The 105536-nt window shown below is 72.8% G+C and carries 84 protein-coding genes, 1 tRNA gene, 1 other RNA gene and 4 pseudogenes; 45 read left to right on the top strand and 45 right to left on the bottom strand.

What is annotated here, in order from left to right; translation table 11 throughout:
* Positions 1-62: 62 nt before the first annotated feature.
* Entirely contained in the window at positions 63-2795 is a 2733-nt protein-coding gene (gene aceE, locus LZF96_RS14745; protein WP_233871564.1) for a pyruvate dehydrogenase (acetyl-transferring), homodimeric type, read from the bottom strand.
* Between the two features lie 464 nt (positions 2796-3259).
* Between aceE and LZF96_RS14740 the strand changes: the two genes are divergently transcribed.
* From LZF96_RS14740 to LZF96_RS14730, 3 genes are all read left to right on the top strand, one after another.
* On the top strand, positions 3260-3709 hold the full coding sequence (locus LZF96_RS14740) for a DUF3052 domain-containing protein (RefSeq protein ID WP_233871561.1): 450 nt from the start codon (positions 3260-3262) through the stop codon (positions 3707-3709).
* Between the two features lie 173 nt (positions 3710-3882).
* On the top strand, positions 3883-4377 hold the full coding sequence (locus LZF96_RS14735; protein ID WP_233871558.1) for a peroxiredoxin: 495 nt from the start codon (positions 3883-3885) through the stop codon (positions 4375-4377).
* A 365-nt stretch (positions 4378-4742) separates the two neighbouring features.
* Positions 4743-5324, top strand: a complete 582-nt coding sequence (locus tag LZF96_RS14730; protein WP_233871555.1) for a TerD family protein — start codon at positions 4743-4745, stop codon at positions 5322-5324.
* Positions 5325-6213: 889 nt separating this feature from the next.
* On the opposite strand, the pseudogene LZF96_RS14725 reads toward LZF96_RS14730, so the two are convergent.
* From LZF96_RS14725 to LZF96_RS14695, 7 genes and pseudogenes are all read right to left on the bottom strand, one after another.
* Positions 6214-7477: pseudogene (locus tag LZF96_RS14725) on the bottom strand (IS701 family transposase).
* Positions 7478-7695: 218 nt separating this feature from the next.
* Positions 7696-8502 carry an aminoglycoside phosphotransferase gene (locus LZF96_RS14720; RefSeq protein ID WP_233871552.1) on the bottom strand — a complete coding sequence of 269 codons (807 nt, stop codon included), beginning with the start codon at positions 8500-8502 and terminating at the stop codon, positions 7696-7698.
* 95 nt (positions 8503-8597) lie between these two features.
* Positions 8598-8762 (bottom strand): hypothetical protein, encoded by a 165-nt coding sequence (locus tag LZF96_RS14715; RefSeq protein WP_233871549.1) that lies wholly within the window; start codon positions 8760-8762, stop codon positions 8598-8600.
* Positions 8759-9880, bottom strand: a complete 1122-nt coding sequence (locus LZF96_RS14710) for a radical SAM protein (RefSeq protein ID WP_233871547.1) — start codon at positions 9878-9880, stop codon at positions 8759-8761. Before LZF96_RS14710 ends, LZF96_RS14715 begins: the two co-directional genes overlap by 4 nt.
* Before the next feature lie 94 nt (positions 9881-9974).
* Entirely contained in the window at positions 9975-10418 is a 444-nt protein-coding gene (locus LZF96_RS14705; RefSeq protein ID WP_374203236.1) for a hypothetical protein, read from the bottom strand.
* On the bottom strand, positions 10415-10615 hold the full coding sequence (locus tag LZF96_RS14700; RefSeq protein ID WP_233871494.1) for a hypothetical protein: 201 nt from the start codon (positions 10613-10615) through the stop codon (positions 10415-10417). The genes LZF96_RS14705 and LZF96_RS14700 overlap by 4 nt, the downstream gene beginning before the upstream one ends.
* 71 nt (positions 10616-10686) lie before the next feature.
* A complete protein-coding gene (locus LZF96_RS14695; RefSeq protein WP_233871492.1) occupies positions 10687-11082 on the bottom strand; it encodes a hypothetical protein in 396 nt (131 codons plus the stop codon).
* Between the two features lie 146 nt (positions 11083-11228).
* On the opposite strand from LZF96_RS14695, the gene LZF96_RS14690 reads away from it, so the two are divergent.
* The 7 genes from LZF96_RS14690 to LZF96_RS14660 all read left to right on the top strand — a co-directional run bounded on the left by LZF96_RS14690 (position 11229) and on the right by LZF96_RS14660 (position 19871).
* On the top strand, positions 11229-12059 hold the full coding sequence (locus LZF96_RS14690; protein ID WP_233871488.1) for a helix-turn-helix transcriptional regulator: 831 nt from the start codon (positions 11229-11231) through the stop codon (positions 12057-12059).
* Positions 12056-12280 carry a DUF397 domain-containing protein gene (locus LZF96_RS14685; RefSeq protein ID WP_233871485.1) on the top strand — a complete coding sequence of 75 codons (225 nt, stop codon included), beginning with the start codon at positions 12056-12058 and terminating at the stop codon, positions 12278-12280. Before LZF96_RS14690 ends, LZF96_RS14685 begins: the two co-directional genes overlap by 4 nt.
* 428 nt (positions 12281-12708) lie before the next feature.
* A complete protein-coding gene (locus LZF96_RS14680; protein WP_233871482.1) occupies positions 12709-13866 on the top strand; it encodes a DUF475 domain-containing protein in 1158 nt (385 codons plus the stop codon).
* Between the two features lie 160 nt (positions 13867-14026).
* The gene (locus LZF96_RS14675) at positions 14027-14779 is read left to right on the top strand and encodes a Tellurium resistance (RefSeq protein ID WP_233871473.1); all 753 of its coding nucleotides are present in this window, start codon (positions 14027-14029) and stop codon (positions 14777-14779) included.
* A gap of 315 nt (positions 14780-15094) precedes the next feature.
* Positions 15095-16261 carry an HpcH/HpaI aldolase/citrate lyase family protein gene (locus LZF96_RS14670; RefSeq protein ID WP_233871470.1) on the top strand — a complete coding sequence of 389 codons (1167 nt, stop codon included), beginning with the start codon at positions 15095-15097 and terminating at the stop codon, positions 16259-16261.
* 38 nt (positions 16262-16299) lie between these two features.
* The gene (locus LZF96_RS14665; protein ID WP_233871467.1) at positions 16300-18948 is read left to right on the top strand and encodes a phosphoribosyltransferase; all 2649 of its coding nucleotides are present in this window, start codon (positions 16300-16302) and stop codon (positions 18946-18948) included.
* Between the two features lie 68 nt (positions 18949-19016).
* Positions 19017-19871, top strand: coding sequence for an HAD family hydrolase (locus LZF96_RS14660; protein ID WP_308294207.1), 855 nt, complete (start codon positions 19017-19019; stop codon positions 19869-19871).
* Here the strand turns inward: LZF96_RS14660 and LZF96_RS14655 are convergent.
* From LZF96_RS14655 to LZF96_RS14645, 3 genes are all read right to left on the bottom strand, one after another.
* The gene (locus LZF96_RS14655; RefSeq protein WP_233871597.1) at positions 19765-20400 is read right to left on the bottom strand and encodes a DUF4383 domain-containing protein; all 636 of its coding nucleotides are present in this window, start codon (positions 20398-20400) and stop codon (positions 19765-19767) included. The two genes, LZF96_RS14660 and LZF96_RS14655, sit on opposite strands and share 107 nt — an antisense overlap.
* 240 nt (positions 20401-20640) lie before the next feature.
* Entirely contained in the window at positions 20641-20865 is a 225-nt protein-coding gene (locus LZF96_RS14650) for a zinc ribbon domain-containing protein (RefSeq protein WP_233871466.1), read from the bottom strand.
* A 60-nt stretch (positions 20866-20925) separates the two neighbouring features.
* Positions 20926-22269 (bottom strand): hypothetical protein, encoded by a 1344-nt coding sequence (locus LZF96_RS14645; RefSeq protein ID WP_233871465.1) that lies wholly within the window; start codon positions 22267-22269, stop codon positions 20926-20928.
* Positions 22270-22555: 286 nt separating this feature from the next.
* Here LZF96_RS14645 and LZF96_RS14640 point away from each other — a divergent pair.
* Positions 22556-22627: transfer RNA gene (locus tag LZF96_RS14640), tRNA-Val, on the top strand.
* 161 nt (positions 22628-22788) lie between these two features.
* Here LZF96_RS14640 and LZF96_RS14635 read toward each other — a convergent pair.
* The 3 genes from LZF96_RS14635 to LZF96_RS14625 all read right to left on the bottom strand — a co-directional run bounded on the left by LZF96_RS14635 (position 22789) and on the right by LZF96_RS14625 (position 25323).
* The gene (locus tag LZF96_RS14635) at positions 22789-23433 is read right to left on the bottom strand and encodes a DedA family protein (RefSeq protein WP_233871460.1); all 645 of its coding nucleotides are present in this window, start codon (positions 23431-23433) and stop codon (positions 22789-22791) included.
* 497 nt (positions 23434-23930) lie between these two features.
* Positions 23931-24464: a TetR/AcrR family transcriptional regulator gene (locus LZF96_RS14630; protein ID WP_233871595.1), complete on the bottom strand. Its 534-nt coding sequence runs from the start codon at positions 24462-24464 to the stop codon at positions 23931-23933.
* 22 nt (positions 24465-24486) lie between these two features.
* The gene (locus tag LZF96_RS14625) at positions 24487-25323 is read right to left on the bottom strand and encodes an alpha/beta fold hydrolase (RefSeq protein ID WP_233871457.1); all 837 of its coding nucleotides are present in this window, start codon (positions 25321-25323) and stop codon (positions 24487-24489) included.
* Positions 25324-26011: 688 nt separating this feature from the next.
* Here LZF96_RS14625 and LZF96_RS14620 point away from each other — a divergent pair.
* The gene (locus tag LZF96_RS14620) at positions 26012-26593 is read left to right on the top strand and encodes a TMEM165/GDT1 family protein (protein ID WP_233871456.1); all 582 of its coding nucleotides are present in this window, start codon (positions 26012-26014) and stop codon (positions 26591-26593) included.
* A 251-nt stretch (positions 26594-26844) separates the two neighbouring features.
* Here LZF96_RS14620 and LZF96_RS14615 read toward each other — a convergent pair whose 3' ends face one another.
* Both LZF96_RS14615 and LZF96_RS14610 read right to left on the bottom strand, forming a co-directional pair.
* Positions 26845-27534: an HAD-IA family hydrolase gene (locus tag LZF96_RS14615; RefSeq protein ID WP_308294206.1), complete on the bottom strand. Its 690-nt coding sequence runs from the start codon at positions 27532-27534 to the stop codon at positions 26845-26847.
* A 500-nt stretch (positions 27535-28034) separates the two neighbouring features.
* A pseudogene (locus tag LZF96_RS14610) lies at positions 28035-28540 on the bottom strand (MFS transporter); the annotation flags it as partial.
* A gap of 363 nt (positions 28541-28903) precedes the next feature.
* Here LZF96_RS14610 and LZF96_RS27050 point away from each other — a divergent pair.
* A complete protein-coding gene (locus tag LZF96_RS27050; RefSeq protein ID WP_233871453.1) occupies positions 28904-29989 on the top strand; it encodes a peptidoglycan-binding domain-containing protein in 1086 nt (361 codons plus the stop codon).
* Positions 29990-30329: 340 nt separating this feature from the next.
* Here LZF96_RS27050 and LZF96_RS14600 read toward each other — a convergent pair whose 3' ends face one another.
* A complete protein-coding gene (locus LZF96_RS14600) occupies positions 30330-30947 on the bottom strand; it encodes a TetR family transcriptional regulator (RefSeq protein ID WP_233871452.1) in 618 nt (205 codons plus the stop codon).
* Between the two features lie 497 nt (positions 30948-31444).
* Between LZF96_RS14600 and LZF96_RS14595 the strand changes: the two genes are divergently transcribed.
* From LZF96_RS14595 to LZF96_RS14585, 3 genes and pseudogenes are all read left to right on the top strand, one after another.
* Positions 31445-32758: a glycosyltransferase family 4 protein gene (locus LZF96_RS14595; protein ID WP_233871451.1), complete on the top strand. Its 1314-nt coding sequence runs from the start codon at positions 31445-31447 to the stop codon at positions 32756-32758.
* Between the two features lie 115 nt (positions 32759-32873).
* On the top strand, positions 32874-33680 hold the full coding sequence (locus LZF96_RS14590) for a class I SAM-dependent methyltransferase (protein WP_233871449.1): 807 nt from the start codon (positions 32874-32876) through the stop codon (positions 33678-33680).
* A pseudogene (locus LZF96_RS14585) lies at positions 33677-34753 on the top strand (prenyltransferase/squalene oxidase repeat-containing protein); the annotation flags it as partial. The gene LZF96_RS14590 and the pseudogene LZF96_RS14585, both read left to right, overlap by 4 nt.
* A gap of 265 nt (positions 34754-35018) precedes the next feature.
* Here the strand turns inward: LZF96_RS14585 and LZF96_RS14580 are convergent.
* From LZF96_RS14580 to LZF96_RS14570, 3 genes are all read right to left on the bottom strand, one after another.
* The gene (locus LZF96_RS14580) at positions 35019-35822 is read right to left on the bottom strand and encodes a DUF5336 domain-containing protein (RefSeq protein ID WP_233871591.1); all 804 of its coding nucleotides are present in this window, start codon (positions 35820-35822) and stop codon (positions 35019-35021) included.
* 237 nt (positions 35823-36059) lie between these two features.
* Entirely contained in the window at positions 36060-36791 is a 732-nt protein-coding gene (locus LZF96_RS14575) for a class I SAM-dependent methyltransferase (protein ID WP_233871446.1), read from the bottom strand.
* 134 nt (positions 36792-36925) lie between these two features.
* A complete protein-coding gene (locus LZF96_RS14570; RefSeq protein ID WP_233871444.1) occupies positions 36926-38491 on the bottom strand; it encodes a hypothetical protein in 1566 nt (521 codons plus the stop codon).
* Positions 38492-38680: 189 nt separating this feature from the next.
* Here LZF96_RS14570 and LZF96_RS14565 point away from each other — a divergent pair, with 189 nt between their 5' ends.
* The 3 genes and pseudogenes from LZF96_RS14565 to LZF96_RS14555 form a co-directional block, all read left to right on the top strand.
* Entirely contained in the window at positions 38681-39535 is an 855-nt protein-coding gene (locus tag LZF96_RS14565; RefSeq protein ID WP_233871441.1) for a Nif3-like dinuclear metal center hexameric protein, read from the top strand.
* Positions 39536-39660: 125 nt separating this feature from the next.
* Positions 39661-40404, top strand: a complete 744-nt coding sequence (locus LZF96_RS14560) for a zinc ribbon domain-containing protein (protein WP_233871588.1) — start codon at positions 39661-39663, stop codon at positions 40402-40404.
* Between the two features lie 233 nt (positions 40405-40637).
* Positions 40638-41300 (top strand): annotated as a pseudogene (locus LZF96_RS14555) (histidine phosphatase family protein); the annotation flags it as partial.
* Positions 41301-41369: 69 nt separating this feature from the next.
* On the opposite strand, the gene yaaA reads toward LZF96_RS14555, so the two are convergent.
* Positions 41370-42152, bottom strand: coding sequence for a peroxide stress protein YaaA (yaaA, locus tag LZF96_RS14550; RefSeq protein WP_233871438.1), 783 nt, complete (start codon positions 42150-42152; stop codon positions 41370-41372).
* A 160-nt stretch (positions 42153-42312) separates the two neighbouring features.
* On the opposite strand from yaaA, the gene rnpB reads away from it, so the two are divergent.
* Positions 42313-42721: RNase P RNA component class A (rnpB, locus tag LZF96_RS14545), an RNA gene on the top strand.
* 363 nt (positions 42722-43084) lie between these two features.
* Positions 43085-44401 (top strand): PP2C family protein-serine/threonine phosphatase, encoded by a 1317-nt coding sequence (locus LZF96_RS14540; protein WP_233871435.1) that lies wholly within the window; start codon positions 43085-43087, stop codon positions 44399-44401.
* Between the two features lie 224 nt (positions 44402-44625).
* Here LZF96_RS14540 and dacB read toward each other — a convergent pair whose 3' ends face one another.
* On the bottom strand, positions 44626-46311 hold the full coding sequence (gene dacB / locus LZF96_RS14535) for a D-alanyl-D-alanine carboxypeptidase/D-alanyl-D-alanine-endopeptidase (RefSeq protein ID WP_233871432.1): 1686 nt from the start codon (positions 46309-46311) through the stop codon (positions 44626-44628).
* Positions 46312-46481: 170 nt separating this feature from the next.
* Complete coding sequence (locus LZF96_RS14530) at positions 46482-47513, bottom strand: PhzF family phenazine biosynthesis protein (protein WP_233871429.1); 1032 nt, start codon at positions 47511-47513, stop codon at positions 46482-46484.
* A 242-nt stretch (positions 47514-47755) separates the two neighbouring features.
* On the opposite strand from LZF96_RS14530, the gene LZF96_RS14525 reads away from it, so the two are divergent.
* The 4 genes from LZF96_RS14525 (at position 47756) to LZF96_RS14510 (ending at position 52380) form a co-directional block, all read left to right on the top strand.
* Positions 47756-49231 carry a multidrug effflux MFS transporter gene (locus LZF96_RS14525; RefSeq protein ID WP_233871426.1) on the top strand — a complete coding sequence of 492 codons (1476 nt, stop codon included), beginning with the start codon at positions 47756-47758 and terminating at the stop codon, positions 49229-49231.
* Positions 49189-50352 carry a serine hydrolase gene (locus tag LZF96_RS14520; protein ID WP_233871423.1) on the top strand — a complete coding sequence of 388 codons (1164 nt, stop codon included), beginning with the start codon at positions 49189-49191 and terminating at the stop codon, positions 50350-50352. The genes LZF96_RS14525 and LZF96_RS14520 overlap by 43 nt, the downstream gene beginning before the upstream one ends.
* Entirely contained in the window at positions 50349-51401 is a 1053-nt protein-coding gene (locus tag LZF96_RS14515; protein WP_233871420.1) for a small ribosomal subunit Rsm22 family protein, read from the top strand. The genes LZF96_RS14520 and LZF96_RS14515 overlap by 4 nt, the downstream gene beginning before the upstream one ends.
* A gap of 238 nt (positions 51402-51639) precedes the next feature.
* Positions 51640-52380: a bifunctional DNA primase/polymerase gene (locus tag LZF96_RS14510; RefSeq protein WP_374203234.1), complete on the top strand. Its 741-nt coding sequence runs from the start codon at positions 51640-51642 to the stop codon at positions 52378-52380.
* Positions 52381-52408: 28 nt separating this feature from the next.
* On the opposite strand, the gene LZF96_RS14505 is transcribed toward LZF96_RS14510, so the two are convergent.
* Positions 52409-53368, bottom strand: a complete 960-nt coding sequence (locus LZF96_RS14505; RefSeq protein WP_233871417.1) for a hypothetical protein — start codon at positions 53366-53368, stop codon at positions 52409-52411.
* Positions 53369-53912: 544 nt separating this feature from the next.
* On the opposite strand from LZF96_RS14505, the gene LZF96_RS14500 reads away from it, so the two are divergent.
* Positions 53913-54644 (top strand): CDP-alcohol phosphatidyltransferase family protein, encoded by a 732-nt coding sequence (locus LZF96_RS14500; RefSeq protein ID WP_374203237.1) that lies wholly within the window; start codon positions 53913-53915, stop codon positions 54642-54644.
* On the opposite strand, the gene LZF96_RS14495 is transcribed toward LZF96_RS14500, so the two are convergent.
* Positions 54625-55098, bottom strand: a complete 474-nt coding sequence (locus LZF96_RS14495; protein ID WP_233871414.1) for an adenylyltransferase/cytidyltransferase family protein — start codon at positions 55096-55098, stop codon at positions 54625-54627. The two genes, LZF96_RS14500 and LZF96_RS14495, sit on opposite strands and share 20 nt — an antisense overlap.
* A gap of 248 nt (positions 55099-55346) precedes the next feature.
* Between LZF96_RS14495 and LZF96_RS14490 the strand changes: the two genes are divergently transcribed.
* From LZF96_RS14490 to LZF96_RS14480, 3 genes are read left to right on the top strand one after another with little or no spacing between them, the layout of a single operon-like run.
* On the top strand, positions 55347-56801 hold the full coding sequence (locus LZF96_RS14490) for a glycosyltransferase family 4 protein (RefSeq protein WP_233871411.1): 1455 nt from the start codon (positions 55347-55349) through the stop codon (positions 56799-56801).
* Positions 56798-58648: a CpsD/CapB family tyrosine-protein kinase gene (locus tag LZF96_RS14485; protein ID WP_233871408.1), complete on the top strand. Its 1851-nt coding sequence runs from the start codon at positions 56798-56800 to the stop codon at positions 58646-58648. Before LZF96_RS14490 ends, LZF96_RS14485 begins: the two co-directional genes overlap by 4 nt.
* The gene (locus LZF96_RS14480) at positions 58645-60117 is read left to right on the top strand and encodes a hypothetical protein (protein ID WP_233871405.1); all 1473 of its coding nucleotides are present in this window, start codon (positions 58645-58647) and stop codon (positions 60115-60117) included. Before LZF96_RS14485 ends, LZF96_RS14480 begins: the two co-directional genes overlap by 4 nt.
* Positions 60118-60331: 214 nt before the next feature.
* Here the strand turns inward: LZF96_RS14480 and LZF96_RS14475 are convergent, their stop codons facing one another.
* On the bottom strand, positions 60332-61798 hold the full coding sequence (locus tag LZF96_RS14475; RefSeq protein WP_233871402.1) for an O-antigen polysaccharide polymerase Wzy family protein: 1467 nt from the start codon (positions 61796-61798) through the stop codon (positions 60332-60334).
* A gap of 477 nt (positions 61799-62275) precedes the next feature.
* Here LZF96_RS14475 and LZF96_RS14470 point away from each other — a divergent pair, with 477 nt between their 5' ends.
* From LZF96_RS14470 to LZF96_RS14455, 4 genes are all read left to right on the top strand, one after another.
* Complete coding sequence (locus LZF96_RS14470; RefSeq protein ID WP_233871399.1) at positions 62276-62623, top strand: hypothetical protein; 348 nt, start codon at positions 62276-62278, stop codon at positions 62621-62623.
* Positions 62624-62799: 176 nt separating this feature from the next.
* Positions 62800-63465 (top strand): ABC transporter ATP-binding protein, encoded by a 666-nt coding sequence (locus LZF96_RS14465; RefSeq protein ID WP_233871579.1) that lies wholly within the window; start codon positions 62800-62802, stop codon positions 63463-63465.
* Positions 63466-63536: 71 nt separating this feature from the next.
* The gene (locus LZF96_RS14460; protein WP_233871396.1) at positions 63537-65666 is read left to right on the top strand and encodes a hypothetical protein; all 2130 of its coding nucleotides are present in this window, start codon (positions 63537-63539) and stop codon (positions 65664-65666) included.
* A 284-nt stretch (positions 65667-65950) separates the two neighbouring features.
* The gene (locus tag LZF96_RS14455) at positions 65951-67141 is read left to right on the top strand and encodes a glycosyltransferase (RefSeq protein ID WP_233871393.1); all 1191 of its coding nucleotides are present in this window, start codon (positions 65951-65953) and stop codon (positions 67139-67141) included.
* Between the two features lie 387 nt (positions 67142-67528).
* On the opposite strand, the gene LZF96_RS14450 is transcribed toward LZF96_RS14455, so the two are convergent.
* The 4 genes from LZF96_RS14450 to gmd all read right to left on the bottom strand — a co-directional run bounded on the left by LZF96_RS14450 (position 67529) and on the right by gmd (position 73434).
* Entirely contained in the window at positions 67529-68413 is an 885-nt protein-coding gene (locus LZF96_RS14450) for a glycosyltransferase family 2 protein (RefSeq protein WP_233871390.1), read from the bottom strand.
* 111 nt (positions 68414-68524) lie between these two features.
* Positions 68525-69151, bottom strand: coding sequence for a hypothetical protein (locus tag LZF96_RS14445; protein ID WP_233871387.1), 627 nt, complete (start codon positions 69149-69151; stop codon positions 68525-68527).
* 1 nt (position 69152) lies between these two features.
* Positions 69153-71930: a LamG-like jellyroll fold domain-containing protein gene (locus tag LZF96_RS14440; RefSeq protein ID WP_233871384.1), complete on the bottom strand. Its 2778-nt coding sequence runs from the start codon at positions 71928-71930 to the stop codon at positions 69153-69155.
* Between the two features lie 490 nt (positions 71931-72420).
* Entirely contained in the window at positions 72421-73434 is a 1014-nt protein-coding gene (gene gmd / locus LZF96_RS14435; protein ID WP_233871381.1) for a GDP-mannose 4,6-dehydratase, read from the bottom strand.
* Positions 73435-73627: 193 nt separating this feature from the next.
* On the opposite strand from gmd, the gene LZF96_RS14430 reads away from it, so the two are divergent.
* Entirely contained in the window at positions 73628-74575 is a 948-nt protein-coding gene (locus LZF96_RS14430; protein WP_233871378.1) for a GDP-L-fucose synthase, read from the top strand.
* Positions 74576-74747: 172 nt separating this feature from the next.
* On the opposite strand, the gene LZF96_RS14425 is transcribed toward LZF96_RS14430, so the two are convergent.
* The 4 genes from LZF96_RS14425 to LZF96_RS14410 all read right to left on the bottom strand — a co-directional run bounded on the left by LZF96_RS14425 (position 74748) and on the right by LZF96_RS14410 (position 80017).
* Entirely contained in the window at positions 74748-76274 is a 1527-nt protein-coding gene (locus LZF96_RS14425; protein WP_233871375.1) for a sugar transferase, read from the bottom strand.
* 478 nt (positions 76275-76752) lie between these two features.
* On the bottom strand, positions 76753-77595 hold the full coding sequence (locus LZF96_RS14420) for a heme ABC transporter ATP-binding protein (protein WP_374203233.1): 843 nt from the start codon (positions 77593-77595) through the stop codon (positions 76753-76755).
* A gap of 71 nt (positions 77596-77666) precedes the next feature.
* Positions 77667-78929, bottom strand: coding sequence for an iron ABC transporter permease (locus tag LZF96_RS14415; protein WP_233871372.1), 1263 nt, complete (start codon positions 78927-78929; stop codon positions 77667-77669).
* On the bottom strand, positions 78926-80017 hold the full coding sequence (locus LZF96_RS14410; RefSeq protein WP_233871369.1) for a hemin ABC transporter substrate-binding protein: 1092 nt from the start codon (positions 80015-80017) through the stop codon (positions 78926-78928). Before LZF96_RS14410 ends, LZF96_RS14415 begins: the two co-directional genes overlap by 4 nt.
* Positions 80018-80082: 65 nt before the next feature.
* Between LZF96_RS14410 and LZF96_RS14405 the strand changes: the two genes are divergently transcribed.
* From LZF96_RS14405 to LZF96_RS14395, 3 genes are all read left to right on the top strand, one after another.
* Positions 80083-81741 (top strand): HtaA domain-containing protein, encoded by a 1659-nt coding sequence (locus LZF96_RS14405; protein WP_233871366.1) that lies wholly within the window; start codon positions 80083-80085, stop codon positions 81739-81741.
* A 67-nt stretch (positions 81742-81808) separates the two neighbouring features.
* Positions 81809-83626 carry an HtaA domain-containing protein gene (locus tag LZF96_RS14400; protein WP_233871363.1) on the top strand — a complete coding sequence of 606 codons (1818 nt, stop codon included), beginning with the start codon at positions 81809-81811 and terminating at the stop codon, positions 83624-83626.
* A gap of 439 nt (positions 83627-84065) precedes the next feature.
* Positions 84066-84506, top strand: a complete 441-nt coding sequence (locus LZF96_RS14395; RefSeq protein WP_233871360.1) for a peptidoglycan-binding protein — start codon at positions 84066-84068, stop codon at positions 84504-84506.
* 256 nt (positions 84507-84762) lie between these two features.
* On the opposite strand, the gene LZF96_RS14390 is transcribed toward LZF96_RS14395, so the two are convergent.
* Together LZF96_RS14390 and map are read right to left on the bottom strand one after the other, a co-directional pair.
* On the bottom strand, positions 84763-85425 hold the full coding sequence (locus LZF96_RS14390) for a heme oxygenase (biliverdin-producing) (protein ID WP_233871357.1): 663 nt from the start codon (positions 85423-85425) through the stop codon (positions 84763-84765).
* A 174-nt stretch (positions 85426-85599) separates the two neighbouring features.
* Complete coding sequence (gene map / locus LZF96_RS14385) at positions 85600-86466, bottom strand: type I methionyl aminopeptidase (RefSeq protein ID WP_233871354.1); 867 nt, start codon at positions 86464-86466, stop codon at positions 85600-85602.
* 51 nt (positions 86467-86517) lie between these two features.
* Here map and LZF96_RS14380 point away from each other — a divergent pair, with 51 nt between their 5' ends.
* The 3 genes from LZF96_RS14380 (at position 86518) to LZF96_RS14370 (ending at position 88231) form a co-directional block, all read left to right on the top strand.
* Positions 86518-86784, top strand: a complete 267-nt coding sequence (locus tag LZF96_RS14380) for a hypothetical protein (RefSeq protein WP_233871351.1) — start codon at positions 86518-86520, stop codon at positions 86782-86784.
* A 61-nt stretch (positions 86785-86845) separates the two neighbouring features.
* The gene (npdG, locus tag LZF96_RS14375; RefSeq protein ID WP_233871348.1) at positions 86846-87595 is read left to right on the top strand and encodes an NADPH-dependent F420 reductase; all 750 of its coding nucleotides are present in this window, start codon (positions 86846-86848) and stop codon (positions 87593-87595) included.
* Positions 87596-88027: 432 nt separating this feature from the next.
* Positions 88028-88231, top strand: coding sequence for a hypothetical protein (locus LZF96_RS14370; protein ID WP_233871345.1), 204 nt, complete (start codon positions 88028-88030; stop codon positions 88229-88231).
* A 140-nt stretch (positions 88232-88371) separates the two neighbouring features.
* Here LZF96_RS14370 and panB read toward each other — a convergent pair whose 3' ends face one another.
* Positions 88372-89262, bottom strand: a complete 891-nt coding sequence (panB, locus tag LZF96_RS14365; protein ID WP_233871343.1) for a 3-methyl-2-oxobutanoate hydroxymethyltransferase — start codon at positions 89260-89262, stop codon at positions 88372-88374.
* Positions 89263-89681: 419 nt separating this feature from the next.
* Between panB and LZF96_RS14360 the strand changes: the two genes are divergently transcribed.
* Positions 89682-90821, top strand: a complete 1140-nt coding sequence (locus LZF96_RS14360) for an endonuclease/exonuclease/phosphatase family protein (protein WP_233871340.1) — start codon at positions 89682-89684, stop codon at positions 90819-90821.
* A gap of 158 nt (positions 90822-90979) precedes the next feature.
* On the opposite strand, the gene LZF96_RS14355 is transcribed toward LZF96_RS14360, so the two are convergent.
* Together LZF96_RS14355 and LZF96_RS14350 are read right to left on the bottom strand one after the other, a co-directional pair.
* On the bottom strand, positions 90980-92743 hold the full coding sequence (locus LZF96_RS14355; protein ID WP_233871337.1) for an NAD+ synthase: 1764 nt from the start codon (positions 92741-92743) through the stop codon (positions 90980-90982).
* Positions 92744-92899: 156 nt separating this feature from the next.
* Positions 92900-94516, bottom strand: coding sequence for a GAF domain-containing protein (locus LZF96_RS14350; protein ID WP_233871573.1), 1617 nt, complete (start codon positions 94514-94516; stop codon positions 92900-92902).
* A 580-nt stretch (positions 94517-95096) separates the two neighbouring features.
* Between LZF96_RS14350 and LZF96_RS14345 the strand changes: the two genes are divergently transcribed.
* From LZF96_RS14345 to glnA, 4 genes are all read left to right on the top strand, one after another.
* Entirely contained in the window at positions 95097-96029 is a 933-nt protein-coding gene (locus tag LZF96_RS14345; RefSeq protein ID WP_233871334.1) for a universal stress protein, read from the top strand.
* A gap of 217 nt (positions 96030-96246) precedes the next feature.
* Positions 96247-96933, top strand: coding sequence for a response regulator transcription factor (locus LZF96_RS14340; protein WP_233871331.1), 687 nt, complete (start codon positions 96247-96249; stop codon positions 96931-96933).
* Positions 96934-97428: 495 nt separating this feature from the next.
* Entirely contained in the window at positions 97429-98580 is a 1152-nt protein-coding gene (locus LZF96_RS14335; protein WP_233871328.1) for an alkaline phosphatase PhoX, read from the top strand.
* Between the two features lie 304 nt (positions 98581-98884).
* Positions 98885-100246, top strand: a complete 1362-nt coding sequence (gene glnA, locus LZF96_RS14330; RefSeq protein WP_233871570.1) for a type I glutamate--ammonia ligase — start codon at positions 98885-98887, stop codon at positions 100244-100246.
* Between the two features lie 75 nt (positions 100247-100321).
* Here glnA and LZF96_RS14325 read toward each other — a convergent pair whose 3' ends face one another.
* The 6 genes from LZF96_RS14325 to LZF96_RS26595 form a co-directional block, all read right to left on the bottom strand.
* Entirely contained in the window at positions 100322-101590 is a 1269-nt protein-coding gene (locus LZF96_RS14325; RefSeq protein ID WP_233871325.1) for a site-specific integrase, read from the bottom strand.
* Positions 101591-101667: 77 nt separating this feature from the next.
* Entirely contained in the window at positions 101668-101907 is a 240-nt protein-coding gene (locus tag LZF96_RS14320; protein WP_233871322.1) for an AlpA family transcriptional regulator, read from the bottom strand.
* 508 nt (positions 101908-102415) lie between these two features.
* On the bottom strand, positions 102416-103891 hold the full coding sequence (locus LZF96_RS14315; protein ID WP_233871567.1) for an ATP-binding protein: 1476 nt from the start codon (positions 103889-103891) through the stop codon (positions 102416-102418).
* A 5-nt stretch (positions 103892-103896) separates the two neighbouring features.
* Positions 103897-104754 carry a bifunctional DNA primase/polymerase gene (locus LZF96_RS14310; RefSeq protein ID WP_233871319.1) on the bottom strand — a complete coding sequence of 286 codons (858 nt, stop codon included), beginning with the start codon at positions 104752-104754 and terminating at the stop codon, positions 103897-103899.
* A 92-nt stretch (positions 104755-104846) separates the two neighbouring features.
* Entirely contained in the window at positions 104847-105020 is a 174-nt protein-coding gene (locus LZF96_RS14305; RefSeq protein ID WP_233871603.1) for a hypothetical protein, read from the bottom strand.
* A gap of 8 nt (positions 105021-105028) precedes the next feature.
* Positions 105029-105536, bottom strand: a 508-nt coding sequence (locus tag LZF96_RS26595; protein ID WP_267940892.1) for a hypothetical protein, incomplete at its 5' end; no start/stop codon positions are given.

Here is a 105536-nt window from a genome sequence, read left to right as displayed (position 1 = left end):
AGAGACAGGAACCCTTCTCGGGTTCCGGGGCCCCGCCGCGGGATGGGGGCCGTACCGGGCCGTCAGGCGTCGCCGCCCGCCGGGCCCGGGTCCGCCGCCGCCACGTCCAGCAGCTGGTACCGGTCGATGGCCTGCTTGAGCACCGAACGGTCCACCGCGCCGGCCTTGGCCAGCTCGGTCAGCACGCCGAGCACCATCGACTCGGCGTCGATGTGGAAGAACCGGCGGGCCGCGCCCCGGGTGTCGGCGAAGCCGAAGCCGTCCGCGCCCAGCGACTGGTAGGCGTTCGGCACCCAGCGGGAGATCTGGTCCGGCACCGCCCGCATCCAGTCGGAGACCGCCAGGACGGGCCCCTCGGTGTCCCGCAGGACCCGGGTGACGTGCGGCACCCGCTGCTCCTCCTCCGGGCGCAGCAGGTTGTGCCGCTCGACGTCCACGGCCTCGCGCCGCAGCTCGTTCCAGGAGGTGACCGACCACACGTCGGCGCGCACGTCCCAGTCCTCGGCCAGCATCCGCTGCGCCTCGACGGCCCACGGCACCGCGACGCCGGAGGCCAGGATCTGCGCCGGGATCTCCCCCGCCGTGCCCTCCTTGAACCGGTAGAGCCCCTTGAGCAGGCTCTCCACATCCAGGTTCTCCGGCTCCGCCGGGTGGGTGATCGGCTCGTTGTACACCGTCAGGTAGTAGAAGACGTCCTCGGCGTTCTCCCCGTACATCCGGCGCAGACCGTCCCGCACGATGTGGGCGATCTCGAAGCCGAAGGCCGGGTCGTACGCCACGCACGCCGGGTTGGTGGAGGCCAGCAGCTGGGAGTGGCCGTCGGCGTGCTGGAGGCCCTCACCGGTCAGGGTGGTCCGACCCGCCGTGGCGCCCAGCACGAAGCCGCGCGCCAGCTGGTCGGCCATCTGCCAGAACTGGTCACCGGTGCGCTGGAACCCGAACATCGAGTAGAAGACGTAGACCGGGATCAGATGCTCGCCGTGGGTGGCGTAGGAGGAGCCGGCGGCGATCAGCGAGGCGGTGCAGCCCGCCTCGGAGATGCCGTCGTGCAACATCTGACCGGTCGGCGACTCCTTGTAGGCCAGCAGCAGCTCGCGGTCGACCGACTCGTAGGTCTGCCCCAGCGGGTTGTAGATCTTGGCCGTCGGGAAGAGCGAGTCCATGCCGAAGGTGCGGTACTCGTCGGGGGCGATCGGCACGAAGCGCTTGCCGATCCCCTTGTCCCGCATCAGGTCCCTCAGCAGCCGTACGAACGCCATGGTGGTGGCGATCTGCTGGTTGCCCGAGCCCTTGCGCAGCGCGGCGTAGGTCTTCTCGTCCGGCAGCGGCAGCGGCTCCGCCCGCACCACCCGGGTGGGCACGTACCCGCCCAGGCCCTTGCGGCGGTCGTGCATGTACTGGATCTCCTCGGAGTTCCGCCCCGGGTGGTAGTACGGGGGCACGCCGCTCTCGAGATCCTTGTCCGCGATCGGCAGGTGCAGCCGGTCGCGGAACCGCTTGAGGTCGTCCACCGTCAGCTTCTTCATCTGGTGGGTGGCGTTGCGGCCCTCGAAGTTCGGACCCAGGGTCCAGCCCTTGACCGTCTGCGCGAGGATGACCGTCGGCTGGCCCTTGTGCTCGGCCGCCGCCTTGTACGCCGCGTAGATCTTGCGGTGGTCGTGGCCGCCGCGCCCGAGGTGGAGCAGTTGGTCGTCGGTCATCTCCTCGACCATGCGGCGCAACCGGTGGTCGTCGCCGAAGAAGTGGTCGCGGATGTACTCGCCGGTCTCGGTGGCGTAGGTCTGGAACTGCCCGTCGGGGGTGGTGTTGAGCTTGTTCACCAGCACGCCGTCGCGGTCCTGCGCGAGCAGCGGGTCCCAGGTACGGTCCCAGATGAGCTTGATGACGTTCCAGCCCGCGCCGCGGAAGACCGACTCCAGCTCCTGGATGATCTTGCCGTTGCCGCGCACCGGCCCGTCCAGCCGCTGGAGGTTGCAGTTGACCACGAAGGTCAGGTTGTCCAGGCCCTCGCGGGCGGCCAGGGACAGCTGGCCCAGCGACTCCGGCTCGTCCATCTCGCCGTCGCCCAGGAACGCCCACACCCGGGACTTCGAGGTGTCGGCGATGCCGCGCGCCTCGGTGTAGCGGTTCATCCGGGCCTGGTAGATCGCGCCCAGCGGACCCAGGCCCATGGAGACGGTGGGGAACTCCCAGAAGTCCGGCATCAACCGCGGGTGCGGGTAGCTGGACAGGCCGTGGGGGGCCTTGGACTTCTCCTGACGGAAACCGTCCAGGTGCTGCTCGGAGAGACGGTCCAGCAGGTAGGCGCGGGCGTAGATGCCGGGGGAGGCGTGGCCCTGGAAGAAGATCTGGTCGCCGCCGTCGCCCTCGTCCTTGCCGCGGAAGAAGTGGTTGAAGCCCACGTCGTACAGCGACGCCGAGGAGGCGAAGGTGGCGATGTGGCCGCCGACCCCGATGCCCGGGCGCTGGGCACGGGAGACCATCACCGCGGCGTTCCACCGGGTGGCGTTCAGGATCCGGCGCTCGATGTCCTCGTTGCCGGGGAAGAACGGTTCGTCCCGGGTGGCGATGGTGTTGATGTAGTCGGTGCTGCGCATCTCGGGGACGGCGACCCGCTTCTCACGGGCGCGCTCGATCAGGCGCAGCATGAGGTAGCGGGCCCGTTCCCGGCCCCGTTCGCCGACGGCGGCGTCGAGCGAGTCGAGCCATTCCCGGGTCTCCTCGGGATCGAAATCCGGGACCTGACTGGGAAGGCCGCCAATGATGATCGGGTTGCGATCGGATCCGGAAGCCACGCTGTTCCTTCACTGTGAGGTGGGGAGCTGTGCCGATGTCCTCTGCCTGATGTCGGCCGCCTTCCATCGTGGACCCCGGAAGGCGAAACGTCATCTCTACCGTGTGGTAACACCCACCCCCTCGGGGCGGTGGGACGCGGGCCGGGCCGGACATCGGGGACGACACCGGCGGCCGACGGTCCACCCTACGCCCCGGGCTTCCGGACTGTGAAAGGGTCGTTCCGGTTTTTCCCCGGGCTCGGCGGGCAGGTGCCCCGCCGACCGATCCGGGGTCCCCCGGGCCCGGCCCGTGACGGACCTCACCCGCCGTTCGACGGGCGGTCGGGGACGCGACGTTTGGCCCCGTGCCCCCACCGGGTACTTGCGTGATCCGCCCGGCCCGTGTGGACTACCGCACAACCCACGCGCACGCGTGGGGCGACCTGCCACACCGGCACCACACCGAACAGCACAGGAGGCAATCCGTGAGCGCGACCGCGGACCACGCGGAGGAGCGGACCAACCCGGCGGACCAGCTGGGTTTCCGACCCGGACAGGTGGTCCAGGAGCTCGGCTGGGACGAAGACACCGAGCAGGAGCTTCGCGAGGGGATCGAGGCCGTCACGGGCCAACCGCTCGTCGACGAGGATCACGACGACGTCGCCGACGCCGTGGTGTTGTGGTTCCGCGAGGACGACGGTGACCTCACCGACGCGCTGGTGGATGCCACCACCCTGATCGACCCGGGGGCGCCGGTCTGGCTGCTGACGCCCAAGACCGGTCGGGACGGGCACGTCGAGCCCAGCGAGATCGGCGAGGCCGCCCGCACGGCGGGCCTGGCACAGACCAAGACCATCAGCGCGGGCGGGGACTGGACGGGCAGCCGGCTGGTCACCCCCAAGACCACGGCGGGGAAGGCCGGCGGACGCCGCTGACCGCCGCGGGGCCGGTCGCGGTGCCGATCGGCCCCGTGACGGCTCCCGGTCGGTGCCTCACCTCGGTGTCGGTGGCCCGGCGTAGGCTGAATCGAACGGGCGCGTTCGTCGTCCGTGGATCGTTCGTGTCGGCGAAGGCGCCGACCGGCCCGGTAGCCGAAAGGGACCCGTTGATGGAGATCACCCCCGGAACCAAGGCACCCGATTTCGCGTTGCGCAACCAGCACGGCGAAACCGTGCGCCTCTCCGACTTCCGGGCGGGGTCCGCCGGCCCCGGGGACGCGGGTCGGAACGTCGTCCTGCTGTTCTTCCCCTTCGCGTTCACCGGCATCTGCACCGGTGAACTCTGCGAGGTCCGGGACCGACTCCCCGACTTCGTCAACGACGACACCCAGCTGCTGGCCGTCTCCGCCGACTCGCCGTTCGCGTTGCGGGTCTTCGCCGAGCAGGAGGGGCTGGAGTACCACCTGCTCTCCGACTTCTGGCCGCACGGCGAGGTGTCGCGGGCGTACGGCGTCTTCAACGAGGACCGGGGTTGCCCGCTGCGCGGCACCTTCGTCATCGACCGCGAGGGCGTGGTGCGCTGGAGCGTGATCAACGGCATGCCGGACGCCCGTGACCTGGACGCCTACATCGCCGCCCTGGACGCCCTCCGCGACGAGGTCTGATCCCCGCCGGGACCCGACCGGCCCCCGACCCCACCCGGCCGGCCCGTGCCCGGTACCGGGTCCGGCCGCTTCCCGCCGGGTCCCGGACGTGTCGGTGCCCGGCCCCCGCCGGCGGCCCCGGACCGACCGCGCGCGATCCATCCGCCCGGCAACCCGCCCCCCGGCCGGCCCCCGCCGGCGACTCCGGCCGCCCACCGTCCGTCGCCCGTACGAGGGTTGGCCCCGGCGGCCCGGCGACCCCGTTCATCCCATGCGTCGCAGCTCGTGGCCCCCGGGGGGAACACCGACGCCCGCCGTTTCCGTTGAAGGGGCGGGATGGCATATTGGGGCCGTCCGATGCCCGCAGCAACGTCTGGAGGAGTACCGTGGCAGTCAGCCTCAGCAAGGGCGGCAACGTCTCGCTGACGAAGGAGGCCCCGAACCTGACCGCGGTCACGGTGGGCCTGGGCTGGGAGGCCCGCACCACCACCGGCGCGGACTTCGACCTGGACGCCAGCGCCCTCCTGGTCAACGCCGGCGGCAAGGTCATCAGCGACCAGCACTTCATCTTCTTCAACAACCTCAAGAGCCCCGACGGCACCGTCGAGCATCTCGGGGACGAGCTGGTCGGCGGCTCCGGCGCCGGCGGCGACGAGGAGGAGGTCAACGTCGAACTCGCGGGCATGTCCCCGGAGGTCGACAAGGTCGTCTTCCCGGTGTCGATCTACGACGCCGAGAACCGGCACCAGAACTTCGGCCAGGTGCGCAACGCCTACATCCGGATCATCAACCGCGCCGACGGCGTGGAGCTGGCCCGGTACGACCTCTCGGAGGACGCCTCCTCCGAGACCGCGATGGTCTTCGGTGAGCTGTACCGGCACGGCACGGAGTGGAAGTTCCGCGCCATCGGTCAGGGCTACGCCTCCGGCCTGCGCGGGATCGCCCTGGACTACGGCGTCAACGTCTGAGAGTGGGCCTCTGACCTGCTAGGACGGCCTTGCTGGAACCTCCAGTCAGCACCGGGTCAGCACGGTACTGGCCTGGTCGGCACGAAGACCTCCCAAATTCGCCTTGGGGGGTCTTCTTCATGTGCGGTTCAGGTGACCGTCAGGCGGCCCAATCCGTTCCGTGCTCTCCTCTGACCAGCCGCACGAACCAAGAAACGCCCCGCCACATCGGCGGGACGTTTCTTGGTTCGGAGTGCCGGCCGACGCCGGTCTACCCCGCTTCAGCCATGGGCACCCACACCCCGTGAATGCGCTCCGGGCCGACATCGATCCCGTCGAGCGCAAGCAGAAGGGCCGTGCGTCGCTGGAGCTGAAGCCGCTGTTCCTCAAGCTGCCTGCGGTGTTCCTCGAAGCGGAGCACGTAGGGGCGGATGAGTCCAACGACTTCCCCGTTCAACGGCTCGTCCGCCGCGTGGGTCGCGGCGTAAGGGCTCCGGGGGTGCTCGTTCGGGGGCCGTCGCTCGTCCTGGTGTTCACGTGTCGCGGTGGGCAGGGGCGGCGGGTGCTTCGGTGGTCCGGCGTCGCTGGCCGGTTGCGGGCAGGAGGAGCGCGAGAACGGTCCGGAGGCACGCCGCGAGGGTGCGCGCGATAGAGTGACGCACGTCAACAGGTCCAATCTGTTGGCCACGCCCCAGGGGTATTAGTACTCCAGCAGGATTTTGCTGTCTGACCTGGTCTTTCGCCGGGCGGCCGGAGTGTAGCGCGGCTTCGATCGTGTGGGGGCGGTCTCACGGGGACCGCCCCTCGATCGTGCGACAACGCCGCTGGTAGTGACAGCGGCGGGCGACTGCTTGGCGTCGGCGGCGCCAGTTCGACCAGCTCAGCGCGTGGTGGAGCCCTCGGTGTCCGCTCAGGTGCGGTGGCTGGGCACGACAAGTTGCCAGGAGTCGCCGAACCTCCGCCACTGTGAGCTCGATGGCCCCGGCCGTCCCACCTGTTCCGCCCCCTTTTCCCGGGCCTGGTGTGCCGTCGCGGCCAGGAAGGCGTGCGCGAGCATGGCCAGCGTGATGTGCCGATACCAGCCGACGTAGCGGCGGACTTCGTACTGGTCCAGGCCGCATTCGTTCTTCGCGGCCTGGAAGCACTCCTCGATCGCCCAGCGTGCCCCGGCGACCCGCACCAGCTCCTGGACGGTGACCTGAAGGGGCGTGTAGGCGAGGTAGTAGGCGATCTCGTCGGGTTTGCTGATGCTGCGCCGGGCCAGTGCCCACCGCATCCGGTGCGGGACCTCGCCCTGGTAGTCGAACTCGGCGACGGCCGGCAGTCGCACCGCTGCCCAGTGGTAGACGCGTGGCCCCTTCGCGCCGTCGCCGCACGAGATCTTCTCCCACGCTTCGTCCGGAGCCTGCGCGAACAGAGCCTCGATCCGTGAACAGCCCACGCTGAACTGGGACTTGGGCACGGCCAGTACGTAGCCGACACCTGACTGTTCCAGCAGCCGGCGGAAGCGGTTGTCCTGACCGTAGGCGGAGTCCGCGGTGACCCAGGCGATAGGCAGTGGCGAGGCGAGGGCCCGCAACACCATGTGCCGGGCCAGTTCGCCCTTGGTGGCGAACTCCCGCTCGTCGGGGACCTTTGCGGTGCGGCAGCGTTCCCGGTCCTCGGTCCAGGACTTCGGGAGGTAGAGCTCGCGGTCGACCAGGGCCCTGCCCCGGACGGAGGCGTAGGCGGCGAAGACGCCGATCTGGCTGGGGGTACCCCCTCCGGGGGATTCTCCGTCCGGCCGGCTGTTCCGGAGTACTGACGCTGGACCCCGGCTGAGGTGGTGCCCTTCTTGATGAACCCGGTGTCGTCGATGATCAGGACGCCGCCGGCCTCGCCGAGCTTGTCGGCAACGTATTCCTGCAGGTCGTCGCGGATGTCATCGGGCTCCCACTTCGATCCGGCGAGGAGGTGCTGCAGCCCGTCAGGCGTGGGGTGGCCGGCCTGTTCGGCCAGCTGCCTGGGGGTCGCCCCCTGCGGGGACTGTTCTTGCGGGCCACCGGGGCGAGCAGCCCGCGTACGTAGTCACGCATGCGGCGGCGGAGCTCGACTCGGCCGAAGCGGTGCCCGATGGTCAGGAAGAGATCGTCCAGTTCGAGGTCCCACTGCGCGGCGGCATGCTCGGTGATCACCCTCGGAGGCTGCCCCGCCGCTGTCACTACCAGCGGCGTTGTCGCACGATCGAGGGGCGGTCCCCGTGAGACCGCCCCCACACGATCGAAGCCGCGCTACACTCCGGCCGCCCGGCGAAAGACCAGGTCAGACAGCAAAATCCTGCTGGAGTATTAGCGCACCCGCCGGGGTCCATTTTTGGTTGTCAGTGAATCCGCGCCCCTGAACGAGAGGCGCGCTAAAGGGACTTGCGATATGTAGCCCAGTTACGTGCAGCAGTAACCAGGCGAGCGGTCCATGGGTCCGGGTCTTCTCCGCCGATTTCCTGCCACATGGCCGCGTTGGCGACGGCGAAGGCCGTTACACCAGCGGAAGGAGCAGCACTCCACGCCGGAACATGGCTCGCCCATTGTTCCGCTGAATCCGGTGTATGGCCTCCTGCCGCCATCAGCCAGATGACCCAGTATCCGGCGTCCAGCCACGGGGCTCCGCGAGTTGCCCAAGCCCAATCGACAAGGCGGGCGGAGTCATCAACGAGTACGTTGGCGTTGTTCAGGTCGGTATGCAGCAGGGCATTACCTGCGAAGAAATCGAGATCTTTTGCCGATGCCGCATAGCCTTCCAAGCGTTGCTCTGCTTGCCGCAACTCGATTTCGGGGCAAGGGATTTCTCCCAGGCGGCGCAGCAAATCCGCGACCTTGGGCAAGTCTGGGGAGCCGGGCGAGTAATCGGCGTGGTGGCCTTCCAGGAGTTCAAAGCCCAGAAGATTCCACCCGGCCTCTTCTGTGTGCCAGAGAAGTTCGGGTGTGAGGCCCGTAAGGAACTGGTTTACTTCCGCTTCCCGGCGCTGCGTCCAGATGCGCCTATGGTCGGCCCGCATTCCTTTGATGAAACAGCTCTCGGTCTCCGTGAACACCCGTGCGGCGACCTCACTATTAAACCCCTCGTTCGCGGGCTCAACTTTGAGAATCGGTCCGGTGCGCTTTTCAACAGCGGCGATCACTGCGGGCGGCAGCTCTTGGAAGGCGATACGAGACGTCGGCATGGTTCCTCACACTCTCACACGACGGGCCGCGCAGGCCCCACGACGAGTGAACGCCGTGGAGCCCACGCGGGACACGCAACCGGTGCGGCGGGTGCTTACCGGTACGGGTTGTCGTCGTTGCAGGCGGCTGCGGTGCCTTCGGCCAGCGCCTCGACGTCATCGACGATGACGAGCCCGGCAGGCTCGGGGCTCACCGGACGAAGCGGCTCCGGCTCCGCCGCCACGGGGCGGGGCGTGATCTCTACGGCTACTGCGGTCATGCGACTTTTCCTCCATTTCCGTGCTGACAGTATGTTTCCAGTGGTGCCTTCGCTTCCTGGTAAGCCTTGGCGAGTGGTCGGCATACTCGGCAGGTAGCCGAGAGCTTGCACCCGCTACAGCCACCGGAGCGAAGCATTTGGGCGTCTGCGATTCCCGGCAGACGCAGGAGGCCCGGAAGCCCTTCTGCCATCAGGTTGATGGGGTTTTCCCGGCCGACTTTGCACATGGTGACGAATCCATGCGGGTCCACGTGAAAGAAGGTATGCCCGGCCGGACAGCCCTTGAATACAGTGGACTTGTTCAGGAAGCCCGGCGCTTGTGCGGCCAACGGCTCCGGGTTGCCGTCGTACGTCGGGGAAATGTTCCCGTACTCGCTGTACGTTGTGGCGTACTCCTCCGCCATGGCCCGCATTGCGTCGATTTCGTGCGCGTTGTACTTCGTGATAATCAGTGCAAGCTCAAGTGAAACCCCGGCTTCCTTCGCCGCCTTGAGCCCTTTCGAGAGAAGCTTGAATGCTCCCGGCTTTCGCGTCAGCGAGTCGAAGCTTTCCGAGGACGCGCCGTAGAGCGAGACGGTTACCTTGTGCGGCGGCATCGCCGAAAGCAGTTGCACGGTTTCTGCCTGGTGAAGTCGAGATCCGTTGGTCAGAATCTCGATCATCATCCCCATTCCGTAGGCTTCCCGGTATGCATCCCGGAAGTCACGGTCAATGGTTGGTTCCCCGCCCGTGAACTGAAGCCAGAGAACACCCGAATCCCGAAGCATTTCAAGCAGGCGGGATTTTTCATCGCGGGGAAGCCCTTCGAACTTCCGCTCCGCCAAGTAGCAGTGTTCGCAGTTGAAGTTACAGCCCTTGTTGATTTCCCACGTGGCGCGGCTGTAGTTGAGCCGGGTGACCGGGCGCACGAGAACCGTTCCCTTGCTGGGCTCGCCGGAGATGTCAACGCCCCATGCCGTGCGGGCGGCATCAGCGAGCCGGCCAGGAACCGGCGTACCGTTCTGAACCGCTTCCGCAAGGTCGCGGTACATGGTGCTGGGGATCTGCATCCCTTTGCGGGAGCCGGGCCGGACGATGACGAACTTGTCGTGCTGCGGGCTGGCGATCACCTGGTGCATGTGTCCTCCGCTGGACCAAGTTGGTACCCGCCCCCTGCCGGGGGCCGTGCCGTGGGAGATGCGCGGTTCCTCCCCGGCAGGGGGCGGGAGTCTGTCAGGCGTGCGCGTACTGCGGTTCCACTAATCTCCAGTCGGTCAGGAAATCGAGAGCGATCGGCCGGCATGACAGGGAGTAATGGACATCCGCGTCACACCACCCCCATACGCGGTCCGGGCCGCCCGCGTTGACGCTGATGTGCCGACCGTTCACCAGGGCGGCCAACTGCACGTCCTGAAACCGGAGATCGGCCGCCCATTCGCGGAAGATCCGCCCGGGGTTCGGCCCGTGCGGGCCGACCTGCCGCAGACTGCCCGGCGGGAACGGGCCACAGTCGGGCATCGGGTCCAGGGCATCGGCCAGGCGGCGGGCCTGACTCCGCATCCATCGCAGCGCCAAGCGGGGCGTGCCGGCCCGGTAGCCGCCGAGTATCCATTCCCCCTCGGCCTCGGGACTACGGGCCACCGTTTCGCACCAGTAGCCGTCATGGACCGCCGTCACATCCACCCCCCGGGGACCAGTCGGTAGGGGTGGGTCTTCACCAGGCGGTAGGTGAAGTGCTCACGGTTCGCCTCGCGGTGCTGGCGTACCCATCCGGCCGCCGACCGTCGCGCGACCTCCCGCGAACCGGGCGCGTGCTGCCGGGGCAGTTCTACGGCCGGGCTGGACTCCTCGCATACGGCACACTGCATCGCCACCGTGGGAGGCTCCGCGTCCGGTTCCGAGCCCGCCGCAACGGCGAACCGGCGCACCCCGTACATCTCCCGCATCACTGCCCCCTCAACAGGTTGAAGTGATCCGTGATGCGCGCGTTCAGCGCCTCGTGCCGCGCGTTCAGCTCCGCCAGGGTGGGGGCCGCGTCATCGGCCGCCGTCTCGGTGTCGTCCTGCTCCGTGGCGGGCACCTGGGGCTGTTCCGTCACCGTGCCACCCCCACAGCCGCACCGGAGAGCGACGGCCAGGGCGCGGGCCGTCGCCACGTCGCAGCAGCCCAACTCGATACAGGGCGGCGAAGCGGGCCGCCGCTCGCCACCCGGGCCAAGGTCCACCCCGAGCGACGGCAGCGTGAGCCCCAGGGCGCCAAGCGCGTCCTCCAGGTCGTCCCAGACCTTCTCGGCGTCCTCGATCTCATCGTCTGCCGCCTGGGCCTTCGCTGCCGTCGTCATGCTCGCCACTCCGTACGCCGTCTTGTTCATCCCCTTGCGGGGCGGGTGTTTACGTTGTGTACTCCCACCATCACCGGGGAGCCGTGCGTTCAACAGACGGCCAGCCTGGACAGCCCCAACTGTCCAAAGAACTCCAGGGACTTCGTATGACCATCGAAGCCGTGTCCGACGAAGCGTCAGACCCCAGTGCCTCGCCCCTCAAGCACTTCGGGAACGAAGTCAGGCTTGAGCGTGAGCGTCTGGGCATGTCACGTGCTGACCTCGGCAAGGAAGCCCACTGCGGCTACTCGCTCGTCGCCAAGATCGAATGCGGCGACAGAGTGCCGCCCCTGACCTTCGCCGAAGCGTGCGACCGGGTGTTCCCACACTCCAACGGCAGGTTCGTCCGGCTCTGGCCGCTGGTCATCAGGTACGCCTACCCGCCGTGGTTTCGGCCGTACGTGGATCTGGAGCAGAAGGCAACCATGGTGAGGATGTTCAACCCGAAGCTTCTACCGGGGATCGTCCAGACCCGGGACTACGCTGAGGCGGTCTTGCGCACCGCCCGACCGACCAACCTTGAAGACCTCGTTACGGCCCGAATCGAGCGGCAACGCATCCTCAGCAGGGAGGACAACCCCGCTCGCCTGTGGCTTGTACTCAACGAGGCGGCCCTCCGAAACCCAGTGGCAGAGTCACAGATTATGCGGATCCAACTGGATCACTTGCGTGATCTGGCGGAGACTCCCCGTCATCGAGTCCAGATTGTTCCTGAGCGCAAGGTCAACAACCTCGTAGTGAGCCCGTTCGGTCTCCTGTCCTTCAACGAGGGTGCCGACGTGGTGCACGTAGACGGGTTCCCCCGGGGCTACGTGCTGGCGGAACCTGACGACGTGGCGGAAGCTCAGGAAGCCTATGATCTGCTCGTGGCCATGGCCGCGCCGCCGGACGAAACCGCAGAGCTGATCCAATCCATTGCGAAGGACTGTTACTCATGACGCACGCCGACCTTCCCGAAAACACGGACTGGACAAGCTCCTCCTACAGCCAGAGCAACGGCGGTGAGTGCATCGAGTGGGCGCCGAAGCACGCTGCGGCGCATGGCGTGGTCCCCGTCCGCGACAGCAAGGACCCCCAGCGGGCCGGTCTCCGGGTCTCGCCCGCAGGCTGGGCCGGGTTCGTCACTGCGGTGAAAAACGGCGACCTGGGCGCGGTCTGAGCCGTTCGTCCGGACCGTCCACCAACGATCACGCGGGGAGTCTCCGGGAGCGCGGGGCTCCCCGTTCTGGTGAGCACCGAGTCAGCACGGTACTCACCAGCACACGGAAACACCCGGGTACCACTCCGGAGAGTGATCGACGTACATCGGCCCTGAGCTGCACGTTTGGTGCTCCTGACCTGGGGTGGTATACGTCGGCGGATGTAGCGTCCAGGACTACGGCGTCAACGTCTGACCGTCCGGGGCCGGGGTCCTCCCGGTATCCGCCCCGGTCGGGGATCCGACGTCGCCGTCCCCCCCACCAACCGACACGGCCCGCCGGGCCACGACACGCGCCCGCTCCGGGTCGAGGAGCCGGGCGCGCTGCCGGTCGCGGCGGTCGCGGCCGATCCGCGTCCGCTTCCCTCGCAGGAGAAACGGGAAAGCAAGTGATTCTGAGAACCTTCGGCTGGTCCTTCGCGGTGACCGGCCTGGGCCTGGCGACGGCCTATTACTTCTGGGGCTGGACCGGCTTCGCGGTCGTGGCGATCCTGTCGATCCTGGAGATCTCCCTCTCCTTCGACAACGCCGTCGTCAACGCCGGGATCCTGAAGAAGATGAACGCCTTCTGGCAGCGCATCTTCCTCACGATCGGCATTCTCATCGCCGTGTTCGGCATGCGGCTGGTGTTCCCGGTGGCCATCGTCGCCGTCACCGCCGGGGTGGGGCCGGTGGAAGCGGTGCGGCTGGCGCTCAACGAGCCGGACACCTACCAGGAGATGGTCACCGACGCCCACCCGTCCATCGCGGCGTTCGGCGGCATGTTCCTCCTGATGATCTTCCTCAACTTCATCTTCGCCGAGCGCCACGTCACCTGGCTCGGCTGGCTGGAGCGTCCGCTCGCCAAGCTCGGGAAGATCGACTCCTTCGCGGTCGGTGTCGCCCTGGCCGCCCTGCTGACCAGTGCCACCGTCTTCGCGGGCCAGGCCTACCAGCACGGCGGCACGTACGCGGACAAGACCTCCACGGTGCTCGTCGCCGGCCTCGCCGGTGTGCTGACCCACCTCCTGGTCGGCGGCCTGTCGGGGTACTTCGAGAACCGCCTGGAGGAGGACGACGAGCGGGCCGCCGAGGCCGAGGAGGCCGCGCGCCGCGCCGGCCGGGAGCCGAGCACGGTGGGGCTGGCCGGCAAGGCCGCCTTCTTCCTCTTCCTCTACCTCGAGGTCCTGGACGCCTCCTTCTCCTTCGACGGCGTCATCGGCGCCTTCGCCATCACCAACCACATCTTCTGGATGGCGCTGGGCCTGGGCATCGGCGCCATGTACGTCCGCTCCCTGACCATCTACCTGGTGCGCGAGGGGACCCTGGACGAGTACCGCTACCTGGAGCACGGCGCCCACTACGCGATCGGCGCGCTGTCGATCATGCTGCTGGTCTCCATCCGGTACCACATCCCCGAGGTCATCACCGGCACCCTCGGCGTGGGCCTGATCGCCGCCGCCTTCTGGTCCTCGGTGCGCCACAACCGGGTCGACCGCGAGGCGGCCGCCGCCGGCGGGGGCGGCTCGGGGGGCGAGGATCGGCCGGCCGTCCCCGAGCGGGTGTGAGCCGGCGGCGATTGCGGAAACCTCTGGACGGGACGGGCGGTCCGGCGCACGCGCGCACGGCCGACCCGTCCCGTCGGCGCGGGCGCGCGAGCGCCCGGCGGCGGCCCCCGACCCGGGGGCGCCGCGGACCGGTGGACACAGGTGAGGAGCGGGGCGCGCGATGGTCTCGATGTGGGAGAACTGGCGGCGCAGCCGCAAGCCGACGGCGAGATTCGACACCATCGGCGGGGCCTCCAGCTATGCCATCGAACTGACCAAGCGCACCCCGCAGATCTCCCTCACCGGCCAGGACGCCACCCACGGCACCCTGCGGATCGGCCTGTCGTGGAGGATGCGCTCGGCCGACGTCATGAGCAGCACGGGCCACAAGCGGCTCAACGCGCTGCGACACCCGCTGGAACTCTTCAAGCCCGGCGAGGTCGTCGGCCACACCATGGGCCTGGTCGACGTGGACTTCGACCTGGCCTGCCTCTACGAGTTGGAGGACGGCACCAAGGGCGTGGTGCAGCCGCTGGGCAACCTCATAGGAGACTTCGGCGGCCCGCCCTACCTCAAGCTCAGCGGCGACGACCGGTTCGGCAGCGCCTCCGGCGAGACCATCTACGCCAACATGGACCACGCCGACAAGTTCCGGCGACTGCTGATCTTCGTCTACATCTACGACAGCACCCCCGCCTTCGCCCGGGCGGACGTCCTGGTGACCCTGATCACCGCCGACGGCACCCACATCGAGATCGGCCTCACCGACCCCAACCCCTCCGCCCGGTCCTGCGCGGTGGCGCTCATCGAGCGGGAGAAGGGCGAGTTGGTGGCCCGGCGCGAGGTCAAGTACGTCTACGGTTTCCAGTCGGAGATCGACCGGCTCTACGGCTGGGGCCTGGCCTGGGGCCGGGGGACCAAGACCCCCGGCTGACGCCGGGTCGGCCGCCCACCCGGGCCGAGGGCCGGTAGGCGCCCGTGGCTTCCCCGTCCACCGGGCGACGGCGACCCGCCCCGCGGGGACACCGGACGGTTTCCCCGGCCGTTTCCCGTCGCTCCGGCGCGCTCTCGTCACCAAGCGCTCATGGCTCCCGCGCGGTTGGTGTCGTCGGCGCCGGGCGGTCATCCGCACGTGGCCTTTCGTATTTCCGAATCGCCGCTTGTCGCAGCCTGGCCGAAACACATCGGATCGTACGATGAGCCACCGGCATGGCCGGCGAACAGGAGCACGAAGGAAGCGAGAACGAGCATGCGCCACTACGGCTGGCTCACCGATGCGGAACGCCGCACACTGTTCCATCGGGAGCCCGTCGAGTTCGATCTCGACAGCGAGGTGGCCACCCTCGGAACCGCGCTCGGTGCCACCCTGTACATGCCCGCCACCCGCCCCCGTCTCGCCGCGGACATCCGCAAACAGGCCGGTCGCGGCGTGGTCTCCATCGTGCTCTGCCTCGAGGACTCCATCAGCGACGCCGAGGTCCCCGGCGCCGAGGAGAACATCGTGCGCAACCTCGCCCGCCTGCACCGCGAGGCCCCGGCCGGCGAGGTACCCATGATCTTCGTGCGGGTCCGGCACCCCGATCAGATCACCGACCTCACGCTGCGACTCGGGCAGGCCACGGCGTTCCTCGCCGGCTTCGTCCTGCCCAAGTTCACCGCCGGCACCGGCTCCGCCTTTCTCGACGCCCTGACCGCGGCCGAGGTCGTCTCCGACCGCCGACTGCTGGCGATGCCCGTGCTGGAGTCCCCCGAGTTCCTGCATCTGGAGACCCGGGCCCGCTCGCTGGCCGCCACCGCCCGCCTGTTGGACAAGCACCGTGAGCGGATACCCGCCGTGCGGCTCGGCGTGACGGACTTCTGCTCCGCCTACGGCCTGCGCCGCACCCCCGAGATGACCGCCTACGACGTGAAGATCGTCGCCTCGGTCATCTCCGACGTGGTCAACGTCTTCGGCCGCTCGGACGGCACCGGCTACACCATCACCGGCCCCGTGTGGGAGTACTTCCGCCCGCAGGAGCGCCTCTTCCGGCCCCAGTTGCGCACCAGCCCCTTCAGCGGACGCGGCGAGGAGGACCTGCGCACCCACCTCATCGAGCGGGACATGGACGGCCTGCTGCGGGAGATCGGCCTGGACCGGGCCAACGGCCTGCTCGGCAAAACCTGCATCCATCCCTCGCACGTCCCCGTCGTGCACGCCCTCGCCGTGGTCACGCACGAGGAGTACAGCGACGCCCGCGACATCCTCGCCGCCGGGGTCGAGGGCGGCGGGGTCCTGCGCTCCGCCTACACCAACAAGATGAACGAGGTGAAGCCGCACCGCACCTGGGCGGCACGCACCCTGCGTCGCGCCGAGGTCTTCGGGGTGGCGCGCGAGGACGTGGACGTCGTGGCGCTGCTCGCGGCGGGCCTGCAGTGAGCGCCGATGACGGCGCCGGACATCGGGAGACGCCACACATGACCACCAGCCGCCCCTCCGCCGACACCACCGGGGCGGACGAGGGGACCGCCGGCACGGATCGCGCCCCCGTGCCCGGGCCCGTCGATGTCCTCCCACCGACGGGGAAGTGGGTGGCCCACAGACTCGGGGTCCGCCTGCGCGAGGCACCGCCTTCCCCGGCGGCCGAGGAGGCCGAGCCGGACGCACCCGCCCTGCGCGATCTCCTGGGCCTGGCCGTGCGCCGCAACCCCCGCCGCGCCCACCTGCTGGTCTCCACCGTCCTGGGCAAGCACATCCCCCAGCGCCCGGCGATCGTGCACGGCACCGCCGTCGCCCTCGGGCGACGGGTCCGCGAACTGCTCGGGGACCGGGCCGACGACACCCTGGTCCTGGGATACGCCGAGACCGCCACCGCGCTCGGCCACGGGGTGGCCGACGGCATCGGCGGCGCCGTCTACCTGCACTCCACCCGCCGCGCCGTCCCCGGCATCCCGCCGGCCGGCGGCTTCGAGGAGGAGCACAGCCACCACACCTCGCACCTGCTGCTGCCCGCCGACCCCGACCTGCTCGACGGGACCGGCCCGCTGGTCCTCGTGGACGACGAACTCTCCACCGGACGCACCCTGCGCAACACCATCACCGTGCTGCACGCCCGCCGGCCCCGCGACCTGTGGGTCGTGGTGACCCTCACCGACCTGCGGGCCCCGGCCGACGTGGCCGCCCTGGAGAAGACCGCCGCCGAACTCGGCACCCGGATCGAGGTCGTGGCCCTGGCCCGGGGGACCGTCGAACTCCCCGCCGACGTCCTGGAGCGGGGTCGGGCGCTGGTGGCCGGGGAGGAGGCCCGCGCCGCGTCCGCCGGTCCCGTCGGCGACCCCCGTGCCCCCGGTGCCCCGGTGACCGTGCCCGGCATCGTCCGCCGGGTGGATCCGCCCTGGCCCGCCGGACTGCCCGACGGCGGTCGACACGGCTTCACCCCTGCCGACCGCCGCCGACTGGAGGCCCTGCTGCCCTCGATCGTCGCGCCGTTGGCAGACGCCTTGCCGGTCGACGCCCGGCGCGTCCTGGTCCTGGGCACCGAGGAGTTCATGTACGTCCCGCTGCGGATCGCGGGCGCGCTGGAGGACACCTCCCCGACCGGGGAGGGCCCCGAGGTCTTCTTCTCCACCACCACCCGTTCCCCGGTGCTGCCGGTCGACGACCCCGGCTACGCCATCCGCAGCCGGCTCGTCTTCCCCGCCCACGACCTGCCCGGCCCGCCCGCCACGACCACCGAACCCGTCCTCGACGGAGGCGCCGACGGGGACTCCCCGGAGACGATCACCGAACCCCGCTACACCCACAACGTCGCGGCCGGCGAGTGGGACGCGATCCTCGTCGTCACCGACGCGGCCGGCGACACCCCCGCCCTGCACGCCCCCGGCGGACTGCTCGACCGGCTGGCCGCCCACACCCCTCTGGTGCTGGTCGCGCCCCTCCCGGACCGGGTCCCCGCTCCCGGCCGGCCGCTGCCGCAGCCCCTGCACGGACCGGCCTTCTCCTCCTACCCGGCCGAGGACGTGGCCTGGCTGCTCCAGGATCTCTCCGAGGTCCGCCTGGAGGCCCCCACCGAGGAGCGCGAGGAGGCCATCCAGAGCGGTGGCGCCCACTACGCCGAGTCGCTGCCGGTGGAGTACCAGCCGACCCCGGAGTACCAGCGACTTTTCCACAACGCGCTGGCCGCCTCCGCCCACCGGGTCGCGCAGGCGGTGGCCACGGTCACCGACACCCTGCTCGCGGAGCGCTCCCGCCCCCGGCCGGACGGCACCACCGCCCGGCCGGTGCTCGCCTCCCTGGCCCGGGCCGGAACGCCGGTGGGGGTGCTGATGCGGCGCTGGGCCCGTTTGACCCACGACGTGGACCTGCCGCACTACACCCTGTCCATCGTGCGCGGCCGGGGCATCGACACCACCGCGCTGCGCTGGCTGGCCGCCCACCACGACCCGGCCGACGTGGTCTTCGTGGACGGCTGGACCGGCAAGGGCGCCATCACCCGGGAGTTGGAGGAAGCGCTCGACGCGCTCCCCGGCCGGCTGCGTGGGGCCTTCTCCGCCGACCTCGCGGTGCTGGCCGACCCCGGCTCCTGCGTGTCGGTCTTCGGCACCCGGGACGACTTCCTCATCCCCTCGGCCTGCCTGAACTCCACCGTCTCCGGCCTGGTCTCCCGCACCGTGCTGCGCCCCGATCTGATCGGCCCCGACGAGTTCCACGGAGCCAAGCACTACCGGGAACTGGCCGACGCCGATCTCTCCGAGACCTTCGTGACGGCCGTCGCGGCGCACTTCCCGGAGGTGACCCCCGGCCCCATGGACCCCTCCGTGGACCGTACCCCCACCCTGGCCGGCCGGCGCGCGGTGGAACGGATCGGCGAGGAGTACGGCATCGCGGACGTCAACCTGATCAAGCCGGGCGTGGGGGAGACCACCCGGGTCCTGCTGCGCCGGGTGCCGTGGCGGATCGTCGCCCGCCGGGACGCCGGCCCCGACCTGGACCACATCCGGCTGCTGGCCGAGCAGCGCGGGGTACCGGTCGAGGAGGTCGACGACCTCCCGTACCGTTGCCTCGGACTCATCCACCCCCAGTACACCAGGGGCGCCACCGGCGCCGACGGAAAGGCCGCCAGGTGACCGCGACTCCCACCACCGGGATCCCGGACCCCGTACCCACCGCCGTCGCGCCGACGGAGGAGGGCCCGGTGCTCGCAGCCAGTGACCTGGACCGCACCCTGATCTACTCGGCGGCGGCGCTCGCCCTCACCGGGCCGGACGAGGACGCGCCCCGCCTGCTCTGCGTCGAGGTGTACGAGGCCCGCCCGCTCTCCTACCTCACCGAGACCGCCGCGGGCCTCCTGGACGAACTGGGTCGCCGGGCCCACTTCGTGCCGGCGACCACCCGCACCCGCGAGCAGTACCGTCGCGTCGGCCTCCCCGGGCCGCCCCCACGCCACGCCATCTGCGCCAACGGCGGTCACATCCTGGTCGACGGCCGCACCGACCCGGACTGGCACCGCGGGGTGTGCGAGACCCTCGAGGCCCGGTGCGCCCCGCTGGGTGAAGTGGTCGAGCACCTGCGTCGCACCGCCGACCCCGGCTGGCTGCGCAAGCGCCGCACCGCCGAGGACCTGTTCGCCTACCTGGTGGTCGAGCGGGAGACCTTCCCCGACGCATGGGCGGAGGAACTGGCCGCCTGGGCGGCGGAGCGGGGATGGACCGTCTCGGTACAGGGCCGCAAGGTCTACGCGGTCCCGGCACCGCTCACCAAGAGCTCCGCCCTCGCCGAGGTCGCCCGGCGCGTCGGCGCCCGCCATGTCCTGGCCGCCGGGGACTCCCTCCTCGACGCCGACCTGCTGCTCGCCGCGGACACCGGCTGGCGGCCGGGCCACGGCGAGCTGGCGGAGGCGGGGTGGACGGCACCGCACGTCACCGCCCTGTCCGAGCGGGGTGTCAGCTGCGGCGAGCGGATTCTCCGCGAGATGCTTCGGTACGCTCCAGCCGTCGCGCGCCCCGGCCCTCCGGGTCCTTCATCCCCTGCCGCTGCGCCCGGTCCATGAGCTCGCGGCGCCGCTCGGCCTCCTCCTCGCGCTCCTGCGCCCCCTCGGCCTCCTCGGGGTGGCGGCTGCGCCAGTAGGGGTTGTCGTACGGCAGCCGGCCGGTCACCCGGCCGTACATGCCGAACAGCAACAGCAACAGACCGGCGACGAAGCTGAACAGCACGTTCTGGATGGCGAAGTTCAGGATGTTCCAGTCGGTCTCCAGCAGCGCCAGGTTGACGAAGCCGCTGAGCACGAACGCCGCGCCCATGGCGATGTTCAGGTCGGAGGCGAAGTTGCCGCCCTTGATCATCCCGACGAACAGGAGCAGGCCGAAGACGATCGACAACACGCTCAGCGCGCCGTTGGTGCCCAGCCCGAGCACGGTGTTGTTCTCGGTGGTGAAGACCCCCAGGCGCTCGGTGAGGCCCAGGACGCCGAAGAAGATCAGGCCCGCGCCGATCAGGCCGGCGCCGACCCGGTAGATCACGCTCAACCGGTGATCGATGGGGAGTTCCTCGTGGAGTTGGGCGCGACTGCGCCGGAACATGTCCCGCGTCGAGTACCGCCGGGCGTGCCGCGCGCGGTTGAGCGGGCCGGCCGAGTGCGTCGAGTGGGTCGAAGCCATGAACGGCCTCCTCGGGTCACGGACAGAGGGGACATATCTCCGCGTACCCACGAATTCCGTTCCGATGCCCCGGTCCGGCGGTCCGGCGGTCCGGCGGGCCGGGGTGTTCCGCGTGCCCGGGCGTCGCGGGTGCCCCGGCCACCCGGGGCACCCTCTCGGGGGTCAGCCGCAGCAGCCCCCGCCGCAGCACCCGCCCCCGCCGCCCGCCGGGGCGGGAGCGGGGGCACCGGCGGACCCGGCCCGACCGGCGACCGCGACGGTGGACAGCAGCTTGACGGTGTCCTCGTGCCCCACCGGGCACGAGGCGGGCGCACCCGCCTCGGACATCGGCCGGGACACCTCGAAGCGGTCCCCGCAGGACCGGCAGCGGTACTCGTAGCGTGGCATGCGAGCAGGATAAGCCCGGGTCCGGCGCGCGACGCCGGGCACGGGCCGACCCGGGCCGGATCAGCGACCGCCGCCCCGGATGTCCTCCACCACCGCGCCGACGATGTCGCGCACGGCCTTCGTCTCCATCAGGAACCGCCAGTAGTCCGGGTTGCGCCCGCCCCGCTCCATCGCCGCCACCGCGGCGTCCAGCCGTTCCACCGCGCCGTCCAGCCGCTCGGCGTGCCGGGGTTCGGGCACCGCGCGGCCCACCATCGCCAGACGCTGGGCGTCGCGCACCGCGAACCGGGTGCGCTCGACCTCCTTCGTCGCGTCGAAGGAGACCTCGTTGAGCCGGCGCAGCCGGTCGCCTGCTGTGGAGACCAGTTCGTCGGTGCGCGCCAGCAGCGCCTGCGCCTCGGTGATGCCGTTCGCCGCGTCGTCCCACCGCTGTTCGCGCCGGGCCCGCTCCACCCCGTCCAGGGTGCGGCGGGCCCCGGCCACCGCCTCGGCGGCCTCATCCGGTACCCGCTGCAGGTCCTGCCAGCAGGCGGCGCTGAACCGACGGCGCAACTCGCTGAGGGTCGGTCCCACCTGGCCCGCCCGGGTGGTGATCGCCTCGGCGCGGGTTCGCAGCGAGGTCAGTCGCCGCTCCACCTCTTTGGCGCGGCGCGGGAGTTCCGCCAGCCGCTCGCCGATCTCCCCGGCCCGCCGGGTGACCTCCTCGGCGCGGGTGAGGGTCGGCCGCACGCCGTGCCGGGCGGCCCCCTCGTTCAACAGCCGCAACTCCGGCCCCAGGGAGGCGAGATCCGCGGCGGCGGCGTCGGAGTTCAGTCCCGCCTCGCGGGCGGCGTCCAGCGCCAGGGTCGCCTCCAGCAGCGCGCGCTTGGCGCGCTCCACGGCCGGCACCACCCGGGCCAACTCCTTCTCCGCCCGCTCCACCAGGGGCGTCAGGCTGCCGGCGAACCGCTCCAGGTCCTCGCGGACGCGGGTCAACTCGTCCCGCATCCGGGTGAAGTCGTGACGGGCGCGGGCCGCGGTCGTGGCGTCGAGGTCGGCGGCCTCCACGTCGTGGGAGTCCATCAGGGAGATGTACTCGTGGTTCGCCCGGTCGATGCGCTCGGCGAAGGCGGCGTGGTCCGCGAACGCCTTGCGGGCCTGCGGGCCGTCGTCCACCGCGCGGATCGTCTCCAGGGACAACTGCATCCCGCGCTGGGCCAGTTCGAGCTCGTAGAACGCCTCGGCCGTCTCACCCTGCGCGCGGCGCGCCTCCTCCCGCAGGTCCTCCACCCGTCCCCGGCCCCACCGTCGGGTGCCGCCACCGGTGAAGGCGCCGGGAATCACCACCGAGGCGACCACCGACAACGCGGCGGGCAGCAGCAGGGCCGGGCCGATCAGGTTCCTCAGGATGCGTGTCGCCGTCACGTGCTCCCTTTCCCACGGTGTCCCCGTGCGTCTCCCCGTCGTGTCCCGCCCGCCGCGGGGCGGTACCGGTCCGGGGAGATCCCCTCCGGCACCGGGCGGCGCGGAAGGTTGCCCCCACCATTGTTTCACCCGGCGGTCGGGAAGCACACGCCCCCGGCGCGTGGGCGGGACCGTGTGCCGGGGGGCGGCCCCGATCCGTGCCCGGCTCGGGTCCGGTGCTCCACCCCTCGGAAGCGGGTGACCTCCGCCCCCCGGTGGCATGTACCCTGGTCCCGGTTCGTGACCGGGGCGCATAGCTCAGCGGCAGAGCGCTTCCCTTACAAGGAAGATGTCACAGGTTCGATCCCTGTTGCGCCCACCTCGCAGCACACCGCCCGGAGGCCGCCGTGAGCTCGCGGCGGCCTCCGCGGTCGTGTCGGACGTCCGGGTGGGCGACGTGTCCGACGGCCTCGGGTCCTCCCGGATGTCCGCCCCGGGGCAACGGTTCCCGATCACGGCGCGGGGAACGCCGGGAAGTTCTCAGCCGGTTGCGGCGGCCGGTGCCGGGGAGCGGCGGCGGAGCAGGCGGCCGGCGAACGCCCCGGCCAGCAACAGCGCGGCCAGGGACGCCAGCGTGCCGGGCCACCCACCACCCAGCAGGGACACCCCGAGATAGCCCAGCCCCACGCTGTACCCCGCCCACACCACGGCGGCCACCGCCGACCAGGGCAGGAAGTCGCGTTGACGGCGCCGGCTGGCGCCCGCCCCCAGGCTCACCACGGCCCGCCCGGCGGGCGCGAAGCGCGCCACTATCACCAGCGGGCCACCGCCGCGTGCCAGGGCCTCGCCCAACCGCGCCCGGGCCTCGACCAGCCTGCGGGACCGGGAGATGAACCCTTCCAGGCGGCGGCCGCCGTGCAGCGCGACCCGGTAGGCGACCAGGTCACCGACGATCGACGCGCTGGCCGCGCACAGCAGGAGGAGCAGGACCTCGGGGATGTGGGTGCCGGGAACCGGGCCGGGAAGACCGTACGCCTCGGCGGCGGTGCCGGCCGCGATGGCCGCCGCCGCGACCACCAGGGCGCCGCTGGGGAGCAGGGGCAGGAAGACGTCCAGCAGCACGCAGAGCATCACGGCCACGTAGATCCACGGGGCGTACAACAGGATCCCGAAGGTTTCCGGCACAGGCATCTCCCGGGTGCGATCGATCTCACCTGCGGTGTCGTCGGGCCGTTTCCGGAGGGGCGTGCGCCGGCGTTGGGAGCGGCGGCCGGCTCGCGCGGGCCGGGGCAACGCCGTTCCGTCCTACAGCCTATGCCCGGCTCCCCCGGAAGGGGCACGGGGGTGCGCCGGCGGATCCGGAACCGGCCGCTCCGGCACGGGTGGGTGCGCGGCGTCCCGGGGCCCGGAATTCCACCGGGGAACGATGCGGTGGTTCCGGCGGCGGGTCGTGGTCCGGATGGTGTCGCCGGGGCCCGGGGTGGATGGTTCCGTGCGCCCGGGCCCCGGAGCCGGCGGGTTCCGCCCCGACCCCGGGGTGGTGTGGTCGCCCCGGGACCCTCCCCGCCGCCGTCGCGGACGGGCCGGGCGGACGGGGTCGCGGGGGGTGGGGCGCACGCCGTTCCGCAGGGGCGGGAGGAGAGCGCCGGGGACTCGGCGGGCGTCGGCCGGTGGGGCGGCCTCTACATCGAGCGCAGGCCCCGGTCGGTGAAGGTGATCAACCACTCGAAGCTCTCGTCGATGTCGGTACCCCACCGGAAGCCGTTGGCCGTCTGCAACGTGGCGAAGCCGTGGCAGACGCTGCGGAGCATCCGCAGGGCGTGGTCCACGTCGGATTCCCCGATCCCATAGCCGCGCAGGACCGCGGTGAACGCGTCGAGCAGTCGCCGGCCCGCGACGGCCAACGGATCGTCCGGCCCGGACGGTTCCATGCCGATCGTCGCGGCGTACCGGCCGGGGTGTTCCAGGACGAAGCCGCGGAAGGCGCGTGCCGCGGCCGCCAGTGCGTCACGACCCGCGTACCCCCGGACCGCGCCGCCGACGGCGTCGGCGGCCTCGCCCAACGCCAGGGCCGCGATGCGCCGGTTGAGGTCTTCCTGGCCGCTCACGTGCTTGTACAGGGAGGGCGTGCGCACGCCCACCCGCTCGGCGAGCAGGCCCATCGTCAGGTGGGCGAAGCCCACCTCGTCGGCGAGGGCGGCGCCGGCCGCGACCACGGCCGCCGGGTCCAGGCCGGCCCTAGGCACGGGCGGCGTCCGAACGGAGGAAGTCGAGGACGAGTGACACCACCCGGTCGGGGAACTGGTCGTGGGGGTAGTGCCCGGCCCCCTCGATCATCTCGAGTCGGCCGAGGCCGGCCGGCAGGGCGTCGACGATCGCCGAACCCTCGGCGTGCGGGTCGGCCCAGTCGGGGTCGAGCGTGCCCATCACGACCAGGACGGGGCAGCGGACGTCCCCGAGCCGCGCTCCGGCGTCGGTCGGGGCGCTGCGGCCCATGCCCCGCAGGGCCTTCATCCGGCCCGGCTCGCGCAGCAGGGAGTCGACACGGTCGAGTCGTTCGGCCCAGTGGGCCGGTTTCACGCCGGGGTAGGCCAGGTCGAGGTACGAGCGCCAGAGCGGCACGCTGCCGAGAACCCCGGTGCCGAGCAGCCGCAGCATGCCCCGGCGATAGCGCCCCACGCGCAGGTCGCCGAGGCGGATCGACTGCTTGCGGGTGAACGGCGCCAACTCGACGACCGCGCTGATCAACGCGGGCTCCCGCGCCGCGGCGATGGTCGCGGCGCCGCCGGAGAACGAGTGGCCGACGAGGACGGCCGGACCGCCCAGGTGGCGGATGACGGCGAGCAGGTCGCCGGCGACGGCGGTGCGGCTCCAGGTCGGCCAGTCGGTGCCGGACTCACCACAGCCGCGCAGATCGACCGCGGCGACCCGGTGGCCCGCCGCCACCAGTGCCGGGATCACGGCGCGGTACGCGGCACGGCTGTCGCCCATGCCGTGCGCGAGAACGATCAGCGGGCCGGCCCCCGTCACCTCGTAGGCGATCGTGCCGTCGTCGACGGCGAGGTACTCGGTCATGGGGCCTCCCGGGCAAGCTAATGTTATTAGCTATAAGCTAATTTCATTAGCCGTGACTGTCAAGCGGGTGGCTCCGACCCGTCCGGAAGGGGAGGCGAGGCGCCCCGAGAAGGGCCGCCGGCCCGGCCCCGTCCGGAAGGGGCGCCGAGGCTGTGGCCGAGACGGAGTGGGCCAACTCGGCCGCGCCGGGCCCCGGAGGCCGTCGACCCCGATGAGGGGACCGAGGTCGGAGCCGGGCACGGGAGGCTCCGTCCCGTTCCACGGGTCATCGGGTTCTCGGCGGGTCACCGTCCGCGAACCCCCGGGGGCGGCGGGGCGGGTGTCCCCGTCCCGGCGGAGTCGGGGTTCGATGGTGTCCGGTGCGGGAGCCGGGGTCCGCCGATCCGCCCCCCTCGTCCACCCGCCGCACCCCCGGGGCGGGGCCACCCGCCCCGCTTCCGCCGGCGGCGCCCGCGCGGGTAAGGTGGACGGCACTGAAGGGGAGTAGCCCGTCGCCGGCCCGTCGACACACTGGCCCGCCGCTGAAGCGGTGGGCCCGGCGCCCGGGGGCGGAGGGGAACGCGTTTCGCGCGTCCCGTCCGTCGGCGAGACCTTCGGCCGCAGTGTCATCGACGCTGCCGTGCCGAAGCGTGCGCTCCCCGCGGACACCTCGGCGCGGCGCACCAGCCCCGGAAGGACCGAGGAAACCGTGTTCACCCTCTCCGTCGCCGCCGTGACCTTCGGCGTCGTCTTTCTCGCCGAGTTGCCCGACAAGACCGCGCTGGCCGGCCTCCTGCTGGGCACCCGTTTCCGCGCCTCCTACGTCTTCGTCGGCGTGGCCGCCGCGTTCGTGGTGCACGTGGTGTTGGCGGTGGCGGCGGGCAGCGTGCTGACGTTGTTGCCGCAGCGGCCGCTGCAGGCCGTGGTGGGGACCCTGTTCCTGCTCGGGGCCTTTCTGCTGCTGCGCAAGAGCCCCGACGCGGAGGAGCAGGTGCGGGCCCCCGCCGACACCTCCTTCTGGAAGGTCTCCGGTGCGGGCTTCATGCTCATCCTGGTCGCGGAGTTCGGTGACCTGACCCAGATCATGACGGCGAACCTGGCGGCCCGTTACGAGGACCCGCTGTCGGTGGGCCTCGGGGCGGTGCTGGCGCTCTGGGCCGTGGCCGGAATCGGCATCCTCGGCGGCCGGGCGCTGATGCGCCGGGTGCCGTTGCGGCTGATCACCCGGATCGCGGCGACGGTGATGCTGATCATGGCGACCCTCAGCTTCTGGGAGGCGATCACCGGCTGAGGTCGCCGTGCGCGCCCCCGCGGAACGCGTCGCCCGCCCCCGATCCGATCGGGGGGGGGCGACGCCCCGTGTTCGGACGGGACATGCCGTCCGGCGCGCGCACCCGGCGGGGTGGTGGGCGAACGCGCCGGACGGGGTTGATGGGCCGGCCCCGGGCGGGGGCCGGCGGGGGAGCGGGGTCCACCCCGGTACGGGCCCGCCGGCGGTACGTGTCGGTCGGGACCCGGGGGCCGCCTGGCCCCGGCGGGGACTCAGGGGTCGATCAGGATCCGCAGGCCGCCGGTGCCGTCCGGCTCCACCCGTACGCCGGTCAGGTCCGGCACGGCGGGATCGGCCCCGAGCGCGGCGGTGCCGGCGCCGACGCCGATCACCCGCATCCCGGCGGCCAGACCCGCCCGGACCCCGGCGGGGGAGTCCTCGAACACCACGCAGTCGGCCGGTTCCACGCCCAGCGTGGCGGCGGCCTTCAGGAAGCCCTCCGGGTCCGGCTTGCTCGCCCCCACCGACTCGGCGGTGATCCGCGACTCCGGTACGCGCAGCCCGGCGGCCCCCATGCGGGCCGTGGCCAGCGGCAGGTCGGCCGAGGTGACCAGGGCGTGCGGCAGGGGCTCCAGCGCGGCCAAGAGGGCGGCGGCACCGGGGATGGCGACGACACCGTCGAGGTCGGCGGTCTCCAGCTCCAGCAGCCGACGGTTCTCGGCGTGGTTGATCTCCATGGGCCGGTCCGGGAGGAGCTCGGCCATGGTCGAGTACCCCTGGCGGCCGTGGGCCACGGCGATCACCCGCTCCGGGTCCAGATCGTGCTCCCGGGCCCACTCCCGCCACACCCGTTCCACCGCGGCCCCGGAGTCGACGAGGGTGCCGTCCATGTCGAGCAGCACGGCGCGGGCGGTCAGTGCCCGGGGCGCGTGGGCCCCGGACGGGGAGGGGGACTGCGACACGGAAGATCCTCCGAGTGGTGCGGACCCGTCGGTGGGCGACGGGCGGGTGGCGCGGCGGGTCCCGGGCACCGGGAGGCCCGGAGCCGGTGGATCCGCCGGGTCGATCCACGATGACAGAGCGGCCCCGCCCGCTCGTGGTCGGGGTGCGGGCGGAACCACTTTGTTTTTCCACCATACAAAAAGAGGGTCCCCTCGCACCACCCCTCGGGGAACATTCGGCGGAACATTCCCCGAACCCGCGGTGGAATCCCGGCCGGCACCCGGGAATCGACGGCCCCCGTCCGCCGTCGTCGGCCTCTCCGCCCCGCACGCTCCCCGCCCGGCTCCGCCGACCCGCACGGTCACTCCGTCGTCCACCGGTCGCCCGTCCGATCGCCGAGCATCGCCTCCCGGGACGCCACCGGCCGACCGGCGACCTCCGGACCGCCCGACGTCACGGCGAGCGGTCGGCCCCGCCGCTCGATCGGCCCGTCACCCTCCGGCAGTCGCCCCGCGTCGATGACCACCCCAATGACCCGGAACGCCCACCGCCGACCGGGGCCGTCCACGAACAGGCCGCCCAGCAGCGGCCCCGGCACGCTCGTGCTGCCGAGGACCGCGCCGAACAACCCCTGGTGCCGGTCGCGTTCGCGGGGCGGCACCAGGTCTCCCGGGATCGCCTGACAACACCATCAACCCGTCGCCGCCCACGCCCCGCAGCGCGCGGAAACCGATCGACTCCGGCGGATTCCGGGCCGGACCGCACAGCGCCGATCCCACCGGGAAGACCACGATGGCGGTGAGGAGGAGACGCCCGTGGCCGTACCGGTCAACGAGCTTCTCCCACGGCGGTGTCCCGGTGGTGGAGGCGAGCGGATGGGTCGTCACCACCCGTGAAAGGCGGTCCGTGTCGCCCGGTTCGCCGACGATGGTCGGCGGCGGTGGCCACGATCCCCCGGCCCGGCGTGGCGAGGAACACGCCCGTCCACGGCGCGTCCGGTGAGAGCCGCGGCCGGGCGGGAGGCACACCGCCGGCCGCGGCGGGTTCGACACCGGGCGGGTTTTCGGGGAATCCCCCGGTGGGAACGTCGACCCGGGGGTGTTGAAGTACTCCGCCTTCGCGATGAAGGTCACCTTGCGGTCCAACACCACCGGAAGGAGGAAAGAGTCCGATCCGCCGACATGCCCCGCGCCTCCCGGGTCGGTCACGGTGAGGGAAACGCCGATCGGTGCGGGCACTCCGCCCCGGCGGGGAACCGGGGCGGAGGTTCCGTCATGATTCGTCCCATCGTGTCCCGGGAGGGTCTCCGCGTCGCGCCGATCGACCCGGTGTATCCGCCGAATGGGTGTGGCATCATCGCACCGCTGTCGAGTGCCAGGGGAGGGCGCCGTGAACCAGGGGACGTCCTGCACCGGATGCGGCGGAACCACCGACGGGGACGAGCGGGCGGTCTGTGACCGCTGTGCCGCCCGGCCCGCCCCGGCGTCCCCGGCGTCCCCGGCGTCCCCGGCCGGGGATCCGCAGACGGTGGTGATCCGCGCCGTCGCGGTGGTCGCGCCCGGCTCGCCGGCCGGTGTTCCGCAGGAGCGGCTGATCCGCCCGGTGCTCCCGCCGGAGCAGGGGCCGAACCCCGGTGACGTGGCCATGTTCACCGACACCGCTCCGATACCCCGCGTCGTTCCCGGCGAACTCGCCCGCGACTCGCCCGGCGCCGACGCGCCGAACCACGGCGTCATCGAGCGGCGCGTGCCCGCCCCCCTCGTCTACGCGCCCGCCCCGCCGTGGCACGGTGAGGAGGACCGCGCGGCCCACCGCAAGCCCCGCAGCCGGGGCCGGGTGGCCGCCCTGGCGGGTGGTGCCGTCGCCGCGGTCGTCGGCTGCACCGCCGTGGCGGCCTCGCTGATCGGCGGGCGCGCCGCCGGCGACAACGCCGACCGGGACGCCGATCCCGGCCCCAGCATCGCCCTGCCCGACGGTCAGGGCGCCCCCGACGTGGACGAGGAGACGACCGGGCCGGAACCGGCGGAGGAGCTCACCGAGGAGACCACCCCGGTCGAGGCCCCCGTCCCGGAGCCGCTCCCCGTCGAGCCCGAGCCGGTGGAGGAGGAGGCGCCCGTCGTCGAGGAGCCGACCCCCGAGTCGCCGCCCGAGGAGCCCGAGCCGACGGAGGAATCGCCGGTCGACCCCGCCCCTCCGTCGGAGGCGCCCGATCCGGGGGCGGCCCCCGAGGAACCCGGCGTGCTCGCCATGGGGGCCGACGGGCCCGCCGTGCGGGACCTGCAGGAGCGGCTGGGACGCCTCGGCGGACACTTCCGCGTCGACGTGACCGGGAGCTACGACCAGGCCACCTTCGACTCGGTCGCCCGCTTCCAGGACTGGTTCGGGGTCTGGAACCGCCATGAGCGCGGCGTCTACTGCGCGCTGACCCGGGAGCGCCTGGAGGCCGTCACGGACCGGAACCGGGACGGTCGCTGAACCCCGCCCCCGGCGGTTCCGTCGGCCCGGCCGGACGGTCGCCCCGGCTCGGCGCGTCGAACCGCACCGACGCGTCGAACGCCGCGCGGCGTGTCACCCGGGTCGGTGTCGTTCTCCGTGCCGGTGGCACCGACAAACCGGTGCAGGGCGGCCGGATCGGTCGCCCCCACCAGCGCGAACACCACCAACGGAACCCGGCCCGAGACGGTCACCAGCCAGGCCCGACCGCCCCACCGGTCCGGCCGGTGGCGGGCCGTGGACTGCGCCGGTCACCGTAACCGCTGCCCTCCCACCCGGTCCGGGCGCCGGTCCCGCCCGGTCCGGGCGCCGGTCCCGCCCGCTACCCGCCCGACGCGCCCGCCACCAGGCGGCAGGCCGTGCCCAGGTCCCGGTCGGCCTCGGCGGCCGTGGTGTGCCCGGCCAGCCGGTGCATCAGGGTGGAGTGCCAGGTCAGCTGGATCACCCGCATCGCGCTGCGGCGTTCCGGTCCCGGGTCGGCGGGCAGACCGGCGGCGTCCACCAGGATGTCCGTGGTCAGCTCCGACACCGCCCGCACCTCCTCCTGCGCCGAGCCGTCCGCGAACACCAGGGCCCGCATCATCGCCTCCGCCAACCGGGGTTCCCGCTCGTGGGCGCGGAAGGCCCGCCGCAGGGTGCGCAGCAGCCGGTCCGCCGGGTCGGTCTCGGACAGGGGCCGTTCCCGCAACGTCTCGCGCAGCAACTCCAACTGGTCCAGCAGGACCCCCAGCAAGAGATGGATCTTGGAGGGGAAGTAACGGTAGAGGGTGCCCAACGCCACGCCGGATGCCTCGGCGACCTCCCGCATCTGCACCGCCTCGAAACCACCGCTCGAGGCCAGCCGGGTCGCGGCGTCCAGGATGCGACGACGGCGCTCGCGCTGTCGCTCGGTGCGCGGCGGGGCGACCCGGGAGCTCCCGGCGGGCGGCTGTGTCGTCATGGGCGGTCCGGGGACACCGGCGCGCCGAACCGCGTCGGCGGCGGGGACCCCCTCACTCCTCTCGGTCCCGGCCCGGGCTCCGGGGCGCCGGGATGCGGCCATGGTGACATCCTCCCGGGCCGGGGCCCGGGATTCCCGCCCGCTCCCACCCGGGCCGTACGGGTCGCTTCGGGTGGGTTCCCCCTCGACGCGTCGGGGAACCGGGACCCCGGGGCGAGCGCGGGGGGCCGGGTGGGAGCGGGACCCGGCCGTCGGGGGCCGGACGGGTGTCGATGACAATGGTGCCCGACGGCCCCGGTCCGCCGGGGACCCCGCGCCCGGGGTCGGGCCCGGGGGTCGCCCGCGTGGCGCGCGTCACGCCCCGGCCCGGCGGTGACCGGGAAGGGGCAGGCTATCGTCTTCGTACTCGTCGGTAGCCCGGCCGGCGCGGCGGACCCCCGCTTCCGCCGGCCCCGGGACGGAGGCGCTCCGGCGCACGCGGACGGAAGGGAGCCGGAGTGGCCACGCACGCGGAGGGGGACCACCCCCTGCGGATCGCCCTGCTCAGTTACAAGGGCAACCCCTGGTGCGGCGGGCAGGGGGTGTACGTGCGGCACCTCTCCCGCGAACTGACCGCCCTCGGCCACCGGGTCGAGGTGATCGGAGGCCAGCCCTACCCGGTCCTGGACCCCGGTGTCGCGCTCACCGAGCTGCCGAGCCTGGACCTGTACCGCGATCCGGACCCCTTCCGCACCCCCCGGGCCGGGGAGTTCCGCGACTGGATCGACGCCCTGGAGTTCGCGATGATGCGCACCGGCGGCTTCCCCGAGCCGCTGACCTTCTCCCTGCGCGCCCGCCGGCTGCTCGCCGCCCGCCGCGGCGACTTCGATGTCGTCCACGACAACCAGACCCTCGGCTACGGCCTGATGGGCGCGGCCCCCGGCCCCGGCCCCGGCCCCGACGCGGCGCCGCCGCAGGTCACCACGATCCACCACCCGATCACCGTGGACCGACGCCTGGAGTTGGCCGCCGCCCCCGGCCTCGGCCGCCGGTTGTCGCTGCGCCGCTGGTACGCCTTCACCCGGATGCAGAAGCGGGTCGCCCGCCGGTTGGAGACCGTGCTGACGGTCTCCCACACCTCCCGCACCGAGATCATCGAGGACCTCGGCGTGCGGCCCCACCGCATCCACGTCGTGCCCATCGGGGCCGACTCCCGGGTCTTCCGTCCCGATCCCGCCGAGCCGGTGGTGCCCGGCCGCATCGTCACCACCTCCAGCGCCGACGTGCCGCTGAAGGGCCTGGTCCACCTGGTGGAGGCGCTGGCCAAGCTGCGCACCGAGCATCCCGCCGCGCACCTGGTGGTCGTCGGCACCCGTCCCGGGCGCGGGCCGGTCGCCGAGGCGCTGGAGCGCTTCGGCCTGGAGGGCGCGGTGGAGTTCGTCAAGGGCATCGACGACGAGGAGTTGGCCCGTCTGATCCGCGGCGCCCGGGTCGCCTGCGTGCCCTCGCTGTACGAGGGGTTCTCGCTGCCCGCCGCCGAGGCGATGGCCACCGGCACCCCGTTGGTCGCCACCACCGGCGGGGCGGTGCCCGAGGTCTCCGGCCCCGACGGGGAGACCTGCCTGGCGGTGCCGCCCGGCGATGCCGGGGCCCTGGCGGTGGCCATCGGCCGGCTGCTGACGGACGACGAACTGTGCGCGCGGATCGGCGCGGCGGGGCGCGAGCGGGTGCTGGGCCGTTTCACCTGGGAACGTGCCGCCCACTCCACCGTCGAGCACTACCGGACGGCGATCGCCGCGCGCGGGCCCCGGGCTGCCGGGACCCGCCGGTGACCGGCCGCCTCCGCGCGCTTCCCCGGCCCGCCCGGGACCGGCGGCGCCTCCCGGACACGCCGCGCGTCCCGGACGATGTGAACGAACCGAGCAACCCGAGCAAGGAGTCGACCGCGTGCTGACCGTGGACTTCACCCGTTTCCCGCTCGCCCCCGGCGACCGGGTGCTGGACCTGGGCTGTGGCGCGGGCCGGCACGCCTTCGAGTGTTACCGGCGCGGCGCCCGGGTCGTGGCGCTGGACCGCAACGCCGAGGAGATCCGGGAGGTCGACCGCTGGTTCGCCGCCATGCGGGAGGCCGGGGAGGCGCCCGCCGGGGCCTCGGCCACGGCGATCGAGGGCGACGCCCTCGCCCTGCCCTTCCCCGACGAGAGCTTCGACGTCGTCATCATCTCCGAGGTCATGGAGCACATCCCCGACGACACCGGGGTGCTCGCCGAGATGGTCCGCGTCCTGCGACCGGGCGGCCGGATCGCGGTCACCGTCCCCCGCTACGGGCCGGAACGCGTCTGCTGGGCGCTCTCCGACGAGTACCACGAGGTGGAGGGCGGGCACATCCGCATCTACCGGGCCCCGGAGTTGCTGCGCAAGATCCGCGCCGCCGGCCTGCGCCCGTACGGCACCCACCACGCGCACGCGCTGCACTCGCCGTACTGGTGGCTCAAGTGCGCCTTCGGCGTGAACAACGACCGCGCGCTGCCCGTCCGGGCGTACCACAAGCTGCTGGTCTGGGACATCATGAAGAAGCCGCTGGCCACCCGGATAGCCGAGCGGACCCTGGACCCCCTCATCGGCAAGAGCTTCGTCGCCTACGCCGTCAAACCCCGCACCGCCCCCACACCCCGCACCGCTCCCGCGCGTCCCGCGGCGGGCCGGACCGGCACCGACGCGGCCGACCCGGCGGGCGCGGCGGCCGGCGCGTGAGGGCGGTCGAGGGCCTCCCCGACCGTATCGGGCGACTCGCGCTCCCCGGCGTGCTCGGCTCGGAGGAGGCCGCCCGCACCGCCGCCGGGATCGCCGCCCTGCAACGCCCCGACGGAGCCATCCCCTGGTTCCGCGGCCACCACCTCGACCCGTGGGACCACGTCGAGGCGGCCATGGCGCTGGACACCGCCGGCGAACACGACCGCGCGGCCGCCGCCTACCGGTGGCTCGCCCGCCACCAGTTGCCCGACGGCTCCTGGTACGCCGCCTACGCGGACGGGGACCCCGAACGGGTCACCGATCGGGTCCGGGAGAGCAACTTCTGCGCCTATCCGGCGGTCGGGGTGCTGCACCACCACCTGAGCACCGGGGACGAGGCCTTCCGCCGCGAGATGTGGCCGATGGTGTCCGCCGCCGTCGACTTCGTGCTCGGGCTGGCCCGGGAGGACGGCGGGATCGGCTGGAAGCGCGAGGAGGACGGCACCGCCGTTCGCGACGCCCTGCTCACCGGCTGCTCCTCCATCCACCAGGCCCTGCGGTGCGCCCTGCGCCTGGCCGAGTTGGAGGGGGAGGCCCGCCCCGAGTGGGAGTTGGCGGCCGGCGCGCTGGGGCACGCCGTGCGCCGGCACCCCGAGCGTTTCCTGGACAAGTCCCGCTACTCGATGGACTGGTACTACCCGGTCCTGGGCGGCGCCGTCACCGGCGAGGAGGCCCGGCGTCGACTGGCCTCGCGCTGGGACGAGTTCGTGGTACCCGATCTGGGAGTGCGCTGCGTGGTGCCCAACCCCTGGGTCACCGGCGGGGAGAGCGCGGAACTGGCGCTCGCGCTGTGGATCGCGGGCGAGCCGGAGCGCGCGGAGGAGATCCTGCGCGCCATCGGGCACCTGCGCACCCCCGACGGGCTCTACTGGACCGGCCGGGTCTACACCGACCGGGTGGTGTGGCCCGAGGAGTTGACCTCCTGGACGGCCGGCGCGGTGCTGCTGGCGGTGGCCGCCCTCGCCGGTGATCCCGCCACCCGGGCGGTCTTCGGCGGCGCCGACCTGCCGCACGGCCCGCTGCCCGACTGCTGCCCGGACGAGCCGCCCGACCCGCCGGTGCTGCCCGCCCCCCGGGGACACCGACCGGACGACGCGTCCGGGATGTCCGGGACGGGTCCCGCGAGCGTGACAGCCGATACGGGCGGCGCCGGCGGGGGCGGGAAGGACAGCGGCCGGGACGGTCCTCCCGAGGATCTCGGGAGGACCGTCCCGGCCGGCGCCGGATGACGTCCCGGCCGCCGCGCGGTGATCGCGCGGCGACCCCGTCGGGGTGACGGCTGTCCGTCGCCCCGACGGGTCAGCTGCGGTGGATGTCGGAGGTGTCGTGCAGCACGCCGCGTCGACCGTCCTGGGTCTGCGCGACCAGGGCCGGACCGCGCTGCTCCACCGCCAGGTACCAGGTGCCCGGGGTGAGTTCGGCGATCGGGCCGGAGGAACCGTCCTCGGCGAACAGCGGACGCTGCGCCGGCACCGCGAACCAGAACGGCTGGAAGGAGTGGTCCACCCCGCCGGCCGGGGTTCCCGGCTGCGGCTGACCGCCCGGCGCGCCGACCGGCTGCTGCGCGGCCCCGGTCGGCTGCTGCTGCGGGTAGCCGTACCCGGCCTGCGGGTTCGGGCCGGGGTGCCCCGGCTGACCGAACTGCGGCTGACCGGCGGGCGGGGCGGCCGGCTTCGGCCCCCCGGTCAGCGGCGCCTGCAGCGCCGGCACCATCGGCGTGGCCGCGGCGGCGCCCGCCAGCAGCAGCGCGGCGAGGAAGGCGAGGATCTTGCCGGGACCGAAGCTGTTGCTCGGTCCGCCGATCAGGCTCCAGAAAGCCGCCCACAGCGAGGTCACCGCCAGGGCGATGCCCCACTGCTCCAGGCGCAGCCCCAGGAACAGACGCTCCCGCAGGGGCTGAGCCATGAAGCGCGAACCGACGATCAGGCCGGCGGCGATGAAGCCCGCCAGGAAGATGGAGGGCAGGACGGGGAAGATGTCGGCGTGCCACCCGCTGATGCCGTACCCGCGGTGACTGTAGTAGTTCAGGAAGGAGGCGATGAACAGCAGGACCGCTGCTGCCAGCACCACTGCGTCGCCTCGTGTGAGCGAGCGGTTGTTCACGTCTGGTCCCTCGTCGAAGTCGGTTGTCATCGGTCCGTCGGCCTGCCCGCGCTCCGACCGGACACGGGTTGGTCATGACCTGATCAGGGCGGTGGCGGGCCCCATGCTACGGATTCGCGTGCCCCACGGTCCGGGCGGTGGGCCGACTGTTGCCCGGGCGACACGCTTGTGATGCCTCCGTGACGTTGCCCGGTCCTGCCCGGGAAAACGGCCCGCGAAGCCTTTCCGGCCGGGGTTTCACCCCTGACGTGCGGCCCCGTCCGTCGGCCCGTCCGTCGGCCCGTGACGCCGCAGCACCCGTAGCGAACCCGTCGCGGAGACGGGGGAGAAGTCGCCCGACTCCACCGCGCGCCGCCAGATCCGGTACGGGGCCTGCCCGCCGTCGGCCGGGTCGGGGAACACATCGTGGATCACCAGCAGTCCGCCCGGGGCCAGTTGGGGGACCCAACCCTCCCAGTCGGCGCGGGCGTGCTCGTCGGTGTGACCGCCGTCGACGAAGACCAGGCCGAACCGGGGACCCGGCCCCAGCACCCGGGCCACCACCGGTGAGCGGCCCACGACCGCCACCACGTGCTCCTCCAGGCCGAGTTCGCGGTCGGCCAGGGTGCGGCGCAGGAAGGGGAGGGTGTCGGTCCGGCGCCGCTCGGGCGGCAGATCCGCGTCGGCGGGGTCCCACAGCTCGGGGTCGTGCCACTCCCAGCCGTACTGCTGTTCCTCGCTGCCCCGGTGGTGATCGACCGTCACCACCACGGTGCCCGCGCGGCGGGCGGCCTCCGCGAGCAGGAGGGTGGAGCGCCCGCGGTAGCTGCCGATCTCCAGCAGCGGCAGACCGAGGCGCACGGCGACCTCCACGGCCGCGGCGTGCAGGGCCAACCCCTCGTCCTCGGGCATGAATCCCCGGGCGGCCCGGAAGGCGGCCAACACCTCCGGCGCCAGGGGGCGCGCCCCCGTGTTCCCCGTGACATCCATGGTCGACGACCCCCGTTCGGCCCGCTCCGCCCGTGTCCACCGGCCGCCCGGCGGGTCGAGCGGCCGGCCCCACTCTGCCGCATACCGACGCCGGGCCGCCGGCCGGGGTCCGCCCGGCCCGGCGGCGGGAGGCCTCAGCGCCGGGCCGGTGGGGCCAGGTGCAGGGGCACCGGGCGGGTGGGTCCCGAACCCGCGCCCACGCCCGCCGGAATCCGCCCCGGCGCGCCGGGGGGCGGGGTCCCGATCGGACCGGGCGTCGCGGGGGCCCCGGCGGTGCGGTCGGCGGTGCGGCCCCGACCCACGGATGCCGCGCCGGCCGGTGCCGGGTCCACCGATACCGCGCCGGTCGGGGTCGGGGTCCCGGGGGCCGCGGGGTACCCCACGAAGGGGAACGGAAAGGCCGCGGGCCGGGACGGCGCCGCCGCCTCCGGCTCCCCGACCGGCACCGCGCGGCGGGCCACCCCCGGCGGGACACCGGGCGTGTCGTACGGCAGCAACAGCTCTCCGCCGGCCGTCCACCACCCGGCGCCGATCAACCAGCCGGCGGGTACCCCGGGTTCCCGTACACCGCGCAGGCCGGGACACCACACCCCCACCCGGTCACCCCCGGGCCCCGACAGGTGCAGGGCCACCGCACAGGTCTCCGGTGTCAGCGCCTGACCGGGCTGGATCGCCAGCGGCCGGGGAGCCGGGCCGTCCGGGTGCAGGGCGTCGGGGAAACGCGCGGGGCTCCGGCTGCCCAGCACCCCCCACCCGACGCGGTCGGTGCCGGGAGCGTCCGACCGCACCAACAGCAGGCCACTGTCCGGATCGGCGAGCAGCAACCGGTCGTTGCTGTGCCCGCCGATCTCCAACAGGGGAGTCGCGCCGGCGCCGGTCGCCACGTCCACCGTGACGGCCCGGGTGAGACCGGTCGTCCCGTCGAAGCGGTCGACCGCCAACAGTCGGCCCTCCCGGTCCAGCCACGCGCCGCCCGAGCACCGGCCGGGGACGCGCGCCACCCGGACGGGGGCCCGCACCCCGCCCCCGCGGATCAACCAGACGCCGGTGGCGTCCGCCTCCGGCAGCAGCGCGTACGCCCGTCTGCCGCCCGGCACCGGGGGCAGCAGCCGCATCCCCGGGCCGGACAATCCGCCCAACGGCACCTCGGCGGTGCCCGGCCCCGAGGGGTAGAGCAGCACGAACCGGTGCCCGTCGTCCTCCGGCCGGGCGAGCAGCACCAGCCCGTCGGAGAGCGCGAGGACCTGCGCGTGCGCGGCCTCGACCCGCCCGGCCGGCAGCGGCACCACGTAGGGCTCCGGGCCGGTCAGGGTCCACCGCTCCGCGTGCCGGGCGCGGGGCCCGCCGTCGTCGTCCGGGCCGGCGGGCCCCCGGTCCGCGCCGGGGCCCGCCGGCGGGTGGACCAGACGGGCCGCGTAGGACAGGTCGGTGGTGGCCACCGGCGGTGCCGGCGGGGCGGGGGCGGCCCCGTCGGCGGAGTCGGGTGCCGCCGCGGTCGCCGGCGCCCCGATCGCCGCCGCACCCGGCGGGGGTTCCGACGGGAACGGCGGTATCACCGGCCCGGTGTCCGCCGCCGCCGGGCCGCGCCCGCCGCCGATCCGACGGGGCGCCGGGAGCCCCGGTGGGGCGCCCCGCTGCCCGGTCTGCCGGGCGGGTTCGATCTGCGCGACGCCCGGCCGCGCGGTGACACCGACGGTCATGATCCGACCACCTCCGGTGAGGACGTTAGGTTTCGTCCCACCGGCCGAACAACGTGTGACGGGAGGCTTCACGCGTACGGGTGACACCCCGGGGGGTTTCCGCCCGGTCCGCGGCGCCCTCGACCATCGTGTCGGAAGCGCCGGCCCCGGGCGCCCCGGGCCCCTCTCCGGGGCGGGTAGCCTGGGCGCGTGCCCGTACTCACCGATGTGATCAGCTCCCTCGACGCCCTCTGGCCTCCCGACACCGCCGAGGACTGGGACGCCGTCGGCACGGTCTGCGGCGAGCCGGACGCCCCGGTGCGGCGGGTGCTGTTCGCCGTCGACCCGGTGCCCGTCGTCGTCGAGGAGGCGATCGCCGCCGACGTGGACCTGCTGGTCACCCATCACCCGCTCTACCTGCGGGGCACCACCACGGTGGCGACCGACACCTTCAAGGGTCGGGTCGTGCACTCCCTCATCCGCCACGGCATCGCCCTGCACGTCGCGCACACCAACGCCGACCGCGCCGACCCCGGTGTCTCGGACGCCCTCGCCGGTCGGCTGGGACTGGGCGCCGATTCCCCCCTCGTCCCCCTCGTGCCCGACCCCGCCGACCCCACCGGCCGCCGCGGGCTGGGCCGCTTCGGGCGACTGCCCGCGCCGATGACGCTCGCGGCCCTGGCCGAACACGCCGCCGCCCGCCTGCCCGCCACCGCGCAGGGCATCCGGGCGGCGGGTGACCCGGACCGGACCGTGCGCACCCTCGCGGTCTGCGGCGGATCCGGCGACAGCCTGCTGGAACGCGTGCGCGCGCTGGGCGCCGACGCCTACCTGACCGCCGACCTGCGGCATCATCCGGCCTCGGAGGCGGCCGAGACGACCGCGCACACCGGTTCCGGCCCCGCTCTGCTGGACGCCGCCCACTGGGCCACCGAACATCCGTGGTGCGAGCAGGCGGCCGGCCAACTCACCGCGATCGCCGCGGAGTCGGGCTGGAACCTGGATGTCCGCGTCTCCGGCCGGGTCACCGACCCGTGGAGCACCCATGCGGTCATGCTGCGCTGAACGACGACAGCCCCCCACCGCCCCACCGGGGCCCACCCGCCGGCCCGGGCCCGTCGCGGCCCGGTGCCCCACCGACCGCGACGCGTCCGCCGTCCCCTCCGATTCGTGACCCCGGGAGCCCCCAACTGAACGCAGAACCCGCCGACCAGCTCCGCCTCCTCGACCTGCAGGCCTTGGACATCCGGCTCACCCAGCTCGACCACCGGCTCGCCAACCTCCCCGAGCACGCCGAACTCCGCGAGTTGGAGGCCGAGGTGACCCAGCAGCGGGATCTGCTGGTGGCCGCCCGCGCCGAGGAGAGCGATACCGCCCGCGAGCAGACCAAGGCGGAGCAGGATGTCGATCAGGTCCGCCGCCGCGCCGAGCGCAACCAGCAGCGGTTGGACTCCGGCGCCGTCGCCAACCCCAAGGACCTGGAGAGCCTGCAGAGCGAACTCGTCTCACTGGCCCGTCGTCAGGACGACCTGGAGAACGTCGTCCTGGAGATCATGGAGCGCCACGAGGCCGCCGCCGAGCACGCCCGGGAGGCCGACGGCATCGTCGGTGGCCTGGAGGCCCGGGCCGCCGTCGTCCGCGAGCGCCGGGACACCGCCGTCGGCGGGATCGAGGAGGAGGCCGCGACCGTGCGCCGGGAGCGCGAGGCGGTGGCCCGGACCCTGCCGGAGGCCCTGCTCAAGCTGTACGACCGGCTGCGCGGGCAGTACGGCGGGATCGGCGCGGCGCGCCTGTACCGCAAGCAGTGCGAGGGCTGCCGACTGGAACTCGACATCACCGAGCTCAACGACATCCGTCGGGCCCCCGCCGACACCGTGGTGCGCTGCGAGAACTGTGGCCGGGTGCTGGTGCGGACCGCCGACTCGGGGCTGTGATCCGGAGCGTGTCCGACACCACTGACGGCCGCGTGCCGGCCGCGGAGGCCCATGGCGGGTCCGGGGGCGGCCCGGAACCCGCCGGACACGGCGGCGGAACGGACGGGGGGGCCGGCACCGGTTCCGGCGACGCCGGCGGCACGGCCGCGTCGTCCCCCGCCGCCGGACATTCCGCCGGGAGTCCCACCGGGAGCCCGAACCCCGGTGACCCCGCCGCCGGGACCCCCGCCGGCACGGCGCCCGGCTGGGGCCCGGACCTCGGTCCGCCGACCACCCTGGTGCTGCTACGGCACGGGGAGACCCCGCTCACCCCGCAGAAGCGCTTCTCCGGCAGCGGCGGCGGGGACCCCGACCTCTCCCCGACGGGACTGCGCCAGGCCGGGGCGGTCGCCGACGCCCTCGCCGACCGGGGCACCGTGGGGGCGATCGTCACCTCCCCGTTGCTGCGCTGCCGGCGGACCGCCGGGGTGGTCGCCAACCGGCTCGGCCTGCCGGTGCGAGTGGAGGAGGGGATGCGCGAGACCGACTTCGGCGCCTGGGAGGGGCTGACCTTCGCCGAGGTGCGCGAACGTCACCCCGCCGATCTGGACGCCTGGTTGGCCTCGTCCCGGGTGCGCCCCACCGGGGGAGGGGAGAGCTTCGAGACCGTCGCCCGCCGGGTCGCGGCGGCCCGGGACGCGGTGATCGCCCGGTATCCCCGTCGGACGGTGCTGGTGGTCACCCACGTGACCCCGATCAAGTCACTGGTGCGGCTCGCCCTCGGGGCCCCGCCCGAGTCGCTGTTCCGCATGGAGCTGTCCGCCGCCTCGTTGTCCGAGGTCGCCCACCACGCCGACGGCAACGCCACCCTGCGGCTGCTCAACGACACCGCCCACCTGCGCCGGGCCGACGGCTGAACCGATCCCCGCCGGTCCCCGGCCGCCCGACCGGGGACCGGGGCCGGGGGAGTCCCGGGTGCCCGGGACTCACACCTCGGTGACGACGACGTCCAACCGCCCGGCGCCGGGTTCTTCCACCCGGTGCCCGAGTTCCCGCAACGCGTCGACGAGGGCCGCCGGATCGGCGGGCCGCAGCCCCGACTCCAGCAGGTCCCGCAACAGGCGGCCCTTGGTCGCCTTGTTGAAGTGGCTGACCACGCTCCGCTTCTCCTCGCCGTCCACCGTCCGGGAGTGCAGTACCCGGACGGTGATCGTGCGACGGGCCCACTCGCCGGTCGGCTTCCACATGGTGGCGTAGGCGGCCGAGCGCAGGTCGAGGATCGGCCGTTTCCCGGCCTCGGCGGGCATCGTCTCCGCCATCGGGCCCCGCCAGAACGGCCCCAGTCCGCCCAGCGCCGGCAATCGCACCCCCACCGAACAGCGGTGGGCGGGCACCCGGTCGTCCACCCGCAGCGCGCCCAGCGGTCCGGAGAGGATCAGCACCGACTCCGCGGCCCGTCGCCGGGCCTCCGGGCCCAGGGAGGGCAGGTCCAGGGCGTCGTACAGCACCCCGGTGTACAGCTCGCCCGCCGGGAGGGTGGGTGCCGACCACAGTGCGGCGTTGAGACCGATCTCCCCGGCCCGGCGGGGGCCGAGCCCCAGCACCTCGCGGGCCTTGTCGGGATCGCCGGAGCACAGCTCCACCAACTCGGTCAGCACGGTCCTCCGGGCGTCGTTCAGCCCGGGCAGGGCGAGGGAGCCGAGATCCAGCGGCGGACCGTCCCCCTCCCGCTCGGCCTTTCCCTCGGACGGTGGCAACAGCACCAGCACGGCGTTCCCTCTCCTCGCCTCGACCTCCCCGCCGGCCTCTCCGGTCGGCCACCGGTCAGCGTACGGGGCGCCCGTGCCGGGGCGTTCCGGGCGGGTGCGCGGGGCTCCCGGGCCGGTCGGGAGCGGGAACGCCAGCCGGGTAGGATGTGATCACGGCAGACGAGTCGCGCGGGCGGTCGCGTCGGCGCCCCCGGGGGCGCCGACGAGGAACGTCCGGGCTCCGCAGGGCAGGGTGGTGGCTAATGGCCACCCGGGGTGACCCGCGAGACAGTGCCACAGAAAACAGACCGCCGGGGCCGCTTCGGCGGCACCCGGTAAGGGTGAAACGGTGGTGTAAGAGACCACCAGCGCCCGGGGTGACCCGGGCGGCTCGGTAAACCTCACCCGGAGCAAGGCCGAGAGGGACCGCCGCGAGGCGGTCCTGCGCGGACGTTCGAGGGCTGCCCGCCCGAGTCCGCGGGTAGGCCGCTGGAGGCTGTCGGCAACGGCAGTCCTAGATGGATGACCGCCTCCCCCGGGGCCGCGAGGCCCCCGGGAGACAGAACCCGGCGTACAGCGCGACTCGTCTGCCGCTGTGCCGTCGTCGGTGGTTCGAACCCCGGTGAAGCCGGCCTCCCCGGTCCCCGGGACCGGCCCCCGCCCACCGTCACGGGTCGCCACCCGGGGACACCCCCCGGCCTCCCCCCGGGACCGGTTCCCCTCGGTCCTCCCTCCGGTGGTCGTCCCCGAAGCGGCCCCGTGCGATCGGGCACCGTCGTGTCGCGGGGTACCGCCGTCCCGCCGCCCCCGGAAACCTTTCCGAAAGGGTGTATAACAGGCGGGGGGGCGGGATTCACGGTTCGCCGAGGGGGCGGTTCCCGCCGGATGGGGGCAGGGTGGGGGTCCCGGCTCCGCGTCGGGACGGGACGGGAACGGCATCCGGGAGGAGGTACGTGGACGCTTACGACCTGGACGACGTGCTGCAGCGCGCGCTGAGCCGGCTCGCCCTCATCGCCGAGGTCACCACGGCCCTGGGCAGCACCCTGGACGCGGCCAAGGGCTTGCGGCGGGTGTGTCGCATCCTGGTGCCGCAGCTCGCCGACTGGTGTGCCGTGGACCTGATCGAGGACGTGGAACGTGACGACGGGGGCCACCACCTGCATCGCGTGGTCGTCGTGCACCACGACCCGCCCACCCTGCCGCCCGATCTGCCCACCGGACGGCTGCCCCGGCATCCCCGGGGTGCCGGCGGTCCGGCGGTCCGGGTGCTGCGCGGTGCCGGGCCCCTGCTGATCACCGATCCGCCGGAGCCCACCGACCCCCCCGCGGCGGACTCCCCCGAACTGCTGGGTCGGGTGCCCGCGACCTCCGCCGTGGTGGCCCCGCTGCGGGCCCGTCGTCGTGTCCTGGGCGTCCTCACCCTCGCCCGGACGGCCGAACGCGAGCAGCCTTTCGACACCGACCATCTCGAACTGGTGGACGACCTGTGCCACCGGATCGCGCTGGCGGTCGACAACGCCCGCCTGCACCGGGAGGTCCGGCACACCGCCGAACAGTTCCAGCGGGCCCTGCTGCCCGACCTCTCACGGGTGGGGCACCTGGAACTCGCCGCCCGGTACGTCCCCGCGCGGACCGAGGCCGCCGAGGTCGGCGGTGACTGGTACGACGGCTTCCTGCTGCCCACCGGCGACACCGCGCTGATCATCGGCGACGTGACCGGCCACGACATGCGCGCCGCCGTGGAGATGAGCCAGCTGCGGAACATGCTGCGCGGTATCGCCTGCGACCGGCAGGAGCCGCCGGGGAAGATCATCGGGCGCCTCGACCTGGCCCACCACACGGTCTCCCGGACCACCGCCACCTGCCTGTACGCGGTCCTGCGACACCCCGAGGACGGGGTGTGGGAGCTGAACCACTCCTCGGCCGGTCACCTGCCCATGCTGCTGGTCGGCCCGGAGGGCGACACCCACTACCTGGAGGGCGGGCGGGGCATGATGCTCGGGGTCTCCCCCGGGGTGAATCGGCCCAGCGCCGTCGATCGGCTCCCGGCCCGTTCGACCCTGGTGTTGTACACCGACGGGCTGATCGAGCGACGCGGGGAGAGCATCGACCTGGGCCTGACCCGGTTGCGGCAGCACGCCGCCGCCCTGGCCCGCGAGCCGCTCCCGGTGTTCTGCGACGAACTGCTCGCCGGCCTGCTGGCCGACCACCATCCGGACGACGTGGCCCTGCTGGCCCTGCGGCTGCCGGCGGTCCGCGACGTCCGGTGAGCGGCCCGGTCGTCCCGGGGCCCCGGGCGGGGGACCCCGACGGGAGGACCCGCTCCTCCCGCTCGCCGGGGCGGGATTTCCGACCTCTCCCCACCGCCCCGGCCGGGTCCGCCCCGGCCGGGTGATCCGGGCAGCTCGACGCGGAGGAACCCGCCGACCGGCCGGGTACGGAACCACCGGTGGGCCGGGGCGCCCGCGTCACGCGGACGCCCCGGGAAACCGGGTCAGCGCGTCCCGCGCCGGACGGGACGGTCGGCGGTGACCCGGACGGTCGGGGTGGAGGCGACGGCCTCGGTGTCACGCGGTCCACCGGGCACTCCGGGCTTGCCCGGCCCGCCCGGTTTCCCGGGCTTTCCCGGCCCCGGCTTCGGAGGGGCCGCCCCGCCCCCGGCCAGGGTGGTGACGACGGCGTCCACCACCTCCCGCGCGGCGGCCGGCTCCCGCACGTGGTTCAGCAGTACGGCGAAGGCCAGTTCGCGCCCATCGGTGTCGGTGGTGTACCCCACCAGTCCGTCGATTCCCGGCAGTTCACCGGGAACGGCCCGGGTGACGCCGGCCGCCGGGCCGTCGCAGAACCGCTCCGCGAGGGCCCCGGACCCGTCGGCCGCGCAGGCCTTCGGCAACGCGTCGTACCACGCCGGGTACCAGAAGCGGTCCCGGGTGCCGAGCAACACCTCGGTGAGCCCGTGCGCGTCGACCAGGTTGTCCCGCGACAGTCCCGAGCCGTCCACCTGGCGGGGGATCGACTCCGTGAGGCCGAGGTCGGCCAGGGCCCCGGCCACCATCAGCAGGCCCTGCTCCACGGTTCCCACCCCGGTGTTCTCCCACCCGAGGGTGCGCAGCCAGGCCTCGGCGTGCGGGACGTTCGGGTGTTCGAGCAGGTGCCGTGCCATGTCGGTGATCGGGGCGGAGAGGTGCTCGGCCACCGGCTCGAGGTACCCGGTCATGTCGAGGTCGACGCGCAGATCACCCGCCACCTCCACCCCGGCGTCGGCGAGCGCGGCGGCGAACACCTCTCCCGCGTGGCGGTGCGGATCGGGGACCGGCAGGTGGACCACCGGGGGCTCGGCGCCGGGGGCGATCCATCCGACGACGACGAGCGTGCCGTCGCCCGGGTTCCGGTACGCGAGGAGGCGGGTCTCGGAGGAGGTGGTCACCCGCGGGTCCACCGGTACGGCGGAGGACTCCGGATGGACCGTCACCGTCGGCGGCGACCAACCGTCCGCGCCCGGTTCGACGGTGAGTCGCACGGTGTTGGTGAGGTATCGCCCGTCCCCACCTCCCGCTCCGGGGTCCGGGTCGGGGGAGAGGGTCAGCTGCGAGACCGGGGCGCCGGAGGGTGTGCCGAGGTCGTCCACGGTCCAGCCGGTTCCGTACCGGTCCGGGGAGAAGAGGCCGCCGAAGACGCCGGAGGCGATCACGAGGTCCCCGGTGACGGTGGTGATCCCGGCGTCCGCGACCTGCTCGGCGAGGTCCCGGTAATCGGAGACGGTCGTGGTGGGGTCGCCGTACCCGCGCAGCACGAGGTCGGTGGTGCCCGGCGAGGAGCCCGCGATCTCCACGACCTCGGTGTGCCAGCGGTACGGTGCCTGCGCCTCGTGGTGGGGCCCGAGCCGTTCCAGGACGGCGGCGGAGGTCGCGACCATCAGGGTCTGCGCGGGGGTCAGGTGGTCGTGACCCCCGCGGTCGTACAGCACCGCCCCGGTGTCGGTGTCGCGAACGACGACGGCGGCCCGGGCGCCGGCCAGACGGGGGTCCTGCAGCAGGGCGTCCAGGGCGGCCGTCGGGAACCCCGTGCCGGGCGGCGCGGCGGGGGCGGCGCCGGCGGCGCCGGGCGGCAGCATCAGGAGGCAGGTGGTGGCGACGCCGAGGAGGCGGAGTGCGGTCCGTCCGTACGGGTGTCTTCTCATGACACCGATTCACGGGCACGCCGCCGGGGACGGGAAGGTGAACGGGAAGGGGTTCCGTCGTGAATACGTCCCCTCCCGCCCCGGGCTCCGGGCCAACGGTACGAGGGGCACACACCCCCGGGGCACGGGTGACGGCCGCGTGACCCGGGGGCGGTGGGGGTGTCGGGGTGTCAGGACACCGGGACGCGCGCGGCGGTACCCGAGACCCGGACCCGGGGGTCGCCGGCCCGGAGTTCGACCGAGAGCACCGAGGGGCGTCCCATCTCCACCCCCTGATGGATGGTCAGCCGGGCGTCCGCCGCGACCACACCGACCGAGCGCAGGTAGCCGCCCAGCGCCGCCGCGGCCGCGCCGGTCGCCGGGTCCTCGACCACACCGCCCACGGGGAAGGGGTTGCGCACCAGCAGGGTGGTGGCGTCCAGTCGCCACATCAGGGTCACGGTGGTCAGGTCGTGGGCGAGCATCAGGCGGGTGAGGCGGTCGGTGTCGTAACCGATGTCCGCCAACCGGTCGCGCCCGGCGGCGGCCAGCACCAGGTGCCGGGCCCCGGCGAAGGCGATCCGGGGCGGGATCGAGGGGTCCAACTCCCCCTCCGACCAACCCAGGGCGGCCAGGGCGCCGGCCACCAGGCCGGCGGGCGCCGGGAAGTCCTCGGCGGGGACGCTGGTCAGGGTGGCGAGCGGGCCCTCCGGGCTCCTGGTGACCGACACCGGCACCACTCCGGCCGGTGTGGCGAAGACCAGCCGGATCGCTTCGGCCGGACCACCCCGAACCCCCGAACCGCCCGCCCCATCCACCCGGTCGGCCATCGCCACGGCCGTGGCGATGGTGGCGTGGCCGCAGAACGGCACCTCGGCGAGCGGACTGAAGAACCGCAGGGAGAAGCCGTGTCCCGGCGGCGCGTCGAGGTCGGGCGGCGGAGGGGCGAGGAAGGCGGTCTCGGAGTAGCCGAGGCGGGTGGCGAGGGCCTGCCGTTCGGAGTCGGTCATATCGCCCGAATCGGGTACCACTCCCGCGGGGTTGCCGCCCCGGGGGTCGGCGGAGAAGGCGGTCAGGTGCAGCACCTCGCGTCCTCCGGTCACCGTATGGCCGGGTGGGTGTCCCGTCGGATCACCGGTGTGGCCGGGATCACCGGCGTCGCCGGAGGGCGGGGATTCCGGGGAGCGGACGGGGGAGGGGACGGGGTCGCTGCCAAGACTCATACCCGGGGCAACGATCGTGCGGGTGGGGGTATTCCGGGAGGTGGCGGGGCCGTGTCCGACGCCGCCGGTCGGGGCGGGAGGGGGGAACGGAACGTCGGCCGGCTCCACCGCCGGTCGGTGCCGGGCGCGCCGCCCGGGCGCGCCGGACGGACTTCGGCTCCGCGCTTCCCCGAAAATCGCCATGGGTGGCCACAAAGGCATGGAATGATTATGTGGTTCCTGCAAACATCCGGAGAAGGCGTATGTCCCAGCCCGGTCCCCGCCGCGCGACCGATCCCGACCCCGAACCGTTCACCTCCGGCACCGTCGCCGGGGCGACCGGGGACATATCCCGGCGGCCCACCCGATACGGCCCGGCCACCGACGAGACGGCCCCTACCACCGACGCGTGTGTCACCACGGTCGCACACGACCCCGTCCCCGACATCGTCGTCGGAGCCCTCCCGGCCGGTGGGGAGAAGGCGACCTCGCCCATCTCCCCGCCCCTCTCCCGGCGTCGCCGCGCCGGTCTCCTCATCACCCTGATCCTCGGCGGCCTGACGGCCCTGCCGCCGCTGTCGATGGACCTCTACCTGCCCGCGCTCCCCGAGATCGGCGAGGTGATGGGCACCGGCGCGGCCAACGTCCAGCTCACCCTCACCGCCTGCCTCCTGGGCCTGGGACTGGGCCAGCTGATCACCGGTCCGATGAGCGATCAACTCGGCCGTCGCCGGCCGCTGATCGCCGGCATGATCTGCTACATCGTGGCCTCGGCGGCCTGCGCCTTCGCCACGTCGATCGAGATGCTCATCGTCTTCCGCACCATCCAGGGGTTGGCGGGCGCGGCGGGCATCGTCATCGCCCGCGCGATCGTCAGGGACATGTTCGACGGCCTGGCCATGGCTCGTTTCTTCTCCACCCTGATGCTGATCTCCGGGGTGGCACCGATCCTGGCGCCGGTGGTCGGTGGTCAGTTGTTGCTGGTCACCTCCTGGCGCGGCCTGTTCGTGTTGCTCGCCGTCGGTGGTGTGCTGCTGGTCCTGGTCGTCGTCCGGTTGCTGCCGGAGACGTTGCCGCCGGAGCGGCGCACCGCCGGCGGCGTCGGGCCCGCGCTGCGCGACATGCGGGGACTGTGCCGCGACCGGGTGTTCGTCGGCTATCTGCTCACCTGCAGCTTCGCCTTCGCCGCGCTGTTCGCCTACGTCGCCGCCTCGCCCTTCGTTGTCCAGGAGATCTACGGTGCCTCGCCGCAGACCTTCAGCCTGCTGTTCATGGTCAATTCCATCGGCCTGATCGCCTTCAGTCAGGTCAACGGCCGGATCCTGGTCGGTCGGGTGTCGCTGAACGCGGTGATCGTGGTCGGCCTGGTGATCATCGGGGTGTCCTCGGTGGCCCTGCTGCTCATGACCGCCGGGATGTTCGGCGAGATCGGTCTCCTCCCGCTGGCCGTGGCGCTCTTCGTCCTCATGTCGGCGATGGCCCTGGTCCTGCCCAACGCCAACTCGGAGGCGCTGCTGCGCACCCCGCACGCGGCGGGTTCGGCCTCCGCGCTGCTGGGCGCCGCGCAGTTCTTCATCGGGGCGGTCGCCTCCCCGCTGGTCGGCGTGGCGGGGGAGGACACCGCCGTGCCCATGGCGGTCGTCCAGTTGGTCACCACGGTCATCGCCGGGGTCTCCTTCCTCGTACTGTGCCGTCCATGGCAGCGCACCGCCCCGCCGAAGACGGCCGACCTCTCCTGACCTCGACCGGGGCCGGGGAGCGAGCCGGCGACCCGGCCGCCGAGACCGACGCCCTGCGCCGGGAGGTGGACGACCTCCCGCGCGGGGAACACCCCTGGTGCGGCGGCGCGGTGGTGCTCGCCGGGCACGGTCCGGCGGACCTCCTGCACCACGCCGCCGGGTGGGCGCTCCGGTGGGCCGCCCGGGACCGCGAACTCCCGCCGGAGCGCTGGGAACCGGTCCGCCTCGACACCCCCTTCGACCTGGCCTCCCTCACCAAGGTGTTCACGGCCGTCCTCGCCGTCCGCCTGATGGAGGAGGGCGAACTCGCCCCCGACACCCGGGTGGCCGACCGGCTCCCGGGGTTCGGGGCGGCGGGCAAGGCCCCGATCACCGTCCGGCACCTGCTCACCCACACCTCCGGCCTGCGCCCGGAACTCCCGCTGTACGACGCCCCGCCCGGTCGTCGGCTGGAGCCGCTGTGGGGGGAGGCCCCGCTGCACCCGCCGGGCGCCGTCCGGATCTACTCCGACCTCAACCTCATCGCGTTGGGCGTGCTGCTGGAACGCGTCACCGGCCGCCGTCCCGACGTCCTGCTCCGCGAGTGGATCACCGAACCCCTCGGCATGACCCGCACCGGCTTCGGCCCGGTGCCCGGCGCGGCGGCCACCGAGGACCAGCGGCGTCCCGTCGCCAAGCTGGACCGGGGCATGGTGCGCGGCGAGGTCCACGACGAGAACGCCTTCGCCCTGGGCGGAATCGCCGGGCACGCCGGTCTCTTCTCCACCGCCGCCGATCTCGGCAGGCTGTGCCGGGCCCTGCTCGCGGGGGGCGGCCCGATCCTCACCCCCTGCTCGGTCCGTCTGCTGCTGGACCCGCCGGGCCTCGGTCTCGAGGTCGACCAGCCGTGGTTCATGGGGGGACTCGCCGGACGCGGCGCCGCCGGCCACACCGGTTTCACCGGCACCTCCCTGGTCCTGGACCGCGCCACGGACGCCTTCCTGGTGCTGCTGGCCACCACCGTCCACCCGGTCCGGCCCGCCCGCCCCGACAGCCGGCCCCGGGCGGCTGCGGCCGACCGACTGGCCCGGGCGATCGCCGTCGGGGCCGGCCATCGCGCCGACCGTAGAATCGGCGGGTGAACGGCACCACCGCACCCGCCCCCGCCGACCGCCTGCGCGCCGCCCTGGACGTGCTGCTCGACGGTTTGCCCGAACGTGGCACCGCCGCGGCGGTGGAGCGGCTGATCCACCACTACCGTGGACGCACCCCCACCGACGCCCCGATCCTGCGGGACCGGGCGGACGCCGCCGCCTACGCCGCCTACCGGATGCCCGCCACCTTCGGAGCGGTCTCCGCCGCGCTCGACGCGCTCGCCGCGCGTCTGCCGGGATGGGAGCCGGCCTCGCACCTGGACGTGGGGGGCGGCACCGGCGCGGCGATCTGGGCCGCCGACGCGGTCTGGCCGGGCGGCGGGCGCCCGGTCACCGTCCTGGACTGGGCCGGACCCGCACTGGACCTGGGACGGGAGCTGGCGCGGGGTGCCGGGGCACCCTCCGCGCTGCGCGCCTCCGAGTGGCGCCGGGCCCGCCTGGCGCCCGGACTCGACCTCCCGGCGGCCGAGTTGGTGACCGTCTCCTACGTGTTGGGCGAGCTGACCGGGGAGACCCGCGACGCCCTGGTGGACGCCGTCGCGCGGACCGCCGGCCGGGTCGCGGTGTTCGTCGAGCCGGGCACCCCCGAGGGCTTCGCCCGCGTCCGGCGGGTCCGGGAGCGGTTGGTGGGGGCGGGGATGCGGCTGCTCGCCCCCTGCCCGCACGACGGGGAGTGCCCGATCGTGCCCGGCGCCGACTGGTGCCACTTCGCCGCCCGGATCGGGCGGTCCGCGCTGCACCGCCGGGTCAAGGGCGGGGAACTCGGTCACGAGGACGAGAAGTACTCCTGGGTGGCGGTGGTGCGGCCCCCGCTGCCCGAGGGGGCGTCCCCGGCCGCCGCCCGGATCGTGCGCCGTCCCCGTGTCCGCAAGGGGCTGGTCCTGCTGAACCTGTGCACCCGGGACGAGGGGCTGCGGGAGGAGACCGTGACCCGCCGGGACCGGGAGGCGTACCGGGCGGCCCGCCGCGCGACCTGGGGCGACGCCTCCGACCCGACCCCGACCACCGGGGACACCGATCCCGATGCCGGTGGGTGAGCGGCGGACACCGGAGCCCACCCGCCGGGCACCGGGCGAACACGCGTCGCCCGGGGGTCGGCCCCCGGGTGTTCACCGGGGATCCGGATCATGCCGGTGGCATGACACCGGTGTGACGAACGTGTCACCGTTTTCGACCTTTCGGTGTCCCCCGGATTACCCATTCGCGTCGAGCACAGGGCAGGATGGTCGGACAACGGCCACGCGGACCTCGGAGAAGTGAGGCGGTAGTCAGCCCATGAGAAGCGAGCGCGGATTGCTCCGCTGGATGCGGCCCGGTGCGGCCCGACGCGCCGCCGGGGCGGACGCCGCCGCGCGGGCCCGGGAGGATCTGTTGCTCGCCGCCGCCGCGGCCGGACTGCCGCTGGCGCCGGCCGCCCACCCCGACGGGTACGGCTGCTCCTGCGAGCGCATCGGCTGCCCCACCCCGGCCCGGCACCCCATCTCCCAGGCCTGGCGGACCCAGGCCGGCACCGACTCCGGCCGAGTGCTGCACTGGCTGCGGGCCGACCCGGAGGCGAACTTCATCACCGCCACCGGCCGCGTGCACGACGTGCTGGACGTACCCGCCGGTGCCGGTCGTCCGGCACTGGAACGGCTCAACGCGGCGGGCGTGGAGGTCGGCCCGGTCGCGCTGGTCGAGCCGGACGAGCGGATGCTCTTCTTCACCGCCACCCGGGGCACCCCCGAGGACGAGGAGGAGTGGTGGCCCTGCGAGCTGGACTGCCACCCCGAGACCATGGTCGAGCACCCGGGTCTGCGCTGGCACTGCCGGGGCAGCTACGTGCTGGTGCCCCCGGCCCGGCTGCCGGGACCGATCGGCGCCGGCTCGACCGCGCCCGCCGTCACCTGGCTGCGCGGCCCCGAGCACCCGCTCCCCGACCCGCTGTCGCTGCTGGGCGCCCTCACCGACGCCTGCGCCACCCATGCCGAACAGCACCTGGACGACCACCCGGCCGGGGCCTGGCCGGCCCGCTGACCGTCGGGGCCCCGGCCGGCGGTTCCCCTCATTCGCCCCTGGCGGTGACCGTCATCGCGATCCGGGCGAGCACCCGGACCGGACCGCCCCCGTCGGGGACCGCGGCGGCCTGGATCGACAGCCGTTCGGAGGTCACCGAACGATCGGGTGTGCCCTCCATCAGCGCCTCCACGTACTCGTCCACCACGGGCGTCTCACCCTCGGCCCAGGTCTTCTTCTCGTGGTGGTGGGAGGCGAAGAAGACCAGCGCGCCGCCGTCGGTGGTGCGCAGCCCCACCGGGGCGTGCGCGGCGGCCTCGGCGGCCAGGTCCCCGTACTGGACCACGAATTCGGGGCGGGTGCCCTCCTGCTCCCGGCGCTCCACCTCGCCGCTGGTGTGCCGCCCCTCGGCGAAGACGATGTTCCCGGCCTCCCCGGCGTTCCCGGTGGAGGCCCCGGCGAGGAAGTCCGCGTAGGCGCCGCTCAGCCGGCCGGCCTCCCCGGTGACCGGCACCGCCTCCGCCCACCCGTCCCCGTCCAGCAGCGGTTCGGGCGTGTCCCCCGGGGGCACCACGGCCAGGTACGAGGCGCGCCACTCCTCCTCGATCGAGTTCCGGGTGAAGACCAGCAGCCAACGGTTGTCGTCCCCCGCGCGCCCGCTCTCCGCGTCGGCGAGGAAGAACTTCGGCCATCCGGCCTGCCGGGGGATGGCGAAGCGGACGTCGGTGAAGTCCAGCGGCCGGTAGTTCGGGTTCCCCTCCGGGTGCACGGCGTGCCGGGCCCGGTGACCGGCCTGGTTGATCTCACCGAGGGGACCGGTGTCGATCTCCCGGTTCAGTTCGGCGTCGTACACGGGGTTGGCCTCGTTGCCGATATCGGCGTAGCGGGCCAGGACCTCCGCCGCCTCCTCCGGGGTGAGCGCCGGCACCACGGCGTTCTCCCCGTGCACCCGCACGCAGCCGCTCATCAGTAGTGCCGTGACCGCCAGGAGTACGACCAGGCGCGCCATCGGCACAGCGTTCGTCCGGGCCGTCGTTCGCACCGCCCCCATGGGGACCTCCCCGCCGCCGGCACGCCGTTCCCCGGCGCGCCCCGTTGATCGTTGACCGATTTCCTCGGTGTCCTTGGTGACCGCTCGCCGCCCGCCGATCGTCGGCCGGTGTCGCCGGCCGGATCCACACGGTTCCCGTACGACTTCCCGCCCCCCGGTGACCGTCGCGTGAGCCCATGCATCGTATCCGTGTTCGTGTCGGCGTTCGGCATGGGATGATCCCCCGATCCCCCGCCCGCGCGGGGGAGGCGGAGACGACGGCCGGCGCCGTCCGGCCCGGCCCGGGCCGGACGGGACATCGTGATCGGAGGGGGACGGGGTGGGGGACACAGCACGCGACACGTCGCGCGGCACCGCGCACGAGGGGACACGGAAGACCGCGAACGGGGGTGCGGAGGACACGGTGGTCGGCGGCGCGCGCGAACCGGGACCGGAGGTCGGCGCCGCGCCGGCCCGACCGGCCGCACCCCGCCCCGCTCCGCCCACCGGCTTCACCGCCGCCCTGCGCGAACTGCGCGGCGTCCGGAAGTCCGCCCGGGGCGTCTCGCTGTACTCCCGGTGGGTCAACCGCCCGCTGGGCCGACCGGCCGCCGCCGCGGCGCTGGTCATGGGGCTGAGACCCAACCACGTGACGCTGATCAGCGCGGCCCTCACCTACACCGGGATCGCGGTGATCGCCCTGGTCCCGCCGTCGCCGGGCACCGGGATCGCGGTGGCGGCCCTGCTGGTCCTCGGCTTCGCCCTGGACTCGGCGGACGGCCAACTCGCCCGCCTGCGCCGGGAGGCGAGCCCGGCGGGGGAGTGGCTGGACCACATGGTGGACTGCGCCAAGGTCGTCGCCCTGCACGCCGCGGTGCTGGTCTCGTTGTACCGCTTCCACGACCTGCCCGCCGAGAGCTGGCTGCTGGTCCCGCTCGTCTTCCAGACGGCGGCGGTGGTGATCTTCTGCGGCGGCCTGCTGACCGACAAACTGCTCTCGGCCGCACGGGCCGCCGCACCATCGACGGGAGCCGACGGCGCGGCGGACCGGGAGACACCGCCCCCGTGGTGGCGGGCCCTGGCCCTCCTGCCGGCCGACTACGGCGTGCTGTGCTGGTCGTTCCTGCTGCTCGCGCAGGCCCCGTGGTTCCGCGTCGGCTACGCCCTGCTGGCCGCCGCGAACCTGCTCTTCGCGGCGGCCTTCCTCGCGCTGTGGTACCGGCGGGTGGTCGCCGTCACCGCCCCGCGCCGCTGAGCGGCTCGCCCGGGCCGGCCGACGGCGCGGCCGGCCGGGCCAGGGCGTCCAGGGCGAGCCGCAGGTGGGTGCTGGAGGTGTGCACGGTGTACGGGAAGTACACGACCTCCACGCCCACCTCCGCCATCTCCGCCTCCAGACGGTCCCCCTTGGGCGTCCCGCGCCAGTCGTCGCCCTTGAACAGCACGTCGAAGCGCACCTGTTGCCAGGCGATCCGCTTGTCCGACGAGGTGTCCACGAAGGCGGCGTCCACATGGCGCACGCTGCGCACGATCTCCAGTCGCTCGACCAGGGGGACGACCGGTGGCCGCCCCTTCATTCCCCCGGCCGCCTCGTCCGTCACCACACCCGCGACCAGGTGGTCGCACCGGCTCTTGGCATGCCGAAGGATGTTCAGGTGACCGATGTGGAAGAGATCGAAAACGCCCGAGGCGTAACCCACGATCTGACGCATGGTGGAAATCCACCCCCCAAGTCGGTGGTCCGCGCGGTCTTCCGCGCGGTGCCGTGCCGGGATGCCCCGTCTCCCGCCCCGGGCCCTCCCCGGCCCGGCGCGGAACGAGGCACCTCCGCCCGACCATAGCGTCAACTCCCCTGTGAATGCGGGCGAACGCCGGCACACGCATGTGCGATAAGGCTACGCTGGGCGCGGCGTCGTCAGGGGAGGCGGCGGCCGGGGGAGGACCAGGGGAGGAGTCCGCGATGGCCCATGCGCGGTCGATCGGCGACGGGGCGGGAAACGCGGCGGGGGACGTGCCCGGAGAGGGCGCGGACCGGGCGGCGGACGGCACACCCGGGGCCGGGACGGTGTCCGGCACGCCGGGGGCCCCGCCCCCGGACACCCCCGGTGATCACGACGGCCCGGACGCCCCCGGCCCCCCGCCCGCCCGTCGTGAACGCCTGCTGTTGGTCTCCACCAACTACGCCCCCGAGAGCGCCGGCATCGGCCCCTACGCGGCCCAGATCGCCGAGGACTGGGTGACCCGCCGCGGCGCCGAGGTGCACGTTCTGGCCGGGATGCCGCACTACCCCGCGTGGCGCGTCGATCCCGCCTGGCGCGGCCGGTGGCGGGCCACCGAACTGCGCGACGGCGTCCGGGTGCACCGCCGCCGCCACACCGTGCCGACCCGCCAGACCGCCGTACGGCGCGGCCTGTACGAGGCGTCGATCCTGGTGGGCGGCCTGTTCCTTCCGCCCCGCGGCGGCCGCCCCGACGCGATCCTGGCCCAGATGCCCTCCCTGGCCGGCGGGGTGCTCGCCGCCCGGCTCGCCCGCCGCCACGGGGTGCCCTTCGTGCCGGTGGTGCAGGACCTGATGGGGGCCGCCGCCGCGCAGAGCGGCATCGACGGCGGCGGTCGGGCCGCCGCGGTCGCGACCGGTCTCGAACGACGGGTGCTCGCCGCCGCCACCCTGGTCGGCGTCATCCACGAGAGCTTCCGGGAGCGGGTGAGCTCCCTGGGCGTACCGACCGACCGGATCCGCCTGGTGCCCAACTGGGCCCACGTAGCCCGACCCACCGGCACCCGGGCCGACACCCGGGCCCGGCTCGGCTGGGAGCCGGGCCGCACCGTGCTGCTGCACTCGGGCAACATGGGCCTCAAACAGGGCCTGGAGGTCCTGGTGGAGACCGCCCGGCTGGCCCCCGACCTGTTGGTGGTCCTGATGGGGGACGGCAACCGACGGGCCCATCTGGTGGGGGCCGCCGCCGGCGTGCCGAACCTGCGGATCCTGCCACCCGCCGGGGACGCCGAGTTCCCCGATGTCCTGGCCGCCGCCGACGCCCTGATGGTCACCCAGCGGGCCTCGGTCCTCGACATGAGCGTCCCGTCCAAGCTCACCTCGTACTTCACCGCCGCCCGCCCCGTCATCGCCTCGGTGGCCGACGGCGGCGGCACCGCCGAGGAGATCCGCCGCTCCGATGCCGGATACCTGGTGCCGCCGGAGAACCCCGCCGCCATCGTCGAGGCCGCCCGCGAGATCGCCGCCGACCCCGCGACGGCCGACGCCATCGGCGCGCGCGGATTCGACTACGCCCGCACCCACCTGGGTCGCGAGGCCGGTCTGGCCCGGATCTCCGCCCTCATCGACGAGGCCCTGGCCGTCCACCGCCCGGATGCCCCGGACACCCCCGACGAGCGGAAGGAAGCCACCGCATGAGGGACCCGGTACCGCACCGCGAGGACTCCCGCGCCGGACACGGCCACGACGAACCCGACCAGTTGCGCGAGCAGTTCCGTCAACTGCTGCGCTACCGGCTGTTGATCGGCATCGGCGTGTTGGTCGGCCTGCTCGGCGGCGGCTGGCTCGGCATGGGCACCACCGACACCTACATCGCCGGCACCGAGGTGGTGTTGCGCGCCCCCACCCGGGACGCCTTCGACGGCGGCACCCTGGACCGGGTGGCGATGGGGTCCGAGCGCCGTACCGCCGTCAGCGGAACCGTCGCCCGGGCCGCGGCGGCCGAACTCGACCTCCCCGAGGAGGACGCCGACCGGGTCAAGGAGGGACTGCAGGTCACCAACCCGCCCAACACCGAGGTGCTGCGCTTCTCCTACACCGCCGAGGACCCGGCCCGCGCCGCCCGCTACGCCAACGCCTTCGCCACCGCCTACCTGGCGAACCGGCAGGCGGTGGCCGACCGGATGGTGGAGAACATGGTCGCCTCGCTGGAGGAGCAGCGCGAGCCCCTGCTGGAGGAGCGCGAGACCCTCGACTCCTACATCGCCGGCCTGCCCGAGGGGAGCGCGGCCCACGAGCAGGCGCTCGCCTCCCGCACCGCCCTCACCGCCCGGATCAACGACCTGAACGACCGGGTCCACACCCTCACCGCCCTGGACACCACCGGCGGCCGGATCATCACCGAGGCCGCCCCGCCCGCCTCGGCCTCCGGGCCGGGACCGGTGCTGCTCACCGCGCTGGGCGCGATGCTCGGTGCCGGCCTCGGGCTGCTCGCCGCCTGGCTCCGGCTGGTCTTCGACCCCCGGGTGCGCTCGGCCGGTGACGTCAGCCGTGCCCTGCGCGCCCCCGTGCTGGGGGTGTTGCCGCGCACCGCCCGCCCCGACTCCGGCCGGTTGTTCGCCGGCGGACGCCTGGCCGAGGAGTTCCGCTCGGTCGCCTTCCGGCTGGCCTACGACGAGACCTTCGCCAAGCGCCGCCGACTGCTGGTGGTGGCGCCGCGCGGCGGCATCGAGACACCCCTGACCACCGCCGTCAACCTCTCGGCGGCGTTCGCGGAGATGGGCATGGACGCCCTGCTCATCGAGGCGGACCTGCGCACCCCCACCCTCACCGACCAGTTGCGGCACGCCGACGGGGTGCGCCCCGGCTGGGCGAGTTCCCCCGGCGGCGACGGCGGGTGGCCCGCCGGCCGGCGGGTCCCGATCGACGCCGGGGAATCCGGCGTCTTCGACCTGGTGCCCGGCCGCCGGGTGCGCAACGTGCCGCGCGCCCTGACCTCGCCGGCCGCCGGCCGCCTGGTCTCCCACGCCGACGCCCGGGGAGCGGTGGTGACCGTACTCGCCCCCGCCGTGCTCTCCTACGCCGACGCCATCGCCCTCATCGACCGGGTGGACGGCGTGCTCGTGGTCTGCGACCCCGGCGAGGTGCGGCGCGACGACCTGGCCCGGGTGCGGGAGTTGGTCGTCGGGGCCGGAGGGATGATCCTGGGCGCCGTCCTGCACTCCCTGGGTGCCGGGGTGGACCGCTGGTCGGAACGGGAGGACGACCGGGACACCGACGGACCGGGTGACCCGGAGGAGGCCGACCTCCCGGACGGCGCCGAGGCCCGGGAGGGACACGAACCGCGCGGGCGGGCCCGGGAGAACCGGGACCGGGAGCTCCCCGGACCCGTCGGCCGACCCCGGCGCAGGGAGGGCGAGGACGCCCCCGGTACCCGGTACGGGGACCCCCGGACCGGCCCGCGCTCCCGCGACCTCGGGTCGGAGACGCTGGGGCTGCGCATCGTCGACCCCTCCGAACTCGAAGAACGCTCCCCCCGCCCGTGACCGGCGCCGTCGTGCCGGCGGCCCGGCCGGGGCGGGGCCCGGGGCGGGTCCGCACCGCCGTCCTCGCCTCCGTCGCCGACCAGGGCGTCGCGGCGCTGACCAACATCGCCGTCGTCGTCTTCGTGGCGCGCGGTGCGGACGCCGCCACCTTCGCCCACTTCGCCGTCGTCTACACGGTCTTCACCCTGCTGCTGGGGGCCTTCACCGCCTACGTGGGGCAGGCCCTGGTGTTGTGCCGGGGTGACACCGCCGAGCGGGCCCGGGAGTGCCGCACGGCCGTCGCCTTCACCCCGGTGGCCGCCGCCGCGTTCACCGTGCCGCTCACCGTGCCCGCCCTGGTGGTGCCGGGCGGGATCCCCTCCGGGTTGGCCGCCCTGGGCCTCGTCCTGCCGGTGGTGCTCACCCAGGACGCCCTGCGGTACGCCTTCTCCCTGCTGGGACGTCCCGGCAGGGCGCTGGCCGGGGACCTGCTGCGGCTGGCCGTCGTCCTCCCCGCCCTGGCGATGCTGCCCTCCGGCACGGGGACCTTCGGCACGGTGCTGGCCTGGGGGCTCTCCGCGCTGCCGGCGCTGGCGCTGGGGTTGTTCCTGCTGCGCCGGGCGATCGGCCCCGCGCGCCGGGTCCCGGAGACGGGTCCGGGCGGGACTCCGGGTGCGGACCCGGCGGGGGACCGCGGCGGTGAACCGATGGGGGACGGGCCCGCCCGCCGTCCGCTGCGCGCGCTGCTGGCCCGTGGCCACCTCGGACGCCGCTTCGTCGTCGAGTTCGGGGTGGGGAACGCCGGCACCCACCTGGCCGTGATCGGTCTCGGGGTGTTCGCCAGCCCCCTGGCGGTGGGCGCGCTGCGCGGCGCCACCACTCTCTTCGGACCGATGAACGTGCTGTACAACGCCGTCACCGGGTTCGGCCCGCCACTGCTCAACCGGCTCGGCGCCCCCGCCCGGCGGGCCCGGGCGGCGGCCGCGACCGGCGGGGCGCTGGCGGTCATGGCCGTCTGCTGGGGACTGGTCCTGTACCTGTTGCCGGCGGAGGCCGGACGGCAGGTGCTGGGGGAGACCTGGGACGCCGCCGCCGTGCTGCTGCCCGCCACCGGCACCCAGTACGCGATCATGGCCGCCGGCGTGTGCGGCCTGGTCACCCTACGGGTGCTGCGGCCCGGTGCCACCCTTCCGATCCAGGTGACCTTCTCTGCCCTGTCGGTGGTCTGCCTGGTGGGCGGCTACCTGCTGGGCGGGGTGCTCGGCGCGGCGTGGGGGCTGGTGGTGGGGTCGGCCGCCAAGTCGCTGGCCGCCTGGTGGCGGGTGCGCCGGGTGCTCCGCGACCCCGGCCCGGAGGGGGAGGCCGACCCGGGGGAGACGGCCGCTCCCCGCGATCCGGAGGGCCGGGCGGGGGCGGCTCCCGGCTGCGGGAGGACCCCCGCCGGTGTCCGGGAGGACGCCCGGGACGCCGGGGTTCGACCCCCGGTGTGATCCCGTCCCACCCACCCACCCGTCCCGTCCTACCCGGCCCGTCCCACCCGTCCCACCCGGCCCGGCCGGGTGGGACGGAGGTCCCGTCCGTTCCCGGGCGGTACCCGCCGGTGCGATCCGCATCGGCACCCGGCCGGGCGCGGGGCCCCTGCGGAAGGTCCGGGGCCCGGGCTGTCCCCGGCACGGAACCGCCGGTCCCGGAACGCCCCGGGCGTCACTCCAGGCGTCGGTGCGGATCGTCCCGGAAGGTCGTCACCAGCGCCAGGCAGAAGGCGGCGATCGCGATCCGTCCGGTGGCCTGCAGCAGCGGTCCGCGCAACAGGATGAAGGAGTACCCGGCGATCACCGGCACCACGATCGCCGGGATGTTGCCGGGCGAGGGGTCGTCCACCGTCCGCTGCACGTACCGTCGGTCGGTGCGGGCCGCCGCGTATCCCAACGCCAGGAAGCCCAGGGACATCCCCAACGGGCCGAAGTCCAGCCACAGTTCCGCCCACAGTGGGGCGGAGAGGTTGGTGTTGGTGGTGCCCATCCACTCGCCCACCCGCACCCCGGTGTCCACCGGCTTGTCCGACCACAGCGAGCGCGGTACGAAGAACAGCAGCGAGCCGCTGAGCTGTTTGCCGTAGGTGTGCCCGTTGCCGTCCTCGGCGTAGGTGATGGTGTTGGCGATCATGGGTACCTGGTCGTAGTCCTTGACCACCAGCGGTTCCAGCACCGAGCCCGCGTCCATCGGCCGGTGTCCGTCCTCGTCGTACCGGAAGCGGTCGGCGAAGGGGAAGACCAGCAGCGCCATCACCACGCCCAGCGCCAGCGACGCCCGGTACATCACCGGGCTGCGCGGGAACAGGGTGAACAGCAGGGCGAACATCACCGTGAGGAACCAGTACCGGGGATTCGACATCGGGTTGTTCACCACGATGTTGAGCACCACCAGTCCCGCCCAGGGCAGCAGCACCGACGGGCTGCGCCGTGCCCGCCGCGAGGTGACCAGCCAGCGGGTGGTCAACAGCAGCGCCAACAGCACCGGGACCGTGCCGAACCCGCGCAGCAGCGCGTTGCCGGCCTCGCCCCCGTCGCTTCCGCCGGACGCCTCCAGGCTCTCGCCCAGCTCCTGTCGACTGGTGAAGAAGACCTCCGGCCCCAGCGAGGCGATGAACACCAACGAGCCCGCGTACGCCACCCCGATCAGCAGGTACAGCCGGGTGCGGTGCACCCGCGCCGGCGGGCGGACCCGGTTCCCCAGCGTCGGCCGGTGCCGGGCGAGCATCGCCCCCACGTCGAAGGCCACCAACCCCAGCAGTACCAGGGTGGTCGCCAGGACGGTGTCCGACCGGGGGCCGAGCACCGGGGTCGGGTCCCGCCCCAGCACGCTCTGCGCGAGCGGGGCGATGCCCATGGCCAGGTAGCAGAAGAGCCAGAAGACGCCCTGGATCAGCCGGCGCCGCCCGGAGAGCACCATGGTGCACAGCCGTACGCCCGCGTAGCAGGCGAGCGCGAGCTGGAGGACGAAGGCGGTGTCCCGCACCCCCTCGCCCGACTGGGCCGCCACCGCCACGGGCATCACCGCGACGATGCCGAAGATCAGGGGCAGGGCGGTAGCGCGGGACAACTGGGCCCGGTCCCGGAGATCCCGCGGACCCACCGTCCGGCGCGGCCGGTCCGTCATCTCCACGGCCATCGCCGCCCCCTCCCCGCCGCGCCCGCGCCCCCCGGCTCGTCCGTCGGCACCACCCGAGGGGAGTCTAGTGCTCCGAGCGCTGGATGCCGGGCCGGTTGAATCCTTTCGGCGACATCCGTCCGAGTCCCCGGTGATGACGAGTCACACCCGGCGTGGCGGGGGTGCCCCGCGACCGGGAGGGCGAACGTTCCCACATCGGACCGGGACTCGGTCACCGTACGTGGCTCCATGTACCTGGCCTGATCATCTTTCTCTGTGACGGGATGAACAGCTCACCGTAACTATGGGTGGTGTCGAATGGGGGTCATGTCCGGAATGAATGAGAGGTGAAGTAACTGTGAGCAGGGATGATTCACTGAAATCGGCCAAGGTTGATCATGGCGTTGATCTCTCACTCCCCGGGGGGGGGATAGTTGCGGAGGGCATCGATCGATGCCTGCAAGTTACCCCTCAAGGGTTCGTTTCGGGAGGAAAAGCATGGCAATCGCCAGGCGTCTTGCGGTGGTTACTCTGGGGATAGGTGTTCTTCTGGGCAGTGCCCCGGCATTCGCGATTACATCCACGACCACTGGGTCGAAGGCCTATACATCGAAGTCGGGTGCGGGCGTCACCGACGGTCGTGCCAACGTCGAGGACACCAGCGCTGACAGTCGTGCGGCCTACGGTCAGTACGAACGAAAGTCTGCGCCGGGCGAGGTGCGTACGCTGTGGAACAAGAGCGGTGCCGGGACGACCGTGTACTCCGACGGTGCCCAGGTGTACAAGATTCGTGCGTGCCGTCAGGAGCAGTGGGGCCCCGACTCATGTGGAAACTGGGCCGCATGATCGCTCACCCGGTCCCGCTGACCGGGTCTGCTGAGAACGGATGACACGGGGTCCGCCGAACGCGGCGGACCCCACTTCCACGGAAAGGTGGTCCTCGCAGAGTGGGACCAGAGATGACGGCTCGAAACCGGAGGCTCCGCTCGACGGAGAATTCCGAGGTCACGGCGCCCCTGGAGATGTCCGGAGTGTCGCATATCGTCGGCGATCGCATGCTGTTGGTTGACCTGGAGCTCACGGTCGAGTCGGGTACGTCGGTGGCCGTTACGGGGCCGAGTGGCAGCGGGAAAAGTACGGTGCTCATGTGCGCGCTCGGATTGATCCGGCCGGACACCGGGGTTGTTTCGGTCGCGGGGCGCGACATGGTGGGACTCTCTGCCGGGCAGAGAGCGCGGCATCGTCGTGAACATTTGGGCATGGTGTTCCAATTCGGAGAGCTTCTACCCGAGTTGTCACCGGTGGAGAATGTGGCTCTGGCGGGTCTTCTGGCCGGGCAGGGGCGTCGGGTCGCTTTCGAGCGGGCCGAGGAGTTGTTGGAGGAATTGAAGGTTCCCGTCTCGCGTACGGTGACGGGGCGGCTCTCCGGTGGGGAGAGGCAACGGGTGGCCGTCGCGAGAGCGTTGGTCAATCAACCTGCCGTGCTTCTCGCGGACGAGCCCACCGGAGCCCTTGACCAGAGGATTCGGGATCAGGTCTGCGACATTTTGTTCGACCTTCCGGGAACCCATGGGTGTGCACTCGTGGTGGTGACACATGATGTCGAGGTGGCGAGCCGGGCGGACCGTCGGTTGGAATTGTGGAACGGGGTTCTGAGAGAACCCCGGGAGAAAGGTGATACCGAGTGACCCGGCGTGCCCTCGCCTCACAGTTGCTCCGGGTGGGTTGGGCCGCGGGAAGAGGGGCCAGAGAAGGCCGGTTGCGGTTCACCGCTCTGCTGATGGCCTCCTCATTGTTGACCATCGCGGTCTGTGCGGTCGTGGTCGCTTCCGTCGTCTATGAGACACGGGACGAGAAAGCGGCCGCCCGTAGTCCGAACACGTTGGCGGCGAACCCCGGGGAACAAGCGGTCGCACTGTGGGGATACACCTACGACACCATCGATGACCTTCAGTATTCGGTCATCTTCATCGCCCCCCTCGTCGAGGATGCCCCGCTGCCTCCGGGAGTCCCGCGGTGGCCCGGACCGGGCGAAGCGGTGCTCTCGCCCGCTCTCGTGGAGGCGGGACGGGGAGAGGGAATCACCACCAGGTGGGGTGAGACGGTCGGATTCATCGAAGAGGCGGGGCTCGAGTCCCCGGGCGAGTGGATCGCCTACGTGCGTCCGGACGCCTCCCACCTCGAGGATCCTCGACTGTTCGAAATCGTCGGATACGGAAACCCCGGTGGCGGCGGCATCGGAGAGCACACCCTGGTGTCTCCTCTATGGGCGCTCCAGACGACACTGCTGTGCCTTCTCGTGCTTCCCGCTCTCGTGCTCGTCGTCATCGCGGCACGTCTCGGGGCGACCGCGCGTGATCGGCGATCCGCGCTGATCGAGGCCCTGGGAGGGAGTTGGTCGGCGCGTGCGTACCTCAACCTCGGTGAGGCGGTGCTGCCGGTCTCCGTCGGCGCGGTCATCGGGCTCCTTCCCTGGGTGGTGGCCATGGGGCTCGACTACCGACTGCCGTTGACCGGTTTCATCATGCCGTCCATGAGCCTTCGGAGCGCCTGGTGGCAACTGTGTGCCGGAGGGCTTCTCGCCGCCCTTGTCGTACTGGTCGCGGTTGTCCTTCTGCACCGTTCCGGAAGAGGGCGGAGGGGGAAGAGGGGAGAACAGTCGGTGTCGCCGCGAGCGCGAGCGGAGAAGCAGCCCCGGCTGAAGGTTTTGCTCTGCCCGATGTTCCTGCTGCTGGCCACCCGTGGGCCGGATTTGATCGCCGCGAATTCCCCTTTCTGGTTCATCATCATCTACACGGTGGGCGTGGTCGGCACCTTGGTGACGCTCCCGGCGGTTGTTTCTCTGGTGATTTCCACCGTGGGGAGGGTACTTGCGAATTTCGGTGGGAGGAAGGGGGTCTCCAGCGCTCTCGTGGCCGGTCGGTGGATGGCCGCCCAGCCGGGAGTAACGGCACGCCTGGTGGCGGGAATCGTCATCGGTATCGGTCTCATGGGACAGGTTCAGGCCCATTCCAGTCGTATCAGTGAACCGATGATCGCGGCAGAGGAAACCCTCGAACGGGTGGGCGCCGGTGTCATCATGGTCAAGGCGCCGGAGGAATCCTCGCGTATTTCAAATTTTGTCGAGGCGTTACCGGAAGGGATTCTCACTCTGGGGCTCACTTGGCCCGACTCCGAGGGGGATAAATCTCTCTTGGCGCCGTGCTCCGTCCTGATCGAACTGGATCTTGCCTGTGACGGGCGGGCGGAGGTCAACCGCGCCCACCCGGATGGGAGATTGTCGGAACTGGCGAACTGGGAAAGCCCGAGTGGGAGGATCGTGGTCCGGGATGATTCCCCCACGGGTCACTCCGATCACCCGGTGGAACAACTGGTGCTGATTTCGGCGTCCGGCACGGACCTGCCGGTGGACACCGTGAAGGCCACCGCCTATCGTGAGGTTTCCCTGAGTCCGGGGGTCGGTACCCTCGGATATTCCTGGTACGGAGGGGCGAAGCAGCGAGCACAAACGGTTGATTGGGTCGTTCTGTTGGGTGTTGTCGGCCTGATCTCCCTGGGGGCTGGTGTGGCAATGAACAACGCCGGCGAGTTCCTGCGGTTCAGTCGTGCCGCCGCTCCTTTGACGGTGCTCACGGGGCAACGGAGGATTCATGCGGAAATCGCCGCCTGGGTCATCTGTCTCCCTCTCCTCCTGGCCACGGCTGTCGGTCTTCTCGTGAACTATTGGTTGGTGGCGCCGATGACGGTGCCGCTCATCGGCGCTCGCATCTCCGCGACCGGGATCGCCGCCATGGCGATCGTCGGCGTGGTCCTGGCGTTGGGCAGTTGGGTCGCGGGTACCGTCCAGGCGCTTCGGCAGGCCGCGCGATGGACGCCCGAGGCCGACTGAGGTTCCATCGGTGCCGGGCCCGATCACAGCTCGGGTGATCGGGCCCGGCACCGATGGACGTTCTACCGGCATCCGGGGACCACGCGCGAAGGGTGTGAATCGAGGGCCGGCCTTCGAGGGTGAAGGGGATGACCCACGGTGGGAACAGTCGGCGCCGAAGGCGCCGGACGGGGGTGGTTTCCGGACCTGCGTTCGGTCGAACGGGCCCCGGAACCAGGTGGGTTGACTAGGCTTGCCGGGTCGCGCCGCAGGGGAGGGCGCGCCTTTCGGGAGGGGAACCCATCGTGAGAGTCCTGCACGTCGTCACGCTGCACACGCCCACCCACGCCTTCGGCGGACCCACCCGGGTGGCGCTCAACCTCTGTCGCAGTCTGCGGGCCGGCGGGGACGAGGCCGTGGTCCTGGCCCTGGGGGACGGCTTCGCCGAGGACGGTGGGGGAGGGCCGGCGGAGTCCCTGCCGCGCCGGGTGGAGGGCGTGCCGGTCAAGCTCTTCCCCGCCCGCCACGTCCTGCCGCGTTTCGAGGTCAGCGGCATCACCTCGCCCGCGCTGCTCGCCAACGCCCCGGCGTACCTGCGGTCCGCCGACATCGTGCACGTCCACCTGATGCGCGACCTCGTCACCCTGCCGGTGGCCCTGCTCGCCCTCGCGCTGCGTCGCCCGCTGGTCCTGCAGACCCACGGCATGGTCGACCCCACCGACAAGCCGCCCGCCCGACTGGTGGACGTGCTGGGAACCCGCCGGGTGCTGCGGGAGGCCGACGCGCTGCTGTACCTGACGGAGGGGGAGCGCCGCGCCACCGCCGAGGTGGTCGCCCCCGCCCCACTCGCCCCCGCCCACCGACTGGTCAACGGGGTGCCCGAGCGGCCGGAGCCGCGCGCCGGCGAGCCCGGCCGTCCACCGACGATCCTGTTCGCCGCCCGGGTGCAACGGGTCAAGCGACCGCGCGACTTCGTCACCGCCATACCGACCGTGCTGGAGAAGGTGCCCGACGCCCGTTTCCTGATGGCCGGCCCCGACACCGGTCCCCTCGCCGACGAGATGCTCGCCCTCGCGGACCGCCTCGGCGTGGCCGACTCCCTGGAGTACCTCGGCGCCCTGGACCACGACGAGCTGCTGAGCCGGATGCAGGAGGCGGACGTGTACGTGCTGCCCTCCACCTTCGAGCCGTTCGCCGTCTCCATCCTGGAGGCGATGTCGGTGGGGCTGCCGGTGGTGGTGACCCGTACCGGCGGTCTCTCCCCGGACGTGGCGGCCTCCGGCGCGGGACGGGTGGTGGACAGCGACCCGGCCGAGGACGCCGACAACGGCGGGGCGGTCGGCCGGGCGATCCTGGAGCTGCTGGAGCCGGAGGCCCACGCGGAGGCATCCGCCGCCGGGCCCGCGCTGATCGCCGAACGGTTCACCGATGGCATCGTCGCCGACACCCTGCGCGGCGTGTACCGGGAGGTGCTGGCCCGCAGGGCCGCCGGCTGAGGGCCGGCCGGCCGAGGGTCGGTGGGATCGGTGGCCGGGTGGGAGAACGGTTCGGTCCGACGATCGGGCCTCCCCGGCGTCGGGTGGGGGTTGTCCCCGGCGCCCCGGCGCCCCGGTGCCCCGGTGCCCCGGCACCGACCGACCGCCGACCGGAAGCCGGGCGCGTCGGCGGTTCGGTCCCGTCCCCCACCTCGTCGACCCGGCGCGGACCATCGGGCCCCGGTCCGGCCGACCGGCAGGCCCCCGGCCGGATCCGCCGGGCCGGGGATCCGACCCGGACCGCCCGTCCCCCGTCGGGCCGTCGGGGGACGGGCGGGGCCCGTCGCGGCGGGACCGCCGTGCGCGGACATCCGGTGGCCGCGCCGGCCGCGCGCCGGACGAGTGCTGTCAGGCGGGTCGGCGCGGGAGTGCCCCCGACGCCGGACGTTCGCCGGCCGCCTCCCGCTCCAGGCGGTCCATCTCCCGGGCCCGCACCCCGATCTGCCAGCGGTACAGGCTCAGGCCCAGGGCGTAGTCGAAGCCGGCCCGCCCGTCCAGGAACCCCCGCTTGAGCACGTAGCCGTAGGCGAAGGAGACCAGCGGCTTGAACGGGGCGCGGTGGAACAGTTGTCCCGCCCGGGTCTTGGCGGTGCGGATCTGCTCGCGCACCTCCGGTCGGCACTCCAGCCACGCCTCCCACTCCGCGTACCGGTTGTGCCGGTCGAACCAGGTGCCCACCGGGTCCAGGTCGTTGTGTTCGAGGGTCCCCGACAGACGGTGCACCGGGTCGGCGAGCGGCTGGTAGTGACCCTCCTGCTCACCCATGCCCGGCGCCCCCAGGTCGTCCGGCTCGGGGAATCGGGTCCGGGTCCGGTCCACCAGCGCCCGCTTGACGATGGTGTAGCCGTGCCGCAACCGGCGCCCGGCGAACCAGTAGCCCAGCGGGATGTCGAAGGCCGCCGGACGCACCGGCCTGCCGTCCAGGAAGACGTGCCGCAGTTCGGCCAGCAGTTCCGGGCTCGGCGCCTCGTCACCGTCGACGAACAGCACCCAGTCGATGTCCGGCCGGACGTGGTCCAGGCACCACTGTTTCTTCTTGGGGTACTTCCCGTCCCAGGTGTAGGGGACCACCTCGGCGCCCTCCGCCTCGGCCAGTGCCCGGGTGGCGTCCGTGCTGTCGGAGTCCACCACGACCACCGCCTCGAAGTGGTCGATGACCGAGCGCACCGTCCCGGCGATGTTGCGCTCCTCGTTCTTGGTGGGGATCGCCACCACGATCGGCAGCCTCGTCATGACGCGCTCACTCCCTGCTCGCTCGCGGGGCTCTGCCCCGTGGTCGTGGCCGGTCGCCGCGGGCCCGTGGTCGGGTCCGCGGCGACCGGGTGGTTCATCGGTCCCGTCGGCTCAGCGGCGGGACCGGTCCAGCAGGTCCCGGTGTTCGGGACACAGGGTGGGGACGGCCTCCTCGGCGTTGGCGATCTCGCCGTCGCGCAGCGCCTCCACGGCGCCGTCCGGGTCGTGCCGGGAGAGGTAGCCCAGTCGTTGGCACGCCTCCAGACCGGCCTGGAGGATCGGCGCCGGGTCGGCGCCCCGGGGGACACGCCCGTCGAGGTACTCCCGCTCCTCGGTGGAGAAGGCGCGGTCCTCCACGGCCGGTGCCTGGTCGGGGGCGGGTTCGCCGATCCGGCCCATCGACGGGGCGTCCTCCGCCCCGTCGTCCGGCCCGCCGTCGGGGCCCTTCCGGTCGTCGTCCTTCCCGGTCTCCTCGTCCTTTCCCTCGCCGCCCGGGCCGTTCTCGTCGCCCTCGTGGCCGGTGTCGTCGTCGGTACCCCCCGTGGCCTCGGGGTCGGTGTCACCGGCGTCCGTGTCCTCGGGACCGTCGCCGGTGGTCGGGGTCGCCCCGGCCGCCGTCTCCGTCCCCGAGGCCACGGCGGCCCCGGCGTCGTCGCCGGGGCCCCCGCACGCGGCGAGCGCCGTGACGGCCACCAGGGCGGCCGTCACGACACCCGCGCGGAAACCGTGCCCGCGCATCTCAGGGGGCCCCGAAGGTGAGGAGCAGCCGCGGCTGGTTGGCGGCCGAGGCCTGGCGGGACCAGAACCAGAGGCTGGAGGGTCCCTCGCCCACCATCGCGAGGTCGAGTTCCCCGCCGAGCGCCGCGTTCACCGCCCCGGTGTCCAGCGGGACGCCGTGCACCGCGCCGGGCGAGTTCGCCCCGGTGAGGGTGCCCAACACCTCGGTGCCGAGGTCGGGCCTGGTGTTCCAGTTGGTGTCGGCCTCACTCCAGTAGCCGGTCACCGGCAGCACCACCTGACTGTCCTCGGACCCCGCGTGACCGTCGTTGGTCAGCCGGATCCGCAGCGTGGCCGCCTTGAGGACGGTGCCCGGCGGGGCGGTGGGAACGTCGAAGCGCAGGTAGCTCTCGTAGGCGGGCGAGCTGCGGACCGCGAGTTGCTGGTGGGTGCCGTGCACGGTGTTGGGTGCCGCCTGGTTCACGTAGGTGTCGGCGGTCGGCACCGCCTCCACCACCGTGTCGGAGGGCACCGAGGCGGCCTGGAAGTGGGCGTTCACCCGGGCGGCGGAGAGGGTGGAGTGGTAGACCGCGATCTCGTCCAACTGCCCCTGGAAGTAGTCGGTGGACGGCCGGTTGGACCAACCGGCCAGCGAGTCGCCGCCGGCCCGCCAGAACCCGGGGGTGGAGCCGTAGTTCTGGGCGGTGGTGTAGAGCGTGCTGACCGCCTGCTGCTGTCCGTTGACGTACAACCGCATGCCGTTGGTGCCCAGGGTCGCCACCACGTGGTGCCACTGCCCGTTGTTGTAGGCGGCGTTGGTGGTGATGGTGCGGGTGCCGCCGCTGTTCACGCCGAAGACCAGGCGGCCGTCGTTGCGCATGTAGACGTGGCGGTCGCGCATGCTGCTGTTCTCCAGGATGCGGTTGCCGAAGCCGATCAGCTTGCCGCCCTGCGTGGTGGTGGTGCGGAACCACGTCTCCACCGAGAAGGTGTTGGTGGAGGCGAAGGGGGTGTCGCCGTAGGTGTAGGTGGAGGTGCCGTTGTGGCCGATCGAGGCGGCGGAGGGGCCGTTGACGGCCGGCGGGAGCGCCCCGCGCTGCGGGCCGCCCCGGTGCACGCCGGAGTTGTCGTTCCCCGAGGCGTCGGAGGCGAAGTTGCCGGCCGTCCCGTCACTGCGCCAGTACAGCACCGGGTTGTCGGCCAGCACGGCCTGGACGTAGGGCTGGACGGACGAGGCGGCGGTGGCGGAGACGGTGGGGGACAGGGCGCTGGTGTTGCCCGCCGCGTCGGTGGCGGTGATCCGGTAGCCGTAGGTCACGCCCTCGGTGACCGAGGTGTCGGTGAAGGAAAGTTGGGGTCGGCGCCAGGGCACCGAGGAGCCCTGCACGGTGTGGACGGGCACGACGGAGTTGTTGCGGTACACCCGGTAGGTGAGCAGGCTGTCGTCGAGGTCCAGGCTCGAGCGCCAGGTCACCTCGATCTCGCCGGGCACGTGACTGAAGGCGTGGGCCTCGGGCGTCACGGGGTTGCCGGTGTCCGGTTCGCTCGCGAAACGGGTCAGTCCCCACTGCGGGGAGCCGTTGACGGTGGTGAACTCGCCGCCGACCCACATGTAGTCCACCCCGGTGGCGGGATGATCCTCGGAGACGGTGATGGTGCGCGGGCCGATCCGCTCGCCCAGACCGTCGTTGGTGTCGGGGAACCAGCCGAGCAGGGACGGGTCGTGCACCGACTGCGCGAAGAGGTGGAAGCGCGGCTGGTTGGGGAAGGACCCCATCGAGGCGCAGTCGTGGGCGTGGTGACCGCTGTAGAGCACGTCGCGGTACACGTGGACGGCCTGGGTGGCGCCCAGGCAGGTGTCCCGCCACCGTTGGTCGTGGGTGTCCGGTTCGATGGCGATCCGGCCGTCGAAGACACCGCCGCCGGTGCCCTCGTTGCCGGTGTAGATGCCGGTCGCGTCGGCGTGCAGGTCCTTGACGACCGAGCGGGTCTCGATGAAGCCCAGGGGGTAGGCCCGGGTCATCGAGGCGTCGACCGCGTCCACGATGGCCAGGGCGTGCGAGTTGCTCCCGTTGATGGTGAAGAAGTCGCCGCCGAGCACGACGTTCTCCCCGTCGTGGGTCAGGGCCAGGGCGCGGCCGGGTTCGTCGCCGTCGGCCACCCAGCCGGGCACCAGGGCACCGGTGGGGTCCACGGCGCCGAAGTGGCGGCGCTGCTCTCCGTTGAGCTGGACGAAGTCACCGGCCAGGTAGACCCGGTCGTCCGTGGCCACGAGCGCGTGCACGGTGTTGCTCGCCCCGGCGGAGAAGGGTTTGGGGGTGCAGGTGGGGAGGTCGATGGCGGTGACCGAGGAGGCGCCGGTCCCGTTGACGGCGCCGAAGCGCCCGCCGACGTACAGCGTCTCCCCGTCGGGGGAGACGGCCAGCGCCCGGACCGTCTCGATGCCCGAGCCGACGGTGAACTCCGGCGCGCAGTCCTCGATCGGCGCGCCGGTGGCGGCGTCGAGGGCCACGAAGTTGCGCACGGCCCGCTCCTGTGTGCCGGGGGCGGCCCCCGGCGGGCGGATGGTGGTGAAGGAACCACCGGCGAAGATCACGCCGTCGGATTCGGCCAACGCCCAGACGATGCCGTTGGTCTGCCAGGTGGGCAGGGTGTCGGCGGTCATGGCGACCGGCGGGGTCAGGGCCTCGGCGGGTGGGGAGACCGCGGTCTCCGCCCCCGCCAGGGCCCCGAGGGTCAGGGTCAGGACGGCCGAGGCCGTCACCGCCCGTCTCGTCGTACTGCCGCGGCTCGGTTTCATGGTGCCCCCACTTAGTGCTGCGGGTCCCGGGAAGGTCGGGACCCGTGGTCGGGATCCGGCGGGTGGTCCGGATCCGATCACGCCTGCTCGCATATTGGTCGAAAAGCGGTCGCATGCGATGTGTGATCAGTCAATTCCGACTGACACTTGGTCAGTCGATCAGCGGAACCCTAGAGCCGACCACGGAGTCGTGTCCGGGGTTCGGGAAAGGTTCCGAAGAGGTCGGCAAGGTCCGGGAGGTCCGGAAGGCCCGTGGGTGCGGGATTCTCCGGTGGGCCCGGTGGCTTCCGTGCCCCGGACGGGGCGGTCCCGCCGCGCCCGGTGGGGCGGGCGGGGGTCGGGACCGGAGTGGTCGGCGGGTGGCACCGACCCCGGGATGCCCGGGGCCGGTGGAGGGGACGGTCGGGGTCCGTCGGCGTTCCGCCGGGGACCGGGTCGGCGATCGGGAGCGGTGATCGGGAGCGGGAGCGGGGGCGGAGGCGGAGGCGAGTCAGCGGTCCACGCGTACCCGGGCCCCCGACAACTCGGCGTTCAACAGGTCGATGTCGGCCCGCACCATCAGTTCGGCCAGTCGTGGCCACCGCACCCCGGGCTCCCACCCCAGCCGGTCACGGGCCTTGGTCGCGTCCCCGATCAGGGCGTCCACCTCACTGGGACGCTCGTACTTGGGGTCGTAGCGCACGTACGCGCTCCACTCCAGGTCCGCCGCCGCGAAGGCCACCTCCAGGAACTGTCGGACGCTCGCCGCGTCCCCGGTGGCCACCACGTAGTCGTCCGGCTCGTCCTGCTGGAGCATCCGCCACATCGCCTCGACGTACTCCGGTGCGTACCCCCAGTCCCGCACCGCGTCGAGGTTGCCCATGTAGAGCCGGTCCTGCAGACCCGCCCGGATCCGGGCCACCGCACGGGTGATCTTGCGGGTCACGAAGGTCTCCCCGCGGCGGGGCGACTCGTGGTTGAACAGGATGCCGTTGGAGGCGTGCATCCCGTACGCCTCGCGGTAGTTCACCGTCGCCCAGTAGCCGTATACCTTGGCGCAGCCGTAGGGGCTGCGCGGGTGGAACGGGGTGTGCTCGTTCTGCGGCGGGGGCGTGGAGCCGAACATCTCGGAGGAGGACGCCTGGTAGATCCGTGTCTCGATCCCGGAGGCCCGGATCGCCTCCAGCAACCGGATGCTGCCCAGGCCGGTGACGTCCCCGGTGTACAACGGTGCGTCGAAGGAGACCCGCACGTGCGACTGTGCCCCCAGGTTGTACACCTCGTCGGGCCGCAGTTCCCGCAACAGGTTGACCAGGGCCACACCGTCGGAGAGGTCGGCGTGGTGCAGGACCAGGCTGCGCTCGGGGTCCTGCGGGCCCTGGTAGATGTGGTCGATGCGCTCGGTGTTGAAGGAGGACGAGCGCCGGATCAGGCCGTGAACCCGGTACCCCTTCTCCAGCAACAGCTCGGCCAGATAGGAACCGTCCTGGCCGGTGACACCGGTGATCAGCGCGGTCTTCGTCATGGGGTCATTCCCTCGGTCGGTGGTGGCGGGGCCGATGGGCGCGGCCCGGAGCGGGGTGGTGCGGCGTGACGCGATGGCGCGCGAAGCGGGGTGGCGCGGCGCGGGCACGACATCGCGTCATACATCCGTCGTGTGCGTCGATTTCCGGCGATCGCCGTCGGGACGGGTCGGAACGCCGGCACAATCCCCTGCCATGACTGCTGCCGACGGCCTGCTGCCGTCCACCGCCCGCATATTCGTCGCCGGGCACCGGGGCCTGGTGGGTTCCGCCGTGACCCGGCGTCTGGAGGCCGAGGGCCACGAGGTGATCACCCGCACCCGCGAGGAGGTCGACCTGCGGGACGCGGAGGCGACGGCCGACCTGCTGCGCGAGACCCGCCCCGACGCCGTGGTGCTGGCCGCCGCCCGGGTCGGCGGGATCATGGCCAACCACCGGTACCCGGTGCCGTTCCTGGAGGACAACCTCCGCATCCAACTGAGCGTGATCGGTGGCGCGCACGCCGCCGACGTGGACCGGCTGCTGTTCCTGGGTTCCTCGTGCATCTATCCCAAGCACGCGCCCCAGCCGATCCGGGAGGACTCGCTGCTCACCGGGCCGCTGGAGCCGACCAACGAGCCGTACGCCCTCGCCAAGATCGCCGGGATCTGCCAGGTGCGCTCCTACCGTCGGCAGTACGGCCGCCGCTACATCGCGGCCATGCCGACCAACCTCTACGGCCCCGGCGACAACTTCGACCCGGAGACCTCGCACGTCCTGCCCGCGCTGATCCGACGCTTCCACGAGGCCCGACGGGCGGGAGCCCCGGAGGTGGTGCTGTGGGGCAGCGGCACACCCCGGCGCGAATTCCTGCACAGCGACGACCTCGCGGCGGCCTGCCTGCTCCTGCTGCGTTCCTACGACGAGTCCGAGCCGATCAACGTGGGCTGCGGCGCCGACCTGACCATCGCCGAACTGGCGGCGACCATCGCCTCGGTCACCGGCTTCACCGGCCGGATCGCCTGGGACACCACCCGGCCCGACGGCACCCCCCGCAAACTGCTGGACGTCTCCCGCCTGGACAAGCTGGGCTTCGCCCCGGCGATCCCCCTGGAGGAGGGGATCCGGGACACCTATCACCGGTGGTTGCACGAGAACTCCTGAGAAGCGCCGGGAACGCCCCGGTCGGGCGGTCGGGCCGGTCGGACGGCGACGGGTCGTCCGACCGGCCCCGCACGGCATCGGACGGGGGAGAAGAACAGGGGAACGGGGGATCGGGGAGGGGCGGGAACCGGCGGGCGGGCGGCTCGGTGCCCGGTCCCCGACTCCCCGCCCGCTAGTAGGCCCCCCGGCCCCCCGCCACCGCCCGGGCGGTACGGGCCAGCACGTCCAGGTCCCCGGTCAGCGACCAGTTGTCGGTGTAGGACAGATCCAGGGCCAGGCTCTCCTCCCAGGAGAGCTCCGAACGTCCCTCCACCTGCCACGGGCCGGTCAGGCCGGGGCGCACGTCCAGTCGGCGGTGCTCCACCGGGCCGTAACGGGCGACCTCCTCGGGCAGGGGAGGACGCGGCCCGACCAGCGACATCTCGCCGCGCAGCACGTTCCACAGTTGCGGCAGTTCGTCCAGGGAGCTGCGGCGCAGCAGTCGACCGACCCGGGTCACCCGGGGGTCGCGCCGCATCTTGAACAGCGGGCCGCTCTGCTCGTTGACCTCCTCCAGGGTGCCGCGCAGACGGTCGGCGTCCGGCACCATGCTGCGGAACTTCCACATCACGAAGGGCACGCCCCGCCGGCCGATCCGAAGCTGGCGGAAGAGCACCGGGCCGCGCGAGTCCAGCCGCACGAGCAGGGCGATCACCGCGAACAGCGGAGCCAGCAGGACCAGGCCCAGGGCCGCGCCGACCCGGTCCACCAGGTGCTTGACCAGCAGTTGGGGGCCGCCGCGGGTGGGTGCGACGACTTGGATCAGCTGCAACCCGGCGGCGGTGGAGACCCGTACCCGTCGCGGCGGGACATCGCCCAACCCGGAGGAGATCATCAGGGGCAGTCCGGCGTCCTGCACCTGCCAGGAGAGCCGACGCAGACGGTCACCGGTCAACCGGCTGCCGGGGACCACGAGGACCAGATCGGCGCCACAGCGCCGGGCGGCGCCCGTCACGACCCCGTCGTCCGGGTCACCCTCCGGGGCGGAGGGACGTTCGGGCACCGGCCCGGAGGTCAGGCGCCCGGTCACCGGGACCCCGTCCGCCGGTTCGCCGGCTCCCACCGGCACCGTCCCGACCACCACGTAGGGGTGATCGGTGCGGGCCGCGAGCCGGGCGGTGACGCCGGCGACCGGATCCGCCTCGCCCACCACCAACACCCGGCGAACCGCCTCCGCCGCCCGGCGGCGGGCGGCGAGCCGGTGGTGGATCAGGGCGCCGGTGAGGGCGGACAGCAGCAGCGCGGGCAGCAGCGCGGCCAGCGCCGCCCCGATCGCCGAGTTCTCCCCGGTCAACACCCGCAGCAGTGCCAGCACACCCACCAGCAGCGCCCAGTCGTGCGCGGCGGCCAGCAGCCCGCGGGACTCGCCGATCACCCGCCGGACGTAGCGCAGATGACCGGCGCGGATCACCAGCCAGGCGGAACAGGCGACCACCGCCGAGAGCACGGGGCGTCCCTGATCGGTCAGGTGGTACACACCGGCGACCGGAACGAGTACGCCCAGGGCGTCGCTCGCCACCGCGAGGGGGGCGTAGCCGCGTCCCTTGGCGCCGGCGCCGTCGGGCGGTCCCGGTATCGGCGGACGGCCGATGCCGGGATCCCCGTGCCGCACCGCGCGTGCGGCACGGGTGGCGCGGGTCGTGCGAGTGGTGCCGGACATACCGACGTGCTGCATGAAACCCCCCGGAAACCGTCAGGAACCCCTGTCGTCTCCCCGCACGAACCGACATCTCCCCATGCCGCTCCGCGGGTACTCGAATGATGAGAGTAGGGGATCCAACTTGTGTTCGGCTGCGGTTTGTTGAAACTTTCCCGAGGGGTCGGGCGGGGTTGGCCACTTTCATTCCGCAACCATCGGAACCGCTCCCTCCGCTCCCTTTCGGCGCCGGTCGGGGAACATCCAGGTCACCGGGGGAGGTCGGGGGACGAGGGCCGGACGGGTGTGACGGGAGAGAGTCCCGGGACATGGCCGGTACCGACCCCCGGCCCGGCGGAAGTGACCCGGATCACGTCACCGATGGGTGGTCCGGAAGGCGGTATTCCAAAAATCGACTCCCTTTCGGGCCAACCGGATCGATATCCGGTCGGTGCGTACGGAGCCCGCCGGGACATCCCCCTTCCCGGCCTTTCCCGGCCCCTTACCCCGGCCGGCGCCCGGAACGGACCGGGACGATGAGCGGCACGTCGGTGTCCGGATGGCGCAGCACGTCCACCGGATGCCGGTAGACCCGACCGATCAGCTCCTCCGTCAACACCTCCGCCGGCGGCCCGTCGGCGGCGATCCGCCCGTCGTGCAGGACCACCACCCGATCCGCGTACGCGGCCGCCAGCGCCAGGTCGTGCAGGACCACCACCACCGCCTCCCCGGCCGCCGCCCGTTGCCGGCACAGCCGCAGCACCAACTCCTGGTGGCGCAGGTCGAGCGCGGCGGTCGGCTCGTCCAGCAGCATCAGCGGGGCGCGTTGCGCCAGCACCCGGGCCAGGGCCACCCTGGCCCGCTCGCCGCCGGACAGTTCCGCGAAGGACCGCCCGGCGAACGCGGACACCTCCGCGGCGGCCATGGCCGCCGCGACCACCGCGTCGTCCCGCTCCTCGGCCGGTGTCCCCGCCCGGGGGGCGCGGCCCATCCGCACCACCTCGACGACCGGGAACGGGAAGGAGAGCGCCGCCGCCTGGGGCAGCACCGAGCGGCGCAGCGCCAACTCCCGGGGGCGCCATCCGGTCACGGGGCGACCGTCCAGGAGCACCTCCCCGGCGTCGGGGAGGGTGTCGGCGGCCAGTACGGACAGCAGCGTCGACTTGCCCGCGCCGTTGGGGCCGATGAGGACCAGCACCTCGCCGGCGACGACCCGCAGCGAGGCGTCGACCAGCACCGGCCGGCCGCCGCGACGCATCCCCACCGACCGGGCCTCGGCGAGGACATCGCCGGGTGAGGGCCGGGCCGGCGGCTCGACGGCGGCCGGAAACAGCGCGTCGCGCACCGCCCCCCGGCGACGTTCCCACCACCCGTCGCGTCCCCCCGCGCGGAGAAGCGACCGGATCCCCGCGGCACTCACGCCCATCCCCCCTGTCGACGTCGGGTCCGGCGCAGCAGCCAGAAGAAGAACGGGCTGCCGATCAGCGCCGTCAGCACCCCCAACGGCATCTCCGCCGGGGCGGCGATCGTGCGCGCCGCCAGGTCGGCGGCGAGCAGTACCAGGGCCCCGGCCAGGGCGCTGCCGGGGATCAGGAAGCGGTGGCCCGGTCCGGCGACCATTCGCAGCAGGTGCGGCACCACCAGTCCGACGAAGGTGATGATGCCCGCGACGGCGACCGCCGCCGCCGTCAACAGCGCCACCACCACGATCAGCGCGATCCGCATCCGCTCCACGTCCACTCCCAGGTGGCGGGCCGGCCGCTCGCCGAGCGAGAGCAGGTCCAGCCGGCGGGCGTACACGGGGGCGACCAGCAGGCCGAGGGCGGCGCACGGCAGGACCGCGAGCACCTTGGGCCAGGTGGCCTGCGCCAACGAACCCAGCTGCCAGAAGGTGATCTCGGAGATCTGCGCGTTGTCGGCGAAGAAGATGCTCAGGCCGATCAGGGCACCGGCGAAGGCGTTCACCGCGATCCCGGTGAGGATCAGGGTCACCACCTCGGTGCGTCCGCCCGAACGGGAGAGCGCGTACACCACCAGCACCGTCGCCAGTCCGGCGACGAACGCCCCCGCGGTGACCGTCCAACTCCCCAGCACGGTCAGCCCGAAGGCGATCGAGGCCACCGCCCCCACGGCGGCCCCGGAGGAGATGCCGATCACGCCCGGCTCCGCCAGCGGGTTGCCGAACACGCCCTGCATCAGGGCGCCGGCGCAGCCCAGGGAGGCGCCGACCAGCAGCGCCAGCACGATCCGGGGCAACCGGATGTTCCACAGGACGCTCTCGGGCACCCGATCCAGGGGCGCGCCGCCGACACCGAGGTGGTGCGCGGTGGAGGAGAGGACGTCGCCGACCGGTATGTGGTAGGCGCCGATGCCGGCGGAGAGCAGCGAGAGCAGCAGCACCCCGGCGGTCAGGCCCGAGGTCAGCAGCGCGGTGGTGCCGTACGGACGCCGCCCCCGGACGGGGCGGGCCGGGGCCCTCGGCCCGGTCGGGCCGAGGGCCTTCGCCGGAGGCGGGGTTCCCGCGTCGGGGTGGTCCGCCGCCGCCAGGGCGTCGATCCCGGGATCGGTGCCCGGATCGGTGCCCGGTGTGGACCCCGGGGCCTCGTGCGGGGCGGGGTCCGGTACGGGGCGGTCGGTCGGGGGGCCGGCGGTGCCGACGACCCCCCGGGCCGTCGTCACGCCCCCTCCTTCGCGGCGCCGTGGATCTGCTCGGCCAGGCTCGCCAACACCTCGTCGGTGCGCGGCCCGTAGTTCAACAGCACGCCGTCGTCGATGTTCGCCACCCGACGGTTCATCCCGGCGGGCGTCTCGGCGATGCCGGGGATCTCCAACAGTCCGTCCACGCCGCCCACCGAGGTCAGTCCCTTGGTCATCACCAGGATCACATCGGGGGCGGCGGCGGCCAGGGCCTCGCTGGTGATGGGGGTGAAGTCCTTCTCCAGTCCCGCCTCGGCGCCCGCGTCCACGGCGCCGGCGGCCTCGATCAGGGAGCCGGCCCCGGACTCCGCGCCGCCGATGAGGTACACCGAGGCGGAGCCGCGCAGGTAGAGGAAGGCCACCCGGGGACGCTCGGCCTCCGGGACATCGGGCAATTCCGCGCGCACCGCCCCGATCCGTTCGGTGGTGCGCCCGACCAGTGCGTCACCCGCCTCCGGGACACCCAGGGCCCCGGCCACCGCCTCGATCCGTTCGGTCACGTCGGCGAGTTCGTCGGCGGTCTCGAAGACCAGCAGCGGGACACCGGCCGCGCGGATGCGGTCGATCGCCTCCTCGGGACCGGTGGTGTCCTCCACCAGCACCACGTCGGGGTGCAGGGACAACACGCTCTCGGTGGAGACCTCGTGGCCCCGGGTCACCAGGGGGAGGTCGGCGGCCTGTTCGAAGGTGGCCGAGACGTCCCGGGCCACCACGCGGTCGCCCAGGCCCAGGGTCCACACGATCTCGGCCAGCGAACCGCTGAGCGGCACGATCCGGTCGGCGGCGGTGACGGTGACCTCGGCGCCGTCGGCGGAGGTCACCGTCACCGGCAACTCCGGCGCGGGGGTGGGACCCTCCAGCGGCTCGACCCGGTCGGGAGCCGATTCGACGGCGGCCGGGGTCGTCCCCGCGTCACCGTTCCCGATGTCGGCGGACCCCGGGGCACATCCCACCAACAGGCTCGCGCCGAGCAGAACGGCGATCAGGGCACCGGATTTCGCTCGCAGTCCTGGCCGTGTCCACACCTGGGATTCCGCCTTCCGTACCGGGTTCCGCACAACAGCACTCATGGCTTAGGTTAGCCTAACCTTGGTCGGCCGGATTCGGTCGGCCCGGTTCCCCGGAGGTATGTCCCGTGCTGCCCAGATCCGCCCGTTCCGTGGTGACTTCCGTCGCCGCACTGCCCGCGGCGGTCCTCGCGCTCCTGATGGTGGCGATCGCCCTTCCGTTGGCGCTCGTCCCCGCCTCCCCCGCCCACGCGGCCGAACGCACCCTCTCCGGTGGGCGACTCGACTGGGGCATCCGCTCCTCCTTCCTCACCTACATCACCGGCCCCGTGGCGCAGGGGAGTTGGATCCTGTCGGGTGGGGCCGGGACGATCGGTTCCGGACAATTCCGTTTCCACTCGGCGCAGGGCACCTACGACCCCGACACCGGAGCGGTCCGGGCGCACTACGCGGGTGGTGTCCACTTCGTCGGCCATCGCGAGGAGAGCGGCGCGTACCAACTGGAACTGACGATCAGCAACCCCTCGGTCTCACTGTCCGGCGGTTCCGGCACCCTCTACGCCGACGTGCGCAGCCGGGACCGCGACAGCGGACAGGTCACGCAGAGCAGCCGGGTCGCGCTCGCCTCCCTCGCCCTCGGCGGGGTGGACCTGCGCGGTGGCTCGCAGATCGTCCTCACCAACGTCCCGGCCACGCTCACGGCCGAGGGAGCCAGGGCCTTCGCCGGCTACTACGCCGCCGGTGACCCACTCGACCCGGTCAGCCTCACCGCCGACAGCCTTGCCCCCGCCGCCCCCGAGCCCGCCCCTCCGGTGGCCGAACCGGAGCCGGAGGACGCCCGCGAGGAGAAGGGCGACGATCGCGACGAGGACGCCTCGGAGGAGGACGGAGAGGACGCCGGCGGGGCCGAACTCCACGACGCGATCGTGGACTGGGGTGTGCGGCGCACCTTCCGGGAGTTCGTCACCGGCCCCATCGCCGACGGCACCTGGAACCTGGAGGACGGCGCCCTCGACGGCGGCGCGCTCTTCCGCTTCCCCGACGGCCGGGGAGAACTCGACGCCGAGGCGGGCACCGCCCGCGCGGAGTTCACCGGAGCCCTGCACTTCACCGGTACCGGGCTGGACCTGCGGCTGGAAGAGGTCGCCGTCGAGATCGCCGACGGCACCGGAACCCTGATCGCGGACGTGGTCACCGACGGCGGGGAAGCGCGAACCCTGCCCGTCGTCACCTTCGAGGTCCCCGAACTCGTCGTCGAGGACGATCTGGCGCTGTTCTCCGAGGTTCCCACCGTCCTCACCGAGGAGGGGGCGGAGGTCTTCGGCGGCCTCTACGCGCCGGAGACGGAGATGGATCCGATCACGGTCGCCCTCGCCCTCACCGAGGAGGCCGAACTTCCCGCCCTCCCGGACCTCGGTGCCGAGCCGGCCGCCGGGAAACCGGTCGCCGAACCGGAGCCGACCCCCGCCCCGGAGCCCGAACCCGCCGCGAGCGACACGGACTCCGGCCTCCCCACCATCCCCCTCCTCGTCGGGGCGGCGCTCCTGCTGTCGCTTCCCGCGGCCGGGATCCCGCTGTGGCGCCGTCGGCGCCGCGCCGCGGACCCCACCGGCGCCGCGAACGACGGGGACCCCACCGGGTCCGACCCCGTCGGGACCGGCGGGACGGACGGGGCCGGTGCCGCCGCCGCCGGCGACGACACCGAAGCCCTCGACGCCCCTCCGGCCGACCGTGAGGACCCGGGAAGCCCGGCCGGTGAACCCGTGCCGGACACCCCCGCCCGGTGACCCCGGACGGAACCCCACCCCCACACTCCGACCGACCCACCCCGGTACCCAAGGAGAACACCCGACCATGACCGCCCACCCGGTCCGCACCGTCCGCCGGGGCGCGCTGCTCCTGGCCGCCGCCACCGCGACCGTCCTCTCGGCGACCGCCCTCACCGTTCCCGTTGCCGTCGCCGACGACGGCAACGGCAGGCCCGCCTTCATCGGGCTGGAGAACGGCACCCTCGACTGGGGGATCAAGCAGTCCTTCCGCAACTACATCGGGCTGCCCTTCGTCGGCGGCTCGATCACGGTCGCGGGCGGGGCCGAGCGCAACGCCGACGGCACCTTCCGCTTCGTGGACGGCGCCGGCACCTACGACATGGGCACCCACGGGGTGAACACCGCCTTCGACGGCAGCGTGCACTTCACCGGCCACCACGGTGACCTGGACCTGGAGTTCTCCGACCTCCGGTTCGTCTCCGACCGCGTCGGCGGCAGCGTTCTCGCCGATGTCACCGCCAACGGCGAGACCTCGCAGGACGTGCCGATCGCCGAGCTGGACATGAGCACCGCCAACCGGGGATCGCAGGCCGGAGCGATGGTCTTCGCGGACATCGCGGCCACTCTGACCGAGGAGGGCGCCGCCGTCTTCGCGTACAACGGCAACCCCTTCTACGCCGTCGGTGACGCGCTCGACCCGGTCACGCTGACCGTCTCCACCGCCTCCCCCGGCGGCGGCAACGGTGGTTCGGGCAACGGTGGTTCGGGCAACGGTGGTTCGGGTGACAACGGTGGCTCGGACGGGTCCGGGGACACGGGCAACGGCGGCTCGGACGGCTCGGGCGACACCGGCGACACGGGCGACACGGGCGACACGGGCGACACGGGTAACGGTGGCTCGGACGGGTCCGGGGACACGGGCAACGGCGGCTCCAACGGCTCGGGCGACACCGGCAACGGCAACGGCTCCGGGGGGTCGAGCGACGGGAACTCCAACGGGAACGGTTCCGAGGGGTCCAACGGCGACGGCTCCGCCAACGCCGGCGGTGACACCGACGGCTCCGGCGGTGGTGACGAGGTTCCCTCCGGCACCATCGAGGACGGTGTCCTGGACTGGGGCGTCAAGCAGTCCTTCCGCTCGTACGTCAAGGGCCCGATAGCCTCCGGCCGGGTCCACCTGGCCGACGGCGCCACCGAGAACCCCGACGGTGGTTACCGATTCCCCGACGGTGGCGGTGACCTCGACGCCGAGGAGGAGACCGTCTCCGCCGGCTTCCGGGGCACCGTGTCCTTCCTGGGCCATGAGAAGGCCGACGGCGAGTACGAGCTGGAGCTGAAGTTCTCCTCCCTCGCGGTCGAACTCAACGGCACCTCCGGTGAGCTGATCGCCGACGTCTCCTCCAAGGACCGGGCGAGCGGCGAGGTCACCGAGAGCGCCGGCGTCACCGTGGCGAACCTGACCGTTCCCGCCTCCGCGCTCACCGTCGAGGACGACCTCGTGGTGCTGGAGAACCTCCCGGCCGTCCTGACGGCCGACGGCGCCGAGGCCTTCGGCGGCTTCTACTCGGCCGGCGACGACCTCGACCCGGTCAGCGTGGCCCTCGCCCTGGCCGATGACGTCGAGCTGCCCGGTCCCATCCCCGGCGCCTCCTCCGGGGGTACCGGGAACACCGGCGGCACCGGTGCCGTGGGCGGCGCCGGGACGGGTGGCGTCACCAGCGGTGCCGTGGGCGGCGCGCTCGGCGGCGGGGCCCTGGCCTCGACCGGTACCGACCTGCCGACCTCGGCGCTGATCGGTGGCGCGGTGACCCTCGCGGCCGGCGGCGCGGTGGCCCTGTGGGCCGTGCGTCGACGCTCCGTCGCAGCCTCCGGCGGCGGGGAGACCGGCGGTCTGGCGATCTGAGGGTCGCGGGGCCATGGGGCCCCGCGCGTGACCAGAGGGGCGGTGTCCGCCCGGCTCCGACAGGCCGGACGGACACCGCCCCTCGTCGTCCGCTCCTTCCGGCCGAGCGGATCGCCGGGCCTCCGGCCGCGAGGGTCATCGCACCGGCTCAGACCCCGGTCCACCGGTTCCGGACCCGGGCCTGCTTCCGTGGCCGATCGCGTCCGGCGGCGTCCTCCTCGGGCGACCGACACCACGACCGGCACCCGGGCAGCCGATCCCGGCGTCCCCGCCCGTCCCGCCGCCGCCCGGGAGGCACGACGTTTCAGCAGGTGGGGAGGGGGCGGTTCCCATGGGTGGGTCATTCTGGTGGGAACGCCGGCGTCCCCGCGTCCCCGTCGGCAGTCTCGTTGTCGAGCCGGCCGCCCCGGTCGGTTCGACCCGATGAAGGGGAACGCGAATGCGCAACATGACGAGGATGACGGTCGGAGCCGGTATGGCTCTGGCGATCGCCGCCGGTGGTCTGGCGACGGCCGGCTCGGCCGTGGCGGCGCCGCCGCCGAGTGCTCCGCCGGCCGTGAGCGCGGACTCCGTCGCCCCCCTCTCGGTGGTCAACCTCGGCCTGACCGTCGCGCAGGCCAAGAGGGTGCAGCTGTACCTGCGTGACCTGCACGGCTACACCGGCGCGATCGACGGACAGCTGGGTACCAACAGTTGGAAGGCGATGCAGCGCAGCCTCAGGCTCACCGGCTACACCGGGCCGATCGACGGGATCGTCGGTGGTGGCACGATTTCGGCACTCCAGCGTCTGCTGAGGGCGTACGGCTACGACGGCCCCATCGATGGCATCGCCGGTCCGGAGACCCGGGCCGCCTTCAGGACGTACGCGATCAGCCGCTGAGACCACCGGAGCCCCGCGCGGAGCCGGGAACGGTTCCATCGGCGGCCCCGAGCCCGCTCCCGACCCCGACGGAGTCGGATCAGGGGTACGGCGCCCCGCATCCGGCAGTGGACGGGTTCGGAGGTCGGGACGGTGCCCGCGTCTCTCCGCCCGAGTCCTCCCGTGACCAACGCCACCGGCCCCCGCGACAGGATGTCGCGGGGGCCGGCGGCACACGTTTCCGGAAGGGCGGCCGAGCCGGCCGGCTCCGTCCGGTTCAGTGGGCGAAGGCCGTGCCCAACTCCCGGAAGACGGCGGTGTTCAGGGAGAAGGCCCGCTTGCACTCCCCGACGATCCGCGACTTCTCGGCGTCGTCCGCCGGCACGGCGTCCAGGCTCGCCCGGTACTCCCGCTTGAAGGCGGCCGGGTTGCCGATGTCCTCGAAGACGTAGAACCGTACGCCGTCGCCCTTGCGGGCGAAGCCCCAGGTCTTCTCCGCGGTGCCCCGGATGATCTGACCGCCCGACAGGTCGCCGAGGTAGCGGGTGTAGTGGTGGGCGACGTAGCCGCCCGGCCACTGCCGGGCCACCTCGTCGATCCGTGCCGCGTACGCCTCGGTGGCCGGCAGCGGGCGGATCCCCTCGCGCCACTCCGTGCCGCCGTGCAGGTGGTCCAGGTCGCGGCCCAGGGCCTCCCGGCGGGACAGCTCCGGACGGAGGAAGGGACCGGCGACCGGGTCGGCCGCCAGCCGCTCCGTGTGCCGCTCCAGCGCCGCGTAGACGAACCACAATTGCTCGGTGTACCGGGTGTAGGCGTCCACGCCGAGCCGGCCTCCGAGCATGTCCCCCATGAAGGTGGAGTTCTCCGCCTCGGTGTGCTGCTCGTGCGAGGCCTCGCGGATCAGGGTGGAGAACGGGGTCGCGGCGGTCACAGCGGTCACGGGGGCCTCCGGAATGGGGCGGAGGGCGCGACGGGCACGCCCGGTGGAATCCCATCCTCGCTACTTAGGCTTACCTAAGTCAAGTTCCCGACGTCCTGTCGGGAAGAAGCGGGGCGGGGCGGTACGGGGGCGCCCGGCACGGGGCACGCCGACACGCCGGTCCGGCGCGCCGGATCAGGGGAGGGTCAGGATCTCCGCCCCGTCGTCGGTCACCACCAGGGTGTGCTCGAACTGCGCGGTCCGCTTCCGGTCCCGGGTCACCACCGTCCAGCCGTCCTCCCACATGTCCCACTCATGGGTGCCCAGGGTCAGCATCGGCTCGATGGTGAAGGTCATGCCGGGTCGCATCACGGTGTCGGCGCTCGGGTCGTCGTAGTGCGGGACGATCAACCCCGAGTGGAACGAGGTCGAGATGCCGTGGCCGGTGAAGTCCCGCACCACGCCGTAGCCGAAACGCTTGGCGTAGGACTCGATGACCCGGCCGATGATGTTGATCCGGCGCCCCGGGCGCACCGCCTTGATCGCCCGGTTCAGCGACTCGCGGGTGCGCTCCACCAGCAGGCGGGACTCCTCGTCCACCGCCTCCTCACCGCCCACGAAGTACGTGGCGTTGTTGTCCCCGTGCACCCCGCCGAGGTAGGCGGTGATGTCCAGGTTCACGATGTCGCCCTCGCGCATCACCGTGGAGTCCGGGATGCCGTGGCAGATGACCTCGTTCACCGAGGTGCACAGCGACTTGGGGAAGTTCCGGTACCCCAGGGTGGAGGGGTAGGCGCCGTGGTCGCACAGGAACTCGTGGGCCACCGCGTCCAACCGATCGGTGGTCACGCCGGGCGCGATGTGCGAGGCGGTCTCCACCAGCGCCCGGGCGGCGAGACGGCCCGCCACCCGCATCCGCTCGATGGTCTCCTCGTCCTGCACCTCGGGGCCGGTGTAGGGCGTCGGCGCGGACTTGCCGACGTACTCCGGACGCGGGATCGTGACGGGGACCGAACGGTCGGGGGAGAGGGTACCGGGAACCAGAAGCGACTGCGCAGACATGCCCCCGAGTGTAAGCGGCGTCGTTCCGCCCGCCGGGGGCAGAATGACGGCATGGGTCTGTTCTCGATCTTCCGCCGCGACACCTCCGGCAAGCCGGGTGAGTGGTACTACTGCCTGCGCCACGAGTCGGTGGAGGAGGGGCCGGACTGCCCGGCGAGGGATCGCCTCGGTCCGTACCCCGACCGGGCCGGGGCCGAGCGGGCCCTGCGCACCGCCCGGGATCGGAACGAGGAGTGGCGCACCGACCCGCGCTGGAACGACGGCTCGAACGACGGCCCCGGTGGCGCCGGGGCGGGGCCCGACGGTCCCGGTCGCTGAGCCGGGGCCCGGGGTGGCCCGGCTCACGGCCCCGACGCCCCGCCTTTGGCAGGATGCGACCATGACTCCCGACAACGCCGACAACGCCACCCCCGACGCCGCCGCACCGGGCCCGACCGGAAAGAAGCCCGCCAGGGACCCGTGGGACCTGCCCGACGTCTCCGACCTCACCATCGGCGTCCTGGGAGGCACCGGCGACCAGGGCCGTGGCCTCGCCTACCGCCTCTCCCTGGCCGGTCACCGTGTGATCATCGGCTCCCGCTCGGCCGAGCGGGCCCGAGAGATCGCCGCCGGGGACCTCCTCGCCGACACCGGTGTCGAGGGCGATGACAACGCCGGGTGCGCCCGCCGCGCCGACGTGGTCATCGTCGCCGTCCCCTGGGACGGGCACGCCGCCACCCTGACCTCCCTGCGGGAGGAACTGACGGGCAAGCTCGTGGTGGACTGCGTCAACCCGCTGGGCTTCGACAAGAAGGGCGCGTATCCGCTGCGTCCGGAGGAGGGCAGCGCCGCCGAGCAGGCCGCCGCGCTGCTGCCCGACTCCCGGGTCACCGCCGCCTTCCATCACCTCTCCGCCGTCCTGCTGTGCGACCCGAAGGTGGCGGAGATCCCGATCGACGTGATGGTGCTGGGGGAGTCCCGGGCCGACTGCGAGGTCGTGCAGGCGCTGGCCTCGCGGATCCCGGGGATGCGGGGTGTCTTCGCCGGACGCCTGCGCAACGCCCACCAGGTGGAGGCGCTGGTGGCCAACATCATCTCGGTCAACCGCCGCTACCGGGCCCACGCCGGGGTGCGCCTGACCGACGTCTGACGGTTCCGGACCCCTGTCCCGTGTCCCCGGTCGGGGACACGGGACAGGGGGCACCCGGCCGACCGGTCCCGGGAGCGGCCGACCCGCGCGTTCCCCCGTGCCCCGGCGCGGCGTCGGGGCACCGGGGAGGACGGCGGCCGGGTGCCGCGCGCCCGTTCCACGTGATCCGGCGCCCGCGGCCCGTCACCCCGCGCGACGGGGTTCGGCACCCCGGCACCCCGGGCCGGGGCGTGATCGCACGGCGGTGACGACGGGAGCGGAACCCCCGATCCCTCCTCCCGCGGTCCCGGCATCCCCGGTCCTCGTCCGCCGCGGACCCCCGGCCGTCGCCGGGACCGGCCGGCCCCGGGTGGTCCGCCCCGGGCCCGCCGGATGAGGGGCCCCGGGGGAGAATGGGAGGGTCAGCCGTCCCCGATGTCCGGAAGCGCTCCCATGTCGCAGCCCCTGCCCCCCACCTCGGCCCGTCGGTTCTCCGTGCAGGCCCTGATCGTCTGTGTGGCCGCCCTGGTGGCGGCGACGGTGGCCTTCACCCGGGGGAGTTGGTTGGGCGTCATCTGGATCCTGCTGGCCGCCGTGGCCTCCAACCTGGCCTGGTACTACCACCGGCGGGCCCGTCGCGAGCGCGGCGGGGCCTGACCCGGGCGACCGGTCGTCCCCGTTCGCCCCGCCGATCGCCGAGCCCGAACGCGCGCCCGAGGCCGCCCGCCCCGTGTACGGGACGGGCGGCGTTTCGCGACCGAGCGGATCGGGTTCCTCCGGGGGAACCGCCGGGACGGTCAACGGAAGGAGTGCTCCGGCGCCGGGTAGGTCCCGCCGACCACGTCCTCGGCGAAACCGCGAGCCGCGCCCGCCAGCACCTCGCGTACCCGCGCGTACTCCTTGACGAAGCGCGGGCGGCGCCCGCCGGACCAGTCGGTCATCCCCGCCATATCGGTCCACACCAGCACCTGGGCGTCGCATTCGGAGCCCGCCCCGATGCCCACCGTCGGGATGTGCAGGTCCCGGGTGACCTCCGCCGCGAGGTCGGCCGTCACCAGCTCCAGGACCACGGCGAAGGCCCCGGCGTCCTGCACCGCCTTGGCGTCCCGCAGCAGTTGCTGTGCCGCCTCCTCGCCGCGCCCCTGCACCGGGTGGCCGCCGTAGGCGTTCACCGACTGCGGGGTGAGGCCCACGTGGGCCATGACCGGGATGCCCGAGCGCACCAGTAGGTCGATCTGCTCGGCGGAGCGTTCCCCGCCCTCGAGCTTGACCGCCCCGACGCCGGCCTCCTTCATCAGCCGGGTCGCGTTGCGCAGGGCCTGGACCGACCCCTCCTGGTAGCTGCCGAAGGGCAGGTCGCCGACGACCAGGGCCCGCCGGGTGCCGCGCACCACGGCGGCCGAGAGCATCAGGACCTGCTCCATGGTGACCGGCACCGTGCTGTCGTACCCCAGGTGGCAGTTGCCCATGGAATCGCCGACCAGCAGCACCGGGATGCCGGCCTCGTCGAACACCGAGGCGGTCATCGCGTCGTAGGCGGTGAGCATGGGCCACTTCTCGCCGCGCCGCTTGGCGGCGGCGATGTCCCGTACGGTCACGCGTCGATTCGTGGTCCCGCCGTAGAGGCCGGTGCGGGAGGTGTCGTCCCCGCCGGGGGAGGAGTGGGCAGGGGTGTGCGTCCGCGTCATCGCAGTACTCCGTTTCGTCGTCTCGAGGCGCCGTCACGGCGTCCCCGGATCCCCTCCATGGTCGCATCCCCGTTCGGTACCGGAAAGCCCCGGAACGCCCCGGAAGGAGGGGTCGGGCCGACATCCGGGAACCCCGGCTCCCCGCCGCACGTCCCCGTGATCGGGGGTGGATGCCCCGCGGGCCGGGGCCGACCGCGCCGGCGGCCGGCCCCGGCCCGGTTGATAGCGTCCGCCCCGGGGCAGGTGGTCCATGTCTCCGGCCCGGTCGACGGGGGTTCGGGCGGAGGTGGGAGGGACGGTGGCCGTATTTCCGGTGATCCCGGCAATCCCGGCGTCCTCGGTACCCGACTCCCCGGAAGGCGGGTCGAGGGCATACGGTCCACCTCACGGCACAGCGGCACGGTCAGCGAGGGTGACAGATGGCAGACAGCGACAACCCGCCCGCCTCGGAGCGGAAGGCCCGGCGGTCCCCCGCCGCCACGGCGACCGAGGCTCCGACGATCGCGGAGCCACCGGGCGGGAGGGATGAGGGGCGGGGCGGTCGGTGGCGCCGACGGCGCTCCGCCTCCGCCCCGGTCGACGAGGCCCGGCCCGAGGGCGATCCGCCGCCCCGCCGCAGTTGGCGGGATCGGGCGGATCGCTGGCAGCGCGGCAAGTTCGTCATCATCGCCGCCATGGCGCTCTCGGCGATGATGCTGTTGCACTCCCGCATCCCCAACGCCATCGGCAACCTCGGCAGCCTGGTGCAGACCTTCATGCCGTGGTTCGGTCTGTTGGTGCCGGTGCTCCTGCTGTCGGCCCTGCTCAGCCGATCGATCACGGCCGTGGCCGCGGTGACCGTCTCGGCCCTGGTGTGGATGAATCTGTTCGCCGGCCTGTTGGTGGACAAGACCGGCGAGGGCGGTGCGCTCACGGTGGTCAGCCACAACGTGGACGCGGGGAACCCCGATCCGACCGCGACCGCCCGCCAACTGATGGAGAGCGACGCCGACCTGATCGCCCTGCAGGAGATGCCCCGCGGGGAGTTGGCGTTGTACGCGGCCACCCTCGGCGAGGAGTACCCGTACTCGGCGGTGGAGGGCACGGTCGGGGTCTGGAGTCGGCACCCGTTGGCGGACACCGAGCCGGTGGACATCGGACTGGGCTGGACCCGTGCGCTGCGCACCACGGCCACCGTTCCGGAATTCGGGGACATGGCGGTCTACGTGGCGCACCTGCCGTCGGTGCGGGTGCAGTTCCGCGCCGGTTTCACCGCCGGTCAGCGGGACGACTCGGCGGACCGGCTGGCCCGGGCCATCGCCGATGACCCGCACGAGCGGGCGATCCTGCTGGGCGACCTGAACGGCACCATGAACGACCGAGCCCTGGCCCCGCTCACCTCACAACTGCGCTCCACCCAGGGAGCGGCGGGCGCAGGCTTCGGGTTCACCTTCCCCTCCGAGTTCCCGCTGACCAGGATCGACCACATCCTGGTGCGGGAGTTGGTGCCGGTCTCCTCGTGGTCCCTCCCCGGTACCGGGAGCGACCACCGGCCGGTGGCGGCGCGGTTGGACCCCTGACCGACCGGCCCCCCGGGCCGCCGCGACGGAACGGCGATGCGGTGGGGAGCGGACGGGGGAATGACGGGAGGGGCGGAACCGGCGACCACCGGTTCCGCCCCTCCCGTCATTCCCCCGTCCGCCGTCGCCCCCGTTCCCCGCGGTGCCCGGCCCGTGCCTCAGCCGGCGGCCGGGTCCTCCCGCCACCGGCTGGTGATGGGGAGCCTGCGGTCCTTGCCGAAACCCTTGGCGGAGATCTTCGTGCCCGGCGGGTACTGACGCCGCTTGTACTCGGCGGCGTCCACCATCCGCAGCAACCGGGTCACCGTCTCGGGGTCGAAGCCCTCGGCGACGATCTCCGCACTGCCCATGTCGCGGTCCACATACCGCTCCAGGACCGCGTCGAGCAGGTCGTAGTCGGGCAGCGAGTCGCTGTCCACCTGGCCGGGGCGCAGTTCGGCGCTGGGCGGCTTGGTGATGGAGTTCTCCGGGATCGGCGGGGTCTCCCCGCGCCGCTCGGCCTCGGCGTTGCGCCACCGGGCCAGTTGGAACACCGAGGTCTTGTAAACGTCCTTGATCGGGCCGTAGGCCCCCACCGAGTCGCCGTAGAGGGTGGAGTACCCCACCGCCAGTTCGCTCTTGTTGCCCGGTGCCAGGACGAGGTGCCCCTCCTGGTTGGAGAGGCCCATCAGCAGGGTGCCGCGCAGCCTGGCCTGGAGGTTCTCCTCCGCCAGGCCGGTCAGTTCCACCGAGCCCAGGTAGGCGTCGAACATGGGGGCGATGGAGACGGTCCGGAAGTGCATCCCGGTGCGACGGGCCATCTCCGCCGCGTCGTGCCGCGAGTGGTCCGAGGAGTAGCGCGAGGGCATCGACACCACGTGCACCCGCTCGGGCCCCAGTGCGTCACAGGCGATCGCGGCGCACAGGGCGGAGTCGATGCCGCCGGACAGCCCGATGAGTACCGACCCGAAGCCGTTCTTGGTGATGTAGGCACGCAGTCCCGCGACCAGCGCCCCGTACATCTCCGCCTCGTCGGAGAGTGGTTCGGCGACCTCGCCCGGGTACTCCGGCTCGTACGCCGGCACCGGCTCGGCGGAGAGGATCAGGTGGTCGATCCGCAGGTCGTCGGCGACCGTTCCGGAGGGCGACTCCGGCGCCGCGGCCGGCAGGTCCAGGTCCACCACCAGACACTCGGTGGTGAACTGCGGGGCCCGCGCGACGACCTCGCCCCGGGCGTCGACCACGATACTGTCGCCGTCGAAGACCAGGTCGTCCTGGGCCCCGGAGAGTGCCAGGTAGGCCAGCGCGCAGCCGGCCTCACGGGCGCGACGGCGCACCAGGTCCAGCCGGGCGTCGTCCTTCTTCATCTCGTAGGGCGAGGCGTTGATCGACAGCAGCAGGCCCGCGCCGGCTTCCCGGGCGCCGGGCACCCGGCCACCGTCCTGCCACAGGTCCTCGCAGATGGCCAGTGCCACGTCCACCCCGCGCACCCGGACGACCGGCAGCGTGCGGCCGGGCACGAAGTAGCGGAACTCGTCGAAGACGCCGTAGTTCGGCAGGTGGTGCTTGGCGAAGGAGAGGGCGACCCGGCCGCCGTGCAGCACGGCGGCGGCGTTCTGCGGGGAACCGGCCGGGCGGCCGGGACGCGGGTGGTCCTCCGCGCTGCGGTCCAGGTAACCGACGACCACGGGCAGGTCGCCGAACCCCTCCCGGTCCAGACGCGTGGCCAGGTCCTCCAGCGCGATTCGGCCGGCCTCGACGAAGGACCGGCGCAGCGCCAGGTCCTCCACCGGGTAGCCGGTGAGCATCATCTCGGGGAAGGCGACCAGGTGGGCCCCGTGTTCGGCGGCCCGCCGGGTCATGCGGATCACCTCCTCGGTGTTGCCGAGGAGGTCACCGACACAGGAGTCGGTCTGGTTCAGGGCGAGGCGGAGCTGGGGCACGCGCCCGAGTCTACGCCCCTAATCGTCCAAGTGACGCTATCGCTCGAACGGGTGTCCCGGCGTGTCGTGCGGGCCACGGGGCCCGGCCCGACGGGAACCCCCCGGCCCGGCCCGACGGGAACCCCCGGCCCGCGGCCGGCGCCCCCGCCGGGGCGCTCATCCCTCCTCCTCGGGGAAGGGCACCTCCCAGTGGATCCGGGTGCCCGTGCCCTCCGCCGTGCCCGGTTCCAACCGCAGCGCCCCGCCCAGCAACTCGGCGCGCGAACGCATGTTCAGCAGCCCGCCGCGCGGCTCGCGGTCGCCCAGGCCCACCCCGTCGTCGGTCACCACCAGGACGATCCGGTCCCGCACGCTCAGCGCCACGTCCACCCGGCGGGCCCGGGCGTGACGCAGCGTGTTGCTCAGTGCCTCGGCGAGGACGGCGAGCAACTCCTCGGCGATGTCCGCCGGCACCCGGGCGTCCACCGCCCCCTCCACCCGCAGCGACGGCGTGAACCCCAGGTGGCCGGCCACCTCGCCCACCGCCCGGGCCAGACGGCGGCGCAGCGACGTCGGATCGCCACCGCGCTGTTCGGCGGTGCGCAGCGCGAAGATCGTGGACCGGATGATCTTGATCGTCTCGTCCAGGTCGTCCACCGCACGCCCGACCCGCTCGGCCGCCGCCGGGTGCTCGATCAGCGGACCGGCGCTCTGCAGCGTCATGCCGGTCGCGAAGAGCCGTTGGATCGCCAGGTCGTGCAGGTCGCGGGCGATCCGGTCCCGATCGTGCAGCAACGCCAGTTGCTCGGCCTCCGCCCGATGCCGGCCCAGCTCCAGCGCCAGGGCCGCCTGGGCCGCGAAGTTCGACAGCAACCCCACCTCGGTGTCGTCGAAACGGGGACGCCCCGCCAACCGGGTCAGCCGCAGCGCCCCGCCGCTCTCCTCCCGGGTGGGCATCGGCACCGCCACCGCCGGACCGTGGTCCTCCTCCACCCCCGGCGAGAGCCGGGCCCGCGGGTCGTTGCGCAGATCGCCGGCGACCACCGGCTCCCCGGTGCGCGCCGCCACTCCGGCCAGCGACTCGTCGCCGGGCAGGGTGCTGCCCAGCAGCCGTTCGGCGGGCTGCCCCTCGGCGACGGTGATCCGCAGCCGGTCGGTGTCCTCGGTGGGCATCAGGATGCAGGCGCTGTCCGCGTCGGCCACTTCCATGGCGCCGCGCGCGATCAGCCGCAGCACCTCGTCCGGCGGGGACCCCGACAACAGGCTCCGGTTGATCCCCGCCAGGGCCTCCAGCCAGCGGGTGCGACGCCGACTCTCGTGGTACAGCCGGGCGTTGTCGATCGCCACGCCCGCCGCGACGGCCAGCGTGCCCAGGACCGCCTCGTCCTCCTCGTCGAACTCCGCGCCGCGCTTCTCGGAGAGGTAGATGTTGCCGAACACCTCCCCGCGGACCCGGATCGGCACCCCCAGGAAGCTGCGCATCGGCGGATGGTGCGGCGGGAAGCCATGACTGGCCGGGTGTTCGGTCAGGTCCTTGAGCCGCAACGGCTCCGGACGGTGGATCAACTCGCCCAGGATGCCCCGACCGCTGGGCAGCTCCCCGATCCGCGCCGCCTGCTCCGGATCCAGCCCGACGTGCACGAACTGGTCCAGTTCGTTGCGGTCGCCGATCACGCCCAGCGCGCCGTACTGCGAGTCGGTCAGGGCCACCGCCGCCTCGATGATCCGGCGCAGCACCTGCTCCAGGTCCAGCTCCCGCCCCACGCTCAGCACCGCGTCCAGCAGGCTGTGCATGCGGTTCTGGGTGCTGCGCGCGGCGTCCAGTCGGGACTGCAACTCGTCCAGCAGCTGGTCCAGCCGCAAGTGCGGGGAGCGCGCGGACCGACCGTCCCCCGCGATGTCCGCGATCCTCGCGACCGGCGCCGTGCCGCCGGTTCCCCCTTCCGTGATGGGCCCGGGTCCCCCGTCCACCGCGGTGTCCTTCCGATCGTTCGTTCCCTGCCCGGGGACCGCGGGGCGTCCGCCGTCGGGACTCCCCGGTCGCCGTCGCGTCCGTGGCCGTCCGGTCCGCTCGCGCTCTTCGCCGTCCGGCATCCGCCCTCCGCCCTCCGCCGTGCTCGTCGTCATCACCCATCCGGTCCCACCGGGGGGCATGATCCCACGGGGACGACCCGGGGCGGAGGGGTTCGGCCAGGTCGGGGTCCGCACCTCCCCCGGGCCGTCGCGCGCCTCCGTTCGGCCGTCGCGCGGGGGCCGAACGGCCCCCGCGCACGGACTGCCCGGCCCCGGGGCGATTCACCACGGACCGGGCACCCTGCGGGTATGGGGGCCCGTTTTCGGCATCGGTGCCCCCGAGGCGTGAGGGAGGCCGGTCATGACCGACACCATCCACGGGATCGGAATCCGGGGACACGACCCCGGTTCCGCCGGTTCCGCCACATCGATCGTCCCCGGCGACGTCCCCGTCCGGAGGGAGGTCTCCGGACCACCGGGGGGCCGCGTGCTCGTGGGCGTGGACGGCTCGGAGCACTCGCTGCGCGCGCTGGAGATCGCCGCCGCCGACGCGGCCCGCCGGGACGCGGTCCTGGAGGTGCTGTGCGGCTGGCCCTGGGATCGCGAGCCCGGCCCCGCCGGGCGCTCGGCCGAGAGCGGCCGGATGCGGTACCGAGCCACCCGCGCGGTCGTCGAGGAGGCCGCGAACCGGGCGCGCGCCTACCACCCCGGGCTGCGGGTGGTCTCCTCGCTCACCACGGAGTCGGCGCCGCGGGCCCTGGTGCACTTCGGGCGCAGCGCGGCCCTGACCGTGGTCGGTGCCCGGGGGTACGGGGGGTTCGCCGGACTGCTCATCGGCTCGGTGAGCCTGCGGGTGGCCTCGCACACCGAGGGACCGCTGCTGGTGGTGCGTCGCGAACCGCCCCGGCTGTCCGGCCCCGGGACGGTGCTGGTCGGCGTCGAGTCCGAGGCCGACACCGACGCGGTGGCCTTCGGCTTCGAGGAGGCCCGGCGGCGCGGCGCCCGGCTGCGTCTGTTGCACGCCTGGCCGCACACCGAGGACGGGGACACCGCCGAGGAGGTGCCCCGGCTGGCCGCCGCGCCCTTCCGGGACGCCCACCCGAGGACCGTGGTCCAACCGGTGCACGTCACGGGACGGCCCGCCCCGGTCCTGGTGGAGGCCAGCCGCACGGCATCGGTGCTGATCCTGGCCGCCCACCGCCGACCGCGCCGGCTCGGGTTGCGGCTGGGGCCGGTGACCCACGCGGTCCTCCAGCACGCGCACTGTCCGGTGTTGCTGGTCCCCGTCACCTGAGGGCGGGGTCGGGTCCCGCCCGTTCCACCCACCGGCCCGTCACACCGCCCCGGGGCGACCGGAACCGGCCGATCGGCCCCGGCAGGGCCGACCGGCCCTGCCCCGCACGGCCCGGGCCGTGCGAAAGTTGGGGAGGTCGGGACGCGTGACGCTCCCCCGGGAGCGGTCGCGTGGGCCGGCACGGGGACGAGGCACGACCGGCGACAGGGGCAGTGCGATGGTGGAGACGGCGACCGGCGGCGACCCGATCAGGGTCTTCCTCCTGGACGACCACGAGGTGGTGCGGCGCGGTCTGCGCGACCTCCTCGGGGCGGCCCCCGGTCTCGAGGTGGTGGGCGAGGCGGCGACCGCGCGCGAGGCGCTGGCACGGGTGCCGGCCGTGCGGCCGGACGTGGCAGTGCTGGACGTCCGGCTGGGCGGTGGCGACCCCGCCGGTGATCACGAGGGCATCGAGGTCTGCCGGGAACTGCGGGCCCGCATGCCGGAGTTGGCCTGCCTCATACTGACCTCCTTCGACGACGACGAGGCACTGTTCGACGCCATCATGGCCGGCGCGGCCGGTTATGTGCTCAAGCAGATCAAGGGCTCCGACCTGATCGAGGCGGTGCGCACCGTCGCCGCGGGGCGTTCCATGCTCGACCCCGGGGCCACCGCCCGGGTGATGGCCCGGCTGCGCGAGCCCGAGGGCGCGGACGTGCCGCCGGAGCTGGCCCGGCTCTCCCCGCGCGAGCGGGAGATCCTGGAGCTGGTGGGCGAGGGGCTGACCAACCGCCAGATCGCGGGACGGCTCTACCTCGCGGAGAAGACCGTGAAGAACCGCATCTCGGCCATTCTCGCCAAGCTCGGGGTCAGCCGCCGCATCCAGGCCGCCGTGATCGTCGAGCGGATCCGCGAGCGCTCCTGACCGACCCGGCGCGTCCCACCCGGCCCCGGCGCGTCCCGAGGGGCCCGCCGGGTTCCGCCGGAAGCCGTTGAATTCCGGTGAATTCCGGTGAGCCGCCCGATCCTCGGACGCTCGATCGCAAACCGAACGCCCCCACTCCGGTGGGGGCGTTCGACGTTCCCCGGCTCTCCCGCCGGGAGGGCCAACGCCCGCCGCGTTCCGCGGAGTTCACGAGTCGGTTGGTCCCCGGCCGCCCAATGTGTCCTGCCCGGGCGGGAGAAGCGCGGCTACGCTCCGCTCGGTTCGATCCCGGATCGGCCGGCGTCCGCCGTCATCGATGTCCCCCAACCCCCGGGTGCCCCTCCGGCGCCTCCCGGCACCCGCGGTTTCCCGTGCCGGCCGCCGATCCCGGGGTGGTGGCCACCGCGTCCCCGGCTCGTTCCGGTTGTCCCGTGTCCTGCAACGCTCACCCGGTGCCCCGCCGCGGGGCGGGGCCGGCCTCCCCAAGGAGCACTCATGGAACGGCGTCATCTCCTGCGCGGCGCGGTCGTCGGCGCGGGTGCGGTGGCCTTCGGGTTCACCATGACCCGCGAGTCCTTCGGCTACCCCGCTCAAACCGGTCCCGGCCCCTACGGCCCCCTGCGGGCCGCCGACGCCAACGGTATCCAACTGCCGCAGGGCTTCACCAGCCGGATCGTCGCCCGCTCCTCCCAACTCGTCGCCGGCACCTCGTACCGCTGGCACGGCGCCCCCGACGGCGGCGCCTGCTTCGCCGACGGCAGCGGATGGATCTACGTCTCCAACGCCGAACTGTCCAACGGCGCCGGTGGCGTCGGCGCGATCCGCTTCGACGCCAACGGCGGCATCACCAACGCCTACTCCATCCTCTCGGGCACCAACCGCAACTGCGCGGGCGGCGAGACCCCGTGGAACACCTGGCTGTCCTGCGAGGAGGTGAGCCGGGGCTACGTCTACGAGACCGACCCGCGCGGAGTGAACGCCGCGGTCCGGCGCCCCGCCATGGGCCGTTTCAACCACGAGGCCGCCGCCTGCGACCCGGTCCGTCGGGTCATCTACCTCACCGAGGACGAGACCACCGGGGGCTTCTACCGCTTCATCCCCACCACCTGGGGAAACCTCTCCTCCGGAACCCTGCAGATCCTCACCCAGACCGGCAGCGCGCTGCGCTGGGTCACGGTCCCCGACCCCTCCGCCGCCTCCACCGCCACTCGCAACCAGGTGGCCGACACCCGGCGCTTCAACGGCGGTGAGGGCTGCTACCACCGCGGGAACATCTGCTTCTTCACCACCAAGGGCGACAACCGGGTGTGGGCGTACAACGCCGCCGCCAACACCCTGGAGATCGTCTACGACGACAACCTGACCGCCAACCCGCCGCTGACCGGCGTGGACAACATCACCGGCACCCCGGTCGGGGACCTCTATGTGGCCGAGGACGGCGGCAACATGGAGATCTGCGTCATCACCCCCGAGGACGTGGTCGCCCCCTTCCTGCGGATCACCGGACAGAACTCCTCGGAGATCTGCGGCCCGGCCTTCAACCCGGCCGGCAACCGGCTGTACTTCTCCTCCCAGCGCGGCACCGGCGGATCCAGCAGCGGGGGCATCACCTACGAGGTGACCGGCCCCTTCCGTACCTCCCGCTGACCCCGGCCCGCCGACCCCGGCCCGCCGACCCCGGCCCGCCGATCCGGCCGGTGCCGACCGGCGACGGTCGGTGGTCACCCCCGCCCCGTCCGGGCCCCGGGCGGGGCGGGGGTGACCCCGGTACCCGGCCCGCTCCTCCCGGCGGGGCGGGCCCCGGGCAGTACCGTGAGGGGGCACGCGCCCCGCGGGACGGTCGGACGCGCGTGCGCAACGCCCCCGAAACGGTGTGGTGGAATGCTCCCGTGACCCGGACGGTTTCCGTGCCCCGGGAGCGGGCGGCCTGACCAGCGAGGATTGGGTGGAGATGGACAAGCAGCAGGAATTCGTGCTCCGCACCCTGGAAGAGCGCGACATCCGGTTCGTCCGGTTGTGGTTCACCGATGTGCTGGGCTTCCTGAAGTCCGTGGCCGTGGCCCCCGCCGAGCTGGAACAGGCATTCGAGGAGGGCATCGGTTTCGACGGCTCGGCGATCGAGGGGTTCGCCCGGGTCCACGAATCCGACATGATCGCCAAGCCGGCCCCCGGCACCTTCCAGATCCTGCCGTGGCGCGCGGAGGCCCCCGGTACGGCCCGGATGTTCTGCGACATCCTCATGCCCGACGGCTCGCCCTCCTACGCGGACCCCCGGTACGTGCTCAAGCGCATCCTCGCGCGCACCTCCGACCTCGGGTTCACCTTCTACACCCACCCCGAGATCGAGTTCTTCCTGCTCAAGGAGAAGCCCACCGACGGCAGGGCCCCCGTGCCCGCCGACTCATCCGGCTACTTCGACCACACCCCGCAGCACGTGGGCATGGACTTCCGCCGCCAGGCCATCACCATGCTGGAGTCCATGGGTATCTCGGTGGAGTTCTCCCACCACGAGGGCGCCCCCGGTCAGCAGGAGATCGACCTGCGCTACGCCGACGCGCTGACCACCGCCGACAACATCATGACCTTCCGGCTGGTGATGAAGCAGGTCGCGCTCGAGCAGGGCGTACAGGCCACCTTCATGCCCAAGCCGTTCTCCGAGTACCCCGGTTCGGGCATGCACACCCACCTCTCGCTCTTCGAGGGCGACCGCAACGCCTTCCACGAGACCGGCTCCGAGTACCAGCTCTCGAAGGTGGGCCGTTCCTTCATCGCAGGCCTGCTCAAGCACGCCGCCGAGATCTCCGCCGTCACCAATCAGTGGGTCAACTCCTACAAGCGGATCTGGGGCGGCGCCAACCGCCCGGCCGGCGCCGGTGGCGAGGCCCCCTCCTACATCTGTTGGGGTCACAACAATCGCTCCGCCCTCATCCGGGTGCCGATGTACAAGCCGGGCAAGACCGGCTCCACCCGGGTCGAGGTCCGTTCCCTGGACTCCGGTGCCAACCCCTACCTGGCCTACGCCGTGCTGCTCGCCGCCGGTCTCGAGGGCATCGAGAAGGGGTACGAGCTGCCGCACGGCGCCGAGGACGACGTGTGGGCCCTCACCGACGCCGAGCGCCGCGCGATGGGCATCGACCCGCTGCCGCAGAACCTCGGCGAGGCCATCGAGTTGATGCAGCGCAGCGAACTGGTCGCCGAGACCCTGGGCGAGCACGTCTTCGACTTCTTCCTGCGCAACAAGAAGCAGGAGTGGGAGGAGTACCGCTCCGAGGTCACCCCCTTCGAGCTGCGCAAGAACCTCCCGGTGCTGTAGCCCCAGGTCAGAGCCCTTTATCGCACTGTTGAGGCTCGGGGGTGGTGTGTCTTTCGAGCACCACCCCCGATGCTTCTAGGCAAGCGGGGCCGTCTGGGGGCCGTCAGGCGTTCTGCCGATGCCCTCGTACATGCCGTCCACGGCCCGTCGCGTCCGCCCCTCACTGCTCGGCATCAGGTGCGTGTACACCCGCAGCGTGAAGCCGGGATCGGCGTGGCCCAGGTAGTGGCTCAGGGCTTTGATGTTCTCCCCAGCGTCCAGCAGCACTGAGGCATAGAAGTGCCTCAGTGCATGCATACCGTGTTCCCGGGTCGGTTTATGCCGCTCTCCCGGAGAGGGTTTCGGGATCACGCCAGCAGTTACCAGGGCTGGTTTCCATGCACGCACATTGAAGTCAGTGCGCCGTACGGCTCCGGTTCCGTCGAGTCGTGTGAACAGCAGCCGCTTTGTGACTTCGGGGCCATCTTTGTGAAGCCACGGCAATGATACGTTCACGGGTGGAAATTCCTCCATGTGCTGCTTCAAGGCGATTGCCACGCGATCAGGGAGGGGTACATCGCGTTCCTTGTTGCGTTTCGGTGGCCCGAAGACGAGATGTCCGTCAGCTACCTTCACTTGACAGGCGACATGAAGCCAACCGGAATCGAAATGCACCGCTTCCACAGCCAAGCCGAAGATTTCTCCCTGCCGAAGACCACACCCGCCACCTACGTCCACCATTGCTCGAAACCGCCTCGGAAGAGCCTCCCGCACGGCAAAAGTGCGCTCGGCGCTCCAGGGCACCACTCTCCCGGTTGCTCGTGCAGGGGGACGGACCGAGCGGGCCTGGCAGGGGTTCTTGCGGAGATGCCCGTCTTCAACGGCCGCCCGGAGAATCCCGGAGACACTGCCGAAGATGACGCGGCGATATGAAGAAGCCGGTACGGCCCGCTCCAACTCGCTGAGCCAATCACGGATATGGCTCGGCTGGAAGGAGCCGAGAGGTCGTGTTCCGAGGTAAGGAATCGCATGCTTGCGAACCTGCACCTCGACCGACGTTCGAGTTGTGGCTTCCGTGGATTGGGTCGATAGCCACTTCTCGGCGTACTGGCGAAAGGTGACCTTTCCGGCATTGGGGTCGATGTATTGACCGCGTGACATGTCGGCCTCGATGTGGGTGAGCCACTTTTCCGCAAGGCGTTTCTGACGGTCGGGGAAGCTTTTGGACTTCTCGGTTCCGTCCGGTCCGACGTAGCGGGCGCGGTATCGCATACCGATGCCGTGCCGATCTGTTTTGACTCGCCGATTGGCGCCATCCGGGTCGGGTTCGGTTTTGAACCAGCGGTCTTGGATGTGGCCTGCCATGTTGGTGACTCTCCTGTGGCATCTGAAGGGCCCGGTACCGGCATCAAAGTGCCGGTACCGGGCCCTGGGGTGAGGGGTCAGGCAGCGTCGCGAGGGGCGGTGCGTTCAGCGATCCAGGTGTGAACGGTCCCGGGGTCGTAGCGCAGGTGCTTGCCCACGCGGAACCCGGGAGGGCCGGTGCCCTTGCGGCGCCAGGCGTAGACGGTCTCCACCGGAACGGCGAGGAGGGAGGCCAGGTCAGCGGGAGTGAGGTAGCGGTCGGGCAGTCCACGTCGTAGGCGATGGATTGGGGTCGGTTCGGGCGTCTTCGCTCCCATGAGCGACCTTTCAGACGGGTTACGAAGTAGATGTGGCGGGAGCATCGGAGCCGCGAGACGGGGCGGCTTCCTGGGTGGCGGGCGGCCTGTTCCTACGCGGCTGTGTCCGAGGTGGGGGTTTCTGCGTCACCGCGTCATCTGCGTCATGAACACGTTCTGACCTGCGGTGACGCGGTGACGCAGAGCGTTGGGGGTGCGTCACCGGTGACGCAGGGCCGCGTCACGGCGTGACGCGGTGACGCAGGGGTGACGCAGAAAATCGGCTCTGCGTCACCGGTGTTTGCGCTGGTCAGTGGCCGGTTTTGTGACGTGGTGACGCAGGTGACGCAGGATCTCTTCTCTTAGGAAAAGAGGAGGGGGTGTTCTGTTGTCTGCGCGGCTCAGAAGATGAAGAAGGGGCCGCTTCGCGGCGCGACCCTTGCAGGGCGGCGTTGCCGCCGAACAGCAAGAGGAGCACCCCGGCCGGTGCGGCCGGGGTGCTCCTCTTGCTTGAACGGTTCGTCCCCTGTCAGAGCATCTGCTCTTGCTGGTGCTCGGGTGGGGTGGGGCGGCGGGTCATCTCGATGTAGCGGCCCTCCCTGGTGCGGCCCCAGTCGATGAGCACGCCCCGGGCGGCAAGGGTGGGTTGAAGGCGCTTGAGGCGGTCGGAGAGGACTTTGCCGGTGGTCGGCCAGCCCTTGGGCAGGGGACGGCAGTCCTCCCCGCTGTGGATGCCGCTGAGCAGGTGCAGCCACTCCGAGGACGTCATCCGAGCCTCGACACCCGGGGTGAGGGTGGCGGCGTGCTTGAGCACGGTTTGCGCCAACAGGTCGCCTTCGATGACGTCGTCGTTGAGGTCGTCCAGGCTGGCCCGGTAGGCGTTGAGGGAGCCGAGTCCGGTTGCGGTGTCGAGCTGTGCGCAGAGCTGGGCGAAGTCGGCCATCCGCAGATCGGTCGGGCCGCCCGCATCGGCGGCGCGGACCTTGACCGTGAGGTCCAGGAGCGAGCCGAGGATGGTGGGCAGGGCTTCCTCGAACTCTGCCCACAGTTCTGCTTCGGTCCGCCGGACGGTGGGCCGCTCCAGCCGCAGGGGCAGCAGCCGTTCGGCGAGGTCGGGCCGGATGACTCCGACGTCGATGCCGGTCAACAGCATCGGCCTGCGGTAGCGGGAGCGGTGGACGTCGCCGTCGGTGAAAAGGGCCCTTTTGATGGTCTCGGCACCGGTGACGATGCAGCACATCAGGTCCGAGAGGTCCGGGGCCAGGTGCGAGAGGTTGTCCAGTGCGGTCACCCATCCGGCCGCGACGGACGCGATCAGGCTCTCCTCGTCCTTCGGGGCCCGGCGCAGGTCCCCGCTCATGCCCTCGATGATCCGCACCAGCATCCGTCCGCCGGTGGACTTCCCCGCGCCCTGCGGACCGGTGAGGAACGGTGCCGGGACCGGCACCGACGGCCCCAGACAGCCGACCAGCCACGCGATGGCCAGGCACTCGGTGTCGGCGCCTGCGAAGTTGCACAACCGCAACAGCAGGTCGATGCCCTTGCCGTCCGTTCCCTTCTCGGGCAGGGGCAGTTCGCCGGTGAGCTGGGTGCGCCGCCAGCACACTTCCCGGGGGTCGGGAACGGTGACGGTCCAGCCGGTGGGGTGGATGCGGACCGACCGTCCGTCGTCCCGACCGAGGTCCAGCCAGGTGGCGCCGTCGAACCCGGGCGCCACCCGGATATGGACCGGCCGAACGTCCTGGTCCAGCGCAAGGGCTTCGATCAGATCCAACGCTTCCTTCAATGCGGTCCCGTTGAACACGCCGTATCCGTCGCGGAACAGCCCGACCATGAGTTCCTGCCGGTGACTGCCGGTGGTGCCCTGGGAGCGGATCGGGCGGGCGACCGGGTGGCCGGTGCGCTGGGCGTACACGGTGCCGTCGGCGGTGCGGAAGTACCGGAAGTGCTCCTGCGCGTAGCCCGCGATGACGTCACGGGCCGGGGTCTTCTCCTCCTCGGACACAGCCGTCACATCCCCAACTTGGTACGGGCGTTGGCCCAGGCGACGGAGCAGTGCCGCGCGGACTCGCCCCTGGCCTGCGCCGCCGTGAACAGTCGCTCCATGTGCCCGTCGGTGAGGCACCCGCACCGCCCGTGGGTGGACAGCACGGCCAGGAAGGTCCGGTAGACGGTGGCGTGGATCGCGCTGCGGGCCTCGGTGATGCGCTGCTCGGCCATGGCGATGCCACGCTCCAGATAGGTCGGCGTGCGATGACAACACACCCCGCCCCCAGCCGGTGCGGGCAGGGCGAGCGCACGCGGCGGCACCGGCCGGACGGGGGCCGCCTTGCTCACCGCCAGGGCGCGCACGGCCCGGGGCAGGTCGGTGATGGTGCCGGTGCCGGGCCCGAGCCAGCGGGCGTAGACCATGGTCGACTTGATGTCCACGCCCGGCCGCACCGCGTTGCGGGAGGCCATGGCGCCCCGGTAGATCCAGTGCTCCCCGCGCGTGGTCGCCACGATCCGGGTGGCGGGCAGGGTGGCACGGGCCCACGCGAGGGCGTCCGCGTCGTCCAGGTCCACCACCGTCAGATCGGCGCCGCCGGGGTGGTAGGCCACGGCCACCGCCTGGGCCCAGACATCGACCCAGGCCGGGGAGGACAGCACGGCCGGGTCGGTGGTCGCGGCGGCCCACGCGTGGCAGGGATGGGGGCAGCCGCAGGGGCCCGGCGCCTTCATGTTCGGCCGCCCACCGCACGCGTTGTCCGCACACAACGGGCAGTTGCCGAACGGCACCTTGCCCCGACGCAGGGGCAACACCGGCAGCCCGAGCGTCGCGCACTCCAGGGCCACGGGTAGCAGCGCGGAACGGGGGTCATGAGTCATGCTGGGGGAACCTCCTGATGTGTTGGTTGGGAAGGTGTGAGGGCGGCCCGGGTCTTTGGCGAGAAGCGGGCCGCCCTCGTGCGTGGTACGGGTCAGAGCGCGCCGTTGCGGTGGTGGAGGGCGAGGGCTTCGGCGTCGGTGATGACGCCCATTTCGACGTCGGCCTCGATGGCGTCGTACTCGTCCTGGTGGCATTCCTCGCAGGCGCCGCAGCCGTGGGGGATGCCGTCGATGAACTCGGGCTCGCAGATCTCGTTGTCGTCCATGGGGCCTTTCAGCGGATGGTGAGGTGGCGGGCGCGGACCCGGGCACCCCGGTGGAGGTGGATTTCGGTTCCCGCGTTCGGGTGGGGGTCGGTGGTGGGTCGGGGGATGCGGGTGGCGAGCAGGAGCAGGGCCAGGGCGGCGATTCCGGCGGCGCCGAATCCGGCGAGGGCGGAGACGACCTGGGCCACTCCCCAGCCGGCCCCGGCCGTCGCGATGCCTGCGGCGGTGAGGATCTGCGCGCGGGGGTCGATCCCGGTCCGCCGTCGGGGCTCCGGGTCGAGGGCCGGGCTGGCGGTGGGGTGGGGGGTGAGGTAGTCGGCGGGCAGCAGGGAGCGGGGTACGGCGACGAAGTCGTTGCCGGGGCCGGGGATCCACACCATCGCCTCGCGTTCCCCGGCCGCCGGGGTGGGCAGCGGGGCGGGGGTGATGGTGGTCGGGGTGATCGGGGGCGCTGGGGTGTCGGGCAGGCGGTCCATCGGTTCCTCACTGTGTGTAGTGGGGAGGGAGGTGGGGGGA

Origin of the sequence: Streptomyces sp. ST2-7A, assembly GCF_021390475.1 — a bacterium.
In the GTDB taxonomy this organism is placed as follows: Bacteria; Actinomycetota; Actinomycetes; order Streptomycetales; family Streptomycetaceae; genus Streptomyces.
Note: the sequence above shows the minus strand (reverse complement) of the source record. Positions and strands in the feature narration are given on the sequence as shown.

Bases quoted from the DNA above. Each gene is read 5' to 3' on its own strand.
- dacB (WP_233871432.1), bottom strand. From the start codon at position 46,311: ATGAGAAGACACCCGTACGGACGGACCGCACTCCGCCTCCTCGGCGTC.
- LZF96_RS14675 (WP_233871473.1), top strand. From the start codon at position 14,027: ATGGTCTCGATGTGGGAGAACTGGCGGCGCAGCCGCAAGCCGACGGCG.
- LZF96_RS14395 (WP_233871360.1), top strand. From the start codon at position 84,066: ATGCGCAACATGACGAGGATGACGGTCGGAGCCGGTATGGCTCTGGCG.
- LZF96_RS14440 (WP_233871384.1), bottom strand. From the start codon at position 71,930: ATGAAACCGAGCCGCGGCAGTACGACGAGACGGGCGGTGACGGCCTCG.
- LZF96_RS14710 (WP_233871547.1), bottom strand. From the start codon at position 9,880: ATGCACCAGGTGATCGCCAGCCCGCAGCACGACAAGTTCGTCATCGTC.
- LZF96_RS14685 (WP_233871485.1), top strand. From the start codon at position 12,056: ATGACGCACGCCGACCTTCCCGAAAACACGGACTGGACAAGCTCCTCC.
- LZF96_RS14305 (WP_233871603.1), bottom strand. From the start codon at position 105,020: ATGGACGACAACGAGATCTGCGAGCCCGAGTTCATCGACGGCATCCCC.
- LZF96_RS14720 (WP_233871552.1), bottom strand. From the start codon at position 8,502: ATGCCGACGTCTCGTATCGCCTTCCAAGAGCTGCCGCCCGCAGTGATC.
- LZF96_RS14400 (WP_233871363.1), top strand. From the start codon at position 81,809: ATGACCGCCCACCCGGTCCGCACCGTCCGCCGGGGCGCGCTGCTCCTG.
- LZF96_RS14370 (WP_233871345.1), top strand. From the start codon at position 88,028: ATGTCGCAGCCCCTGCCCCCCACCTCGGCCCGTCGGTTCTCCGTGCAG.
- LZF96_RS14430 (WP_233871378.1), top strand. From the start codon at position 73,628: ATGACTGCTGCCGACGGCCTGCTGCCGTCCACCGCCCGCATATTCGTC.
- LZF96_RS14570 (WP_233871444.1), bottom strand. From the start codon at position 38,491: ATGACCGTCGGTGTCACCGCGCGGCCGGGCGTCGCGCAGATCGAACCC.
- LZF96_RS14445 (WP_233871387.1), bottom strand. From the start codon at position 69,151: ATGCGCGGGCACGGTTTCCGCGCGGGTGTCGTGACGGCCGCCCTGGTG.
- LZF96_RS14325 (WP_233871325.1), bottom strand. From the start codon at position 101,590: ATGGCAGGCCACATCCAAGACCGCTGGTTCAAAACCGAACCCGACCCG.
- LZF96_RS14340 (WP_233871331.1), top strand. From the start codon at position 96,247: ATGGTGGAGACGGCGACCGGCGGCGACCCGATCAGGGTCTTCCTCCTG.
- LZF96_RS14310 (WP_233871319.1), bottom strand. From the start codon at position 104,754: ATGACTCATGACCCCCGTTCCGCGCTGCTACCCGTGGCCCTGGAGTGC.
- LZF96_RS14695 (WP_233871492.1), bottom strand. From the start codon at position 11,082: ATGACGACGGCAGCGAAGGCCCAGGCGGCAGACGATGAGATCGAGGAC.
- gmd (WP_233871381.1), bottom strand. From the start codon at position 73,434: ATGACGAAGACCGCGCTGATCACCGGTGTCACCGGCCAGGACGGTTCC.
- LZF96_RS14530 (WP_233871429.1), bottom strand. From the start codon at position 47,513: ATGAGTCTTGGCAGCGACCCCGTCCCCTCCCCCGTCCGCTCCCCGGAA.
- npdG (WP_233871348.1), top strand. From the start codon at position 86,846: ATGACTCCCGACAACGCCGACAACGCCACCCCCGACGCCGCCGCACCG.
- LZF96_RS14665 (WP_233871467.1), top strand. From the start codon at position 16,300: ATGACCACCAGCCGCCCCTCCGCCGACACCACCGGGGCGGACGAGGGG.
- LZF96_RS14495 (WP_233871414.1), bottom strand. From the start codon at position 55,098: ATGCGTCAGATCGTGGGTTACGCCTCGGGCGTTTTCGATCTCTTCCAC.
- panB (WP_233871343.1), bottom strand. From the start codon at position 89,262: ATGACGCGGACGCACACCCCTGCCCACTCCTCCCCCGGCGGGGACGAC.
- LZF96_RS14510 (WP_374203234.1), top strand. From the start codon at position 51,640: ATGAGAAGCGAGCGCGGATTGCTCCGCTGGATGCGGCCCGGTGCGGCC.
- LZF96_RS14490 (WP_233871411.1), top strand. From the start codon at position 55,347: ATGGCCCATGCGCGGTCGATCGGCGACGGGGCGGGAAACGCGGCGGGG.
- LZF96_RS14335 (WP_233871328.1), top strand. From the start codon at position 97,429: ATGGAACGGCGTCATCTCCTGCGCGGCGCGGTCGTCGGCGCGGGTGCG.
- LZF96_RS14465 (WP_233871579.1), top strand. From the start codon at position 62,800: ATGTCCGGAGTGTCGCATATCGTCGGCGATCGCATGCTGTTGGTTGAC.
- LZF96_RS14470 (WP_233871399.1), top strand. From the start codon at position 62,276: ATGGCAATCGCCAGGCGTCTTGCGGTGGTTACTCTGGGGATAGGTGTT.
- LZF96_RS14735 (WP_233871558.1), top strand. From the start codon at position 3,883: ATGGAGATCACCCCCGGAACCAAGGCACCCGATTTCGCGTTGCGCAAC.
- LZF96_RS14625 (WP_233871457.1), bottom strand. From the start codon at position 25,323: ATGACCGAGTACCTCGCCGTCGACGACGGCACGATCGCCTACGAGGTG.
- LZF96_RS14320 (WP_233871322.1), bottom strand. From the start codon at position 101,907: ATGGGAGCGAAGACGCCCGAACCGACCCCAATCCATCGCCTACGACGT.
- LZF96_RS14650 (WP_233871466.1), bottom strand. From the start codon at position 20,865: ATGCCACGCTACGAGTACCGCTGCCGGTCCTGCGGGGACCGCTTCGAG.
- LZF96_RS14345 (WP_233871334.1), top strand. From the start codon at position 95,097: ATGACCGACACCATCCACGGGATCGGAATCCGGGGACACGACCCCGGT.
- LZF96_RS14715 (WP_233871549.1), bottom strand. From the start codon at position 8,762: ATGACCGCAGTAGCCGTAGAGATCACGCCCCGCCCCGTGGCGGCGGAG.
- map (WP_233871354.1), bottom strand. From the start codon at position 86,466: ATGTCTGCGCAGTCGCTTCTGGTTCCCGGTACCCTCTCCCCCGACCGT.
- LZF96_RS14600 (WP_233871452.1), bottom strand. From the start codon at position 30,947: ATGACGACACAGCCGCCCGCCGGGAGCTCCCGGGTCGCCCCGCCGCGC.
- LZF96_RS14350 (WP_233871573.1), bottom strand. From the start codon at position 94,516: ATGCACAGCCTGCTGGACGCGGTGCTGAGCGTGGGGCGGGAGCTGGAC.
- LZF96_RS14505 (WP_233871417.1), bottom strand. From the start codon at position 53,368: ATGGCGCGCCTGGTCGTACTCCTGGCGGTCACGGCACTACTGATGAGC.
- LZF96_RS14520 (WP_233871423.1), top strand. From the start codon at position 49,189: ATGGCAGCGCACCGCCCCGCCGAAGACGGCCGACCTCTCCTGACCTCG.
- LZF96_RS14360 (WP_233871340.1), top strand. From the start codon at position 89,682: ATGGCAGACAGCGACAACCCGCCCGCCTCGGAGCGGAAGGCCCGGCGG.
- glnA (WP_233871570.1), top strand. From the start codon at position 98,885: ATGGACAAGCAGCAGGAATTCGTGCTCCGCACCCTGGAAGAGCGCGAC.
- LZF96_RS14425 (WP_233871375.1), bottom strand. From the start codon at position 76,274: ATGTCCGGCACCACTCGCACGACCCGCGCCACCCGTGCCGCACGCGCG.
- LZF96_RS14450 (WP_233871390.1), bottom strand. From the start codon at position 68,413: ATGACGAGGCTGCCGATCGTGGTGGCGATCCCCACCAAGAACGAGGAG.
- LZF96_RS14525 (WP_233871426.1), top strand. From the start codon at position 47,756: ATGTCCCAGCCCGGTCCCCGCCGCGCGACCGATCCCGACCCCGAACCG.
- LZF96_RS14690 (WP_233871488.1), top strand. From the start codon at position 11,229: ATGACCATCGAAGCCGTGTCCGACGAAGCGTCAGACCCCAGTGCCTCG.
- LZF96_RS14380 (WP_233871351.1), top strand. From the start codon at position 86,518: ATGGGTCTGTTCTCGATCTTCCGCCGCGACACCTCCGGCAAGCCGGGT.
- LZF96_RS14475 (WP_233871402.1), bottom strand. From the start codon at position 61,798: ATGGCCGTGGAGATGACGGACCGGCCGCGCCGGACGGTGGGTCCGCGG.
- LZF96_RS14655 (WP_233871597.1), bottom strand. From the start codon at position 20,400: ATGTTCCGGCGCAGTCGCGCCCAACTCCACGAGGAACTCCCCATCGAT.
- LZF96_RS14670 (WP_233871470.1), top strand. From the start codon at position 15,095: ATGCGCCACTACGGCTGGCTCACCGATGCGGAACGCCGCACACTGTTC.
- LZF96_RS14575 (WP_233871446.1), bottom strand. From the start codon at position 36,791: ATGGATGTCACGGGGAACACGGGGGCGCGCCCCCTGGCGCCGGAGGTG.
- LZF96_RS14485 (WP_233871408.1), top strand. From the start codon at position 56,798: ATGAGGGACCCGGTACCGCACCGCGAGGACTCCCGCGCCGGACACGGC.
- LZF96_RS14410 (WP_233871369.1), bottom strand. From the start codon at position 80,017: ATGAGTGCTGTTGTGCGGAACCCGGTACGGAAGGCGGAATCCCAGGTG.